The organism is Paenibacillus glycanilyticus NBRC 16618 (assembly GCF_004000805.1).
In the GTDB taxonomy this organism is placed as follows: domain Bacteria; phylum Bacillota; class Bacilli; order Paenibacillales; family Paenibacillaceae; genus Pristimantibacillus; species Pristimantibacillus glycanilyticus.
On sequence record NZ_BILY01000019.1, the window covers coordinates 1 to 115,343 of the forward strand.

Here is a 115,343-nt window from a genome sequence, read left to right on the forward strand (position 1 = left end):
CAAAATGGCGGGGGCAGCCTCTTTTTATTTAATCAGACATTAAAGCCAGACGGATCTGATGATGATGACCAACAGAATGAAGAGGACAAGAATGAATCCAAAAGCACTGCCGCCACCATATCCGCAACCGGCACCTGCAACAGGACCAACTCCGTAGCTCATTTGTTCATCTCCTTTAACTAATGTACAGTATCCTATGTTTAAAAACCCAAACGGTATAGGCATTCATCAAAATTGTGCGTTTGCTGAATTTTAACGAATGATGCACATTGCCAAGAAAACTGAGCATGTACCCCTTTTTCAGGACGAAATTATAGATACTCCCCTAAGCGCTCGTTAAAAATAGTCAAATATTTAAGATCCGTTTCGTCGAAACGGCTAAACGACGGACTGTCGATATCGAGCACGCCAATAATCTGACCGCCGCTGTACAGCGGGATAACCAGCTCGGAATTGGAAGCACTGTCACAGGCAATATGCCCAGGGAACTGATGGACATCCTCGACGAGAACGGCTTCCTTGCGCGCCACGGCCGCTCCGCATACCCCTTTGCCAACCGCGATACGCGTGCAGGCCGGCTTGCCTTGGAAAGGCCCAAGGATAAGCGTTTCCCCTTCCAGCAAGTAAAAGCCAACCCAATTAATATCATCCAGGAACTGCTGAAGAAGCGCCGAGGCATTCGCCAAATTGGCGATCCGGCTGCCCTCGTCCTCTACCAGTCCCGTTAATTGCTTGATAAGCAGCGTATAGTTCTCTTCTCTTGTGCCCGTATACAAGCTAGCGTTAAACATTTTATATCACTCCTACTCTATCAACCTGACCAACCATCCAAACCAGACTTGATCGTATGAATAGAATATCATATTCCAGCAGCATGAGCGATTAGGGGGATAATTTGGGTGACGAAGAAGAAAACCGCAGCAAGGAAAAAAACGAGCGCAACGAAGAAAACGAATACGGAAAATCAAAACACAAAAACGGATCTGCTCTATCCTTTGCAGGAAAACTTTGAAGATGAAGGGTTTGCCCTGGTCAACCAAGCGAGAGAAGCCGCCGGCCTGCAGCCTCTCAGCAGACTGGAAGTGCTATTTGAGGCGGCTGAAGCCAAAGCGCAGGATATGCGAGACAACCATTATTTCGACCATCTATCCCCCACATACGGTACTCCGGGACAAATGCTGACGCAGTTTGGCGTGGAATGGACGGCTTACGGGGAAAATATCGCTGCCGGTCAACGCACACCGGCCGCTGTTATGGAAGCCTGGATGAACAGCCCGGGCCATCGGGCCAATATATTGTCTCCTAAATATACGCATTTGGGAATCGGATATGCACCCGGGACAAATGACAGCCGCTACCGGACTTATTGGGTACAGGAATTCGTAAGACTATAGATGTGATTTTTCACCCAGATCCAACTTTGCTCCTATTTTTGTAACTAATTTACAAAAGCTTTACTTCTCCTATACATTCTCCTAATAGAAACTTTGTAAGATGCAGTTGAAATCGCGCTATCAAATAGGAGGAGATCCAAGAATGAAAGGCAAAGTTTTGAAGACAGCCCTGCTTGGAACAGCAGCAGCCGCACTTGTTGTTACGGGGTATACAGGCATTAAGAGCAATAACCAGGTTAACGCTGCAACCCAAAAAGCAAAAAACGTCGTTCTCTTTGTTGGCGACGGCATGGGCACCGCGCAGCGTGATGCCATCCGGCTTGCTACAGTAGGCGAAAGCGGACAACTGGCTATGGACTCGATGCCTTACGTTGGCCTCATTCATACAAGCTCCACAACGGCCATCACGGATTCCGCCGCTTCCGCAACCGCTTATGCAAGCGGCGTAAAAACGTACAATGGCGCAATCGGCGTGGACGCAAACAAGAAAAGCGTCAAAACGATTATGGAATACGCGAAGGATAAAGGCATGTCTACCGGTCTTGTTACGACAAGCCAGATTACGGACGCAACGCCCGCGGCTTTCGCTTCCCATGTAGAAGACCGCTCCAAGCAAAGCGATATCGCCCTGCAATATTTGACGAAGTCGAAGGTTGACGTGCTGCTCGGCGGCGGCGAAGACTTCTGGTACCCTGCAGGCAACAAGGGTGCTTTCGACGATGAGACGCCAGCTGATCCTTCCGAGAAAAGCAAAGGAACGCAAGGCGACCTGGTGAAAAAGGCGAAGTCGCTTGGTTATACGTACGTAACGAACAAAACGGACATGACCAAAGCAAAAGGCAAGCTGCTTGGCCTGTTCGCTAACGAAGAAATGTTCCAGCAAAAGCCGGAAGGCCAAGGCGATGTCTACAACCCGATCGTCCCTCTTGCCGACATGACGAAAAAAGCGCTGGACACTCTCTCCGCAAACAAAAAAGGCTTCTTCCTTATGGTTGAAGAGGAAGCTACGGACGAAATGGCTCACAACAATAACGCGAAGCTCACGATCAAAGCCGGTCAAGAGCTCGACAAAGCCGTAAAAGTAGCGAAGGACTTCGCGAAGCAGCATCCGGATACGCTTGTGCTCGTTCTTGCCGACCACGAAACAGGCGGCTTCTCCGTTGAAGAGGTAGACGATTCCGACGAGTCTACGGATGGCAAAACCATCTCCGGTGAAGACGGTCCGTTCGCGATCGCGAATTCCAAATTGAACTTTGTCGTAGACTGGACAACTTCCGGCCATACGGGCGTTGACGTTCCGGTTACGGCAACAGGCGCAGGCTCGGAGCTGTTCACGGGCATTTTCGAGAATACCTCCATCTTCAACAAGCTGGCTCAAGCTTTGAATATTACGATCAAGAAGTAAGCCCCGCTTGAACATTCCCCGCTATGCAAAAAAGAGACTTCTCTTGGCTAATCCGCCATGCGAAGTCTCTTTCTTTATTTCTATATCCTTATAACACTTTGCTAAGGAATTCTTTCGTTCTTGGATGCTGCGGATTCGCGAATACTTCACGCGGCGGTCCCTGCTCGACAATCTGCCCGCCGTCAATAAACAACAAGCGGTCCCCTACCTCGCGCGCAAAGCCCATCTCGTGGGTTACGATGACCATCGTCATGCCTTCCTTCGCAAGCGACTTCATCACGTCAAGCACCTCGCCGACCATCTCGGGATCAAGTGCCGACGTAGGCTCGTCGAACAGCATCACATGCGGTCGCATCGCAAGCGCGCGGGCAATCGCTACGCGCTGCTTCTGGCCGCCGGACAAGCGGTTCGGGTACGCATCCCGTTTCTCCTCAAGTCCTACGCGGCGCAGGAGCTCAAGGCCGATTTTGTCCGCCTCATCCTTTGCCACGTTCTGTACTTTGGTAGGAGCAAGCGTAATGTTCTGCAGCACCGTCTTGTGCGGGAACAGGTTAAACTGCTGGAACACCATGCCCATGCTTTGACGAAGCTCGTTGATATTCGTGTTGCGGTCCGTGAGGCGTTTACCTTCGTACTCAATCACGCCGTCCGTAGGCGTCTCGAGAAGATTCAGGCATCTCAGAAAGGTGCTTTTGCCGGAGCCGCTTGGCCCGATGACGACGACAACCTCGCCTTTCGCAATCTCCGCATCAATGCCGTTCAGAATATTCGCTTTGCCGAATGACTTCTTAAGTCCGGTTACTTTAATCACTTGTTTTCAACCTCCGTTCGCCAATGCCAAGCAGCTTGGACAACGTAAAGATCAAGACGAAATAGATCAACGCGGAAATAAGCATCGGCTCAATGGAAATATAGGTGGCGCCTCTAATCGCATTTGCCTGGTAAGTCAATTCGGCGTATCCGATAACGGACAATACCGACGACTCTTTTACGACAACGACAAACTCGTTGCCAAGCGCGGGCAATACGTTTTTGAATGCCTGAGGAAGGATAATTTGACGCATCGCCAATCCTTTCGACATCCCCAAAGAACGAGCGGCTTCCATTTGACCTTTATCCACCGCTTGGATACCCGCACGCATGATCTCGGCAATATAAGCGCCGCTGTTTACGGTAAGGGTCAGATAAGCGGCCGTAAAGATACCGATGTCAAAGCCAAGGAAGATCGGAAGTCCGTAATAGAACAAGAACAACTGTACGAGAAGCGGCGTACCGCGAACGATTTCAACATATACCGTTCCGATGAAACGAAGCAGCCACAGTCCCGACAAACGGAGGAGGGACACGAGAGTACCAAGCACAAGGCCGCTAAGAACGGCAAGCAGCGATACCTCCAACGTCTTTTTAATGCCGGTCCAATAGTACGAACCATAGTCGTTTAGAAAAGAAAAATCCCAATGATACGCTAATTCCATGATGTCTACCTGCCTTTTATTTCTCGGAGATTTGCGTCATTTCGGATACCCATTGATCAATCTTCTTGTCCGCAGTCAGATGATCAAGCGTCTTTTGAATCTCGGCGAGAAGATCCTTTTCCCCTTTGTTAACCGCTACAGCGGAACCGCCGGACTCGTATTCAGGCGAAATGCTTGTTAATGCGAGATCGGAGTTTACGTTGGCATACCCTTGCGCAACCGGAAGCTCGGCAATGAGAGCATCAACCTTTTTCGATTTCAGCTCAAGCACCAGATCCGTCGTTTTACCCAAGGATTTCAGCTTGGCGCCTTTAATGCCTTGACCGATTTTCTCTTGCGTGGAGCCCATTTGAACGCCGATCGCTTTACCTTCCAGGTCAGCCATCGTCTTGAATTTGTCTTTATCTTCCGCACGAACAAGAACGCCTTGTTTAGCTTCGTAATAAATCTTGGAGAAGTCTACCGCTTTGGCGCGTTCCTTATCCGGCGTCATGCCTGCGATAACGAAGTCGATTTTGCCAAGCTTCAGCTCGGCAAGCAGGTTGCCGAAGTCCATATCCTTAATCTCCAGCTCAACGCCAAGATCCTTCGCAACTTCCTTTGCGATCTCAATGTCGAAGCCTACGATTTGATCTTTACCGTCAATATTTTTGTGGAACTCGTACGGCGCGTATTCAGCGCTTGTGCCGAGGACGATTTTTCCGGCTTTCTTAATATCGGCCAGCTTGCCGGTAGCCTCTGCGGCACCGTTATCCGCGGATGCTGCCGGGCTTTCGTTAGAGGAAGAATTATTCGCGTTGTTTTTGCCGCCGCATGCCGCCAGCGTAAACACAACAACTAATGTAAGCATAAGAACCAAGCTTTTTTTCAACGTCATGTCATTCAACTCCTGATGTCTGATCATTAGAAAACCAGTTGATTATAATTCATTATCACGTATAAAGATACAGGTTTTTTCTCCCATAATTTTCAGCTTCGCTAAGTCGTTGGCCCTACTACAGGAAGCATTCCCAAATAACCTCATCCTCACTCGAAGGCGGCGAGTACAAGAAGCCAATATACGCCATACTCCTTTTATAGTAGAATTTATAGCTGAATGAAACATGCTTCCCAATTCGATTATGAGGTGCTTACCATGTCCATCAGTTTTACGTCATCGATCATTAGCCGATTAAAACGGGATATCGCTGAAATAGACCGGCAGATTGTCCAAAATAAAAGCAAAGCTGCCAAGATTAACGCTAAAATCAAACAGCTGCAAAAAGACAAACCTGACGGTTCCTCGCCGGCAGATCAGAGTAAATTGACCCAAATCAAAAAGCTCAGCGCCAAAGCCGATCAATTAACGGAATCGCAAACGGATCTGGCCAAGCAATTGTCCGTGAAAAACGCCGAGCTTAGGCTTCAACTGGCTAAGGGGAAATGACTCTTGAACAATTCATTGAAGCAAAAAAGGATGCAACCCTTATCAGGTTACATCCCCACAAACAACCGGCCTGAAACTTTAAGCGTCTTCAGAGCCGTTCTTGCCGGATAATAGCAAATTCATCAAAATAGCGGTAACGGATCCGGTTACGATCCCGTTCTGCAGAAGCATCTTGGCGAAGTCCGGCAGCTGGTCGAAGATTTGAGGCACCGCCGAGGATCCAAGGCCAACGGCAATACTGCATGCGGCGATGAGCAGATTGCGCTCCTCGCGCAGATTTACTTCGGACAAGATCGAGATGCCGGAAGCCGCAACGGAGCCGAACATGACAACCATCGCACCGCCAAGCACCGCATTCGGGATCACCGTCGTAATCGCCGCAAGCTTCGGCAGCAGTCCAAGCACAACCATAATGCCGCCGGCCGCAAAAATAACATCGCGGGTTTTTACGCGAGTCAGCGTGATCAGACCGACATTTTGCGAAAAGGCCGTATACGGAAATGCATTAAATAATCCGCCGAGCATAATGGCCGCGCCTTCCGAGCGGAGACCGTTAATAATCTGCTTCTGCTCCACCTTCTGATCCGTTGCTCTACCGACAGCCAGATAAACGCCCGTGGATTCCACCATACTGACAATATTGACGATAATCATCGTGAACACGGCCGTCAGGCTGAATTGCGGCGTACCGAAGTAGAACGGTTGAACGATGTTGAACCAGGAAGCCTCGTTTACGGGCGCAAAGCTGACGATTCCCATCGCGTATCCGGCGATCGTGCCAACGGCAAGGCCAATCAGCACGGAAATGGAGCGCAAGAAGCCTTTGGCGAACCGATTCACGAGCAAAATGACGATAAGCGTGCCAAGTGCCAGCAACAGATTGCGCGGCAATCCGAAGTCCGCGCTGCCTTGCCCGCCGGCAACGTTATTCATGGCAACAGGGATCAGCGAAAGTCCAATGATGGTAACGACCGAACCGGTTACGATGACCGGGAAGAACTTCAACAGCTTCCCGTATAGCGGTGCTGCCAATACAACGAAAAGGCCGGATAAGATGATTGCTCCATAAGCCGTAGCCAGATTCGAGGCAGACGCAATCGCTATGATTGGGCCCACCGCCGTAAACGTGCAGCCGAGGATAACCGGCAGTCGGCTGCCGAAATATTTGGTACCCAGCACCTGCAGAATCGTTGCAAGACCGCAAGTGAACAGGTCCGCCGCGATCAGGTAGGCCATCTGCGTACCATTTAAGTGAAGTGCGCCCCCGACGATTAACGGAACAACAACGGCGCCTGCGTACATCGCCAAGACATGCTGAAACCCTAATGTAAATGCCCTCTGTCTCTGTCTGCCCAGCATCCCTTATACCGTCTCCTTTACAAGCTCTTTGGCCGATTCCACGAAATCGATTTCCCCCGGCGCCATTCTGGAGATGGTTGCAAGCGACTCGACGCTGACATTCATTTGCTCCAACAATCCCCGGCCCTCTTGGAATCCTTTTTCAATGACGCAGCTAACGCCGGCAAGCTCAGCGCCGGATTCTCTCACAATCTGAACCAAACCAACCAGGGCTGCGCCCGTTGCGAGAAAATCGTCAACGATAAGAACCTTGTCGCCGGGTCCCAAATAATTTTTCGAAACCGTCACCTGATACGTTTCTTGCTTCGTAAAGGAATGAACAGACGCCGAATAGACCTGCTCCGACTGCGTGACCGCCTTTTTCTTCTTGGCGTATACAAACGGAACTTTAAGCGCTATACCCGCAGCCATCGCAAATTGAATGCCGCTTGCTTCAATCGTAAGCACCTTCGTAATAGTCTTGTCCGCAAACCGGGCCACCAATTCTTTGCCAATCTCCAAGGCAAGCTCCGTGTCTACTTGATGATTCAAGAAGGAATCCACCTTCAGCACCGTATCGGACAAAATTAATCCTTCTTCGCGTATTCGATCTTTCAGCCTTTTCATCTTTTTCGCTCCTCTAGTTGAATAAAAAAAGGGACAAGCCCTATTAGGCCTGTCCCACGTTAAACTAATTCGTGCACGCTGAACTACATTCGAAGGTTTTCCTACTGCTTCCAATACGGAAAAGCACAATAAAGAAAAATGCAAACAGCGATCACTCATAGTCGGATAGTTGCGATGGTTATCCGGTAGAAACTTATGGGCCATATTCCCATGATTATATGAGTCTTTTTAAAAATGCATTTCTAATCATACTAGGAATGAAGGCCACATTACAAGTGGTATTTTTTTATGATAGGCTATTAGGGCAGAACGGTTTCTAGGAGAGGAGCAACCAAATGAATTTTAATCTCACGGAAGCGATTGAAGTATTGGAACGCACACCGCAAACCTTACAGCTTTTTTTATCCGGTTTGTCCGATGGCTGGCTGACATGCAACGAAGGAGAAGGAACTTGGAATGTACGGGAGGTCATTGAACATCTGATTGAGGGGGAGAAAAACAACTGGATTCCGCGGCTCGAATTTATCCTCGCAGAAGGCGAACATGCGCCCTTCCCTTCCTTTGACCGTTACGCTCATTTGAATCAAACCTCCGCCCGGTCATTTGAACAGTCCTTGCTTGAATTTATTGCGATCCGGACTCATAATATCGCGAGGCTCGAGGAGCTCGTGAAGGATGAATCAAGTCTTGAGCGGACTGGCTCCCATCCTGCATTTGGCGTCGTAAAGGTACGGGAGTTAATCGCTACTTGGGCTGTGCATGACATGACGCATATTGCCCAAATCGTCAGGGTCATGGCCAACCGTTATGTTACGGACGTGGGACCGTGGCATGAATACTTGGGGATACTGAATCGGAAATAATACGGATTAAAATAAAGAGAGGCTGCAGACGCGCTGTTCAGCGCGTTTGCAGCCTCTCTTGTTAGATGACTGATTTTAAGCATCGGACGTACTCTGTCCGATTCTTACATCATGCCGCCCATACCGCCCATGCCGCCCATATCAGGCATAGCTGGTTTGTCTTTCTCAGGCTTGTCGGCAACAACCGCTTCTGTAGTCAAGAACATAGCCGCTACGGAAGCTGCGTTTTGCAGAGCGGAACGAGTTACTTTCGCAGGGTCAACGATACCCGCTTCGAACATGTTCACCCATTCGCCGGTTGCAGCATTGTAACCAATGCCTACTTTTTCGTTTTTCAGACGCTCAACGATGACGGAACCTTCTTGGCCAGCGTTCGCAGCGATTGTGCGAAGCGGCTCTTCGAGGGAGCGCAATACGATGTTAACGCCTGTTTGCTCGTCGCCGCCAATTTGAATAGCCGCAACTGCTTTGTATACGTTGATCAGAGCTGTACCGCCGCCGGATACGATACCTTCTTCAACCGCTGCGCGAGTCGAGTTCAGGGCATCTTCAATGCGGAGCTTGCGCTCTTTCAATTCAGTTTCAGTAGCCGCGCCGACTTTGATTACCGCTACGCCGCCAGCCAGTTTAGCCAGACGCTCTTGCAGCTTCTCACGGTCGAACTCGGAAGTTGTTTCTTCCAGCTGCACGCGGATTTGGTTAACGCGAGCTTGGATGTCGTCAGGGTTGCCGCTGCCGTCAACGATGATCGTGTTTTCTTTTGTAATGCGGATTTGGCGAGCGGAACCGAGTTGGTCCACAGTAGCGGATTTCAGCTCAAGGCCGAGTTCTTCCGTTACGACTTGCGCGCCAGTCAGAGCCGCGATATCAGCCAGCATTGCTTTGCGGCGGTCGCCGAAGCCCGGAGCTTTAACGCCTACGCAAGTGAATGTGCCGCGCAGTTTGTTCAGTACGAGCGTAGCTTGCGCTTCGCCTTCGATATCTTCCGCGATGATCAGGAGCTGTTTGCCGGATTGAACGACTTTCTCCAGAACAGGCAGGATCTCTTGGATGTTCGAGATCTTTTTGTCCGTGATCAGAATGTATGGATTGTCGAGGACAGCTTCCATTTTATCCGTATCCGTGATCATGTACGGGGAAACGTAACCGCGGTCGAATTGCATGCCTTCAACCACTTCAAGCTCCGTTACGAAGCCTTTCGATTCTTCAACAGTGATAACGCCGTCGTTGCCCACTTTTTCCATCGCTTCTGCAATCAGTTGGCCTACTTCGTCGTCAGCAGCGGAGATCGAAGCCACTTGCGCGATCGATTGTTTGCCTTCGATTGGTTTAGCGATTGCTTTCAGCTCTTCTACAGCAGCTTTAACCGCTTTTTCGATACCTTTGCGGATAACCATAGGGTTAGCGCCAGCCGTAACGTTTTTCAAGCCTTCGCGAATCATCGCTTGAGCCAGAACGGTTGCCGTCGTTGTACCGTCACCGGCAACGTCGTTTGTTTTTGTTGCTACTTCTTTAACCAGTTGAGCACCCATGTTCTCGAATGCGTCTTCCAGCTCGATTTCTTTCGCGATGGAAACGCCGTCGTTTGTGATGAGCGGGCTGCCGAATTTCTTCTCCAGCACCACGTTGCGGCCTTTAGGACCAAGCGTTACTTTAACCGCGTTTGCAAGTTGATCAACACCGCGCAGCATTGCGCGGCGAGCGTCTTCGCTAAATTTAATTTCTTTTGCCATTACCAGTTACCTCCCAAAAAGTATAATAAGTATCTTCCGCCTTGCCCTCTATGTTAGGAAACGGGCTTATCCAAAGATCGCGTGAATGTCGCTTTCCTTCATAATCAAATACTCTTTGCCGTCGTATTTGATTTCTGTTCCCGCATATTTCGAGAAAAGGACGCGGTCGCCAACTTGAACTTCAAGCGCAACGCGAACGCCGTCTTTCAGCGTACCGCTGCCAATTGCCACCACTTTGCCTTCTTGCGGCTTTTCTTTAGCTGTATCCGGCAAAACGATGCCGCTTGCAGTCGTTTCTTCTTTTGCGATCGGTTCGATCAATACGCGTTCACCCAAAGGTCTGATCATTGAAAATAGCCTCCTTAAAAAATTTGTCGCTTATTGTTTTTTATTAGCACTCGTAAGCTTGAAGTGCTAACAACCATTTTTATCATACTCATTTTCCAGTCCGATTTCAAGTGTCTTGGACCAATTTTGCAGTTAATTAACATCGGCTCTCAAGGCACCTTCACCATTATAGCCCTAGCGAAAAGACGGCATACGCATATAAGCGCATGCCGTCCTTAATTACGGCTTCACTTGCAAGCCGCCTAAAATAAAATGAGTCATCTCTTCGATCGTATAATCCAGTGTATGAGGCCCCTCGCTGCGAATAGCCTGCCAGTACTCGGAGTTGCGATTAAACAACAATACGCCCGCGATGGAGTACACGGTAAGATCAACCGAGTTGAATTGGAACACGCCCTGCTCGCGGCCTGCCTCCAGCCACTTTCGCAGCGCCTGCCACAGCGGCATAACGTAATAGCGGATTTTGTCGATGCGAGAAGTGTTCAGCAGGATTTCATACTGGATAATCTGAACAAGCTCCGGATCGTTATACCGAAATTTGGAGACCTCCGAAATAACCAGCTTCACACCGTCAAGCGGAGGCAGGTCTTTGTCCACGTTAGCAAACTGTTGGCTAGGAAAATACGCATCGAACAAAGCCGCGAACATATTCTCTTTCCCGCCGAAATGATACGAAATGAGAGCGACGTTAGCCCCGCCCGCTTCCTCGCATATTTGCCTTACCGTTGTCCCGTCAAAGCCCTGACTGGCAAACAGCTTCTTTGCCGCAAGCAGGATGCGGGACTTCACATCGCTCTCATTCGTTGTCATTGTCTAATCCTCCAGCAAATCTATTTAAATCGAATTATTTGGCCGTAACCGCCGCCTCTTGCTTTTGGCCGGCCCTTCCGCTTCGTTTCAGCCCCGTTGCCGCAGCGCTCACCGCGACAGCCACCGCCGTAATCAGGAAGAGAGCCGCTACCTCATGGCCTACGCCAGGTCCGCCAAACAATAAGTTCATATTGCCTTCAACCGCATACGTTGCGGGAAGAACGGAACCAAGCCCGGTATAAAAGTCCGATAACAGCTCGCGCGGAACAATGGTACCCGAGGATACCAGCTGCGCCGACAACAGCATAATGTTGAACAGCATGCCTGCCATGCCAAGCAGATAAAGAAACATTTGCGATACGAACATAAAGGTTAACAGGAACAGCATTTCAAACAACCACAGGTGAATAAAACCCTGCTCGATTTGCCCGCCCAGCGAATACAGCAATGCCGAGCCAACCAGGGATACAACTACCGCGGCAGCGACATTAATGATGCTCCTCGCGCCAAATCGTCTCCAGCGGCTTACCCCGCCCGATACAGCCATCGCCGACTGCTCCAGGTTCATGCCCATGATCATGGCACCGACATAAGAGGCTAGCACCATCATCATCGGCACCATCTGATTGTTCATGCCGTGAATCGCATTGGTCGATTGAATATCCGCCGTTACGCGCTCAGCCAAGCTTTGGGCCGCCTTAGCAGCCTGATCTTCCGGCATCTTGGCAGCCACGCCTAGCGTTGTCTTCACGCCGGCGGCTACCGCCTGCTTGTTTACCTCGGCCGTAACCTGCTCGGCTACCCCGTTCATCATGCTTTTAATTAAAGCAGGATTCGACTCATTAATCCAATACTGAATGTTGGCGTGTCCGCCTGAAGACGCCGCCTTTTGCGTAAAATCCTCTGGCATGTAAATAATCATCTGAAGCTTCCGGTCGTCCAGCTGCTGCTGGGCAGCGTCCAAATCATCCAGCCGGGACATCTGGAACGGCAGCTCCTTAAGCAGATTAGCCGCTACCTGCTCTCCAAGCTGCTGGTCTTTATTGACAACCGCAATATGCAGCTGATTGGCACGATCGGTTACCCCGTCATAGCCCGTCATCCAAATCAAAGAGAATATGATTTGGAACATAAGTGCCGTAATAATCCCTACCCATGTGGTCGGGCGCTTCATAAATGCCTGCAAAGCCTGTTTCAATCTCTCCACTCCCTCTATCTATATCTCGTCTTAAACATATGTTTAAAACAACTGTTTAATACATTAACAAGGAAGTTTCTTTATGTCAACGATGGATTTGGGATAGTCCTTAACTTACTTATAAATCATTATTAAACAAAGAAGACGCCTTTCTGGCGTCTTCTTTGTTTATGGGACTTTAACGTCAAAAAGCTGTAGCCGTCAGCTCCCTAATTTTTTAGTATCGATCATCCGCTTCTAGATTCAACTCAAACTCCTTGTCGCGGTCGCAGATCAACACTCCGTCCACAACCTCCAGCTTGGCAACCTGAATGGACGAACGGCGAAATTCATAACTGTTCGAATCTTCATGATGCCCCTTCACACGGCCTGGATGAGTAAAATAAAAGATATATCCTTCTTCTCCTTGCACAACTACATCCGCGTGAAGGCCGATCGTCCCGTCATCCGCACGTTTGCCAGGCTGGTCAAGAATGATACCGTTTCGTTCCCATGTCGTCAGATCATCGGAGCGGAAAACACCTTGCCCTCTCCATTCGTCAATGATAAGCCAATAATATCCTTTTAAGCGGAAAACATTCGGTCCTTCGTGGCCTCTTTCGGTTATCACCGGACCAATCGGCTGCCAATCATACAGATCCTTGCTCTCTGCGGCGTAGGTATGATTCCGCTGCTTAAACCACATTCGAAACATGCCGTTAGGCAGCTGGTACACACAGGCATCGATCACGTTCTCCTCACTAATGCCAAGCGTGGACTGGAATTCCCAACGAATAAGGTCGGAGCTTGTATAATGCCGGATACGAGCCTTGCCCGTCCAATCTTCCGGTACGCCGTGGACGTAAGTGACATACATATGGTACAGCCCGTCATGCCAAATGATTTCAGGCGCCCAGAACGTATTTCTGCCCCATTCCGTTTCGAGACCTTCCAGGGTTCCTCGGTATAACCAGGTTGATCCGCCATCCGAGGAAGAAGCAACACCAAGATCGGTGCCATGCACCCACCCGAATTTTGGCCCCTCCTGCGTTGCGCGGCGGTTCGTATAGATCAACCACCATTCCTTGGCCTGCCGATTCCAAATAACGACTGGATCTGCCGCGCCGTCATAAATGGGATCCCTAAACAATGGCGATTTCATTCATTCTCCACTCCTCGCAACCCAATAATTAAATTGATCTACATCAATATAACCCTGCTCACTTTCGCAGTTATAGCTGTATAACCCGATCCGGTCGCCCCTGTAATTCCCCCATCCCAGCTGATATGCGTCTCCAAAGCTCGTGAATTGTACGCCATCGACGCTATATTCAAACCGGCTGATTCCGTCTACGTTCCATACAGACCTTAACCATAGGGTAGAACCCTTTAATTCCGGACCCCATTCTACCGTACCCGAATGATTAAACTTCAGGATCCTTGTCCCGTTCCGTTGCTGTACGCCAATCGTGCAATAGGTTTTCGCAAAATGGCAAATTCCGGCTTCTTGCCCGTCCGCCATGCCGCCGATATCCAGCTTTACGGTTGCCATATTATGAACGGTTCTGAACGCCCGTTGCGTAATGACGTTGCAGACGGTAAAGAAGTTGCCCTTCTCGATCGGTTGGCATGCGTATAGACGCAGGTGGCCCGGCCGTTCCGTTAACGACCATTTGTCGGCTCTTGGCTGATGGTTCCACTCCCAATACGGCTTAAGCACCGCCCGGTCAAAATCGTCATTCGTGGTAAGAACCGTCGTGGGATGGCCGTTAATCGGCTTCACGCCGCCCCATACCATCTCTCCGACTCCGTCGCCGTCCGTATCTTCTCCAATGATCGGCCATCCGTCCACCCATGTTACGGGTAGCAAGTGAAGCGGTCTGCCTTCAAAATCGCCCGATCCCTGGTGGCTAATGAAATACCATTCCCCGGTAACGGTATCGACCAGTCCGCCTTGATTCGGCTCCCGGTCTATTTCCTTTCCGTGCGTATGAATAATTTCCTTTTCCTTATAGGGCCCGTAAATATGTTCGGACCTTAACATCATGACGACTCGGACTTCACCGGCTTCCTCAAGTCGAACCTCGCTGTGGAAGAAGTAGTAGAACCCGTCTATTTTATAGATCTTATTGGCTTCGCTGCCTTTGTACTGATGAATAATCGTATCGGTGTCATGCAGCAGCTCTCTGCCGTCTTCACTGAGTTTGAATAAATGGATGTTGTAGTTGTCTGCAAAATTCGTGGCAACGAAGTAGCCTTGTCCGTCTTCGTCCCAGAATGGACAGCAATCGTCCCAGCCAGTGACCTCCCAAACCCGATGAAGCGGCTCCCAAGGTCCAGCCGGATCGGAAGCCGTGCTCATAAACAATCCTTCATCGGGCGTGAAAAAATAAACCCAGAATTTATTCTTATGGTATCGGATGGCGCCGGCCCAGACCCCTCTGCCGTAACGATTCATGCGATCGTAATTGTATTCCGGGCCAATGCTTGTCAAATCTTGAACAACATGTCCAATCATGCTCCAATTCACAAGATCCTTGGAATGCAGCACCGCCATCCCCGGAGAGCAATGCAAAGTAGAGGAGATGCCGTAATAATCATCCCCGACCCGAATGACATCCGGATCGCTATAATCGCCGGGCAAGACAGGATTAACATAGGTGCCATCCCCCTGATCTCCCCAGGCACCTTTCTTCGATAATAAATGGTAGTTAACTTCCATAACCTAGCCATCCTTTGCCTTTGAATTTAACTTTTGAATTTAACTGATCGTTGTACATCTTCAATACACTTCGTTATCCTCGCGGTCTTGCTATCCCGCCTGTTACAATCCCGCAAGGGCAGCAATCTCGTCAGCAGGAAGGGCTTGGTCATAAATGCGGAAATCATCCACTCGTCCGTCGAGATACGGATCGGAGCTATATTGGGAACGGCCGATCCAATTTTGCGTCGTTGCGCCCAGATCGGACGGTTTAATGGTCATCGACGTATTGCTCCCCACTTGAGCTCCATCAACATAGAGAGTGCCGGTCGAACCGTTTAACGTAACGGCTACATGATGCCAGCCTCCCGTTGCCAGCGCAGACTGCCCGTCAATGATTTGCTCGCTCGAATTATTGTTTTTGATCGCGAAGCGAATTTTGCCATTGGCTCCATTTTTCGGAGTAAGAAACATACTGGTCGAAGTCCCGGAACCAAAATCAAAAATTCGCATCCAGTTTTTAGCGCTATCCAGATTCACCCATGCTGAAATGGTGATTGTGTCAGCCCCGGAGACAAGGCTGGAAGGAAGGGCAATATAGCCGTTTGTTCCGGCAAGATCCGCAGCGTTGCCGATTTTACCCGTAATCCAGGCCGTACCGCCATTCAGCGTTCCAGGATTGCCGTTTCCGGATGCGTCTGCGGCTGAAGCTCCGCTTGTTTCGTCAAATTTATACCAGGACAGGAGGGTGGCCATCGGCATACCATCGGTTGTTGCGGAAGCAATTGCCGACATGTCCGATTCTCCTATTGCATTTACTGCCGTTACCTTGTAATGGTAGGCCGTATTCGGTTTTAAACCCAGGCTGGTATACGACGTTCCTGTAATCAAATCGCTATTAACTTTGGTATAGACGGCATTCTCAGCTAATGAATCGGCGACGTATACCTGATAACCCGTTGCTCCTGGTACAACCGGCCAGCTTACGTTAATCGATCTATAATCTGCTGTCGCAGCTATCACACCCGTCGGTGCTGCCGTTACGGATTCCAAGGTTTGCCCGTTCATCACACTCGCAACTTCAGATGAATTTATCGCGCGATTATAGATTCTGACATCATCCACTCGTCCGTCGAGATACGGATCGGAGCTATATTGGGAACGGCCGATCCAATTCTGCGTCGTTGCACCCAGATCAGACGGTTTAATGGTCATCGACGTATTGCTCCCCACTTGAGCTCCATCAACATAGAGAGTGCCGGTCGAACCGTTTAACGTAACGGCTACATGATGTAATCCAGGCCGTACCGCCATTCAGCGTCCCAGTATTGCCGTTTCCGGATGCGTCTGCGGCTGAAGCTCCGCTTGTTTCGTCAAATTTATACCAGGCTTTTAAATGGGTGTCGACGTTGACTTTTACGGCTGCATGATACGCTTGCCCGTTATAGGTCGCGGTAATCGTAGCTGTACCTGCGCCAATCCCGGTCACCAAGCCTGCCGAATCGACGGTTGCCACAGCTGGATCGGATGAAGTGAAGCTTGCTTGACTTGTAAGAACCTGATTGCTTCCGTCCGGATGAATGACCCTTAATACGGATTGATGCGTATGATTGACGTTAAGAACATAACTGCTTGCATCAAAAGCCGGAATGCCGTCTCCTCCCGTTGTGGCCGATACAACGGCGAACGTTGATCCTCCGGATACACGGACCTTGTAAAAGTAAATCGTATTTGGATTCAAGCTTGTGTCGCTATAAGACGTTGTTGTAATTGGCGCACTGTTAATCTGAGTATAAGTTCCATTTTCCTCTGTTGATCTATAGATGTTGTAACCAAGTGCGTCCGGTACAGCCGTCCAGCTTAAGTTGATCGCATCCGAGCCGGCTATGGTTGCTTTCAGTCCAGTTATATTACCTAGAATGATCCTGTTGCTCAGCCCATCCGTCTTTGCCGCGTCAGGCGTGTACAATAACATGGCAAGCGGATAATCCTTTCCTGCAACCTCAGGCATTCTCGTTTCGTACACATAGGCCAAATACTTGTATTTTTCCTGGGTCATATCCTGCCCTTCGATATATTTATAATAGTTGTACAAAACACTGTAAAACGCATCAATTCTGCCTCTTTGATCCGGATTGATCTGATCGAATATCTGACCGGAATAGCTTTGGTTTGCCACCGCGGGCGTCCACATCACATCGTATCCGAGATGATACTTTAGAGCATACGTAGTCCCTTCCAGCAACCTGTCATTCAGAAAATGAAATGGATTTACCGCATTAGCAGCCGTTGAGATTGTTCCTGCTGCCGGGTCAACCTTCGTTCCTTGGGCGTAGATGGTCTGTACCAATGTTGACAGTCCGGCGATATTGGCATAAGAATGTCCCACATCGCGGCCCATTTCCATTAATTGCACATGGTAATCCGACGAATCGAGCGGCGCTCCTGTCCTTTCGTTTTTGGTCATCCATCGCATTTCATGTTTGATCGAACCATTCCTTCCCCCCTCATCGCCTTCTGCATTCACTGTTGTTGCTTCTACGGATTCCGCATACATTTCCAGGTCATTGGTAAAGATCGCCCGCGCCATCGTTCCCATAACCGTAAATTGGTGCTGATTCATGAAAAAAGAATGTGCGTTATAAGTGACCGAGCAAAGCTCCATCATATGGCTAAAATTCTGGGTGTCGGTTTCTGTCCATTTCAAACCTGCTGTAGGCGTGTCGGAATAACGCAAAATTTCTGCCGCTGCCGCCAGCAAATAAGTCATCGTCGCAAAACGGAAGTTCGTATGAGGAGCAACAGACTGGATGCCGGAATAAGATCTGACGATATACATCGAACTGGAACGGTACGTCTCATCGCCGGTAATGTACCACATAACGGCTTGTTTAAAAGCGGTTAAGGCATCCGTATTCGCACGCGTTCCCACATAATCGCTTGGGTCAGACCAGTACTTACCATTTGCATCGGTAAAGGCCCACGGACCGCGTATATTAACGAATAGATCATTTCCGACTTCATATAAGATTCTTGGATTCGGTCTGGATTGCCAGTCGGCGGCAAAGGCCTCGAACGCCGTATTCCACGGCTCGTCCCCTGCTCTTACATGGTCGCGCATATTGTCCAGATCGGCCAGCGTCATGGCAATACCCGGATGATGGATCGTTGCTGATACCGTTGATCCGTTAGCATCCGTGTAGGAAGCATTCACATCGGCGTTTACCGCTTGTGGTTTGTAAGATGTAATGAGCGGCGAAACAGCCGCATTCGCTGTTCCGGCACCTCCAAAGCCTGTAAAGGTCATGACTAACGTAAAACAAACAATAAGGACTAAAAAGAATTGGCGGCGATTGCTTTTTATGACCAGGTCCATTTCTTATTCCTCCATTCTTCAAGAAAAAGCCCCCAATTTAACGAAGATTCGATTGGGGGCTTCGATGATTATGCGCAAGTTGACTCGTTTATCAACCTTTTTGCTCCTTGACGGTAATCGTGATCGTTTGGCTGGATGTCTCCCCAGCCGCATTGACTAATACGGCGCGGTACGAGTATACGCCCGGCGCTCTGCCGGAGATGCTCGTTGCCGCCTTTTGGGCCGCAGGCGTCGCTTCACTCAGCGTCTGCGAATCGATCAATGTCCCGTTCTCGTACAAGCGGTACTCGGAACCGTTCGTTCCCCACCACATGTTCATCGTAACATCGTAATTCCCGTCGCCGTCCCAGTTATTATGGGACAAGACCGGTTTGCCCGGCGCGGCGTCGGTGACGGTGACGACATGCGGATCGCATTTCGTCGTGCCGAAGATGTTCGTGAGTTCACAGGTGTACGTGTACGTACCGTTTACTTTGCCCACGATATCGGTCTTCACGGTTTGCGCCTCCGGCGAGTTGTCCGTCAGCCTCTGCGTGGCGATTAGCTTGCCGTTTTCGTACAGCTTGAACTCGGTGCCGTTGTTCCCCCACCACAGGTTCATGGTGACGGTGTAGCTGCCGTCCTTCAGCCCCGTGTCGTGCCCGTTGTTGTCGGACAGGACCGCTTTGCCCGGAGCGCCGCTTGCAAGCGGCGTCACGTCGTGCAGCCACTGCGCCCAACGAATCATCAGCACAGTCGCTTGTTCGGCAGTGAACACTTTGCCGCTTTGCTTGTTCACGTCTGCGATATACGCCTGCAGCAGATTGCGAGCCTCCGCACCTTTCCTTTCGGCCGCTTTCGTTTTGGCCTCTGCCAGCTGCTGCTGAAGGGATGCCACAACTAGCTGCGAATCAGCTGCTCCTGTTTCGGCCGCGAAGGTTTCGGTGAGTGCAGACAGACTGTCGAACGTCGCGGTGACGCTGTACGAATGTTCGGCCGATGAGCGGTGTCCAGCGGCATCCTCCGCTTCCGCCGTCACCTTATGAACGCCCGGCAGCAGCGTATACGCCTTGACATCCACAAGCGGTGCGTTGCACGGCGAGTTGGTCACGCCGGAGATGCTGTCCACCGCTTCGCATATGATGTTGACCGTCTGATCAATCGTATAGGACGCTTCACCGGAGATCGTGAGTTGAGGCGCGGTCAGGTCGATCTTCGCCTCCGCCGATTTCGGATAGACCGAATCGGTTACCGACTCAGGACGATACAGCATCTGGTTCGTGCCTTCCTGCCCTAGGATAACAGGCGCGTCGTAGACACTCCAGCTGCTTCCGCCATCCAGGCTGTACTGTATATTTTCGTAACCAGACAACGTCACCGTAACGGGTGCCGTATACCAGCCGTTCTGGCCGTTTGGAGACGAAGGATCAAGCGACGACGTGATCTTGATCTCCAGTTTTTCCAGTGCTTCCATTGCTTGCAGCAGACTCACAGATTCTGCATCGATCGCATCTTGGCTGGCATCTGCAGGCAAAGCTTTGGCGTTCGTAACCGTATCCGTCAGCACTTGCCAGCTCGATTCGGTGTAAAGCTTGGCATTAAGCGCTGCAGCTTTATCCAGCAAGTAATTCAGTAAGGAATAGTCCCCGTGTGGCGCCGTATTGTTTGCTAACTGAAGGATCTCAGCAGCGCTTAATACATGATCATCAATACGGAATTCGTCCAGCATGCCGCCCAACAACGGATCTGAAGAAAACTGGCTTTTTCCGAGATAATTTAACGTTGGTTTGAAGTCGCCCGGCTTGATCGTGACGTTAGCGGATGCCACTTCCACACCGTTCACATACAGCTTCTCCTTGCCGTTCCCGAGTGTCACCGCCACATGAACCCACGTATTCGTTGCGAGCTGCGAGGTTTGCACGATTTGCTCAGCGCCGCCGTTCTTAATTGCAAACCGCATAAAATTACCCGTTTTCGGCGTTAGGAACATATATTGGGTAGTACCGTTACCGAAGTCGAAGATTCGTTGCCAATCCTTTCCGCCTTTCCAATACACCCAAGTAGACAAGGTGATCTCATTGTAACTGGACAGCGGATGCTTAGCGGGCAGCGTGACATAGCTATTGGTGCCGTTCAATTCGATCGCTTTCCCGACTTTCCCATCCTTGAACGCAGGGGTGCCGGAAACCGTCCCGTTGGAAGAACCGAATGCATTATCCGCGTTTCCTTCAAACGAATAGAAGGATAATGGGTTGCGGGCAAGCAGGCTCTTCGCATCGTAAAGCTCCTTGGCGATTTTCATATCCGTATAGCCAGGAGCATTCATTTCCGTTTTGATGCGTTCCACTTCTTGGCTGAACAGATAATAACTCAGTCTTGAATAATCTCCTGTCGGAAGCGTTGCCGCATTATCTAGTGCAAGCTGAAGCGGGTCAATGACCGTTACCGACGTACCGTCCGTCGTACCGGTCACGACAGGCCCGTTATCGTACAAGATTTTGAATGTCATTTTACCGGTTTGATAAGCGGTTCCAACCATCGACTGAGCTTTCCAATGAAGCTGGTCTTCTGATGCAGTCTCCATTAATTTATCGCCGAAGTAAACCTTGACATTCTCAAGAGCTTTACCGGCAGCAAAATTCAAGGTGACCGTGTTCCCCGTTACGGCTAAGGAAGAATCCTCCGGATTATCCGACTTTAGCGTCACCGTATCCAATATGGCCGGACTTCCCTCATGGATGACGTTACCAAAGAACTTGACTTCGGTAAGATTGCCGTACCAATTGATGCTATTGTAAATCCGGATGTAACGATAGGCTTTCGGATTCTGAACCGGGAATGTTTGCCAATTCACCGTATTTACAGCTGGTGCGGTCAACGTCACCCACGGCTCATCACCGATGTGATTGGTTCCCTGGATGACAATACCTGCAGACCGGGCAGGAAGGCCTTGACTTCCAAGCAATTTTACTTGGGTTAATTGCACTTTATCCTGATCCCCGAGGTCAAATGCGATCCAACCCACGCCTCCGTTTTCGGAGCGAAAATCGGAGCCGGTACCTATATTCCCGTCAAACATATAGCCCACTTGCTGAACGGTCGTATCCATGCTTCGACCCGGTGTAGAATCAGTTAAAGGCAGGGTCTTGAATACATCGTTGAGGAGCCCCTCTTCGTTAACGATAGTCACCTTGGTGCCGTCAGTCGTAAGCTTGACCGATCTGCCGAGATTTGCGCCTTGATTGTAGTCGATGCGGAACGGGACTTTGCCAAGCGTATAGAATTCTCCAAGCTTTTGCTTCACGGTAAAATGACGGGCATCTGTGGAAACAGCATCCATCTTCGTACTGCCGAAATAAACGGAAACATTATCGATCGGTTCGCTTGCGGTAAACGATAACGTCACGGTATCACCAGCCGTTGCGATCGATGAATCGCCCGGATGATCGGATTCGATGGATACCGTTTGCAATAGATCGACAAACGGGATATCGGCATTGTCAAAACTGAAGTAATCGACTTCCACTCGGCCATCGGCAGTTCCACCGGTAGCTTGCAGCCTGAGATAAATCGCGCCTTCTCGCGACGCATAACCCGATTTCGCCAAATCGTATGGGATCGTGACGAACTCGCCGTTCGTATTCGGAACGGCAAATTCAGCTACGGTATTGGCAGCCGTATCTCCATTGCCAAGATCGATGGCTTTTATGACAACAGGCTCGTTGCTCTTCACCCGCAATACCATAAAGCGCCGGTCATCGCCTTTGGCCCCCATATCGACATTGCGATAGGTTAATGCGGAGCTGTCTCCTGGTAACACGACATGATCCCCCATCTTCTCGGCATTGCCGTACAGATCGGAAAGATAGCTTCCGCCCTGCCGCTTTGTCGACTGAACCGATCCGGAAGAGGATGGCGTTACGTATTTAAAACTGTTAAAGGTCAAGGCGCCGGTCCCTCTGTAGACCAGATAAAAATCGTTGTTGCCTCCGTTATTGCCGTAGATAATCTCATCATTCTGATGGTCGAAAGCGGCGGTCATCGTGTTGCCTGCCGTATCCGCAATCGGATAGCTCTTGACGAGCTGGCCCTGCGGGCCTCCAAGCCTCATTTCAAGCACGCCGCTTCCCGCAGCTTTATGATCCAACAGCAATTGTACGGTGCCGCTGTCAAAATTCATGTTGCGATATCCGATATAACCGCCGTCTGTCAGGGTAATGTTATCCGACACCTCGTCCTTCACATAACCTGTTTCGCTCGTAATTGGGGCTTCAATTGCCTTGTTATCGGTTTTGGCAAAACCGCCGGAAAATTGAAACCAGCGCGCTTCGGCGGCAAAATTATAGGCATTATTTGAACCTGTCGTTTTGAAATAAAGATTCTTCTTGCCTTTCAGTGTATCGCCGATGTTTTCGAATTTCTGAACATAGGTGTTCGGTATGGTCCACCAGCCTGTATGGGGGACCTTAAAGATGGCTGTCGGCTTCGTTAGGGCCATGGTCTCGTCAGTCAGCTTCACGTCAGGGTCGGTAACGTACATCGTAATGGTCGACCCGGCCGTCGAGTTTTGGGCATAGGTGAACGCGAGCGTATCCGCGGGAACCGAACCGAAATCGAAATTTTCGTAGCCGAACCAGTTGCCGTTCATCGTCCCTTCGGCTTTGTATTGGATGTAACCGTTTTCGTCCAGATAACTGGCGATTCCAGGTTTTACAAAGCCGTTCTTGAACCAAACTGCGTTGTTGGAGGAAAATGGTACAGCCGGGTACCGGTTATATAGACCATATAAATTTCCCGCTTCCTGCAAAGGCTGTGGCGGCCCCTTCGGCTCCGTGGCCAAAGCCCCGTTCGCAGGGGTAAAGAGAAGCTGGCCAGACCCCGGTGTATCGATGGCCGGAACTTCAGGATGCTCCATCAAGATCTCGGGATATTTGAACAATTCGTCATATTTACCGCCGGAATATCCTTTCTCATATTTATAATAGTTGTAGATGGAAGCGGCTTCTGTTATGGATCCACCTCTCGGACTGATGCCGGTCCACCCGGTCTTTTGTCCCACGCCGTTGATATGAGGGAAATATTCCACATCGTACCCTGCATTGTATTTCGTATAATAAGAGAGGGCCTTTAGCAGCTTTTGATCCTGAAATTCGAAGGGGTCTACTCCGCCCTCGGCAACCGGAACCCCGGTAACAGGATCAAGCTTCGTCCCTTGGACATGAATGGTTCGGGCCGTTGCGCCGTATGTCGCCACGTCAAGGTTCGAGTGACCCTGATCGCGTCCCATCTCGACGACCTCTCCATTATCCATTATCGCCGCGGCGAGCGAGAAATTGATACTTTCTGCCCCGCTTGCATTATCTTGGTCAACGGCTTTTTTATTGACGGCAAACCGCTCCACCGCTTCATTATAACCGTTGATATCATCCAGGAAGATGGAAATGGACATATACCCCATGTTCCCTACAGCCGCTTGATTATAAAATCCGAACCACTTGTTCGTTTCCTGCCAGATGAGTCTTAAAAAATTATCGTAGACCTTCTTTTTTTCATAATCGATATTGCCTTGGGCATCCCGGCACCATCCGGAGCTTGGCGTATAGAGAAGAATTTCTGCCGCGGCAGCCATCTTCTGACCTGCGACCCCGGAGCTGAGAACGCTGGATGCTCCCCACACCTTCGAGATCGTATCCCAATTGGCCGGCTCCGTCGTATCGAAAAATTGCTTAAGCCCATTGGCCCACGCGTCCAATACGTTTTTGGCATTGTTCAGATAATCCTCATCCCCCGTGATGTACCACATGAGCGCTTGTTGATAGGCTGTCGTGGCATCCTGACGCAATTGCTTGTCCCCGTTGCTGTCGGAGACTTGAGGATAAGTGAACTCCTTTTGCGTTCCTCCGTTCCCATAGATCGCTACATTTTTCGAAGATTCGGCTGACCTTCTAAACGCATCGAATGCAGATGCCCAAGGCTCTTTACCGAGCCAAACCATATCCCTCATGGTGTTCAGATCCGATCGCGATTGCAGAATACCCGGATGGACGATTCCTGTCGGGCCTTTTACCACATAGTCGTCATAGCTTCGGTCATAGTTCGGATTGATGATTGCGCTATTTTGCGGCGTTGGCACATTGGATACATAAGGGGTATAGGGTGCAATGCCTGAAGATTCGGCAGCCTGTACGGTTGCATGGCCGACAGGGATGATGCCGCCTAAAATTAGAAGAGTTAATACGATAGAAAGAGAGCGTTTGCATTTGGGCAGAAACCCTTTCATCTCAAAGACCTCCTTTCAAGATTGAGCCCCTGGCGGGCAAAATGGTCGACCTGTTTTAATTTCATTTTCATTACTGCGCTCCTCTCAAATTTTAAATGTACATCTATACTAAACCGCCGAAGCGAGTTCAGCCTGCCTGCGAGAATCAGCCTTCACTGGTCCAAGTCTACGCTTGCCGCAAAGTCACCTCTGAGATTGTAAGCGTTTTCACAATCGACCAAGCTTCTCATTCTAGCGAAGATAGGCTTGAGATCGGAACACCTACCGATCTGATTGACCAGAATCGACAGGTGCTCCTCATTTATTGCGATATGGCCTCAGAGCGTTTTACTTCTTTTGAGCAAGGAAGGCATTGATTTGATTCTTCAATTCTTCTTTAATTTTTTCTACACCCGAAGCCTTCAAATCCTTATTCATCTTCGACAAATTATCATTAACGTCGCCGAAGCCGGACAATAAGAATGGAAGATACTTATCCATAACAGTGCTGCATTTGGCGATTTCATTTTTTACAGGCTCTTGATCGAATGTAAATCCAGCCAATACATTTTTCTTATAGGTATCCGGCTTAAATTGATATTCATAATAGTGCTGAATCTGCTCCGGCAACCCTGTCGGAATTCGATGAAAATTCGGATTCCAAGTCAACTCGAAGGCAGGGAAAGCGTAATTTTTAGCCGGATCGACTCCATCCGGAATCTTCCACTGATTATCTCCTACAGGCTCCCAGTTTTTACCTTCTATACCGTACGTAAATAAGTCATTGTTCTCCTGACTGGAGAAAATCCAATCCAGGAATTCCATTGCTCTATCAATTTTTTTAGAAGAAGCAGGTATGGCAATGAAATTCCATGCCTTGCCATCCGTAGATTGTGTTCCAGGTGTCATTTCTTGATTGTTCTTGAAGATCGGCCAGAAACCAAGCTCCGCATTCGGATCTAACGCCTTTTGCTTGGCTTCTTCCCCAGTAAACCCATTTAATGTTCCGTATCCCGCAGAGACAGGCTTTCCTGTTCCAGTCGTGTTTGTCAAAGTATCTGCCGGAATAAATTGGTTAAACCGCTTCGCTTGGTTAAACTGGTTCATCAAATAATCGAGACCGTACTTAGGATTAATGTTCGCCCATTCGGATGCCGGATCTCCATAAGCCGCCACACCCGCGACGGATTTTCCATCATCTGCGATTTGAACGTAAACGAAATTTTTCTTCGGATTTGAGCCGCCGATAAATGGAAATACGTTCCCTTCAAGCTGTTGTGCATTGATATCCGTAAATAGCTTGAAGAATGCAGTGTTGCCATAGTTCCCGAACGGAGTCATGTCTTTTTCGTTTTCTTTTACTTTTTCAAGGAAGTTATACAAATCATCATAGCTGCTGATATCCTTCATCCCATACTTGGTCAACAAATCTTTCCGATACCAGACACCTTCCATATCCATGAAAGCGTTTGTAAGCGGAATGGCATAGAGCTTGCCATTCATCTTATTATCATTGATATACTCTTCTGAGAAAGCCTTCTGAAGCCCGGGATATTTGGGGTTGTTAAAGTATTCGCTTAAATCCGCCAATGCGCCGTCTCTGGCGAATTTATCCTTTGACCACGGGTTAAAGAGGTCGATGTCCTCTCCCGATGCGATCCATAATTCATGCTTGGGACCATAGTCGGCAGGCGGTGTAAAGGTAAGATTCAAGGTCGTATTAAGCGTATCCTTCGTCCGTTTCTCAAACTCCTTAATGACGGGATCTACATCGCGATACATCCCGTTTTCAGTCCCGAACAGACGAATATTAAGCGTAACCGGATCCTTAGTTGCGGGCGATGAACTTTCTGCCGTGTTGCTGGTAGGCGCAGTGCTTTCACTCGGCTTGTTTGATGCCTTGCTGCATCCAGCGATTGACGCAGCAAGCATGGTTGCAGCAAGCGGTAATACAACAACCTTTTTGTTCATTTTTTTTCCTCCCTTTTATTATTTAATCCTATATACTAAACCGCTCTCGCGGGTCTAGCCCTTAACAGCTCCAACTACTAGTCCCTTAACAAAGTACTTTTGCAGAAATGGATAAACAAAAATAATGGGACCTACAGTGACTACGGCAGTAGCCATTTTGGCCGTGTTGGTTGGAACGACATAATTAGCTAATGTTATCCCTTGCATTTGATTCAATTGATTCGCAAAGTCCACTTCTCTTAATACCTTCATGATCAGATATTGCAAAGAATACAGATCCTTATCGGAAATAAAAAGTGTGGCCGTAAACCATTCGTTCCAGAAACCGAGTCCATAAAACAATCCGATCGTTGCCATTGCAGGTTTGGCAAGCGGAAGGATGATTTTAAATAAAATATAGATGTCATTCGCACCGTCAATTTTGGCGGACTCCGCCAGCGAATCCGGTATTTGCTTGAAGAAGTTCCTTAACAGAAACATATTAAACGGATTAACCAAGGCCGGTACAATATAAACCAAGATATTATCGCTTAAACCTAAATACTTGGAGATAAGAAGGTAGGTAGGTATCAAGCCTCCGTTAAACAGCATTGTGAAATAGACGAAAAAGGCGATTTTGTTTCTGTGAGTAAACGTTTTTACGGAAATGGCATAAGCCATCGCACTTGTAATGATCAAGCAAAGAATCGTACCCATAACCGTGAAAATGATCGTTGTCTTGTAAGCGCTAAATATGGCGTTATCCTGAAATATGACCTCGTAGGCAAACAACGAGAATTGTTTTGGAATAAGCGCAAAGCCGGTCAATTGTACGGATTTTTCGTCTGATAGGGAGCTCGATAGAATAAGGATAAAAGGCACAATGCAAAATATTGAAAATAAGGCCATGAAAAGATAAGAAAATAGATCTAATGCTTTATTCTCCAAGCTGCTTTTCATTTGTTTATCTCCTTTCTCAAGTGAAAACGGCTGCGCCGTCCCTTGGAGGAGCAGCATACGTTTCGCGAATGAAATATAAGCATAGTATAATGAAAACCTATACTTTCTTATATTTTTAAAAAATAGCGGAGTCCGAATCATATTTCTTGGCGAGATAATTGGTTGTATATACGATGACAAAACCTACAAAGGATTGATAAAGTCCGATCGCAGTAGACATGCTCATGTCATTCATTTGTCTAAGCATTCTGAATACATAAGTGTCAATAACATCGGTCGTGTCATACAAATAAGGGTTATCGCCTACAATCGCATAGATCATTCCAAGATCCCCGTGGAAGATGCCTCCGATGCCAAACAAGGTCAACAGTACTGCTGTCGTTTTAAGCTGCGGCAAAGTAATCTTCGTAATGCACTGCATACGGCTGGCACCGTCCATTTTGGCTGCTTCATAGATTTCCTGGTCAATGCCCGCTATAGCAGCCAGATAGACAACGGAACCGAAGCCTGCGGTTTTCCATATTTTTAGAACAACCAATATTCCAGCCCATAGACTCGGGTTGGCATAAAAATTGATTTCCTTTCCTTCCTGAATAAAGCCCAACGCTTTTAAAACGGAATTAATTAATCCTACATCCGTCGATAGCAGGGCAAAAACAAACATCGAAACTAATGTCCAGGATATAAAATTCGGCAAGATGACAAGCGATTGCGTCACTTTCTTAAAATACTTGGAGCTGATTTCAGACAGCACAATGGCAATGAGGATCGAAAAAAACAAACCGGTAATAAGAAACAATAGATTTAAATACAACGTGTTCCAGGTTACAACAAGCCAATCCTTTGAAGTGAAGAAATACTCGAAATTTTTCAGACCGACGAATTTACTTTTAAAAAGCCCTTTCACCGTATTAAAGTCTTGAAAGGCCACGATGATCCCTACCATTGGCAGGTACTTGAAAATCACGAAATATAAGATGCCTGGCAAAACTAATAAATACAAATAGAAATTTTGTTTTACATCTGATAGGAAGCTCTTTTTTCTCTTCTTAACAACGCTGTCCGCTTTATTGCTGCTCAAAGCAACATTCATATTGATCATCCCCCCGTATGCTGAAAAAATCTCTCGGCTCGCGTCGTGGAAATACGGAACGCCTTTTCCCTTCTGACTCTAATATCACCTACATGAGTCTTCAAGTTCTCGTTTTATCAAAATGCCGCTTTGATGGTTTTTAAACCTGTTCGAAAACACGCTGCAGCGTATCCCGATGGTATTTGAACTCAGGCAGTTTACAACAGAAAAAGAACCGACAGCGTGGATGCTGCCGGTTCTTTTTCTGTTTCGCTTTACCATTCGAAGTTTGCTTTTGGACTCTCATCATTCTGGATACTCATTCTATAATTTTCCGGGGTTCTGCCAAAGTGTTTTTTAAATACGGTAAAGAAGTGCTTGCTATTCTCTGGATACCCAACCAATTCGGCAATCCTGCTGACAGGATCATTCGTTTCAATTAAAAGCCTCTGTGCTTCCGACATCCTGCATTGCGTAATATAATCCGACAAGGATATACCGGTTATCTCTTTGAAAATAGACCTAACGTAATTAGGAGACAGCTCTACATACTTGGCCACTGTATCCGTTGATAGGTTTATACTATTATAATGCTGCCTGACATAATCTCTAATTTTATTCGCAATCACAGTTTTTACATTTTCTTTAGAATCATTGCCTTTGGTGTCTACAACTTTGAAGCAGAGTGAATAGAGATACGTTTTTATTTCTTCCAAGGTTTCGCAAGTTTGAATCTCGGACACCAGTACCTTTATGCTGTATTCTCCATTCTCTATACTCGTCTTGGCGATACCGCTTAGCGTCCTTGTAAGCAACACGGCTAACTGCAGCACCGTTATTTGGATGACATCCGCGCTATATAAAGCAAGCCTTTCAAAAAACTCATTAAGGCTTGCCTCAATTTTTCTTAAATGGCTTTCCTTTATGGCTTCGATCATTCTCTTCTCAATATCATAAGGATATTCCTGGAGATCATTATCATTTCGCTGAGCGATTTCGCCATATTGTATGACTGCTTTTCGGCCGAATATAATTCGATAATTCGAAGCTGCCAGCGCATTTTGAAAGGATTTGCCTATTCCTTCAATCCCTTCTGCAATGTCCCCTATTCCCGCAGATACCGAGATCTTCAAATATTTCTCTACTTTGTCTTGCATTTCCTTTACCGTATCGAACAGGTTATCCAAAAGCTCATCACTTCTATGATCGACATTTAAAATAATACTGACATAGTCATTTCCGTTATCAACGCCCTCTACCTTAAAGCCTTTTTCCCTAAAAAATTCACATGCAATATTAATAATGGCGAATCTGACCAATCTGACGTCTTTCGACCATTTGCCTGAAAGAACCTTTTCAAGAGAATCCATTTTAAGGACAAGGGTCAAAAAGAACGGAGCGTCCAGACTTACCCCGCACTCCATTCTATACTCTTTGTCGAAGATTTTTTCGTCCAGTTCCCCATCAACTATTTTACTTAATAAAGTCTTCTTCTTATCATTCAATAATCGGTTTGAATCCAGTCTATATTTATGAAGCAATTTTCTGAAGGGATTATAGATGGTTGATGTAAAATAGACAGCTAAAAGGATTCCCGCAAGCATAAAAATAACGGTTAAAAACAATAATGTCTTTTGCATGGAATAGGCCGACGATAATAGCTTGCTATATTCGCCAATGCCTATAAATATTAAGCCTAAATGCTTTGCTTTCACATAGCTGACCAATGATTCCTTACCGTTAATCTTCGTTGTAAAGCTGCCTTTTTCATTGTTAGACTGCATGATTTGTTTCGCAAAGCTTTCATTGGCAAGATTTTTATTAATCATAGAAGTGTCATCATGGGATAATACATTGCCGTTTTTATACATGATCAATACTTGATTGAGATCTCCGGCACTGCCATTGGTAACCATCTGCTGCAGTATTTTTTGATTTAAATTAATGACTAATGACGATTCAACTTCACCCTTATTTGAAGTGTTTGCAAGAACCAGGGTCAAAAAATTTTCGCTTACATTGTTATTACTTATTACATAATCCACTTTTCTTGTAAAATATTCATTCGAAACGTTACGTTCCTTATTCCTCAGGATACGGAGTATATCTTGATCCAAAAAATCCGTTGTTGACTGAATCCCTTCTCCTACCTCGGATATACTGAATAATACTCTGTCAGCCTTTGAATTATAAATATAAATGGAGCCGATAAGCGGATTTGACTTCACATATTGCTTTAATTTCTTTAATACATCTTGATCGGCAAATTGATCTGGTTTATCAACATACAAACCGTAATTAAGATCATTATCCATACTATTATTAAATAACTGATAAAAGTTATAATAGACATTAATGAGCATTGTATCTGCAATATAATAAGATTGCGAAATAAAGTTTTCAGAGGTTTGACTGATTTGCTCTATACTTTTATTGCTGTAGGTGCGAAACAAGACAAAGGAAAAAACAGACAATAGAACGATAACAATAATGAAATAGGACGATAAGATTTTTATTAATAAAGTATCCCTTCTAAAGAGGCGTGTTAGCCTTCCCCCCACACGTTCTACTTTCATTTGGCTACCCCCTCATTATATCTATTGGGAGAACGACCTGGGAAACCGGTCTTGTAATCCAGTCCCCCAATTCGCCCTGAACCGTCCTATCGTCACTTTAGAAATTGAATGCCGTACGCATGCTCATTAATGTCGAAATACCCCTGCTCCGCATCCAGAATCAGCTCGCCATTAATACACAAATTGGTGAAGGTGACACCATCCACGGTCCGCTCCCGGTCAAATCCGTAGATTCGGTTTTTATATTCATTTTTTCCGTTATAGGTCACATTCCGGAAATGAATATTCTCAATGCGTTTACCGGCAACAGGGTTATATTTCTCATTCCACACGATACGGATGTCCACCAGCTGGCCTAATTCAAAATCCTCCACACGGATGTTGTCATAGGTGACGTTCCGCACCGTATTATTATCGCCAACATTAATGTTCATGGCCCCCCAATAACCGGGCTGGGGCTCGTGGTGCTCCAAAATATCGATATTGCTGAACTGGATATCCTCGATCAAGTCACCGCCCCGGCGGTAGTCTCCATGTCCGCCGATATTCATTGCATGTGCAACGTCGGCCCATAAGACGGAGTCTTTGACACTAACGCAGCGCGAATCCCCTTTATAATCCCAGCGGCTGCCGTATACGGCAATACAATCGTCGGACGTCCGCAGGAACACATCCTCAATCTCTATATGCGAACTGGACATCATGTCGATGCCGTCGGACCATCCCCGCGTGCTGAAGGATTTGAAGTCGCGGATCCGGATATGCTCGGACTTGCCGATGTAAATGCTGTAATGCGGCGGATCGAGCAGCACGATACCCTCCACTGAAATATGATGCGAGAACATAATCCTAACGCCCCGAAAGGCGGAGAATCGGTGGAAGTCAGATAAATATATCACACCTCTGCCGCGTATGGTGACATCTTGTACATGATCGCAAACAAGGGAACCGACAACTATAGCGCCGCCGGCAATATAGACGGTTTTCCCGGACGGAATACGGAAGATCGTCTCCTCCAGATAATGCATCCCTGGCCCGAAATAAATCACCTCCGGTGCCGCTCCCCCAGGCAGCGGAAGATTCGCCAAACGTTGAATATCCTCCATTCTGTGAATGGCTGGCTTCAGGAACAGCACATTGGGGTCATCCGGTTTCGGTGGATTGTCCTCCGGTGCATTTGCGAAAAGATGCAAATTGCCAAATCGGTCCCCGTTCACTTCAATAGACAGCTTGCACGGTTCTTCCAAGCGGAAGGTAACGGTCGCACCTTCCACTTCGAACGGGATCCCCTTCGAGAGCGGGCGGATGACAGCTTGGTGAATAGGCCCCTTCCGGTTCTCGACCCGTACCTCCACCGGTCCACCACCCATGTCAAAATAAGACATGGAAGCCTGTCTAACATTGTGCATATCCACCTTCGCTTCATACACGAAAAGCGGCTCCCAATTCCCTCCGGGGATGCGGACGCTTACCTTAAAATCATCCCGGCCAACCGCCCCTGCGGGCGCTTCCCAAATTTTTAAATAGCTCAAGCGTTGTTCTCCTCCTAGCGTAGGATCATGTTACGTTACCATAAATACAAATCGTTCCCTTTCAGCTTGAAAACAGCCTCGATGAAATAATAATCGCCATAAATAATCGGCGTATGTCGATCCGGATTGTGGTACGCTGCAGAACCATTGATAAGGAGATGATCTACCTCCATCCTCCAGTCGCAGCAAGAAGCATCCAACGTCTTTAATAGTTTCAGAGCGGCGCTTAAATACAAATCCTTTTCATGCTCTTGAGCAACCTTTGCTATCTCGATTAGTCCGCAGGCAGCGATTGCAGCCGCCGTTGAATCCTCGTAAGCCGGCTCCTTCGGCTGACGGAAGTCGATTGGGATGATACCGTTTTCAGGAATATTAGCGATAAAATAATGCGCGATTCGTTTCGCCGTATCCAAATACTCCTGTTTACCTGTATGCGTGAAGCTCATCATAAAGCCGTACAGTCCCCAGGATTGTCCGCGAGTCCAAGAGGAACCGTCTTCGTAGCCTTGACCGCCGTAGGTGCGTAAGACCGAGCCCTCGTACGGATCGAACTCGACGATATGATTGACGGAGCCATCTGCCCGAACAAACGCGGACATCGCTGTATCCGCATGCCGCATGGCGATCTGCTTGTATCTTGGATCCCCGGTTTCTCCCGAAGCCCAATAAAGCAAAGGAATGTTCAACATACAATCGATGATCGCCCAGCCCCGGGTATCCGCCCCCTCCAAATCATTCCATGCGCGGATAAAGCCCCCGGCGAGATTAAAGCGGCCTGCGAGCAAGTTCGCCGCGTGCAGCGCCCGCTTCCTCGATACCGGGTTATTCGTTACTCTGTAGTTGGCCACACTGGTCGGGAGCCACATAAATCCGACATCATGATGCAAGCCATGGAAGATATGAAAGCATTCGTCAAGCAGCTCTTCCGAATGAACCGCGATGTCCTTATATTTTTCGTTGCCCGTCTCGTGGTGCATCAGCCACATCATGCCGCCCCAGAAACCGTTCGTCCACCAACTGATTCCGTCCGCCGGATCGCTGCCCGGTTTCATATCCGGTCGATGGTCATGCGTACCGTTAATTGTTGTATAGGGAATTTTATATTGCGATCTTTCGCTCACCACGTCCATTTTGGCCGTGATTTTCCCAATAACATCGCTGACCCATTGTCGATCGCTCGCCAGTAACACACTGCTCTCCTCCTCGAAGCCTTTTCCCTTTCACTTTAATATCACTATCTATGAGCGTTCAAGTTCTCGTTTTATCAAAACGCCGATTTGATGGTTTTTGAACCTGTTTAAAAACACGCTGCAGCGTATCCCGATGCGATTTGAACTCAAACTTGATGAGAAAACCTCTATCATTTTATAAATTCTATTATGGTCAAAAAGAAAAGAGCAAACGCATTCGTTGCTCTTTTCTCCATTCAAGCCTATGTTTAAATTTCAATGGCAAGGCAGTTGACGTATTCCGTTGGCAATGACTCCGGCAGCGAAACGACGAGCGCGCCGAACGATTGCTGGAAAGGCACTTCTCCGGCACCAAGCAGCCGCACGTTCTTCACCTTCTCCTCCGAACCAAACGTTCGGATTACGGCAAGACGGTCTTGCGGCACAGCCATTTGGAACGCATAGACCGTGCTGCCTTTCTGCGTGAACCGGAAATCCGATGCGGTCCACTCCGCCTTGTCTTCCTTAAAGTGATCAATAACGACGCGAGTGCCGCCTTCGCCCGACACGCGGAACGGCCGGGTGCCATATACCCCCTCCCCGCAGGCTTCAATCCACCGCGCCATTTCCTTCAAGATGTACCTGCATTCATCGTCGATCGTGCCATCGGGCTTCTGCGGAATGTTCAACAGCAGATTGCCGTTCTTCGCAATGATATCTACAAACATCTCGATGACATGCCCCGGCTTCTTGTAGACGGATTTTACATTATAGAACCAGTCGCCCAGGCAGGTGTCCGTCTGCCACGGTTCCGGTTTGATATCCGGCTCTTGGCTGCGCTCGATATCCATCACGCCGATGCTGTAAATCTCTTTCTTACGGTCCTTCTGGTTATACACCGCCCTGTTTACGCCGCCGTTAAGCGACGCGCTTGTGTTGTACAGGTGCGCAACGGCGTGCAGCCCCGTCTGGTAATCAGGATGATCGGGATTAAAGTCAGATTTGTCCCATGTGTTGACGAACGGCACCACGCCGTCAGAATACAGAAGATCCGGTTGATACTGGTCGATGACTTCCTTTACGATATCGAACCAACGCTTATGCCACCATTGATTCGGCGTATACCACGGGTCCAGATCGTACATTTTCTTGCCCGGGTCGTGATGCTCGCGGTTCGGCAGGTACAGATCCTCGTACTCGGGATCATTGCCGTCATAGGGAATGCCTTTATACGGTCCTTCCTTGTCCTGCCCTTTGTTCCAATGGAACCAACTGAACGTAGCGCCCAGATGTTCGGTCAGGCCGAACGGCAGTCCCCGCTTCACCGCAGCCTGCTTCCATAACGCGACGATATCCTTTTTCGGCCCCATGTTCACGGAATTCCACCGATGGATCTTGGAGTCGTAATTGAAAAAGTTGTCGTGATGCATAGCCTGCGCTACGAAGTATTTAGCTCCTGCCGCTGCGTACAAGTCCATCAGCTCTTCGGGATCAAACTTCTCGGCTTTCCACAGCTGCACAATGTCTTTGTAACCGAATTGCGACGGATGCCCGTAGTGCCGGATGTGATAGCGGTATTGTTCCGAGCCTTCGACGTAAAGATTGCGAGCGTACCAATCTCCGTACATCGGAACCGATTGAGCGCCCCAGTGCGACCAGATGCCAAGCTTGGCGTCCCGGAACCAATCCGGGCATTCGAACGTCCGCAAGGAATCAAAGGTTGGTTCGTAGGGACCCTTAGCAATTTCTGTATTCAGCAAATGAAAAACCTCCTAATTGGTATGATCTCAGTTACTTTGCCATTTTGTCGTACGCGTTCTGGTAAATTTCCAGATAGCGTTTCAGTTTTAAGCCATCGAAGCCCTTCACGTAAGCGTTCCACTCATTGTCCGTAAGCTTCTTCGATCCGGTTATGAATTGCGCCATATTCGAGCGGATGTAGTCATTGATTTGCGGCTTCAATTGGTTAACTTCTTTGGCGTCCGCCGTTTCCATGAAGATACCGAGCGGGAAGGTCTCTTTCGGCTGCTTGTTCTCGTAGTTGTTCTGCGTTTCGAGGAACAGTCTGTACTCATACCCTTCCTGCGTCATCGGATCTTTCGGAGCAACCCAGGATTCGCGGATATCGCGCGTCCGGCGCGTGATGCCCATTTGATCCCACGTGTCATTATTTGTAGTAGAAGAAACCATATCGAAGTACTCAGGCTTAAGATTATACTTCGCCGGTCTGCCTCGGACATCAACGGTTCCTGAAGGCGCCTTCTCCCAGTACTTCCCTTCCAATCCGTATTCGTTCGTGATCGCATGATCCTCGGACCACATGTAATCCGCCATCTTGATCGCCGCAATCTGTTGTTCTTTCGACGCCTTGTTCGTAATGGCGAATTGCCCGTTGCCATACGATTTGTAGTAAGCCGTATACGCAATGCCGTTCGGGCCCGTCAGAGGCGGAATGGATACATAATCTTTATGGCGTGTTTGGTCGGCCGCAAGGCTGAAGTACAGACTAGGAATGCCGCCGGCGATGACGCCTAGCACGTTATCTCCAACTTGGTTGGCTACCTGCGAAAGCGCGTCACCGTTTTGCGTGAACGATTCCTTGTCAATGAGTCCCTCGCTGTACAGCTTGTTCACATATTCGAGGCCTTGTCTCCATTCCGGCTTATCGGCGGAAAGATCAACCTTTCCGTCCTTCATATTGAAGAAGTCCTCGTCATTGTCATAAATAAACGCGTTCATGAGAAAGTTTGAAGGAACGCCATGCCATGTTCCAATGGCCCCGGAATAGGGAATCTCGTCGGCTTTGCCGTTGCCGTTCGGGTCCCCCGTCTTGAACGCCTTGAGAACGTTATAGAAGTCGTCCGTCGTTTTTGGCATAGGCAATCCAAGCTTGTCTAACCAAGCCTTGTTGATCCAGGCTTTCTGGGAGTACCAACAATGGAAGCAATCATTCACATGCGGGAGCGCATAAATGTTGCCGTCCGGCGCCGTAATGGCCGTTTTGAGATCGGGATCGTCATCGAACGCTTTTTTGATCTCACTGCCGTATTGGTCGATCAGATCGTTCAGCGGAAGCAGCACGCCCTGCTGGCCGTAATCGATCTGTTCTGACTGCGTGAAATCGCCGGAAAGGAACACGGAAGGGTAATCGCCGCTTGCCATAATCAATTTCTTCTTATCCCCTGCGCTCGCACTCGGCGCCGCATCGAATTTGAATTTGATATTCAGCTTATTCTCGATATACTTGGTAACGGCATTTGTTTTTATATCCTCAATGCGTGGAGATAATGACAGGAATACATCCAGCGTAACCGGACCTTTGCTACCCGAAGCCTGCTCGCCTTCGGCGTTGCCGCCTCCGCTATTTCCCGTAGTGTTGTTGCCGCCGCTGCATGCACTCAGGAGCAGGGCGATTAGCAACGCGAGGCTGACGGCCATTCCGATTTTTCGTCTCTTTTCCAAGATGACTCCTCCTTTTTATTCCTTTGCTGAGTTTGCGTCATTCTGCTATCTTCCGATTTTCTTGCCCGCTTTCGGCCTCACCTCCCTTCTACGTGGTTTCCCGCTATCCTTTGATAGAACCGATCATGATCCCTTGAACGAAAAACTTCTGGACGAACGGATAGATGCAAAGAATAGGGACCGTCGCTACCACGATAAGCGAAAATTTCAAAAGATCGCGCAACCCCTGTCTCGCGGCCATCTGATTGGCGTCCACGAGAGAAGATGCATCAATGCTATTGAGAATAAGGATGTTGCGCAGAATGATCTGAAGCGGATAAAGTTCGGGTGATTTTAAATAGATCAGCGCGTCGAAATAAGCATTCCAGTTGCCTACCGCGTAGAACAATATCAGCACGGCCAGGATGGCTTTCGAGAGCGGCAGGACGACTCGCCACAGAAATCCGATATCCGAGCACCCGTCAAGCTCCGCCGCTTCTCCCAGCTCCTTCGGAATGGTAGACTGGAAAAACGTTCTCGCAACGATGACCTGAAAGACAGCTAGCGCTCCGGGCAAAACCATGGCCCACCTTGTATCCAGAATACCTGCCGCCTTGACCGTGAGATACGTAGGAATCAGTCCACCGCTGAACAGGATGGTAAAGACTAGAATCATCATGATCGCATTACGCCCCACGAACGTCGACTTAGACAGTGGATAGGCGATTGCCACAGTCATGACAATGTTTATCATTACGCCAAGCACGGTATAGATGAACGAATTGATATAGCCGGTCAGAATGGCCGGATTAGAGAAGATTACCTTATAACCCATTAGACTTATGTCGACCGGCCACAGCCAGACCCGTCCGCTGACGACAGCTTGCGGCGAACTGAACGATGAGCTGAGGATGAAAATGAGCGGATAAATGACCACGGCAAGCACGCAAAAGAGAAAGATGTAGATGAGCCCAAGGAAAATCCTGTCGCGGACCGATTCGCGTATTGCGTTTACACGGTTCATAAATATCGTTCCTCCTTTACCACAGACTACTTTCGGAAATGCGTTTGGCAATCGAATTGACGGTAATGAGCAGAATCAGGTTGATGACGGAGTTGAATAGGTCGACGGCAGACGAGAAGCTGAAATTCGCTCCGAGTAGACCCATCTTATACACATAAGTGGATATGACTTCCGAAGTGCTGACGTTAAGCGGATTCTGCATCAGGTAAATCTTCTCGAAGCCGATGTTCATAATCTGGCCGACGCTTAGAATTAGCAGGATGATTGCCGCCGGAGCTATGCCCGGCAAATCGACGTGCCGTATCTTCTGCAATCGTGAAGCGCCGTCTACCTTTGCCGCTTCGTACAGCTCCGGATTGATGCCGGCTAGCGCGGCCAGGTAAATGACGGCACCGTATCCGATTCCCTGCCAGACATTGGAGAATACATAGATGCTCTTGAAATAACCAGGCGTGCCCATAAAGTTGATAGAATCGAAACCGAGCCCGCGAACAATGTAATCCACGAAGCCGAGCCGCGGAGAGAGGAAAATAATGATCATGGAAACCATAACGACGGTCGAGATGAAAAAGGGAGCGAAGGTTACCGTCTGGACGGTCTTCTTGAACTTCATGCTCTTGATCTCATTAAGGGCCAGCGCCAGAATAATCGGAGCGGGAAAGCCGACGGCTAATGAGTACAAGCTAATGCCGAGCGTATTCTTGATCAGCAGCCAGAAGTTTGGCGATTGAAAGAACGATTGAAAGTGCTTGAGTCCTACAAATTCACTTCCCGTAAACCCTTTAATGACGCTGTAATCCCGAAACGCAATTTGCGCGCCGTACATGGGAATGTACTTAAAGATCACGATATAAGCCATTGGAGCAATAATGAGCAGGTACAGCTGCCAATGCCGCTTGATCCCTTTCCACTTCCGCCTGGCGGACGGCAATCCGCTTCTCTTATACTTGCCGCGCGCATCCATAACACTGGTTTTCATTTTCCCGACCACGCCCTTTCCTTGCGGTAGATTCAACCTGACTGGCCTAACGATAGCGAACTCCGGCCGAGACCGTCAACGGACAGAAATCTACTGCCGAGCACATTTCTAAAAGCGCTTACATTCGTATGAATTTAAGGAACCGCTCATCTTTCGCATACCGATCAGTATTCTTCAAAACATAAAAAAGCCTTGATCCAGAAGGATTTTCTGAACCAAAGCTTGTACTTATTTTTGTTTATAGGCATCGTAAGCGTTCTGATGGATCTCCATATACCGGTCGAGTTTCAACTGCTTCAGCCCGTCCACATAGTCGTCCCAATCGGCATCCGTATCCTTCACGCCCGTAATGAACTGAACCAGGTTTGTTTGAATATATTCATCGATTGGAACTTTCAATCGGGCGGCTTCCTCGGCGGCGGAGGTATCCATAAAGATATAGTCCGGATAGACCTCATCCGGTTCCTTGCCCGCATACTTCCGCAGCGTCTCTTCATAAAGCCGATGCTCATAGTCTACGAACGAACCTGGACTCTCCGTCACGGCCCACGACTCCCGCAGGTCCCGATCCCGATAGAGCAGGCCCATCTGAGCCCAGACGTCATTCTGTGCGGACGAACTGGAAAATTCGGGATCGAGCCAATATTTTGCGGGCCTTCCGTGCTCGTCATATTCCCCCGGCCGTCCTTTCCGCCACCACTTGTTCTCTGGCCCCCACTCATTGCGGATAGTCGCCTCTTCCGTCATGAGGAAATCGGCCAAGCGCAGTGCGGCAGACGCTTCGGCAGCCGTTGCTTTATCGGTGACGGCAAAGGCCGCGCGGTCGAATGAACTGAAGTATCCGGCAGTCTGATAACCGGAAGGACCGATCAAGGGCGGGACAGCCTCATAGTTGCCGCTCCGGTTGCGGGTGTTGCTATCGAATACCATCCGGGCATATCCCGTCGTGACCGCGCCCAGCACATTATCTTTGCGAGATGCCGTCTCCACCAGCCCGTCAAGGGATTGGGTGAACACCTCCGGGTCGATCAATCCCTCGCGGAACAGCTTGTGGATATAGGCAAGCCCTTCCCGCCATTCCGGCTGGATGGCAGCCATTCCGACAGTGCCGTCACGCACAAAGAAGTAATTGGTGTCTGTGTTATAAATAAAGGCGCTCATCAAAAATCCCGTGATTTCCGTATGCCAGCTGTTCATCGCTCCGCTGAGCGGAATCTCGTCCTGGAGCCCGTTTCCATTCGGATCCTTCAGCTTGAATGCGCGAAGCACCTGGTAGAGCTCCTCCGTCGTCCTTGGCATTTCGAGGTTCAGCTTATTCAGCCACGACGTATTGATCCACAGCTTTTGCGCATACCAGCAATGGAAGCATTCATTTACTGACGGAAGCGCGTAAATATTTCCGTCGGGAGCCGTAATCGACTTCTTTAAACCCGGATTTTGGCGGAAAATCTCCTTCAGACGGTCGCCATATTGATCTATTACGCCGTTCAGCGGACGAAAGATGCCCCTCTGTCCATATCGCACCTGTTCATCGGGTGTCAGACTGCCGTCGAGAATGACCGCCGGGTAGTCCCCGCTTGCAAACAACATGTCTTCCGCATTGTCCAGTTCGCTCTCTTTGGCAATGACGAACTGGAGATCAATGCCGAGCTTTTGTTCCACATATTTCGTGAACCAATTATTCTCCAATTCCTCTTTCGTAAGGTCGGAGCCCACCAATACCTCAAGCTTCACGCGCTTGTCGGCGATAGGGAATTCACCCGGCTTACGGATGACCGTCTCCGCGCCACGATTCAGGGATCCGCCGGCCGGAAGGCCTTTCTCATGAATGATCCATAACATACAGCTTATCAGCGCGATTGCAGCCGCAACCATTACGGATAATACAATCGTTCGACTTCTGATCACTGTGTCCACCTCCGGGCAATCGAGCTCCTACCCTACTCTTGCATTCGACTGCGATAATCCTGCGGCGGCAGTCCCTCCATCTTTCGGAACACGCGGCGGAAGGTCGCGGAATTGGGGTATCCCACTTTCTCGCCCACCTCCTGGATCGGAACCTCGCTGTGGATAAGCAGCTCCTTCGCTTTCCCAATCCTTACGGAAGCCAGGAAGTCCAGGAAATTTTCGCCGAATGTTTCTTTGTATAATCTGCTTAGGTATTTGGAATTGACAGAAAATCGATCACTCAGGAAATCGAGCGACAAATTCGGGTTTGCGTACTCGTTCTCTATGCACTCCTTGATGTCCTGCAATAAGATATAGTAGGCTCGCGGCGAGCGCAATTCCTGCAGCTGTCTGCTGCATTCGTCCAACACCGCGAACAGCGTCTCGCTCAGTTCGTTCAGCGTATCGAATGTCTCCATCTTGACGCGAACGTCTTCGAGCGCCTGCCTGACAATCTGGTTTTCCTCCTTGGACCCGTTCGAGTGATGAAGGCCCAGGTAGGCAAGCAAATAATCTAATAGTTTGACGATCTCGGCCTTCCTAGGTTTATCCGCGCGAATATTGTTGAAGAGCTTCCAATATAGAGTCTTCCACTGCTCCTCCCCAAGGCGAAAGGCGGACGAGATCTCGTGAATCACGCGAAGATGCTCATGCTCATTCTTACGCTGCTGGTGTTCGGCGTCCGAGTACCGGATGATCCGGTTCGTACCAAGCACGGCCTTGAAATGCAGGATCGAGCAAGCTTCTTCATAGGAAGAACGAATATCTTCAATACGGGATGTTGCACGACCGACTCCAATAGTAACGGTGAACTTGAGATTTTTGTCAATCCAGTCGACAATCGATTCATAGACGGATGTGAGGTCCTTCTGATCATTCTGGAAAATAACAGCGGACAAATGGGTAGGAGATGTCCATTCCAGCCAGACGGATGTATCCGGCTGCTGAATCATTTCGTTGACAACACTGCTGACGACGAATTTGAATAGCGAGCGGTCCCGGCCGCTATATGTAAAGAATGCCTGCTCCGCATTGTCTACCTCGATCACGATCGCCTTCAGCGTATGGAATGTCGGCAATTGCAAGTCCTTGAAAGGAGTCTCCGACAGTTCTCCATTCTCGTAATGGCCATGGATCAAAATGCTGAATGCATGTTTGCGTTTCAGGATGGCCGTTTCGCTGAATTCCCTCTCTACAAGCTTCGACTGTGCAGCAAAATTATTGATAGCGGATTCAATAAAGGCAAACTCATCGAGTGAAACGCTGCCTGCTGAGCCGTTTCCGTCGAACAGCGAATGGTTCAGCTTCACCACCAGCTCTTCAAGAGGCTTGTAGTTCGCCCGTGTAATATAAATGGTGAGTATAAGGCCGCCGACAAACACAAGTACGCCGACTGCAAACCAAACGCTGGAGAACGCCGATGTTGACTGGGCCAGCAGTCCGCTGTTCATCCCGCTTTCTACAGTCCAGCCGGTATAATCGGACGTTAAGCTGGCCGTTATTTTGCGGTCCGGTTCCAAATTACCAATATAAATCGGTTGCCGGTTCCGGCCAAAAATATTTACGAAAGTGTTGGCTTCGTCGTAAAGAGAGGATACGGTTGCCCGAATAGAAGAAGTATCGATATTCACCACGATTATCCCTTTCGAACCGGAGCTAACCGGAACCTCATGAACGAGGCTGACAACGCGCTTCGAGTTCTGGAAAGAGAGTTCGCGATACTCCCGTACATCGGTCCAAAGAGGCCCGTTACGGAAACCGGAAACGGACCGAGCGAATGCCCGGTCTTCGAATATATCGATATTTTTCCGCATATTTCCCGAAAGAATGGTTCCGTCGCTGTATCGGTACAAATAGAAGGAATCGATCAACGGCACTTCCCGCTTCAATTCGTTGAGACGCTCCAGAACCTCATAGTTTAAATAAACGCTGCCGGTTCCGCTGCCTTCGAAATAACTGGCCAGCACTTTGCTGTTCAGAAGCTCGCGGATCACCATATGATCCACCGTTTTCAAGGAAACATTGACCGACTGAAGCAGTTGGGCTGTGAATACCTCGCTGGACTCTTTCGCATTCTTTCGGTTCTGGTCCACGATTACCCGAAGAAAAACGAAAAGCAAAAAAGAAAAAACGATCAGAAAGAGCGGGATGTATGACCAGATCATCTTTCGAAGCCAAATCTTACTCATTAGCCTCCTCCTCTAACAAGCTCGATCTATACCGTTAATCGGATAATGTAAATTCGACGGTAACGTCTATACCGGAATTCAGAGATAGGTGGAGATATTCCCCATATCTCCCTTCAAGAGCCGCTGCTTCTCTTCCGTTGACCGCGGCTTTTGTCCAAGGGATGCCCAATTTAAATTTGATTTCATTGGAATTAACAATGGAATTCAAGGTAACGCTCACCGTTTTGGATAAGAGATCCCATGTTAAAGCGCGGACCTCCACCCGGGTTCTTGCCATCAACCCATGAATGGAACCCGATTGCCATTCGGAGGGTAGTGCCGGAAGAACCTCAATTTCACCGTTGTTGGAGAATAGCAGCGCTTCATTAACGGCTCCCACAGTACCGAATAAGGTATCTGTGCAATAAGTATCGCATCTTCTGTTTGTGTCATGGTCCGTCATCAGCGATGCGTAATAACCGGAATCCGTCATCATCGGCAGAAGGGCAGCGGCTACTTCGTTGCCGTCCTTTAATCTCGCAGAGACCAGCGCCTTGTGCATCCAGCCGTGCCCTGCCGTGGCGTCCGACGTATTGTATTTGTTTCGGTTCTCCATCGCGGTAATGGCGGCTTTCGTGAGCTCCGCATCGTTCTGCGTCTCGTATGCTGGCCATGCCGGGTAAAGATGGCTCAAATGGCGGTGGTTGTTGTTCTCCGTATATTCATTCATCGCCCATTCGCGCAAAGCGCCGTCCTTGTCCACCTTGTAGTCCGGCAGCAGTCCCAGCAAAGACTCCCATCGTTCGACCGCTGCTTCGTATCCTTCGCGCATGATCGCTCGTTCAACTGTTATGACCATATGCAGTCCGTCCCTCGCTGCCGAAATATCCATGGTGGCATTGGCCGTAAGCGTGCTGTTGTAACCAATCGGGTTATTCTCCGGCGAATAGGTAGGGATGAGCAGATATTTCTCGCCTGGATTTAGCACCGATTTGCCTTGCTCATAGCACGCGTTGCCGTTTACATCGGTATAGTACTCCGGCGTACATAGCTGCTCCCAGAAATTAGCCTGCTTGGTCAACAACGTAAGCAAAATATCTTTTTCTAAATCCAGATATCCTTGTTCGAGCAGCTTTTCGAATTCTCCATCCGTCAGCCCCCCGTCCCGTACGCTGAGAATAGACTTCAGTTCATGGATTCTCATGTAATCGTTGATCGGGATCTGTTGATTGCCGCAGCACTGCCAATATTCGAAGATGGGAAGCAAACACCAGCTTGCTCCCGCATTCCAATATTGAAACGGATAGTCATTGTCGTATTCCACGTGCATCCCGCGGTCGATATCCGAGTTGACCGACACCTGAAGCGCATCATGCATCCCGTAGGCCATTCGAGCATTGTATTCAAAATCGGGCGCATTTCTCAAGAAGAAGGTGATATACCCAAGCTGGGCATGCGTCATATGGCCTGTATTCATGGGAGAGACCTGCAAATTCACGTTGGCGTCAAGCGTATAGATGGCGCGCCAGCCCGGATTCCACTCTCCGGTCCACATGCCATACAACCGCGGCGCGCTTGAGCCGCTGCAGCAAATCAAGGCATATCGCCCCTGGTTGTACACCTGTTCCATAAAAGCATGATTGATCCTCGATTTGGAAGCCTTCTGCGCGTTGATCAGCGTTACATTGTCTGAGATTTTGTCGTCCTCGTCGCCAGCAAGAGAAAAACGCACGGCGTTAAATTCCGCGGCATGCTTTAGAGCATGAGGCGCAAGGGCGGCATTGTAGTCGAATTTGCCGGAAACGTCCTTATATTTTTCCGCGACAGCATTCGTATTCTGAAACAGACAGTCAACGATCGAGTATTGCGTCATACCTGCAAAATCATCGATTTTGCCCATATCAAATGTTCGGTTCGATTGCGTAATTAAATAGACGGCGTCGGCATCGATGACTTGAATCGCCGGATTCCGTTCCTCTCCGACATTCATCGGTTCATTCGTGTCCGCCAGCAGCACTCTCTTCTGGGTTCCGTTAACGACCACAACCCGGGTCAGGCCGGCGTACCCTCCATCGATCAACTCGCTGCCCGGGTAGGACGGATAATGGGCAACCTGCGCGATATAGGTCGCATTCGGATCAACGAGCTTCTTGTATTGAAGCGCAGTCAGCTCGGACAACCCGTCCCGCGCTTTGTACATGCCCGAAATGTCATCAATGGAAATGATCATGTTGATCTTGGCGCCGGCGGACGATTGCGCGATCTTCGTAATCGATACATTGTCTTCCCTGGACGTAAACGACGTTCGGATCCACTCGCCGCAATCATCGGAATAACGGACGCCGGTTTCCGCCGTCTCATAGTTCGTCCATCTTTCATAGCCGGACACGGCTCCCTTGTTCTTGACGTTTAATCTGAGCTGATGTCCAGGATGATAGCTGTACAAAAAGGTTCTTCTTCTGGTTGACCCGTCCGGAAAAGTAATCTTCCATTGATCGTTAAGATCAAAAACATTCCTCCTGGCCGCGGCAAGCTGTCCCGTCAGTTCTTCCGGAATCGCCCTCGGATCGCCGGACGGATAGTTGAACCACATATATTGAAAAATAAAGGTGTCAGCATACGGCGATCCGGACGTGACGTACCCGTTCTCGCCGTTTCCGCTAACCATTCCGTCCCGCCACGCCCGACCGGAATTGAACGCTGGAATCTCGGTATAAGTGCCGGCATAATTGCCTTTTTCGTACAGGCGTACAGAGTTCGAATCTTTCGTCATGCTAGGATTCTCCTTCACTTCGTTTGACTATTATTATAACGATCGCCTCCTATAAAGCGGCATTCACTAGAACGACAGATCCTCGCTCTAAATGTCGCAAATTCGCAGATCTGATATAATGGGAACATAAACGGTCTGAGGAGCGAATGGAGCATGAATTTACCGCCGATCCACTTGGAAAATACGAATCTGAAGATCACAGTCGGCGGGCTTGCACTGAATGTGCTCTATATCAAGCTGGGCATTTTTTATCGTTCTTTTCCGGAGCACAGCCATAGCAAACGAAGCTATGAAATGCATTTTATTCCTCTCGGGCAAGGAACGTTGATTGCAAGCGGCCGCAGTTATCCGATCGTCCCCGGCACCTTGTTTATGACAGGCCCTGATGTCGTCCATGAGCAGATCACGAACCCTTCGGATCCTATGTCGGAATACTGTATTTGCTTCGAGCTGCTGGATTACGAGCCTACTCGGGATCCGGAACTTGATATCTTAACCGAAACCTTCGCGCAAACTCCATTCTGGTTCGGCCAAGATTCGCAAAACTTGATGGAGCTGTTCGAACAGCTTTCATTCGAAACGACCCGCAAATCTATTGGATATCACTGGTATGTAGGCACCATTCTCGAACAGATTGTCGTCAAGCTCATTCGGAATTATATGGGGGACCAGATGGCCGTCTCCGTCTCGCCGACACCGCTGCAAACGCCGGACGACAAACGACTGGCCACCATCGAACACAGCTTTCTTTCTCAATATAGCTTCATTTCCGTACAAGCGCTTGCGAGCACATTGGGCTTAAGCGTTAGACAAACGGAAAGAACGATCAAACAATTTTACGGCATGACGTTTACCCAAAAGCGTAACATGGCCAGGTTAAGCGCAGCTGCCCATTTTCTTACCACGACGACCATGACAATCAGCCATATCGCGGAAACGGTCGGATACTCGTCTCTAGAGCAATTTTGCTCGGCCTTCAAAACAAACTATGGAATGCCGGCAAGCCGGTATCGCTTATCGCGTTCTGCTCAAATTCCCAAAACGGCTGACTAAAGCGAACAACGACCATGCGGCATGGCTTGCCCCGTCCAATCGCTATAAACCGTGTATTCTTCTTCCTCTACTCGATACAGCGGAATGAATTTCATCTCCCGATGCCCTTCTACGGAAAAAGCCAAATCCACCGTTGGAAGCTGAATGAATTTCTCGAGGAGGTTAGAGTCGGTGATATCCTCTTGCAGTTTTTGATGCTCAACCTGAGCAAGCAAAATATTGCCGTACATGACTGCCGAAATGTCTTCGGAGCCCTGAAGTGGAACCCGTTTCAGGTCTGCATGGATTTCAATATCAACGATATCGCGATTATTATAAGTATGCTCTACGATGATATAACCGTTGTCCTCCATTACATCGATAGGCATGCCATTGATTTTAATCCCTTTAATGGCTTGTCTTTTCAGCAGCAGTTTAAATGAGGTAGGTTCCGTAACTTCGATGACGAGCCTAGAAGTTGGATTGTTAGGAAATTCGCTTGTTTGCGAGATAACCGCTTTCTGCTCTCTCCAAATAACCGTAGAAGAAATAAAAGCATTAAGCAAAATCGTGCCTTCGCTTTTAAACCAGATGTTTTTTTGAAGTTCGCTCATCGCTTCAATTCCGGACGCGGTACAACACCAGAAAGAATCATATGGCTCACTAAATTTCTTAATCGCGCAATTGCCAAGAGGCTGATGGTACTGCGAGAGGCCCGTTTTCGCACTTGCACTGTTCAAGACGGCATTATATTTCAGCGTCTCCAGATGATCCAGATATTCAACCGCCCCGGACCATTCAAGCAATCGCTCCAAAATTTTTTCCGTATTATGAGCACAGCAGCTTTCGCTTTCACCGCCAGTTAAAGCATCCCCAAGCTTACCGAAGCCTCCCCAATGCTCTGATTTCTCAGAGACACTGCCTTGAATATAAGCAGTAGCCTTGGAGCTGCTATTACCGTTGGCGAAGGTCCTTCCTTGCAAAAATTGATAAAAATTTATGGCCATTTCTTTGTATTTCGTTTCACCGCTGATCGAAAACCGATGCATAGCTGCAATGACCATGGGAAGATGCGTATTGGCGTGAAGATCTTCAAGGATGTCGTGCCCGGCTTCAAGCGTATCCACAAAGTACATCCTGTCGAACTTGTTTGCCAGCTCGAACAGCCGATCATCCCCTGTCAAATCATACAAAGTATAGATCGTATCTCCTATCCCCCCGAATTCATTCACCGGATTCAATTTTGTACAGCGGAGTACTCCATCGATTTTCCAATAAGAGAGCTTCTCGAATCGCCGATAAACATAAAGGGCTAAGTTAACAGCAAGCTGCAAGGACTTGGCGTTACCCAAATAGTCATAACAGTCGACTAAACCCTGCATGATTTTGTGTAGGGTATAATAAGGCGCCCATACCTTTCTATTTTCCTCAAATTCTAAGATATCCAGCTTTTCTTCTTCGAACGCGCTCAGATATCCGCTTGGTTTGGCGCATAATTCCATGATGTCTACTATCGCGGATGCCTTGCTTTTTAACAGTCCGTCCTGATCGGCAAAAGCGAATTTTGCACAAGCTGAGAGGAAATGTCCCACAAAATGGCCTCTCAGACCGCACTCGCCGTCTTCCCAGCCGCCTAAGGGTTCGGCATTCGACGGGATACCCGCGTTGATCTTAAAATTATGCATAAGGCGATCCACGTTAAATTCAGATATATACGTTTTTACGAGTGCTCTTCGGCAAGCAAATGTTTGGTCAGTAAGCTTGACTTCATCAAGTTTAAAATTGACGAACATATTGATTTCCCCCTCTTTTCGCGATGTCATACTTCTTGCAACACCCCCATTTTAAACGGGAAAGTCCACGCTTTGAATTCCCTCACTTTGGATTGCATATCTTATTTTTGGGTTTATCAAAGTAATAGACAAAGTACGAGGGGCATCTTACAATTAGCGATACGCATCAAAATGAAGGGGATTTTTCATGTGCATGAAGTTATTTTACGCTTTGATCAGATACTTAAAATCAAAGAATTTGGATTTCACACGACAAATAACCTGTACACACACCCGAGTCGAATGCTCGACTTTGATGTTTTTCTCTTTGTCGCCGAGGGCCAGATGGAAGTATGGGAAGAAGGGCTCGAGTATATTGTTAAAAAAGGGCAGTTCCTCTTTTTAAAAAGCGGAATGTCTCACTGGGGAGAGCCAAAAACGCCTGCCGGAACATCCTGGTATTGGATTCATTTTTTCGGTCATTTAAATGGGGATGGGGATACATTTCATGATTTGAATAGTAATAAGCTGTTTGCCTCCACTACCGTCATGGATGTGCAAGAAGATTATCGAAAGTCCATTGCGCTGCCCAAACATGGAACGCTATCTCAAACTAAAGGGTTGGAAAATAAACTGGATGTTCTTATTCAATTATTTCATTCCTCCGATCCCTTTCGATCACTTTCCCTGAGCCTGCAAACCATGGAGCTGTATCTAAAGCTATATCAAGAATCTATGAAAGAACACCCGCCAACCAAATCCGACCGTACGGTTCTGCGAATTATCGATTATCTGGAGAACAAGAATAATTATGAGATCAACTCCAAGGATCTTGCGGCTAGTCTCGATATGAATTACAGCTATCTGTGCGAAATCTTCAAACTGAAAACAGGATCTACCATTCACGGGTACAACGCCCGAATATTCATGAACAAAGCAATCGGACTTATGAAAGATTCCGAGCGCAATGTTTCGGAAATCAGTGATTTGCTTGGATTTAAAAACCCATTTTATTTCAGTAGAGTATTTCGTAAAATAATGGGTTGCTCGCCATCGGAATACATGAGCCGAATCTATAGAAAATAAACAGCGGCTTCTTGTTAATAAAAATGGAGGGTGGCTATTTCAGCCCCCTCCATTTTTTGAACAAAAGTACTAGTCCTTTTTCCGAGTCAACTCCACGATCTTTAATAGAAGCGTGAGCAAGGCGATAATCTCCAGGAAGCTCATGCTATCTCCTCCGATCCTGATAAGATGACTCTTCATCCGGACCTCCCTCTCCCATGAGGAGCATTCTGCTCCGTATAAATTTATTCACGTTTATAAGCGAATAGAATAGCTCTTCCTTTCCGATTGGCGCGTTAAGCATCTACTTTGTGTCCCTTGCCTGTTTAACGATGGCCGGATCCCGTGTACTAACTAGCAAAAGCCATAAAGGAGAGATGTACATGTCCAGTCAATCAACAGCAAGACGCATAGAAGGAAAAGTTGCCTTAATAACCGGTGCCGGTTCCGGTATCGGACGGGCTGCGGCGGTCCGGTTCGCGGAGGAAGGAGCGAATCTTATTCTGCTTGATCGCGACCGGCAGACGCTCTCCGTCGTCTGCCGCGAGGCGGAAGCGTTTGGAGCCAAATCCATCGCCGTCGAGGCCGATATATCGGACGAGCATTCTTTGGCGGAAGCCTACGATAAGGCAATCTCCGCGTTTGGGCAGCTGGATATCGTTTTTGCCAACGCAGGCATTAACGGCACTATTTCTCCCATTGAGCATATGTCCAAGGAAGAATGGGAAGCTACGATCAGCGTCAATCTGACCGGGACGTTTCTGACCGTCAAGCACGCGATCCCGCTCCTGAAGGAAAAAGGCGGCAGCATCATCATAACGAGCTCCATTAACGGCAACCGCGTGTTCTCGAATTTCGGCTTCAGCGCCTACAGCAGCTCGAAAGCCGGCGAGACCGCTTTTACCCGCATGGCGGCACTGGAGCTTGCGGAATACGGCATCCGCGTCAACGCGATTTGCCCGGGTGCCATTTCGACGAACATTGATCAATCTACCAAGCCCAAGCCGGAGCTCGAAGAGATTCGAATCCCCGTCGAGTTCCCGGAAGGCGGTCATCCGCTTGAGGATGGACCCGGGAAGCCTTCGCAGGTTGCGAATCTCGTGCTGTTTCTCGCTTCGGACGAGGCAAGCCATATCACCGGGACCTCGGTCTATATCGACGGGGCGGAGTCACTTCTTCGCGGTTAATCCGGTTTGAATGGAGTGTAGAGAAAAGGAGATGACCCGTTTTGCAAAGAGAAAGCATCTATCATTCCCCCAGCCATAGATGGTCGTATGCCTATGATCCGGAAACGTTCCATCTTCGTCTTAAAACCAAACGCGGCGATGTCGAGCGGGTTGTTGCAATCGCAGGAGATAAATATGATTGGGATCATCATTACCAGGAAGTCGAAATGGATCTCATTGCGGCCGACGGCCTGCATGATTATTGGGAGGCCGTTATCCGACCGGAATTCAAACGATTCAGCTACGGCTTCCGGCTGCATAGCGGCGAAGAAACAATCTGGTTGACGGAAGACGGCTTCTCCGAGGAGGAGCCTACGCCGGCTGGCGGTTATTTCGAAGCGCATTACATTCATTCCATAGATTTGTTCGAAGCCCCGGAATGGGCGAAGGAAGCGATCTTTTATCAGATTCTTCCCGATCGCTTCGAGAATGGGGACAAGACAAACGATCCGGAAGGCACTAGCCCGTGGGGAGAACAGCCGGAAGGTGAATCCTTTTTCGGAGGGGATCTGCAGGGGATTATGAACCGCATCGAACACTTGAACGAGCTGGGCGTTAACGCCGTTTATTTGACGCCGGTCTTCCGTTCGCCCTCCAATCATAAATACGACACGACCGATTACCGGGAGGTTGATCCTCATTTCGGGGACAAGGAGCTCTTGAAGAAGCTGGTCCAGACCTGTCATGATCATGGCATTCGCGTGGTGCTGGACGCCGTGTTTAACCATGCGAGCGAACAGTTCCCTCCTTTCCAGGATGTACTGGAAAAGGGCGAGCAATCGGAATATAAAGACTGGTTTCATCTAAATGGCTTCCCCGTAGAAGTTCAGGACGGCATACCGAACTATGATACCTTCGGCTTCTATGGCAATATGCCCAAGCTGAATACGGCCAATCCGGATGTAAAAAAGTATCTGATCGAAACCGCGGTGAACTGGATGAAAGAAACGGGAATCGACGGCTGGCGGCTGGATGTGGCGAACGAAATCGACCATCACTTCTGGCGCGATTTCCGCATAGCCATCAAGGATGCTAATAAGGAAGCTTTTATTGTCGGAGAAGTATGGAGCGATTCTCTGCGCTGGCTTCTTGGCGATCAGTTCGATTCCGTCATGAACTATCCGTTTACGGAGCTGGTGCTTAGCTTTTTCGCTGACCGTGCCATCCCGCCGGCGAGATTCGCGGAAAAAATGAACCGGCTGCTCATGCGGTATCCGCAGCAGACGAACGAGACGCTGTTCAACCTGCTGTCGAGCCACGATATTCCGCGCGTCATGACCAGGTGCGGCGGCGATACGAGCCGTGTGAAGCAAGCCGTTGTATATATGATGACCTCTATGGGTCTGCCATGCGTCTATTACGGCGATGAATTCGGCATGGAGGGCGGAGAGGACCCGGATTGCCGCAGATGCATGGTGTGGAGCGAAGAGGATCAGAACCGGGAGCTGTTTGATTTCTACAAGCTGCTCATCTCGCTTAGGAAGGAGCGTGCCGCCCTTCGCAACGGCCGTTTCCGCGTCCTGTTAGCGGATGAAGACAGCGGCTCGCTCATTTACGAGCGGCTGGACGGCAAGGAGCATTTCACGATTTGGATGAACCGGTCGGACGAGCCGGCCGAGCTTTCGCATCCGATGAACGAAGGCGGATGGCGCGATGCCCTGACCGATGAGCCGATCGACAACCCTGACGGCAAGCTTGTTATCGGGCTCGAGCCTAACGGCTACCGGATTGTGTGGCGTAAAATGGAATAATACAAATGAAGGGGTGCCGGATTCGTCCGGCACCCCATTCGTTATGGCAAAAGCTCCTCGTATAACTCCTTGTATTGCTGCGCCGAACGGTTCCAGCTGTAATCGCCCTGCAGAGCGCGGGTTAACAGCTTCTGGCGCACCTCTTGGTTCCTCCATAAAGCTAAAGCGCGGCGAACCGTGTACAGCATGTCCCAGCTGTTATAGGGGGCAAAGGAAAAGCCGTTGCCCTCCCCCGTGTATTCGTTATAGCTGTGCACCGTATCGCGCAAGCCGCCCGTCTCCCTTACGATCGGCAGGCTGCCGTAACGCAAAGCAAGCAGCTGGCTGATTCCGCAAGGCTCGAATTGCGAAGGCATGAGAAACAAATCCGATCCGGCATAAATCCGGCGGGCGAGACCGTCGTCAAAGCCAATATAAGAGACGACTCTTCCTTTGTGACGATGCTCGGCTTCGCGGAACAGATGCTCCAGATGCGGATCGCCTGTTCCAAGCAAAGCAAGCTGAACATTTTCGCTGTGCATCAGCTCGTCCAGCTGCTCGAGCACTAGCGGAAGCCCTTTTTGATCCGTCAGCCGGCCAACCATGCCGATTAGCGGGACTTCAACATCCTCGAGCAGGCCAAGCTCCCACTGGAGGGCGGTTTTGCATACAAGCTTGGCCTCCGGGGCATCGCCAGAATACCGAGCCTGTAATTGCGAATCGGATGCCGGATTGTACAGAGCATCGTCAATCCCGTTTACGATGCCAACCAGACTATCTCCTCTGCTGCGCAGCGTGCCTTCCATCCCGCAGCCGTATTCCGGCGTCGTAATCTCCCACGCGTATGACGGGCTTACGGTTGTAACCCGGTCAGACAGCTGGATGCCGGCCTTCATGAAGCTGACCGATCCGTAAAATTCCACATGATCGTAAGTCAAATAATGCGGAGGCAGACCCAGCAAATCGCCCAATGCATGCGGCGGGTAATTACCCTGGTATTGCAAGTTATGGATGGTGAATACGGTTTTAATGCCCGCGTATTCCTGCCGCCAGCTGTAATGATGGCGCAGCAGCGCCGGAATCATGCCGGTATGCCAGTCATGGCCATGGATAAGATCCGGCCAGTAGCCGATTGCGGGAAGAGCCTCCAGCGCGGCCCGGCATAAGAAGGCAAATCGCTCCCCGTCGTCGTCATGGCCGTATGCGGAGCCTCTTTTGAAATATTGCTCGTTATCGAGAAAATAATAAATAATACCGTCTTGCTCCAGTTCTTTGATTCCGCAATACGCGTACCGCCAGCCGACCGATACCCGAATCTCCGCAATCGTCTTCATCCGCGAGCGGTAACGCTCCGGTGTGGAGGTATAGAGCGGCAGCATGACGCGCGCTTCAACTCCTAACGGCTTCAGTGCCGCCGGCAGCGCGCCAAGCACGTCGCCTAACCCGCCAGTTTTCAGAAACGGGGCGCATTCCGCCCCCACGAACAATACTTTCAAGATCCCTCTCCCCTTTGGCTCTCGACTCTTATACCTTTGCAATCCGTTCCCTCTGCCGGCCTCTGCGCTTGCTGCCCGGTACCGGGAGAGCCAGCTCCTTATGCAAAGTTTGCGGCTCCTGCCCCATGCGGACGGCAGCACGCGATTCCTTCTCGCGTTTCAGAATAACGACCGAAAGCGGCGGAAGCGGCAGCTCAATGCTATGCTTGCGGCCATGCCAGACTACCGGCTCCGACCGGACGACCGCCCCTTCCGCGGCGGCAAGCTCCATGAATCCGGAGCCGCCGTAAGTAAGGCTGTCGCTATTGAGCAATATTTTATAACCGCCCTGGCTCGGAACTCCTATCCGGTACCGCGCATGGGCATGCATATGGAAGTTGCAGAGGATGATCAGCGACTCCCCGTTTGCCCTGCCTTTTCGTCTGTATACGATGACGCTTTGCCCCTCATCCTGGAAATCGATCCACTCGAACCCCTTCGGCGAGGAATCCAGCTGCCACAATGAACGCTGCTCTATATACAGGCGGTTTAATGCGCGGACAAAATCCTGCAGCTTGCGGTGCTGTTCATACTCGAGAAGCAGCCAGTCCAGCTCCGCCTCATCGCGCCATTCGATAAATTGGCCAAATTCGCCGCCCATAAACAGCAGCTTTTTGCCCGGATGCGTCATCATATAGCCAAGCAGCAGACGCAGACCCGAGAACTTCTCCTCGTAGCTGCCGGGCATTTTATCCAGCAGGGACTTCTTCCCGTGAACCACCTCGTCATGAGACAGCGGCAGCGTGTATTTCTCGTCAAAGGCATACCAGATCGGGAACGTTAGCAAGCCATGATGCCTGCCTCTCTCGTCGGGTTGATGGGAAAAATACTTCAGCGTATCGTTCATCCAGCCCATATTCCATTTATGGGTGAAGCCCAATCCTCCCTGCTCCGGCGAGACCGTCACGCCCGGATAGGCATGCGACTCCTCCGCCATCATAAGCGCATAAGGGAAATGCGTCCTCACCACCGTATTCAGCTTTCGCAAAAAGGCTGCCGCCTCCAAATCCTCCTTGCCGCCATGCCGGTTCGGCCGCCAACGCCCATCCGGACGGTCGAAGTTCCGGAGCAGCATGCTCGTAATCGCGTCTACCCGAAAACCGTCAATATGGTACACGTCCATCCAGAACAAAGCATTCGAGATCAGAAAACCGCATACCTCCGGCTTCTCGTAATCAAAAGCAAGGGTCCCCCACTGCTCCTTCTCCGCAATCAGCGGATCCGCATTCTCGTATAGCGGGCTGCCGTCAAAAAGACGCAGGCCATGCGCATCCTTTGCGAAATGTCCGGGAACCCAGTCCAAGATAACGCCAAGCCCCAGACTATGGCAGCGGTCTATAAAAGCCATCAGCTGGTGAGGATCCCCATACCGGCTTGTTGCGGCGAAGTAGCCCGTCCCCTGATAACCCCAGGAACGGTCGTACGGATGCTCCGCCAAGGGCATCAGCTCGATATGGGTGTATCCCATCTCCGCCGCGTAGGCGGGCAGCTCCTCCGCCAGCTCTTCATACGTATACAGCCGCCCATCCTGATGCTGCCTCCATGTGCCGGCGTGTACCTCGTAAATATTTATAGGCTGGCCAAACAGCGGCTTGCGTCCGCGAAGCCAGCTCTTGTCCTGCCATTCGTAACCGTCTAATGAGCAGATGACCGACGCCGTGCGAGGCCGCACTTCAGCCTTGAACGCATAAGGATCCGCCTTCAGTTGCCTGCCGCCAGCCCTTGTCTCTATATCGTATTTATACAAATCCCCATTACCAAAGCCCTCGATAAATCCGCTCCATATCCCCGACTCTCCGACCTTCTCCAGCTCATAGCCGGCTTCCTTGAACCCGTCCCAGCTATTACGGTCCGATGCGACGGCAAGACGTCTCGCGTTTGGTGCCCACACCGTGAAACGAACGCCGCTGCGTCCTTTTTCCACCGCTAAGTGCGCGCCCATCTTCCGATAGCTGTTCAGCCATGTTCCTTCGCGGAATTGATAAATATCGTCTGCGCTAAGCTTGTTGCTTCGTTTCAATATTTCCAACCTCCTAAAAAGAATTGTCACATGCTCTTGGTGACAATTCTTACTTCGTAAGCATGTGCTTAAGAATTGCTACCACTTTTGTAGCAATTCTTACTTCGTAAGGATTTGCTTAAAGAATTGGCGCCTGCTTTTGGCGGCAATTCTTGCTTCGTAAGCCAAAAAACACATTCCAGAATGTTTAATACCCGCTAATAGCTTTATAGAAACAGCTGTTTCAAAGGCGGAAGCTCTGGTGTAAGCAGATGATACAAGGACACTTTCGATTATACCATCCTAATACGAGAAAGCTTGGAGGAATATAGAATGACACAGATGAATTGCATGGCGATGTTATTGGCAGGCGGCGAAGGCAAACGGCTTGCACCCCTTACGACGGCGCTGGCCAAACCGGTTGTCCCCTTCGGAGAACAGTATCGGATGATTGATTTCCCGCTTAGCAACTGCATGAATTCGGGAATTCGACGGATTGGCGTGCTGACTCAATTTTGCGCGGACACCGTTCAACGTCATATCGGCGGCGGAGAAGCATGGCTGAACGCCGTGCAGCCTAAGCATCTGGGTGAGATTGCTTTATTGCCCGCTTCCGAAGCTTCTCCAAACGGATACTACGCAGGGACAGCTGATGCCATCTATTGCAATCTAAGCTATATGGAGCAGCATAATCCGGAGCATGTTCTCATTCTCTCCGGCGACCATATCTATCAAATGGATTACCGACCGATGCTGGAGGCGCATGTCAAAAGCGGAGCAGCCGCTACGATTGCGGTCAAGCGCGTCCCGTGGCATGAAGCAAGCCGCTTTGGCATTTTGAATACGAACGAGGATTACAGCGTGGTTGAATTTGAGGAAAAACCCTCCCGTCCAAGAAGCAACCTTGCTTCCATGGGCATTTATATGTTCCGTACCGACAAGCTGAAGGAGGTGCTGCTGAAAGATGCCGGCAATCCCGCTTCCAGCCATGACTTCGGCAAAGATGTCATTCCGATGCTGCTGCAGGATGGAGCAAGCCTGACGGCTTATCCTTATGAAGGCTACTGGCGCGATGTCGGCACGGTCGACAGCTTGTGGGAAGCGCATATGGAGCTGATTGACGGTACGCTAAGCCTGTCCGAGCCGCATTGGCCATTGTATGGCAGCAGCCAAAAACGCCAAAGCCCTATGCGTCCTGCTCTCCGAAACCTGTCTGCGCAGCGGGACAGCATTGTTCATGACAATAGCCGGATGGAAGGTATTGCGCAGCGTTCCGTTATCAGCGACGGTGCCGATGTTGGCAAAGGCAGCCTGATATACGAGAGCATCATTATGCCGGGCGCAAGAATCGGACGGAATGTCCGTATTCATAAGGCCATTATCGGAGAAAACGCGGTTATCGAGGACGGCGCGGTTATTGGCGCTCCTCAAAGCGAGCAAGTCGCCGTTGTTGGCCCGGGCGAGAGAGTCGCTTCCGGACGCAAGACAGCCGTTTCCGCGAGCCGCGAGACTCTTGCCGCCCTGCTCGGCGGACGAGAGCTGTACAAAGATAATGCCATGAGTTATTAATCCGGCGAATGCCGACGCAGCAAAAAAAAGACCTTGGGAGTCCCAAGGTCTTTTTGGCTTAACGCAGGGTTATTGCCCCGCTGCCCACTCTGCTTCGCGTTTCTCGGCAGCAGCAAGCTGTTTCTTGTATACCGTTCCGGACAGCAGCACGCTTATCTCATACAGAATAATAAGGGGGATCGCAACCAGGCTGTCGGATACGAAGTCCGGCGGCGTCACAACGACACCGATAAAAATCATAAGGAAATAAGCAATCCGTCTCATCTTGCGTAGCCTTACCGGGTTAAGAATCCGGATGGCCGTCAGGAACATAATAACAAGCGGCAGCTCGAACAAGAGTGAAATCGGTATCAAAATATTAAACATAAAGGAGAAGTACTGCGTAATCCCAATCGTTTCTTCCAGATTAAGATTCGCCGATACTTTTCGCGTGAAATGAAAGGCCAGCGGGAACACGACAAAATATGAAAAAGATAGGCCAACCAGGAACATAATGAGCGCAAACGGTATGTATTTAATGGTTGCCCGTTGTTCATTCGGCTTAAGCGCAGGCTTCACAAAGGCCCACAGCTGATAGGCTGTAAACGGAATAGCCAGCAATAGGGCAATAACAAAGGCAAATTTCATATAAATGCCGATGCCGTCCCACAAGGAGAACGCATGCAGCTGCAAGCCTTTAGCCGGCTCTTGCTCCATCAGGAAGTTATAGGCCGGTTCGGCTATAACGAGTCCGATAATAAGGCCTAGTACGATAACAATCAGCATATAAATAATCCGCTTCCGCAGCTCGCCAAGATGCTCGAATAGCGGCATCAAGCCTTCTTCGCGAATCCGGGCCCGGTCGAAGCTCTGTCCGGAAGCCTTGTCTTGTGATGTACTCATCTTTATAGCCCCCTTTCAGCAAAAAAGCGGGCCCGGTTTAGTCCGGAAGCCGCTTATTATCCACTTCGATATTTTCCGTACGGTTCACTTCAACCCGTTTGTTGTCTTTCTCGTCATCCATCATATCTCTTGCGCCTGCTTTAAACTCCTTCAGCGTGCGCCCGAATGCGCGTCCCAGCTCAGGCAGCTTGTTTGGTCCAAACAACAGCAAAGCGACAATTGCGAGCAAAATAAATCCCGTTGCGCCAATTCCAGACATCCTCGATCTTCCTCCTCATCGTTATACGCTTATGTACTACACTAACCGTTGTTCAAACCGCCATATCCCATACGGACAATGTCTTCTCTCACGATAGTCTGACCAGCTAATATACGAGGCAGCAGTACATCGAAGGAAGTATACGGATCATGCATGACGCAGCCCGGCAATCCCATAATCGGCACGCCGTTCAAATAACCCATAAGCAGCATCGAGCCCGGCAGCATTGGCGTGCCGTAGCTGACAATATCCGCTCCGGACGCTTTTATCGCGCCTGGTGTCCGGTCATCAGGATCAACCGACATTCCGCCGGTCACTAGTATCATATCATAACGTTGCTCTAGCAAATAGTGTATTTCCTTGACAATTATTTGTCGGTCATCCGGCGCGAAACGCTGCTCGGCTACTTCCGAGCCAAACGCTTCCAGCTTGGAACGGACGGCCGGACCAAATTTATCCTGAATGCGTCCGGAAAATACTTCGCCGCCGGTTGTCAGAAGTCCCGCGCGCAGCTTGCGGAAAGGAACGACCCGAAGAGGAGCCTCCCCTTCATTGGCCGCCCTATATTCCGCAGCCAGTCTTTCCACCTCTTCAACCTTTGCTTTAGGCACGGTAAGAGGAATGGCTCTGGTAGCAGCGAGCGCCCGGCCTTCTTGTACGACGCTGTTCGTCTTCACCGTCGCCAAGGCAACCTCTCCAAGCTCATTAATCGCTTCCACGAGAATCTGGTCTACTAATGCAAGACCTTGCATTGCAGCCTTCAAGCTGACCTTGCCCTCATGCGGATCGGACAGCGCAATTCCTTCTCCGGCAAGCGCCATCGCCATCCGGATGGCCGCATCATCCTCATGCAGCTCGCTCTCGCCCAGCTCCATAATATAAATATGCTCTTTGCCGATATCCAGCAGGCTTGGAATATCCGCTTCCGTAATGACATGACCTTTTTTGAACAAACGTCCTTTGAACTGTCCGGGTATAATCTGCGTAAGATCATGGGCAAGCCGGAGACCAACCGCTTCCCGAACCGGAACTTCCTTCAGTATCGTATCCGATCCGCTCATTCGTGATCTCCATGCGTGCCGGTGACGATCTCCAAGGCATGCGGCAGCTGATCCATAATCGCCATCAGGCTCTCATGGACGCCTTTTGGGCTGCCGGGCAGATTAATAATCAGAGCTTGTCCGCGAATGCCGCATACCCCGCGGGAGAGCATTGCGCGGCGGGTCTTCTGCAAGGCGCCCATCCGCATGGCTTCCGAAATACCGGGTACGAGGCGGTCAACCACCTTAAGCGTTGCTTCAGGCGTTACATCCCTTTGCGCCAGACCAGTTCCGCCCGTCGTTAAGACCAGATCCGCTTGATAATATTCGGTCATCTCGATCATGGCCGCGATAATCTCGTCTTGCTCGTCGGGCACGATCCGGTAATCGACAATCTCTCCGCCCAGTTCTTCCTCTACCAGCTCGCGAATAACCTGTGCGCTAGTATCTTCGCGTTCACCGCGCGAGCCTTTGTCACTTGCCGTCAATATCGCTACTTTCCACCGCATCTATTATTCCTCCCATCCCTTATCCGCTCATGGGTTGTCAAATCCGATAGTCTCCGTTTTTGCCCCCTGTTTTCTCAATCAGGTACGTGGGACCGATGACCATATCCTTCTGCAGCGCCTTGCACATATCGTACACGGTAAGCGCGGCGGCAGAGACAGCTGTTAAAGCTTCCATCTCTACGCCTGTCTTGCCGGTTGTCTTGACCGTTGCTTCAATATACAGCTCATCTTGTCCGTTATCCCCGAAGGTAACATTTACGCCCGTAAGCGGAAGCGGATGGCACATCGGAATCCAATCCGATGTTTTCTTCGCGGCCATAATCGCAGCTACCTGCGACACGGCAAGCACATCCCCTTTGCCGATGCTGCCTTCCTTAATGCGGGCCAGCGTACCCGGGTTCATCTTCACCTGCGTACGCGCGGTTGCCGTTCTCGCCGTTACTTCCTTATCGCTGACGTCAACCATCCGCGCCCGTCCTTGCTCGTTAAAATGCGTCAGTTCCATTAGCGTTCACTCCAAACTCTTGCTGAAAGCTCCGTTACAATACCGTCCATTCGCCTGTCATGGGCTTGCATTGGAATATCGTCCACCAGCTGATCTTCGAACGCGATGCCAAGCCACGTTACATCCGCCTGCTCGCGAGCCAGCCGCTCGGCAAAACGGTCATAATATCCGCCGCCGTAGCCGAGACGCCCGCCTTTTGGATCGAAAGCGATCCCCGGCGTAACGACAAGACCTGGAACGTAGGTATCCGGCAGCGCCGGACACTTATCCGGGTCGGGCTCCAGAATACCGTAGGCTCCTGCCTTAAGACCGCTCCAATTGCTTAGTTTATGCAAAGTCATTGACCGGTCCGCCGGATAACATTTCGGAACAACAACCTCCGCTCCCGTCTTCCAGCCCCACTCAATCAATGAACGGGTATTCAGTTCGGAACGGAATGGCACATAACACAGAAAGCTTGTCACTCCGCGATCCATCATCCAATTCGCTAAATACCGGCATGCCGCCTCCGACCGGATGATACGCTCTTCAAGGGGAATGCCGTCACGCAGCTTTGTGATAGCCTTACGCAGCGCCGCTTTGTCCAGCGGCATCCCGTTTGATTGTTCATTCATCGTTCCCCGGCTCAGCCTTCCCATACATGCTTTTTGTTTAATTGTAGTTTACCATTGTTATGCAACTTTCGCCAATGGCGACTGGTAATATATAATGGAACGGAAAAGCCTGTCATTATTTGTTGGAGGTATTATTCATGCTGCTTCAATTATCCAATATCAGTAAAAATTATGGCATAGACGTCATCTTATCCGATATATCGATGCAAGTCCTGGAACGCGAACGGGTAGGACTTGTAGGCGTAAACGGCGCGGGCAAATCGACACTGCTCAAAATTATCGCGGGCGAGCTCTCCTACGACTCCGGTGCCATTCATAAAGCCAAGGAAACACGGATCGGCTATCTGGCCCAGAACAGCGGTCTTCAATCGAACCGCACGATCATTGAGGAAATGCGCGCCGTATTCTCCCATCTGATCGAAGCTGAACAAGAGCTTCGCGAGCTGGAGCAGCAAATCGCTGACCCGGCTCTTCACGACAATCCCAAGCGTTACGAGGATGTCCTCGACCGTTATTCCCGCAAGTCCGACTGGTTCCGCGAGCAGGGCGGCTTCGAGATCAACACCCGCATTAACAGCGTCCTTCACGGGATGGGGTTCGGAAGCTTCCCGCCTGACACGCTGATCAGCACTTTAAGCGGCGGTCAGAAGACCCGTCTTGCGCTTGCCCGCATTCTGCTGCAGGCACCGGATCTGCTCATGCTCGACGAGCCTACCAACTATCTGGACATTCCTACGCTGACCTGGCTCGAGGGTTATCTCCGAGGCTATTCCGGCGCCATTCTGGTCGTCTCCCATGACCGTTACTTCCTCGATGCCCTTGTTACGACCATCGTAGAGATCGAACGGCATGCCGCCAGACGCTACACGGGCAACTACAGCCGGTACATAGACCTGAAGGCTGCCGAATACGAGGCCGACATGAAGCAATACGAGAAGCAGCAGGAAGAAATCGCCAAGATGGAGCAGTTCATTCAGCGCAATATCGTCCGCGCTTCCACAACCAAGCGTGCTCAAAGCCGACGTAAAGCGCTCGATAAAATGGATGTGCTCGACAAGCCGCTTGGCGACTTGAAGAAAGCCCGTTTTACGTTCGAGATCGAGCGCCAGACGGGCAAAGACGTATTGGATGTCGCCGACCTGTCCGTCAAGTTTCCGGAGAAGGACATCCAGCTGTTCCAGCACGTATCCTTCAAGCTGTCCCGCAGCGAAACGGTTGCCCTCATCGGACCAAACGGGATTGGCAAGTCAACGCTGCTAAAAGTATTGGTCGGACAAAGACAGCCGCAGACCGGCATTGTCCGTTGGGGCTCTAACGTCAAGCTTGGGTACTATGACCAGGAGCAGACCGGGCTAACACCGTCCAATACGGTGCTAGAGGAAGTATGGGGCACATACCCGCATATGGAGGAAGCCCGCGTGCGTACCGTGCTTGGCAACTTCCTGTTCAGCGGCGAGGATGTCCTAAAGCGCATTTCCTCCCTCAGCGGCGGGGAAAAAGCGCGCGTCTCGCTTGCCAAGCTGATGCTGGAGCAGGCAAACGTCCTCATTCTGGACGAACCTACCAACCATCTGGACCTGTTCAGCAAAGAGGTGCTTGAGTCCGCCTTGCTCGATTACGAGGGAACCTTGCTCTTTATCTCCCATGACCGTTATTTCCTTAACAAAATGGCGGAACGTATCGTCGAACTGACTCCGACAGGAACCGAGCATTTCCTAGGAAATTATGATGACATGATCGAGAAGAAAGCCGAGCTGGAAGAAGCCCGCCTCGAAGCAGCGGCAAAGCTGGCCAGCAAATCCAACCAGCCTGTTGCGGAAGCTCCAACTTCCTACGAAATGGATAAGCAAGCCAAACGGGAAGAGCGGAGCCGCCTTCGCAAGCTGGAGCAGCTTGAGCAGGAGATCGCTTCGCTGGAGGAGCAGATAGCCGAATTCGAGGTTCAATTAACCGATCCGGCTATCTTTAACGACTATATGGCCATCCAAGAGATTCAAGCCAAAATTGAAGGGAAACGCATATCGCTTAACGCCGCTTATGAGCAGTGGGAGCAATTAAGCGAATAAGCGCCAAGACCTTCCCGCGCATCCTCGTGATAGCGCCGGGGAGGTTTTTTTATATCTTTTTCCTCTCCAAAAGCTTGTCCATGATGGAGTAGAGGAATCCTGCCAGCCCAAACAGAATAAGGGCACTATTTACATTAAGACCGTATCCCTTTACGTAATAGTCGTCGCCCAAATCATAAAATTGATCAAACACCCATATTCCGACTATCCCCCCGGCAATGGAATATAAGACGATTCTCGCAGGTAATAGCTTTACGAACCTCGTAAGAAGCAAAGTTAACGGAAAGAAAGTCACCGCGTATAGAACAATGCTGCTAAGCAAGCAAAACATAACGAAGATGCTGCCCATGTTGCGCAGCCCGTAATATTCCGTCGTCGTAATCTTGTTTCCCTCCCATATTTCCAGACCGATAGCAGCCATCGTAAAGAGGATAATATAGACCACCCATAACCATATATATTTCATTGCTTTGCCTCCACCTTGCACTCATATGTATGCTGCAATCCTTATGGATACAATTATACTTTGTTTTATATAAAAAAGATGCTTACGCCATATAGGCGTAAGCATTGAGAGGGAAACCAAAAGTTAGGGTGGTCTTACATAGACAAATCATGGGGATACGTTTCCGCAGCTTCCGCCGCAGCTATCCCATATAGGAAGACTTTCACGCTCACCGGCGGTGAATCGCGAGAAGTCGGGGTAAGCATCAATTAGGTTAAAAATTGCTCCATGCGAATGAGGCCAAGCCGTTTCGCTTCTACAATCGCTTCGGATCTTGAACGCACGCTCAGCTTCTCGAAAATACGGGTTAAATTATACTCTACCGTCCGCTGGCTCATATGAAGCTTGGCAGCGATATCCTTATTGCTGCTGCCGTTAGCCACTTCCTGCAAAATATCCTGGTCCCGTTCATTAATCGAGACCTCTTCGATCGCTTTCTCCGCGCGGGTAATCTTCACTTCATTACGCCGCAGCTGCTTCAGCAGGGTTATCGGAATAACCGCTTCCCCCCGCATCGCGCAGCGGATGTTGTTATGAAGCTGCTCCCTCGATACCGTCTTGGATATAAACCCGGAGACTCCGCATTCAATCAGCAGGTTGTAATGGGTGCTGATCTCATAGCCGGTATAGATAAGAACCCGGCGGTCGGGATCTTGCTGAATGAGCCGCTTCGTAAGCTCAAGACCGCTGATTCCCGGCATATTCAGGTCACACAATATAATATCAAAGGGGTCATGATTGACGGCATCGAGCGCTTCCATGGCGGATAGCACGACGGTTACCTTCATTTCAGGATCCTGTTCGATCATGGTTTTGGTTCCTTCGCCAACGGAAGGATGATCATCAACTAATAAGATACGAATCACGCAATAATCCCCTTTCCGAACGACCGGTTGTCATTGTCTCCGGCAAGTTGATTACAACCTCCAGCCCGCTGCCGCGTTTCGACCGGAACGTAATCTCCCCTTCAAGGCTCGCTACCCGCTCTTTAATGCCGGACAGCCCCATATGCTCAAAGGAGGCTTTCATATAATCAACATCCATCCCGATACCGTCATCCTTGTAGCGGAAGTAGATTTTTCCTTTCCGCTGTTCAAGCTCCAGGGTAACCCGGTTCGCCTGCGCATGCTTGGCAGCGTTCCTGAGCAATTCCTGCACGATCCGGTAAATGGCTGTAATTTGCTCTTCGTTAAGCGGATGGGCAAACGGCTTCGGCCTGAAATCAACGGCGAAATTATCGCGCATCTGCGAGTGCTCCACGATGGATTCAACCGCTTCGATGACGCCCATCTCTTTCAGAAGCGGCGGCCGCAGTTCATTGCAGGTCTCCCGGATCTGGTGAATAACGTCCAGCAGGCCTTCCTTGATCTCGTTCAGCTCATCGCTGAGATTGTCCGAGATGGGATAATCGTTCATCAATCCCTCCAGCTTGCGGTACCAGATTAACTGGTCCTGCAGCGCGGAATCGTGAAGATCGGCCGCCAGCTTCCTGCGTTCGTTCTCCGACAGACAGAACAACAACCGCAGAACCCAAGGGGCGGTAGTCTGCTCTTTGCGCACTTCCGATTCCAGGTCCTCAATCAGGCCTTCGATCAGGTATAGATTCTCAAAGACAATACTGGAATAATTCGCGAGCGTCTTTAACCAGCGCAGCTCGTCCGAGTTGAACCGGGTATGGTTCGTCTTCGAACCGATCCAGACGACATGGTACTTGGAACGCTGACGGCCGATTACAAGCCCTATGCCATGCGGCAGCTCCACCATTTCGCCAACCTGCAGCGACTCCGCCACCTGAAGCAGGAACAAGGACGTTCCTTTCTCCTCGTCGGATTCACCCAGCTTGTGCACGGAGCCGTCTGCCTGATCCACAAGGACAAAATCAATCCGGTTAACCGGAAGCAGGTCGCTGATCTCTTGCTTCAGCACAGCCTCCAAATCCGCTCTCTTCATCACGGTTGCGACCTTGCGGGAGAATCGGTCCAGGCTGTCCTGATAGCTGTACATGGCTTTGAACAGCTTCGGCCGGAACTTATGATCGATTTGCTCCTTCACGTACAAGAAGAGAGTCATCACTACATAAGTAGTCAAGAAAATTTGAATGTAACCAATCCAGGATACGTCTGCCTTTCCATTCAGCACTCCGATAATCGCAAGCGTCAGCAGAAGAGCCGGCAGGGCGGACAGAAGCGTATAATATTTAAACCTTGTCAGGATGAAGTCAATGTCAAAGAGCTGATTGGATGTGAGCAGATAGAAATAAACGATCGGCAGCACAAACAAAAATAACGAAGTAAAGGCAGCCGGCAAAATCTGTCCCCCGCCAATAAAGAGCGGCAGCAGGTTCATTGCCGTAAACGGCGTAAACGCCACGATATGCGATACCAGCGTGATTTTGAATAACGAATTAAACTTCGTCTTGCGGTACTGCAGAAACTTTCTGACGAGCTGATAGATGCAGATGAAATTCCCGATAAGCAAGGTACCGTAATACAACATCCGTATGTAGACAAACGCGCTGTTCGACACCAGATCCGTCCAGACATACAGCAGCATGCCCAGCTCCACTGCGCCAAACGTGCTCAGCATTCCGATTAATCCGGCTTTGCTGATGAAGACGACATTATACCGCTTCATGTACTGATTCATAAACTGCAGGAAAATAATCGGCACTGAAGGGAGTACGAAATAGATAATCGAAAATCCGACAGGATCGCTTCGATAGGATGCCGCCGAGGAGTAATAGCATAACCCAATCGTGGCAAAAAACAGCATAAGCATCAATGCCGCGCTGTCATTTTTCCTTTTCGAATACAGAAAAGAAGAAAACCCTGCGAACAGGATCAGCGAAATAAGCGGTATGTACAGCTGAATGAACCATTCCCAACTGGAATGATCCCCATACCAGCCCCGGTTAAACTCTATTAACTGCTGTTCCTTATTACTGTGCTCGACCAGCACGGAATCTGATTTCTCAATGGAGAAAAACTTCTTCACATTACTATATTGACCTGCCGGCGCGTCGTTCACGGAAATAATTTTATCGCCGACCAAGATGCCTTTGCTAATCGCTTGTCCGGCAGGCTCGAGAGCTTTCACGAAATAATCTCCCTTTGAACCTTGCACTAGCTCGACGCCTATAAAAGGCTCCTTGATGATCGTAAGGGTCAAATAGAGCAAAATGACGAGAAATGTAATCAGGAAGAGAGGTGCTGAAATTCTAAGAGTTGGTCTAAACATCGTATCTCCTCCTGCACTCGCATGAAGTCGTTTTATGGCTATATTAGCCCCAAACAGCCAGCGTGTAATTACCTTTTTTCTCGTCTTGATTCTTCAGCGCATCTTGGAGTGCTTTGTGCTCAGCTGCGGATACGCCAGCCAATTGCAGCTGTCCACCCATCACCATCGACATTTTCTCTTTGCTTGCAGCAAGCGAACGAATAGCATCTTTCAACATTTAAAATTCCTCCTCTGCTATAGTAGAATCAAATTCTGATTCTACTATAGCAGGAAATCTTTCGACAGCAAACGCCAACATGTCCCGTATTTTCCGCAATCGTCATTGCGGTTTGTGAAGAAAGGCTCTAGCTGGAGAAAATCTCTAGGAGCTTGTCCTTAGCCGAGGCGGTCTCCGGTACCTCTTCGAGCAGTTCCTGGAACCGGTTAAAATGCATCCTCATGCGCACCGAGCCGTATAATGCCGCCCCTGTCCGGTCGCACGCTTCTTCCAGCATTTGCTGCCTGCCTGCGACATCCTCCGACTGCAGCCTGCCTTCGAAATAGTCCAAAATCCATCGATCCCCTTCTGCCAGTTCCTCCAAAAGGAACAGGGTAAGAAGGGTCTTTTTGCGCAAAATGAAATCATTTTTGTCATCCCAGCGAAGCAGGTCCTTAATATCATTTTTAATTTGGGCCGCCATTCCTACTTCCTCGGCATATTCCGCAACGACGGGATGCCATTCCCGGCCTGCCAGCATGACCCCCGCCATGCAGGCGAATACGATAAGCGCCGCCGATTTATGCTGAACCATGGCGAGATAGGAATCCTCGTCCGTCACGGCATTCATCAAATCCAGCATTTGTCCGTTTGCCGCCTTCAGCAATTGGCCGTTCATCATACGGGCCACCCGGAGCAGCAAGACTTGATCGAACTCCAGCTCCAGCATCGCCTGCTGCGAAAGCACCATGAAGGAGGCCGCCGCCTGCATCGCAGCCGCCGGCGGCACCTGGGACCAAGCTTGATGCGGCGCGTCCCCGTCCTGCAAATCATCCAGAATATCCGAAGCAAGAATAAATAGTTCCACAGCCGCGGCAGCCTGATAGATCTGCCCCGATTCCCCTCCGAACATCCGGTAATGAAGCACGGTCAAAAGACCGAATCTCATCGATTCGGCCTGCTTTTCCCGTATAAAAGCACGGGCATATCCGCGAAGCGGCTCCGTAGTGAAATACTTATCGGAAATCCGCAGCATCTCATGCCCGATCATAGGCACTAGTTCTTCCATCCTCTGACCTCCGTCACGGTAGTGTCATCCTTATCTTATACGATGAAAGAATATGCCGCCAACTATTTGCATCAGCTTGTCGTTATTTCGCCCCTTTCGCTTTTGAGGTTGCTTCTTGGTTTTGGATTGTTGGACGATCTCCTCCCCATTTAATTTATCGAGCAGCACGGCAATCATCTCCATGCGCTTCTCTATCACCTGGCTTCGATGAACGGACGGACTTTCGTTGGTGTCGTTTCTAGGCTCCATATGCGCAAAAGTCCTCCTTCAAACTAGGCCGGATCATCTAGGCAAGGCTACATTCCCGCGTAAGCGAAATGAACGTATACGCCTTCCATCGAAAAACAGCCCTCTGGAATTTGGGAGATGAGCTGCTGCGGAGAATCGCATCTGACGATATCCCCTTTGCGCAGCACCGCAATGCGATCGCAATTCCTTTGCATTTCCCCCATGTCATGGGATGCCATAACGATCGTTTTGCCTTGACTCTTCAGCTTCATAAGCAGTGCCCAGTAATCGGCTCTCGCCTGCTTATCAAGCCCGGTTGTCGGCTCATCGAGGAATATGATTTCAGGATCGTTCACCAGCGCGAAAGCAAGCGCGATGCGCTGCTGCCAGCCGCCGGACAGCCGTTTCACCGGCTTGTTCACGTACGGCTCCAGCTCCAGATCCGCAATAATCCGATCGATGTCATTTTGTTTGATGTAAAACGATTGAAACAATTCCAGCGCTTCGCGAACCGTTAGATTGTCTACGAGCGAATTGCTGTACATATGCATTCCGATATATTCTTTCAGCTGCTTGGCTTCCATAATGGCATCCATGCCAAGTACTTCAATCGTTCCCTGATCAGGTCGGCGAAGTCCCATGAGCATCTCCAGCAGGGTGGTTTTGCCTGCCCCGCTTGTCCCGATAATGCCGAACAGCTCGCCTCTGTTTACTTCAAAGGAGACTTCATTTAAAGCGTTGTACGGACCATAGCATTTGCAAATCGAGTTTACTTGAATGACCGTCTCTAAGTTCACTGCAGTTCTCCTCCATTCAGGCCGGAATACCTACTCGCCGTAACGTGATCTAGTAATTTAACCTTACCTGAATTTGAAAGTGTTTTCACCGAAAACCATGCTGCAGATTCACGCAATTTTTTTGCGGCATGGTTTGCGGGGGCGCAATGGACAAAAAAAGCCCCGAGAGCACAAAATTCGTGCTTTCGGGGAAATGTCCACCTTTTCCACAGGTTTATCCACAATAAAACGTGAATTGTTAGTTAATTCTGTCGATAACAAAGCGTGATTTGTAAAGGTTAATGTCACTAATTACTTACAAAAGCTTCCTTATCCCTGCAACTATCCACGTTATACACATTATCCACAGGCAGGCTGTGTAAAAACTATCCACGACTTGCACGCAATTTTATGCACAGGAAAAACGTTGTATTTATCCGTTTTTCTCCTCTTATGCACAACAGTCGCGATTTTGTGGATAACTATTCCAATTAACCGACATTTTCTTCTATGACCTGTTTTCTGCTTGTCATAACCGCCTGATTGCAGGCCGCGACATAAGCTTGGGCAGCCGCGTAAATGATGTCCTTATGAATGGACGTGCCGCGGAAGCGTTCGCCTTCGATAATAATGCTCACAACCGCTTCGCCGTGGGCATCCTCTCCCGTCGATAACGAATGCAGCTCCAAGTCCTCGAATTGGGCGGCTACGGGAATCGCCTGCTGGATACAGTGGATTACCGCCTCCAATGGTCCTTCGCCCATACCGGAGTAGGAACGCTCCTGGCCGTCCTCTCCGTCCCGAATAGTAACCGAAGCAATGCGGGACTTCTGGCTGCCGGCCAATACCTGCAGGTCCATCAGCTTGTATGGATCCGGCTGCGTCTCGGTCGCTTCGCCGGCAATGCGGATCAGCTCATCATCGGTGACGATCTTTTTCTCGTCGGCAACTTGTTTGAATTTGTTATACACATCGTTCAATTCGTTGTCCGCTACTGCAATGCCGTATTCCGACAAACGGTGCTTGATGGCATGGCGGCCGGAATGGCGGCCCAGAATAATCATGCTGCGGGAGATTCCCATAGCTTCCGGATCCATGATCTCATAGGTGCTGCGGTCCTTCAGCAAGCCGTCCTGGTGAATGCCGGATTCATGCTGGAAGGCATTGCGGCCAACAATCGGTTTATTATAGGCGATTGGATAATGCATCGCGCGGCTGACCATATGAGAGGTCGTATAAATCTCGCTTTGCTCGATATTGGTCTCGATCTGCAGCGCCGATTTGCGCGTCTCGATCAGCATCGCCAGCTCTTCCAGCGAGCAGTTGCCGGCCCGTTCGCCAACGCCGTTTACGGTAACCTCAACCTGCGTTGCCCCCGCTTGCACGGCTGCCAGGCTGTTCGCGACCGCCATGCCCAGATCGTTATGATTATGCGTGCTGTAGCGAACCTTGTCTCCGCCTCGCGCCTGCCGGCGTACCGACGTGAACAGATCGACCATTTCATTTGGCAGAGCATAACCGAGCGTGTCGGGCAGGTTAATAATTGTAGCTCCCGATTCAATTGCCGCTTCGACCAGCTCAATGACGAAATCACGGTCCGAACGGGTGGAGTCCATTGCGGCAAATTGAATCTCGTCAACAAACTGCTTCGCATAAGAAATCATATCCCTTGCAATCTGAACGACTTCCGACCGCGTCTTGCGGATCTGATGGCTCAGATGGATATCCGAGGAAGAGATGAACAGATGCAGGCGCCGCTTGGCCGCATCCTGCGTCGCCTTGACGGCAGCATCGATGTCGACCTTCACCGCGCGGGCAAAACCACAGATCTCAACGTTTTGCAGCTCGCGGGAAATTTGCTGGATAGCCGCAAATTCCCCGGGGCTGGAGATCGCAAAGCCCGGCTCGATAATATCAACGCCCAGCTTCGCCAGCTGGCGGGCGATAATGATTTTGCGTTCAGGCTCAATAGAAGCTCCAGGCGACTGCTCGCCATCGCGTAAAGTTGTATCGAAGATTTGAATTTTTTTCATGGGAATACCCTCCGTTATGTGTTTTTTGGGGAACAAAAAAAGCCTGCCGTCTCTGTGTAAGAGACGACAGGCCCGTAATTGAGCTGCCGTGGTACCACTCTCATTGGCCGGAACCTTCATGAAGCAGCCAGCCGTGCTGGCTAAACTTAAGCTTCATGCGGGTCCGACCCGCTTGAACACCCGATGACGGAGGTTTACCGTAACGATGTACTCGCCATAAGCTCTTGCTGCTATTAAGCAGCCGGCCGGCCTCCATCATTCCGCTCCCAGGCGAGTTCAAGCTTAAGCTTCGACTGCGTCGCACCACCCCGCAGCTCTCTGCAGCGGCAATTGCTTCGATCAGGCTTTGCCTGATTCCTCAATTGCGCTGTGTACCCGCTCTATTGCTTTACTGATCCTGTTCCCAGCGTTTTGTATATGAAATAGCGTATGTTTATTCGTCTGTGCGTAACTTGAAACTTCCCAATCCTAGTTCAAAGACACCAAAAAGCCTGTCGCCTCTTGAAATCAAGAGACGACAGGCTATCATTAACCTGCGCGGTACCACCCTTGTTGACATCTACTGCTGCAAAGTTAAACAGCTTTGAATGTCCACCTTAGGCACATTGCCAACTCCGGATGTTGACGAATGCGCACCCTGTTACGGGGGTTAACCGTAGCAACGTACTTGCGGGCTATCCATGGCCAGCCGCGCTTATCCGCTGCTCCGCTCCCAGGCGAGTTTCAGGTATCCTTCGACTGCGTTGCACCTTCCCGCAGCTCTCTAAACCCGGATTAGCCTTACTACTCCTGTTCTTAGCGTTTGCACAGTATGAAGTTTGAACTATTGGTACCCATTATATTCTCCAACAAATATTCTGTCAATTCCAAGAATTAAAATAAAAACAAAAATATTTATGAAGAGACGGATGGCTTAGCCCAGCCCTCCAGCGAGAAATTAGGTTCCGCCTTCATATCCAGCGAAGTGAATTCCCCCTTCTGCCATTTCAAAAAGGCCGCGGCGCCAATCATGGCCGCATTGTCCGTGCAGAGCTTGTGCGGCGGAACCAAGAGCGGCACGCCTTCCTTGTCGCAGCGCGAAGCGAGTGCTGCTCGCAGCCCTTTATTCGCCGCTACGCCGCCGCATAAGAGCAGCTGCTTGGCGCCAAAGGCGCGGACGGCGCGAATCGCTTTTTCGACGAGCACTTCGGTCACCGACTCCTGGAATCCGCGGGCAAGAGCGCCGGCATCCAGCGTTTCGCCCTTCATGTTCGTCTGATTGATAACGGCAAGGACGGCAGACTTCAAGCCGCTGAAGCTGAAATCATAAGAATCGGGCTCCAGCCATGCGCGCGGCAGCTCAATGACAGCCTCCGCTTCCGAAGCAAGCCTGTCGATATGAGGTCCGCCGGGATAAGGGAATTTCAAAGCTCTTGCTACTTTGTCGTAGGCCTCGCCAACCGCATCGTCGCGGGTACGGCCAATCATGCGGAAGCTGCCTTCGCTCTCCAGCAGAACAAGCTCCGTATGCCCGCCGGAAACGACAAGCGCCATACACGGGTATTCCAGCTCATGAACAAGCTGATTGGCATAAATATGACCCGCGATATGATGCGTCCCGATAAAAGGCACGTCCAGCGCCATCGCAAGGCTTTTGGCCGCAACGATCCCAACCAGCAAAGCCCCTACAAGCCCCGGGCCCTGCGTGACGGCTACCGCTGAGATATCCTGAAGCGTAAGGCCGGACTCCTCTATAGCCTGCTCGATCATAAGCGTAATGACTTCGACATGCTTGCGTGATGCGATCTCGGGGACAACGCCTCCGAATTGTTTATGAATCTCGATCTGGCTCGAGATCACGTTGGATAGTATATGTTTACCGCCGCGTACGACAGCGACCGAAGTTTCGTCACAGCTTGTTTCGATCGCCAGTATGACGGCATCCTGATTTGTTGTGCTCACCATTCTTGCTCCTCTGTTGCAGGCTCATAGGAATTGAGATCCGCCCACATAATTAACGCGTCCTCGTTATTATCGGAATAATAAGCCGGACGGATGCCCGAAGGCTTAAAGCCCAGCTTCCGGTACAAGCCCTGCGCAATCTCGTTGGACACGCGTACTTCCAGCGTCATTTTGTTCGCGCCGAAAAAAGCCGCCGTCCGCTGCAGCTCGGTTAAAAGCCGCTCTCCAAGCCCTTGGCCCCTATGATCGGCGCGCACGGCAATGTTAGTGACATGCGCCTCGTCCACAATGACCCACATCCCGCCGTAGCCGATAATTTGGCCGTCATGCTCCATCACCATATAACGCGCAAACATATTGCTCGTCAGCTCGTTTTTGAACGCTTCCGGCGTCCACGGAGTGGCAAACGCCTCATGCTCAATCGCAACGATAGACGGGATATCCGCCACCGTCATGGAACGAAAAACAAGATCGGACAGCATTAGGACTTCGCCTCCCCCTGCTGCTTGGCGCGAAGATTTACTTCCGCTTCAGCAAGCTGGGTATAGTTAGGCGTCAATCCATGGGTATCCGCAATCTCTCCTTTTAGCAGACGCTCCCGGCCAAGCCAGGCTACCGCGCGGCCTTCCAGTTCATACGGCAGCAGATGCACTTCCGTTCCGGACTGATTTGCCACGCATAAAGCCTGAAGCCGTTCTGCTTCTTCCCGGTGCAGCGCCAGATCGCCAATAACCCAAATCCGTTTTACTTGCCCCTGCTGCCTTGCCGCTTCTCCGGCAATCCGGTCCACCCAGTCATGCATGAGTCTTACGCCGTCCGCCGCAAAGCCGCTCCACTCGCCATCTGCCGACATCGCGTAGCCGCCCGTGTAGACTTGTCCGCGCCGGGCATCCATAATCGGAAGCACCCAGTCTTCGCCTGTGCCGGCTCCGGAAGCAGAAGCCGCACCAAGCGGAATGCCTGACGCTTGATGCCAGCCACCGTAGGCGATCGCCTCAAGGCTGGATACGCCGATCAGGGGCTTGCCCCATACCCAAGCGAGCGTTTTTGCTGCCGCAACCGCAATCCGCATCCCCGTATAAGACCCCGGCCCGCTGCCAACCGCGATTGCGCCTACATCCTTGGACGTTACGCCGCATTGTTCCATCAGCTGCTTGATATGGGTAATGACGTGCACGGAATGGTTTCTTTCCGCAAGCGACTGCATATCCCCCAAAATACGGCCTTTATCCAAGATCGCTGCAGCAAAAGCAGCGGTTGAAGTATCAAACGCTAATACCGGTCCATCCATTCGTTCAGTCATCGTTATTCCCTGCTCCCATCTCATTCGAAAACGCATCGCTCCAAGAGGCATACGGCTCGCCGATTCCGGAGATCCGGAACTGGCGCTCCTCGCCGCCCTCATGCGCAATATATATTTCCAGTCGCTCCGGCGGCAGCAGCTCTTCAATCAAGCTTGCCCATTCCACGATCGTAACCCCGTCGCCGAAGAAATAATCGTCCAGCCCCAGCTCATCGGCCTCTTCCAGAGACAAACGGTACACATCCATATGATAAAAGGGCATCGCAGCCCCCTCGTATTCTTTAATAATCGTAAACGTCGGACTGTTTACGATATCCGTTACGCCTATGGCTTTCGCGAATTTTTGCGAAAAGGTTGTTTTGCCGGCTCCAAGGTCTCCGTCCAGCGCAAGCACCGTGCCCGGTTTCGCAAGTCCGGCAATCCGCTGCGCAAGCAAGGCCGTTTCCTGCTCGCTCCGTACGTTAAGCACAACTTGTCCTTCGATCGTCATCTTCTTCACCTGCTTATTGCTCAAAATGATTATAGCCCCGTTTAGCCAGCGGCTGCCTCAGCTCGCCTCTGTCCGTCGCGCGGATTAATTCGACCGCCGGCTCTCCTGCCGACGTCTCCCCAATGATGTAAAAGGGCAGCCCTTCCGCATGGAAAGCCGCCTGTGTCGCTGCCGCATCGCCATACTTAATCGTCCCGAGCAGCACATAATCCTCTCCGCCGTACAGCATCCATTCCAGCGGGTCGATGCCAGCCGCGCCTGCATAAGCGGCCATACTGCCGCTTCGAGGCAGCTGCCGCTCGAATAAAGATACGGCAAGCCCCGACGCTTCAGCGATCTCCCAAGCCTCGCTGGCAAGACCGTCGCTTACGTCGTTAAGCGAATGGCAAGTACCCCGCGCCAGCAGCAGACGTCCCGCCCGTACCGACGGAGACGGCCGGCGGTGCGCCCGCACAAGCTGGGCCGCGCTTTCCCCCGCAAGCCTATCCGCGCCGCGTTTATGCTGCGCGAGCAGGAAATGCAGCCCGGCTGCCGACTTGCCGACGGGCCCGGTCAATACAACCGCGTCGCCGGGCTTTGCCCCCGACCGGCGCAGCGCTTTGCCCGCTTCGACGGCGCCTGTCACCGTCACCGCGACAACAAGATGCTGCGGCGACGAGGTCGTATCCCCGCCAATCACCGCTACGCCATATTGCTCGGCGCAAGCGTACAATCCATCATAGAGCCGGCGCATCTGCTCCGGCCCTACCTGCCTCGGCACGCTTACCGAAACAAGCGCCTGAAGCGGCACGCCGCCCATGGCAGCTATATCGCTCACATTGGAAGCAAGCGCTTTATAGCCGATATCCTCGCAGGACATCGTTACCTCGTTAAAATGCACCGTCTCTACCATCGTATCCATCGCCATGATGTATTCATACGGTGAAGCTACGCCGGCAATCGGAGCGGCAGGGTCAACAAGCGCCGCATCGTCTCCAATGCCAAGCCGGACTCCGCGTTCCCGCTGCCAGCTGTCGCTTTGCCGCCCCGAAGTCCAATGGCGGATGCTTGCAAATTCGTCCACTGCCTTTTCTCCCAACTATCCTTTTAGTGAATATCCCGCTTCTTGAATCTGCCGCCCTTCACATCGTGAATATTGCCAACCGCAAGAAACGCCGAAGGATCCAGCTCTTGCACAATGGACTTCATCTTCGCTTCCTCCAGACGGGTTATGACGCAGAAAATAATCCGCTTCTGCCCGCCAGAAAAACCGCCTTCCCCATGCAGATACGTCACGCCGCGCCCAAGTCGGTCCATAATGGCCGAGCCAATCTCTCTGGCCTCATCACTGATGATCCAGACCGCTTTGGATTCTTCGAAGCCTTCCATCGTAATATCAATCATCTTGTAGGCAATGTAATAGGCGACGAGCGAATACATCGCGCGGTCCCAGCCAAACACAAAACCCGCGCTTCCGAGAATAAACAAATTAAAAAACATTACAATCTCGCCAACCGAAAAAGGCAGACGCTTGTTAAACAAAATAGCGATAATCTCCGTGCCGTCGAGCGATCCGCCGAAACGGATTACGATACCGACTCCAATCCCCAGAATCACTCCGCCAAATATCGAGGCAAGAAAATATTCCTCCGTCAAAGGCGGAACGGGATGAAGCAGGAAGGTGCCAAGCGACATCACGCTTACCCCGTACAGGGTCGACATCGCGAACGTTTTGCCAATCTGCTTGTAGCCAAGCACCAAAAAAGGCAGGTTAAGAAGGAATAGGAAAATACCCAGGGGCAGTCCCGTCAAATGGGATACGATAATCGATATCCCGACGATCCCGCCGTCAATAATGTGATTGGGGACCAAAAAAATCTCCAATCCTACTGAAACAAGAGCCGCTCCCAGCGTGATAAACAAAATCCTGCGAAGCAGCTCCAGCTTAGGCAGCTTTAAGTGCTGTGCATGTCCCGTCATATGTAGCTTGTTCCTCCCCCCGAACTCGCTAATTACGATTATTTTACCTTAATAAACAAGATATTCAAAGACCGGCCTGTGCAGAATATAGCAATCCACCTCGAAACTTGTCCCATAGGATGTCAGGTTAATAAGCAAACCACGCATATGATGTTCTTCCGGTCGCCATTGCTCGGGGATTCCCTTGAATCAATTCGCATTAACCTATTAGAAATAAAAAAGCGGCTGTGCACGTTATAACTAGCACAGCCGCTTTGAATCTAGTTCGTCGAATTAACCGATAACGGCAAATGTCTCTACGCCGGATGGAATCGTTCTAGTACGGAATAAAGCTCCGTCGGCGCTTCGGAAGATCCGGAGCGTAAACGTTGCATTTGTAAGAGTCGTAATATTGTTGAAGCGAATTACGCCAAAGCGGTCGAAATTCGCGGTGGAAACAACCGTGTTCCCTCTGGATAATCTAGCAAAAAAGCCGGTAGTGTTAAACGGAATCCCTTCCTCGTTTACCCAAACGATTGTCAATCTGTTAAAAATCGGGCCTGATTGCTGAGGTGCTAATTGGGCCGTTCTTTTAATTACTTTTCCCTTGCCTTTGGAAGGACTTTTTAAAGTCGGTCTTATTCTAGCAGCCATTTGTCACCCTCCCTCCTAATTCTTTATTAGGATATTCAGAGAGTGATAGCTTGGTATGGATAGAATCCTATGCACGTCCGTCCAAAATTACAATTCCTTGATGATCGTCAAATGCAGCTCGTCTTTTAATTCCAGATCATACGGCGAAGCCGGTTCCTTGCCGTCCGCTTCCCGGATAATCCGGACTCTTGGCCGATGCAGGGCAAGCTCGCTGTTAAGAGACACAACCCCAACCTGTCCCGAGCTGAGCAGTACCGTCGTTGATACCGGATATATGGATATATGCTTGCAGAACAGCTTGATCAGATCAAAATCAAAGTAAGTATTGCCTGCGGCAAACAGGAATTCAATCGCCTCGGAAGGCGTATACCGCTTGCGGTGAGGCCGCGGAGAGGTTAGCGCATCATAGACATCCGCAATTCCCACGATTTGGGCATACATATGAATCTCGTCCCGCTTCAGCCGGCGCGGATAACCGGAGCCGTCATAACGTTCGTGATGCTGAAGCGCGCAATGCGCCGATACGACGGAGATGTCATGATATTTGCGTAAAATATCAAAGCCTTCCTTGGTATGACTCTCCATCACTACCCGTTCTTCGGCTGTCAGTGGTCCTACCTTCTCAATCAGCTTTTGCGGGATCTTGGTCATTCCGATATCGAACAGGAGCGCTCCGATGCCAAGCTCCTCCAGCTGGTTGCGGTTATAACCCTTCGCAATTCCCATCACTCCGGCAAGCATTGCGACATTCACCGAATGATGGAACAAATAAGCGTCGGCGACATGAATATTCGTCAGATTGACCATCATGTTGGGCCTAGCCGTCAAATCCGTCATAATCTGGCCAAACACGTTGCGAAAGGTACGTCCCAAATCCGGGGCGATAGCCCTGCCCTTCATTACAACCGACTGGTCCTTGAAGGAATTCATCGTCTTATAGATCGCTTCTACCGCCTGCTGGCGTGTCTCGTCCCTGAGCGTATCCTCGGGAATAAGATCCTCTGTCATGCCGTCTTCAATATAAACAATATCCACGCCCAAATTTTGAAGCCGATTTATATAACGATCATTCAGCTCTACGCCTTCGCCAAGCAGAACCCGTCCATTATCTTGAAATATCGGTTTTGCAAGCTTGTCCCCAGGTTTGACCGATCCAATTTGCACTTTTCTCATCGCTCATACCTCTTTCGATCCATACTCAATCAACAGTACGAAGCTATTTTATCAGATATACGTTGGGCTGACCATCATGGAAGGATATCTATCATTGTTTCTTAAAATAATGACAAAAAAACTCGGCATACCAGGTCTGTTACCCCTTAGTTTGCCGAGTCTGCCATCAAGCCAGCTTACGCTTGACGATACGGTTGCGACCGCTGTATTTCGCTTCGTATAATGCCGCGTCAGCCTGGGCAAGCAATTCTCTTAGGAAAGCCTTCGGATCATCCAAAGCCCGCTTGTCGAACTGCTCTACCGAAACGACTCCCATGCTGATTGTTACTCTGACCGACTGACTGCCTAGGCCCGTCCTGACGACATTCTGCTCTACCGATTCCTTAACCATATCGGCAATAATATCCGCCTGGTCCCGGGTCGTATGAGGCAGGTAGACCGTGAATTCTTCACCACCGTACCTGGCGAGAATATCCGCGGAACGCAGCGTGTTTTTCACCGCTTCGACCGTCGAGCAGATCACTTCGTCTCCTACTAGATGGCCATATTGATCGTTAATGGCCTTGAATAAATCGATATCGAAGAGGAAGATCGAAAAAGGAATGCCGTATTGCACGTTCACCGCAATCTCATGCTCCAGCTGCTGCAGCAAATATCTCCGGTTATAGCAGCCGGTTAATCCGTCCGTAATCGCCATATGCTCCAGCTTCTTGTTGGCTTGGAACAGCTCGTCCTGCATGATTAACAGCTCGCGGTTCCTGTCCTGAAGCAGCTCGTTCTGCGTATTGGTCTCATCCACCAGCAGACGCAGCTCCGTCACGTCGTGGAAGGTCAAAAGGCGGCCGAGCAGCTCCTTCTTCTTCTGGCTCAGAATAGGGGCGGCCTGCACAACGATATAACGGTAATGGCCGTTATTATGCAGCGAAATCTCCAGCTCCTGACGTTCCATCGGCCACAGCTTCTGCTCCTGCAGGAATTGGTTGAACTGCTTCCGAATCGGCTTGGGAAGATGGACCGCAAGCGCCTCCGGAGAAAACCGCTCGCCAATCTTCAGCTTCAAGATCGGCTTCATCGCCTTGTTAAACTCGAGCACGACCCCGCTCTCATCCAAGACGATGATACCTGTCGAGATCGTGTTCATCACATCTCGCTGTACGATTTGAATGATGTCGAAGACCCGGTGTCTCGTAATCGCGTGCACAAGATACACCGCGGACAAGGTAATCCCTACGGAGAAGATCGAGAAATAAGAGGAAAAATAGTTAATAAGGATAATATTGACGAAAAAATCGCCTAATCCGAACAAAACAAGCACGAATACCCCGTTCATGGCCGTTCGGACAAGCATTTGCTGCCGGACGGACACGCCGCGGCGGAGCGTATAACCCATGATCACCAGGGATACGAGAATATAAGAGAACAGCTGAACGATCATATACCAGTATAACGGTCCGCTTTGAAGCTGCTTATCCGTCAACTGTTCGTTAATGGAGAGGAACAGCCGATCCGGATTTACGACGACAAACGCAACGGAGATCAGCGCCGGGACCGACAGCATAATAAGCCGCCGCGTACGTATCAACTGGGCTTGTCCCGTCATAAAAACAACAAAGATAAACCACCCTACGCCTACCAAGGACAATCCGGAGTAAGAAGCCAAAAGATAAAAAAGCCTGTATGGAGAACCAGGCATCGTTTGAGCAATAAATTGAGTAAGCGGCCAAACCATCAACACCAGATGCAGCGCGAAATAAATTTTGTGCAGCACGGTAATGGTACCGACAGCAAACACGTAGAAAAACAAACCGAGCAGTACGAGGAACATGCTAAAATCAAGCCACATCATCGATTCCAATACGGTTCACCCATCCATTGTCTATCCATCTATTGCCATTGTAGCAAATGTTATTTCAATCGACAATTCTTTCCATAGGACTTCCTGCGTATTATTTTTTGGAATGGGTAGGCCAAAGGTCCGCCAGCATATGTTCCAAAGACGGAGATATGTGCAGGAAGCTGCGGAAGCGCTCGTACTGCTCCCACTTTTCCGCCGACCCTTTCTGCCCGCTGCGGACAGCTCGAATGAGCAGATTTTTAGGGGTATGCTCCGGATCTACAAACTCCAGCATCTGTACTTTGTAGCCAAGCACCTCCAGCAAGGTGCCTCTGGCCGCGTCCGTAGCAAGAGCCGAGAAGCGCTCCTTCAGAAGTCCCTGCGACAGAATCGGAGACAACGCGTCGCTCTCCACCTGCCTGAACAACTCATGCTGGCAGCAAGGCACGGACATAATGACCGAAGCTCCCCATTTGACTGCCTTGGCAAGCGCGGCATCCGTGGCCGTATCGCAGGCATGCAGAGTAACGACCATGTCGGCCTCGTTTAGCTCCTCGTAATCAGCGATGTCCCCCACCAGAAACTTCAGCTTGTCATAGTGAAGCCGGTCCGCAAGCTCCTGGCAAAAAGCGATCACGTCCGCCTTCAAGTCCAGGCCGATTATCGAAATCTCCCGCTTCTGCTCGACAGCCAGCAGGTGGTACAAGGCAAAGGTCAGATACGATTTGCCGCAGCCAAAATCGACAATCGTAAGCGGCTTGTCCGCCGGAAGGCTGGGCAGCACATCCGTCACCATCTCCAGGAAACGGTTGATCTGTCTGTACTTGTCCTGTTTCTTTGCGTGCACGGCTCCGTCCTTCGACATAATGCCAAGCTCCACGAGAAAAGGCGCGGCGGTTCCTTCCGCCAGAATCCGGTTTTTCTGGCGGTTATGCTGCAGCTCCGCCGAAGCCTTTACCGTTCCGGTCGGCGGCTTGCTGAGAATCGTTGCCTTTCCTTTCTTGCTGAACAGCAGCTGGAGATCCTCCGTTGGCGTCTTGAACAATGCCTGCTTGTAATCGCCTTCGAGCAGCTCGACGATTCTGGCGCCAGCCAGCTCCGGCTTTACGTTATCATGGGTTACTTTATTGCTGTAATGGTATTCGAACTGCAGATGGAGCCCGTTCTTCAATTGAACCGGCCTCACCACCGTTTTGGGGGCAGCCGCGCCATCCTTGCGGCGCAGCTGGCTTAGCGTTCCCTGCAGCAGTTCTCCTGCTTCTACGATTTTTTGTATGGACTGCTGCCATTCTTCTGTCATATTGAAAAGTCACTCCTATGGATCTTTGCTTTTATTTATTTGCCGCTAACGAATCAAGCCCGTATTGAACTTCCTCGCGGGGCAATCCGCCGGCTTCCAGCTTCTCGTCATCGCAATATAACAAGCGGCGGTAGAAGGCTTCGACCTCTTCGCCGGTTACCGCTCCATCTTCCATTAGCTCATACAGGACATCCTCTGCCCCCGCGAACTGGCCTTCCCCCTCCAGCCATTCGGCTTGCAGCTGCTTGGCATGGTCCGGAAGCTCATACGCTTTTAACTGCTCAAGCAGCTCTCCCGCTTCCTTCGACGGGTTCGCAAGCGTAGGCTCGGCGTCAACTAACGACAGCCTCATAAAGAGCTGCAGCGCCTTTAAACCGGACGCAAAGCTGGCGTCTCCGTTGCCGAGCTCGGCATGCAGCTCCGATTCCTGCTTCAAGGTTACGGCTATCGCCTGTATTTTGTCCGTCTCCATAACGCCGTTTGTAGTCAGCACCGCCATCAAATCCTTGTCGGACAAGGAACGGATCAGCTTGCCGCTAAGTCCAAACCGTTTATCCAGCAGCTCATCGATCACGAGCAAGGCGTCCTGATGCTTAAGCTCCCGCTTCAATTGCAGGATTTGACCGACGGCCTCCGTCATCTGTTCGATCATGTTCATTAAGTAGTCGCGACGAAACAACCTGTTCCCCTCCCCTAATGGCTAATTAAGCTTATTTATGAAACGCAGCACGGCTTCCGCGAAAGCTTCAGGGCGCTCCACCATGCCCATATGTCCGGCATCCGCAAGCTTCTCGCGGGTAACGTTTGCCCCGTCGACAACAAAGGTGCGTTCCGCGGGAATAATTTGATCCTGCTCGCCAGCGAGCAGCAGCACCGGAAGCGTTGTCCGCTTCAGCGCCTCCGTTCGGTCGGGGCGATCCTTCATCCCTTTGGCCGCGCCAATCGCGCCAGCTTCGCTTGTGCCTCTGCCAATGGCGATGGAACGTTCTACCTGATCCGGCATCGCCGATTTATTGTCCGGGGAATAAAGCTTCGGAACAAGTCCCTCCACAAATGCGCTTACGCCGTCCTTTTTAATGGCGGCTACGGCATTATCCCTGTTTTCCTTCGCCGCATCGCCGTCGGGCAGCGGAGTGGAATGAACCAGCCCGAAAGCGGACAGCTTCTCTTCAAAGCGCTCGGCAAACGCAAGCGTAATATATCCTCCAAGAGAATGACCGAGAACGCATGCCTTGTTTATTTTCAATTGCTCCAGCATGGCTGCCAGATCGTCCGCATACAATTCCATAGAATTCGTCTCTTCCGGTCCTGTCTCTGCGGATGAGCGTCCATGTCCGCGAAGATCGAGCGCAATAATGCGGGCTTGGCGGGCAAGCGGCTCTGCAACCCGCTCCCAATAGGCGGAGCTTCCGCAATAGCCGTGCAGCAGCACCACAACCGGCTTTTCATCCGTCCGGGAATCGTAATAAGCTAACGAGATGCCGCTTGGCAGCGTGATCGTGTGATTGGCGATGGTAAGTTGAGTCATTCGTCTACTCCTTCAACAAAGTTATTTGTCCAGCCTAGCCGGAAGCTTGCTTCCAGGCCTGATGCACCTGCTCCGCAACCGTCTCAGCCATTTGCATGACGGTATACAGCGAGGTCGTTTGAAGCGTCATATACGGCTTATGGCTGCTGGCATTAACGACACCCGCAATGCTGTAATCGCCAACGGCCGGCAGCCTGGCCCCCGTTGCTTGACCGGGCGTGAGCGGTCCTTCCGCCGTAATATACTTTCCAACGGACAGCGGCTTGCCAAGACAGGCATCAACCGCAATAATCACGGCATTCTCCCGCTCGGCCGATTGTTCCAGCGCTTCCGCGAACCGTTTTGCGTCACAGGGCTGCTTTAATGTTCCAAAGACATGTTGCCAACCCCGCTCTTCCAGCTTGGTGCCTACCAATGGGCCAAAGCTGTCTCCGGTGGAGCGGTCCGTACCGATACATAGGAATACGACCCGGCTGCGGTCGGGATGCCTTTCCGCTACATGAGCCAGAAATGCCTGAAGACCCTCCACCCCGTTATCCGCTTGAACGATTGTCTTCCCTGACATGAATACACCTGCTTTATGTTGTTCGTACAAATGGTAGTTTCTTTCATTGTACCCGAATTACGCGGTATGGTTCAATTTACAGGCATGAGATGCGTGAAATATGTTACAATGGCGAGAATAATGACAAGTTGTACGGAAAGGGGACTAATCATGGTGAATCTGGAAGAACAAACCCAGCAGAACGTGGAATTTATGATCGAGACCATCAAAACAAAGCTAAGAATGGCGACAGCGGCAGCGATGCAGGCTTCCCACTTCAGCATTGATCAATACGAGGATATCCGCGATTTGTACGAAGTTGTTGCTTCGAAGGAGAAATTCAGCATCAGCGAGGTTGAAGCTCTGGTATCGGAGCTGGGCAAGCTGCGCGGCAAATAGCGACATTAAGGAAAGCACCGGCAGGCGTTCAACACCCGCCGGTGCTTTCCTTTACCCAATAAGACTTCGGAACGAAGTCTTATGCCCTAGCTTTATGTTAGCCGTACTCTGAAAGTAACATTATTTATTACAATCTTTACCACTAACAGCCATTAACTAGATTTTTTTAGACAGATGTTCAATAACCGATTATTGACAAAAAAAGGGGGGCTCCTATCCCAATCGGAGCTCCCCTTTTTGCTGTCTCTTATTCGTTTGTTTCCTCGGCTTCCATAGAAGCCCCCGCCTCAGCCGATTCGATGGTCAAGCTGATTTGCACCGGCTTCTGCTCCCCCTTCAGGAAGAACGCCAGCCGCTCGAGCTTTTCCGCCAGCTCCGTGCCTGTAAGCGTTGTATTCAACTGGTAGTTGAAATGGTCTGCCGGCTGTTCGTCCTGCTGGGCATAAGTGCTGCGACCTCTCCAGGCGCGTTCCTTCGCTCCGCCCTGCTGAACCAGCAGCTGGTCCTGCATCGGGTAAAACTTATCTGATTTATTCACCACACGCTCGTAAATCCGCAGCTTCTTGAGCAGCATATAATATTGCGCCGAATGCTTGAAATTCCAAGCTTCCCGAATATCCTTAAGCGTATAATCCATCTTCCAGCGCTTCAGCTTTTCGATCTGCTCCTCGGCGTTCAGCTGCAAGAAATCATCTAAAGGCATAATTGCTTCCGGCATTTTGACCCCTCCGTTAACCTGAAATAAATGCTCAGATAAGCGTTGACTTTCCCCTTTATCAAAAAAGAACACGTATCTTTCATAAAAATATAACAATGCGAATAGTTTATATTTTCATATAAAAAATACCATAATTTTTTTCGATTTACAAATTAATTTCTTTACAGATTTGTATTATTGCACATTCCTCATATGAAAAAACCGTCGTATATGTCCCAAGGGCAATACGACGGCTTTAGACCTACAATATTAGGCTTGTTTCAGGCCGAATGCAGCGAGGAAACGCTGGAATGCGGCATGGCCTTCTTCGGTTTGCTTAAACACGCCAGCGTCCTTCAATACTTCGGAGAATTTGGCGCCTGTCTCGCCTTCCACGATAGCCTGCGCCTGTTCATCCGTATTGGAAGTGCCATAGCGGGCTACCAGCGATTCAATCCATTCCGCGTGAAGACGGAGCGGATGGTCCGCGCTGTGCAGCTCGCTATGGAGCGCTTCGGTCTTGCCGGTCAGATAACCGGCAATTTGTTCAAGCTCAGCCTTCAGGCGGCCAGGAAGCACGGCTAGACCCATAACCTCAATCAGGCCGATATTTTCCTTCTTGATATGATGCAGGTGCTGATGCGGATGGAAAATCCCCATCGGATGCTCTTCGCTGGTCCGGTTGTTGCGGAGCACGAGATCAATCTCGTAAGCACCGTCATCAAGCAGCCTTGCAATCGGAGTAATCGTATTATGCGGAGTAAGCGATCCGTCGCCGTTAGCCGTAAAAGCAAGCACGTCGACCGCTTCGTCGCTGTAGCCGCGCCATGTATCGAGCATCCGGCAGGCTGCCTGCAGGACATCGTCCTTGGAAGCGCCGTTTACGCGGACAACCGACATTGGCCAATTCACGATGCTGAAGCGTACGCCCGGCAAGGACGGATCGGTAAACGAAGCTACCGGCTTTGCCTTCTCCATCGGGAAAGTATGGCGTCCAGCCTGGAAATGGTCATGGCTTAGAATCGAGCCGCCAACGATCGGCAGATCGGCATTGGAGCCGATGAAATAATGCGAGAACTGCTCCACGAAGTCCAGCAGGCGCTTGAAGGTGCCATGCGAGATTACCATAGGCTCATGGGCGCCTTTGAACACGATGCTGTGCTCGTTGTAGTACACGTACGGCGAGTATTGGAAGTACCACTGCTGGTTATCCAGCGTCAGCGGCAGCACGCGCAGGTTCTGGCGTGCCGGATGATCCGCGCGGCCGGCGTAGCCGACGTTCTGCTCGCAGAGCAGGCATTTCGGGTAATGCGCCTGCGGCAAGGTTTTGAGCAGCGCAATTTCCTTCGGATCCTTCTCCGGCTTCGACAGATTGATCGTAATTTCCAGTTCGCCGTATTCGGTTTCGTGCAGCCAGTATTTATTTTTCTGGATGCGGTCCATCCGGATATAGTTGGAATCGATGCTCAGCTTGTAAAAAGCGTCCGTTGCCGCCTTGATGCCGGCCTCTGCCGTTGTCTTGCGGAACGCAGCCGCAGCCTCGGAAGGACGCGGCATAAGCAGCCCCATAATGCGGGCATCCAGCAAATCGCGGTAAGTCAAAATGTTGTCTTCGATCAGGCCGACCGAATAACCGTAATCGAGCAAAGGCTCCAGCAGCGATACCGGGCTGTCCAGCTCTTCCTCCGGAATCTCGCCTTCATGCGGCTCCGTGAACTTGAACAAATCCAGCAGCGCATTACGGGAATAGTTCACGTCAAGCGGCTCAATCATTCCTTGGCGAAGGGCAAATTGGACAAGCCTGTCGATCAGGACAAGCGCTTCCGCTGCGGTAACGGTCGTGTTTTCTTTGACTGTCATGATGTAAAAAGCTCCTTTCCGTTCCTAAGCGGCTGCTTAGTTGCTGTAGCCGTTAGGGTGATTGACGTGCCAGTTCCAGGCGCTGCGAATAATGTCCTCGAGATTTGCGCGGGACGGGTTCCAGCCCAGCTCCTTGCGGGCACGTGCGGAAGATGCAACAAGCGTAGCCGGGTCGCCTGCGCGGCGAGGCTCGATAACCGCTTTGATCTCGCGCTCCGTCACCTTGCGGGCAATCTCAATCACTTCTTTGACGGAGAAGCCTTGGCCGTTGCCAAGGTTGTAAATCGCGCTGTCCGAGCCTTGACGAAGCTTATCTACGGCAAGTACATGGGCGTCGGCGAGGTCGCTCACATGGATATAATCGCGGATGCAAGTGCCGTCCGGCGTTGCGTAATCATCGCCGAATACCGAGATATGAGGACGTTGGCCAAGCGCAGCCTGGAGCACGATCGGAATCAGATGGGTTTCCGGGCTATGATCTTCGCCGATTTTGCCGCTGGCGTGAGCGCCCGCTGCGTTGAAGTAACGAAGCGATACGTATTTGAGGCCATGAGCGACATCGAACCACTTCATCATTTTTTCCATCGCCAGCTTCGTTTCGCCGTAAGTGTTCGTTGGAAGCGTGCGGTCGAATTCGTCGATCGGCACGTTCTCGGGCTCGCCGTAAGTTGCCGCCGTCGAAGAGAAGACGATCTTCTTTACGTCATGCTCGATCATTTTTTCCAGCAGACACAGCGTACCGTACACATTGTTATGATAATATTTCGCAGGGTTTGTCATGCTCTCGCCAACCAGCGAGTTTGCCGCGAAGTGAATAACCGCGTCAATCTTGTTTTCTTTAAACACCGTATCCATAAATTCCGCATCGCGAAGGTCGCCTACGTACAGCTTGCCTCCAACAACCGCCTCCCGGTGACCTTGCTGCAGATTATCGACTACCACGATTTCTTCTCCGCGTTCTGCAAGAGCAGCCACGGCGTGCGAACCGATATAGCCCGCTCCTCCGGTTACCAATACTGCCATACTCCTCATCCCACTTTCTCTATGTTTTATATTATTGAAGCTGTTCTACACCATTGCCGATGCTGCAAACGTAGAAGTCCGGAGTTAGTCCCGTTGCTTCCGTATATTTGCGTCCTACTTCTTCCTTGAAGCGTTCGATGCTGTCTTCGTGAACAAGCGATACGGTACAGCCGCCGAAGCCCGCGCCCGTCATGCGGGAGCCAAGCACACCCGGAACCTGGCGTGCAGCCGCAACCATCGCGTCAAGCTCGGGACCCGTTACTTCGTACAAATCGCGGAGCGAATCATGCGAGCCGTTCATGTATTGGCCAAACGCTTCGAGATCATTAGCTTTCAGGGCATCCATCGAGCGAAGAACGCGGTCGATCTCTTCGACTACGTGCTGTGCACGGTTGCGGACAACTTCATCCTTGATCAGATGTTTGTTTGCGTTGAATTGCTCCAGGTTGATTTGGCCCAGAAGCTTCAGCTCAGGGAATGCCGCCTGCAGGTCAACAACGGCCTGCTCGCATTGAGAGCGGCGTTCGTTGTACGCGGAGTCTACCAGGCCGCGGCGTTTGTTCGTGTTGCCGATGACAAGCTTGTAAGCGCCGGATTGGAACGGAACGAGTTCGTACTCCAGCGTGTCGCACATCAGCAGAATGGCATGGTCCTTCTTGCCGTTAGCTACGGCGAATTGGTCCATGATGCCGCATTGCACGCCGTTGAATTCGTTCTCCGATTTCTGGGACAGAAGGGCAATTTGAACCGTATCCGTAGGCTGGCCTTCCAACGTAAGCAAAGCGTAAGCCGTTACGACTTCAATCGATGCGGAAGAGGACAAGCCCGCGCCGTTCGGAATCTCGCCGTGGAAAAGCAGATCGTAACCGCTGCTGAATTTGATACCCTTTTGCTCCAGTTCGTAAACGATCCCTTTCGGATAGTTCATCCAGTCATCCGCTTCGTCATATGCGATGTTGTCGATGTCTAGCGATTTGGAGGAAGGGAAGTTTGTCGTCGCGAGTCCAAGCTGACGGTCATCGCGCTTGCGGATCAGCAAGGTTGTGCCGAACGTAAGTGCTGCCGGGAATACGTAACCGCCGTTATAGTCGGTATGCTCGCCAATCAGATTAACGCGTCCCGGTGCGTGAAAAGCTTTGATCTCAGCGGCTTCTCCGCCGAATTGCTGTATAAATTGTTGTGTAAGCTGCTCGATAGAGGCCATATGCTTGCAACAGTCCTTTTTTGTATAATTTTTGAAGCCTTTGTTCTGTTTTCAGTATAACGCAAGCGATTGCCCGAGCAAAATGGCGCAAAGTGCTTTTTACATGGATTTATGTGACTTTTAGCAAGCTTCTTGGCATGATAATATGGGATTAATGTAAATCCAACACCGGAAGGCAGGTGCCGTCAAAGATGAGGCAAGATACTTATAAGGTAGCTTCCAATCCCGTCATTACGTACAACGAGCACATGAATGTATTGTTTGCAGGCGAGAGCCAAACCAAACCGTCTCATCAGCGGGGACCTAAAGTATATGATTTTTACCTCATGCATACGGTGCTTGAAGGGAAAGGAGAATTCACCTGCGGAGGAAAAAGCTATCTTCTTCGGGCTGGGGATACCTTCCTGATCGAACCCGAGGCGCTTGTCAGCTATGTGTCCGATGCCAACGAGCCTTGGCTTTACCGCTGGGTCGCCTTTAACGGCCCGCAGGCAGCGGAGCTTGTGCAGGCGGCTGGCTTCTCCGTGGCCAATCCCGTCGCCGAGACGGCTGCGATAAGGCGCCTAGGCGTCCTGTACAACCACATTTTCAGCATTTTTCGCAAAAACGATCCTGCAGCCCATCTGAAAGCCGCCGGTTATTTGCAGCTGCTGCTGGCTGAATTCTGCACGGTTCATCAATTGGCTGAAGATAACGGAGCTATGACGGATGTAGATGACACCGATAAGCTGATCCAGCAAATGATTCATTATTTATCAACCCAATACGCCCAGCCCGTATCGATCGAGCAGATGGCCGAGTCCTTCGGCTACAACCGCGCTTATCTTTCTCGGGTATTCAAACGTTATACAGGCGAATCGCCGATTACTTTCCTGCTCAAGCTCCGGATCGACAAGGCCCGGCAAATGATCCGGGAACGCGAAGGACTTACTATCGAGCAGATCTCGGCGTCCGTCGGGCTTCAGGACTCCTTGTATTTCTCCAAGCAATTCCGCCGATTCTATGGCTTATCCCCCTCCGCCTACCGCGAATCCATGCGTCAAATGAAGTCGTAACGGGTATTCAAGGTTAGCCCATAATTGGGCATATTAACGGGCGAGGTGATCTTTATGAAGGAGCTGCACAGCGGACGGTTGTTCTGGCCGACAACCGAGGAGCAATACAAGGAATATTCCGCCCTGTCGGAAGACATACAAGTGCTGCAGGTAGCCATTATCGGGGGCGGAATGTCAGGGTCCATGTGTGCCTATGCGTTGCAGAATAGCGGCATCAACGTCGCCATTATGGAGAGAGAGACGATTGCGGGTGGAAGCACTTCCGCCAATACGGGATTATTGCAATTTTCTAATGATATTATGCTATGTGAATTGATCGGGCAGATCGGAAAACAAGCTGCCGTAAGATTCTATGCTGCCTGCAAGGATGCCGTTGCGCAGATTGGCAAAATTTCGGGCAAGCTGTCTGCCAATCCCCATTTCGTGCCGCGAAGCAGCCTTTATTACGCCAGCTCGGAGCAGGATCTTCCGAAGCTTCGGAAGGAGTACGAGACCCTGAGGCAGAACGGCTTTGATGTCGATTTTTGGGAAGCGGATACGATTTCTAAGCATTTCCCCTTCCGCCGCCCCGGAGCAATTATCACGAACGGCGATGCTGAAATTAATCCGTTCCGGTTCGTTCACGGAATGGCAGAAGCCGCAACGGCAAACGGCGCGCGCATATTCGAGCATACGGATGTGGTGTCTCATGAGAGTACGGCAGACGGCAAGCATCGGCTTGCAACCGCCAGCGGACATGTCGTTGTGGCGGACAAAGTCGTATACGCCGTTGGATATGAACCCGAAGAGCTGCGGGGGCAGCTAATCAAGCCCATCTTGAACCGTTCCTTTGTTGCCGTAACTGCCGTGCAAGACAAGAACAAGCTGCTTCATTGGCATAAACAGATGCTGATCTGGGAAACCGACAGACCTTACTTATATATGAGAACGACTATGGACGGACGAGTGATCATTGGAGGACTGGATGAACCGACCGAGCATCCCATTGACGGCGAGCAAGAGCGCAGCAAGCGTATCGATAAGCTGTATGACAAGCTGACCGCACACTTCCCGATGCTGGATGCCCCGTTCGAATACGAATGGAGCGCGACCTTCGGAGAATCGGTCGATAATCTGCCTTTTATAGGGGAGGATCCCGCTATGCCCGGTGTTTATTATTGCCTGGGGTACGGCGGCAACGGCACGGTGTACAGCATGATGGCTTCTAATATCCTGCTTGCTCTCATCCAAGAGGGGCATCATCCGCTCGTCGATATCGTAGGGCTGAAGCGGCCAACCCTTCAAGCATAAGTTCGGCAGCGATGCAGCAGCACTCAAAAAGGGATTCAGCCAAGAGCCGAATCCCTTCTTCTATCTTGGAGAGAAATCAGGAGCCGTGAAAAATCCGTTTCGCTCCGTTCTCCCTGTAAATGCCTTCCGCGATGCCAAGACGCGACAAATCCGGGCCGCCATCCTTATCCAGCAAGGATTTGCTCTCTTCCGTCTCGATTATGACTAAGGTTGCGCCTTCCCGAATGGAATCGCGGCAGGAGGCTGCTTCCTGCTCCTCGAGTCCAAGCGCCATCATAGCCCCTTCGATATGATCCTCATCACCGAAAATATAATCGCCGGTCAGCGTATTTCCCATCGCCGTCAGCCCCGCAGCCGCAAATCCCGGGTTCCATGACCCGCCTCCCGTCAAACCGATGGCCGGGATAAAAGCTGCCCCCGTCCAAGCCCTTCCGCGGCTTTCGTCCCTCTCCGCTTCGTTTGCCGTTTGCGCCAGCTCCGTCAATTCGTCGACGTGGATGTCGCTCTCGGCTTCAATTCGCCGGGAATGCTCGCTATCCTTCGCGAGGATCTTCATTTCTCCTTGGACGAAACCGGCTTGCTCAAGGGAATGAATAGTATCGATTACCTGCTGCTGTGTAGCGAATGATCCAATTATTTTAGCCATTGTCTCATCATCCTCCTCTTCTTCCTTCAAGGTAGTTATACCCTGTTTCACCGGCAATCAATCTCGTTTAATCTCGGTTATAGGAAGGTTGTGCAAGAAAGCCGTTCAGGTTATGATGAAGAGTAAGCGACATGGAAATCGGAATTCAGACAGGAACGAACAGGAGGTAAAAAATGATTCACCGGATGCTTCGCTATCCCGACGACTGGGAATGGCATGTGCTTCAGCTGGAACGGCCTCCGATGGAGACGACCGAGGAACTGCCAAAGCGCAAAGACAATCGAAAAAAAACGGAAACGTCTAAGGCATCTATGACATTTACAGCACCTCCTGTAACAGACGACGACATGGAAGAACAATTGGCATGCAAGCGCCTCCTTCCCGAATGCTCAAGCTGGCTGGACGAGTGCTGGGGCAGACAGGTCAACAAGGTTACCGTGGCGCATTATGCCGATCACGGTACAATCGTATCTGGCACTTTGATGCTGCAGGCATCGGAGGAAATGACCGATGTGCAGCCTTTTCACTTCTGGCTTACCGTGGATAAGCTTGTTACCCTGCACACGGACCTGCGCCTCATGATTCGATTGCAGGATGATTCGGTTACTTCCAGGCTCAAAGACTGCGCATCCGCTCCCGAAGCGTTTTTTATTATGCTGGGGCAGCTGCTTGGACCGTTCCATACGGGACTTGACGGCTTTGAAAAAAGGCTGGGCGAGCTTGAGCAGGCCATGCGGATCTCGAATAGAACGGGGCTCCTCGACGTCATTTTTGAACGCCGCTATGATTTATTGCATTGGAGCCATCTTTTTATCCCTATCCGCGAGCTGTACGGTGCTGCCCAGGAGGCTTTTATGGACACGCTGACCGAGACGGAAGTATTCAAACGCACCACCTACAAGCTGGACCGGATTGATTCTCTGCTGAAGCATTACGCGCTCGAGATCGATACGCTGATTTCGATGGATGACGCGCTCTCCAGCTTCCGCGGCAACGATATTATGAAGACGCTGACCATCTTCACCGTTATCTTTACGCCTGCTACCGTTATAGGTGCCCTATGGGGAACAAACTTTAAGCCGCTTCCATGGGATACTCATCAATTGGGCTTTGCGGGGATGTGCGTCGTTATCCTTGTAATCACCATCCTGATTTATGTCTGGTTATGGCAAAAGGGCTGGACCGGCGATTTGCTCACGGGACGGGATTCCAATAAAAACAAGAAAAGTAAAAAGCAGGCCGTAATGCTCGAAGAACAGTTAACCGATAGAAGCGAAAGCATGGAGACGGAACCGAACCTGTCCCAGCTGTCACGCAAAAGGCGCTCCAAGACGATCTAAAATCGTCGGGAAGCGCCTTTTTTGCATGCCTATCTCCGGCTGTGGAGTTCCTCTATAATCGCTCCGGCGATCTCTTCCGGCTGCTTCACGGATCCTTCCGCCTCGCCTCGTTTGCGGACCGATACGCTGCCGCTTAGACGCTCGTTTTTCCCGACGACAAGCATATAAGGAACCTTCTCAAGCTGGGCCTTCCTTATTTTATTGCCGAGCTTTTCGCTGCGGGCGTCCACTTCTACCCGAATTCCCGCTTGAATAAGCTGCGATTTGATTTGAAGCGCGTAATCCAGCTCATGCTCCGATACCGGTATTACCTTGGCCTGCACCGGGGCCAGCCAGATCGGGAAAGCCCCGCTGTAATGCTCGATCAGAATACCGATGAACCGGTCGAGAGAACCGTAAACCGCGCGGTGGATAACAACCGGCCGCTGCTTCTTATTGTCTTCGCCGATATAAGACAGATCAAATTTCTCCGGCATCTGGAAATCAAGCTGGATGGTTCCGCACTGCCAGCTTCTCTTCAGGGCGTCCACGATATGAAAGTCGATTTTCGGTCCGTAAAAGGCACCGTCTCCTTCATTAACGCGATAGTTCACTCCCTGTGCATCCAACACATTCTTTAGAGACTGCTCGGCTTCATCCCACAGCTCATCCGAGCCCATATAATCAACAGGCCGGGTCGACAGCTCGACGGTATAAGCAAACCCGAATACCTTGTACACCTCACCGATCAAATTCATGACCTTGCCGATTTCCGCTTCAATCTGATCCGGACGGACAAACAGATGGGCATCATCCTGGCAGAACGTGCGTACCCTCATCATGCCGCCTAATGCCCCCGACAGCTCATGCCGGTGTACCTGGCCGAACTCCGCCAGTCGTACCGGGAGCTCCCGATAGGAGCGCAAGCTGTTCTTGAAGATCAGCATATGCCCCGGGCAGTTCATTGGCTTTAACGCGAATTCGGACTCGTCAACCTTAGTGAAATACATGTTGTCCTTGTAATGATCCCAATGTCCCGACTGCTCCCACATCCGCTTGTTCATCATAAACGGCGTGCGGACCTCTTCATAATCGTTCTGGTTAAGCAGCTCCCGGGAGAAGCTTTCCAGCGCAGTCCTTATCGCCATTCCCTTGGGCAGGTAAAACGGCATCCCCGGCGCTTCCTCCGAGAACATAAACAGCTCCAGCTCTTTGCCCAGCTTGCGGTGGTCCCGCTTCTTCGCTTCCTCCATCTGGTACAAATAGTCGGCTAGCTCCGTCTTGTTGAGGAATGCTGTACCATAGATGCGCTGAAGCATCTTATTGTCGGAATTGCCCCTCCAATAAGCGCCTGCCACGTGAAGCAGCTTGAAGGCTTTGATGCGCCCGGTTGAAGGCAAGTGCGGCCCGCGGCACAGGTCCGCAAACTCCCCTTGCTCGTAAATTCGGATTACTTCGCCCTCCGGCAAATCCCGGATCAGCTCCAGCTTGAGCGGCTCCCCTCTTTCTTCGAAAAGAGCCAGCGCCTCCTCCCGCGATACAACTCTCCGCCTGATCGGCAAATTCTCTTTAACGATGCTCCGCATTTCCTTCTCTATGGCTTCCAGATCCTTGGTCGAAAGCGTATGGGCAAGGTCTACATCGTAATAAAAGCCATCCTCGATAACCGGTCCGATGCCCAGCTTTACCGCTTCGCTGCCGTACAGCCGTTTGATCGCCTGCGCAAGCACATGCGCGGTGCTATGCCGGGAAATATAAAGCCCTTCCGGGCTGTCCAGAGCAATCATGTCGATTCGGCTGCCATCGCCAAACGGCTCATCAAGATCGGTCATCGTGCCGTCGATTGCCCCCGCTATTATCGTTTTCTTCCAATCGGCATCCATTGATTCCGCTACCTGCGCAATGGTCGTGCCTTGCAATACCCTCCTTATGCTTCCGTCTGGCCAAACAGCTTGAATCTCCATTTTTGCTCCTCCAATTCTTCCTTATTTTTTGAACGCAAAAAAACGCAGCTCTCCCTGCAAGGGACGAGTGCGTTCTGCTCGTGGTTCCACCCTAATTCCATCCCGCGCGTAACCGGCGCGACGATGCTCATTGGAATCCGTTAACGGGGATCAGTCGGTTACGTGTACAGCCGCAATTGCGGGTTCCAGGTGACGGCTGCAAAGCGGTAATCCCGATCTTTCACCGAAGAAGCTTTCAGCCGGGGCTTCTCTCTCTGGGCGGATATAGGGAAGGAGATCATGTCTTTGGTCATGGCCTTCGTATGAAATTGCTATTATGTTACAATGTTTTATTTCAAAAAGTCAAGAGGAATCAGTTCCCCATACAAGCGCCCAGACATAGTATACATAACCAGCCCAAGATAAGAGCGGAGGGATCCGTATATGGCAAAAACAACGAGAAGGTCCAATTCTAATACGACGACGGCGTTGCCAAGGCCAATGAGACAAGGCCAGCCGCAGCAATTTGATCTCCGCATCGCCCTGTTTCTTGCCGGTATTGCTGGACAGACTTACTCACAATTCGAGAATAAGGACGGCCTTTTCCTTGTCCCCCGAGGGTATGAACTAGTGGGGGCTTTCTCTGCCAAAGCTTATGATGATACCGAGGAACGCTTTGGCTTTGTTTTGCAATCGGACCGTTCTTCCGTTCTGGCCTTCCGGGGCTCCGGTTCAGCCGTGGACTGGGTATCGGATTTTATTGCCCAACAGACGACATACCGTCCCGTTAAAAATGCCGGCCAAACCCACAAAGGCTTTACCGACATTTATACAACCACCCGCTCGCAGGTGCTTGATCTGATCGAGCAGCTGCCGGTAGAAAAACCGTTATTTATTACCGGCCATAGTTTAGGCGGAGCCTTGGCTACTTTAGCTGCCCTTGATATCGCCGTCAACACGCCGTTTACCGCGCCCATCGTCTATACCTTTGGCGCTCCAAGAGTCGGGGATACTCGCTTCGTCAAGCTATACAACAATACGGTAGAGACGCATTGGCGCCTCCAAAACGAATACGATATCGTTCCCCATCTGCCTCCGCTTGTTTATCAGTCTCCGGATACGAAGAAAACGTATTTTTATATGCATGTCAAAGGCGAGGTAAAACGCGCCTTCCGGATGGGCTCGGTTTCCGGCAATCATATTCTGAGCAGCTATTTTGCCGACTTATGCGGCGAGGAGCCGCAGTTCGCCGAAGCGATTTGCTCGGAGCCGCCGGGCTGGTGCCCGCTAACTTGAACAAAAAAACTCCGCAAAGCTGCGGAGTTTTTTATCGTTTTCAGGTCCAGGATTGAAGGAGCCAGTTCCGTACCCGGTTAATGGTCTTATCCAAATTGCATACCGAATTCTGATCCACGTAAGGAGTCTGATGACAGAAATAATGAGCATGTCCGCCGATTAACGGAATCCCTTCCACAATAGACGGGGAATATTTGAACCGGTTCCAGCGAGGCACCGATGCCCCTTCTGCCGACCATCCTCCCCAAGTACCGATCCGGCTGATCGGATCGGTGAGTTTTCCTTCCGTATCAACGGAGTGAAGAAAGCATACTTTATCCCGCAGCTCCGGATGAATCGGAATACGAGGCGAGCCCACCTGAACAATCCGGAAATTCCGGTTCAAACGCTGCTGATGCAGCATTTTCCCCGCCTGATAGGCTGCTGCTCCTCCCCCGCTATGTCCGATAAAAAGGATCGGCTCCTCCTCGCTCTTCATCGTTTCCTTCACTTGCTGGAATGCCGCACGCCCGCCGATCCGGCCAATGGACAAGCGGTTGGTAAGATCCGTGCCGACTTCAACAATTTGCCGGTACAGATTACGGCTTACATCTCCATACGGGTGCAGAATATGAATGATTGGCTCGCGGCCATCCGCCCGAAATATCCGGTCAAGCTGATTCCTGCATTCATCAAAATAGCCTTTGGTTGTAGCAACGCCAGCCAGCAAGTAAATCCGTATAGGCGAGCCGCTGATCGCTGTCATGATTCATCCCTCCGTTCATGCTGTGTTAATGGAATTGTGTACTTTCATTATGCGGGGGGATAAGCGGTTTCATTCCTCCATGTAGATGTGAATTCCGTTCCAGCTGATCCGGTAGCCAAGCTCCTTGGCTGTCAGAACAAGGGGGAGAGCTTTTATGTCCCGCCATAACGGGGTAACGCCGTTCAATTTGTAACCGCTCCATATTTTATGCGGAACGAACGGGACCTGCGCCATTCTTGGTATTCCGTTGTCCCATCGGATTAGCTGAATCATCCCGTCCTTCATCGTCTTCACGTCCGCCTGAAGGATCCGGCTGAAAAATTCCTCGTCCACATACAGCTCTCCGTCTAGCTTGAATATATGACCGCGGTAGGTAAACGGCTGGTTTACGATTGCGGAAGTCCCGCTTCCAAAGTCCTCCTCTAAACGGCTCAAATAATAAGGACTGGCTGCGGCCCGTCTGTAGGCTTCAAGGATCCGGGGTTCATTCGTGATGGAATAGTCATTAATGCGCCGTACCTCATTATATTCCGCAAGATTGTTCACATCAAAATAAAAGACAGCCTTAACCCTTGGATAAAGCCTGGGAAGATTGGCATACAGACGATTGATTTTCGCAATGGCAAAAGCGTTATCCTTCACCCCGTCGGTCACCGTATAGTGGGTAACGCCATACTCCGACAGTTGAATCGGCTTTGTCCTGCTGAACCGGTTATACACGTAATCAAGCATCTGAAGCGGATCTTCGAAATCGGACGGCTGCCGGATATCTCCGTTATGATATCTTACGTTGTAGACGTTGATTCCTACCCAATCTACGTAATTGTCACCCGGATAATAGGCTTCAATCGGACGCTCCGGCACATTAAGCACGGTCCAGACCATGGCCGTTTTCGGAGCTATTTTCTCGAATACGTCATGAACCATTCTCCACGTCTTGATATAGAGATCCGGGTCTCCGCTGTAATTCGTCCAGGTACCGTTCATTTCGGATGCGAAACGCAGAAAAATGGGCACATCGGCTTTGCGCGCCGCTTCGGCAAATGTCCGCAGGTAAGCATCGTCCTTCACCTTGGCCAGCCCGTCGTTAGGCTCCCATGCAATGTGGGGGAATGCGCCCGCTTCCTTTACTTCAGTCACCCAATCGGACGGGAACGGCTCTCCGTAACCGACATATTTAAAAAAGCTGGCATGCTGCTTCCCTGCTAAGTTATTGAACTCCGCCATGCTATTATGGATGGTTGAGTTCTGCAGCACATAGGCACCTAAATAGGCTCCGGACACCGGCTCGGCTTTCGCCAGCCGATAATTCGGATGCGAGGATGAGACATGAATGGTCCACTCCGAATAACGTGCCTCTTCCACTTGAACGGCAGCCGCATAGGTGCTTGGATTAGCAAGCGGATGTTGTTTTCTAGCAGCGCTTTCCGCCCCTTCCAGCATGACGATGAGAGCGCAGACGAGCATCAGGCCGGGCAGCTTGCGTCGATGCGTTAACCAATAGCTCAGCAGGGGAACCTCCTCCTCTTCTCTATTCCAAGGATGAGGCAAAGAGGCGGCATTTATACGTATTCGGGCGGGGCTATCGCTATGAAAAAAGGCTGCCTTTGCCTAGTCCCGAATAGACTAGTTAAAGACAGCCCCTGCATGTTTTTATTAAACACCCATTTTTTTGCGCTGGTTGTTTACTTTCTTCGTATTCTGGCTCTTCATAGCCTGCGTGGAAGTCGATTGATGCTTCTGACCGGCTGCTCCGTTTTGCCCTTGCTTCTTCTGAGCAAGAAGCTGCTTCGCGCGTTCAGCTTGTGTAAGCGGCTTAGCTTGCGCTGGCGCCTCAGCTTGAACCTCATTATGTTCATTGGCGGACATATGATCACCTCACTTTAATGTACTCAGCATATCAAGTGAAACGTCAATCGGCAAGCCCCCTGGCCGGGACTTTGCGAAGTTGCACAATTCCGATTCTTGTTAATATAACCGCAAGAACGAACAACTGCGGAATCGTTGTCTCCCATGTCGGGTATACGCCCAGGAAACCAATGGTGGCAAGAGATCCCGAGGAATGCGCCGGAAGCCATGAAGCGACCTGAAGCGAATGAATGCTTTCCCCCAGGAAACGGACTACCAGGTAATAGATGAGAGCCGAAGCCGTTAGGAAAAACGGACGGATCGGCAGCTTCGCGCTAAAGCGGATGATCGCAAAGCCGATAATCAAGAGCAGGAGGAGCGTGACTCCGATTCCGAGGATCATCTGAACGGGATCGATGGAGCCTGCCATGCCGATATAGAAGATTGTCGTCTCCGCGCCTTCCCGCAAAATCGCGAAACCCGAAACGATAAATAGGGACCACAAGCTTCCCTTGGCAAGCGCATTGCCCATCCGGTCATCGATAAATTTGTTCCAAGCCTGCAGATTCGATTTCTTGTGCAGCCAGTTGCCCACGGAAAGCATCAGAAGCACGGATACAAGTCCCGTAATCCCTTCCATCGCTTCCCGCGCGCTGCCCGCGGTTGCTTCCGCAATGACCGTAGTCAACAGTACGGCCAAGGCAATACTCAAGAGCAATCCCGTCCATACGCCCGACCATACCCAGACATTTTTGGACTGATTGTCCGTGCGTTTCAAATAAGCAAGCAATGCCGCAAGAACAAGAATCGCCTCGAGTCCTTCCCGCAGCAAAATCATTCCGGCATCCCATGCCGTATATTTGGCCTCCGACGTCATCGGTTCGAGCTGACCGCGGATCTCTTCGATAACCGCCTCCGCCTTATCCGGTACCGGATTTGCGGCCAGCAGATATTTGGACACATCGGTCATCTTGATCTCGATGTTCTGATAAACCGCGGCGGACCGGATTGACACCTGGCCCTCAACGGCAGGCCAGCTGCTGATGAAGGATTGCATCTGACCGTTTGCTTCGGCATAATGGTTCGCTGCAATATCCTTCGATGCCTGATTTAATATCGCGATTAAATCCGCAATGGTCAGCCCTTCCGAATCCGTGCTTGCAGCTGCGATTTTCCCGTCTTTATAGTCGTTGATAAGAGTAATCAGGTTTGTTGTATAAGTCTTGGCATCCTCGGCACGAGGAGGTTCAGCCTGCAGGGCAATCCGGATCATGCTCATGCTCGTCTCCAGCTTGCCATACACGGTAAAATTCTCGCTGCGGATGGATTGCTCAATCGGCGGCCAACCGTCGTTGATTTGCTTGTATGCGGCATTCGCCTGCTCCCATTGTCCGGCCTCAATGCTGCGGAGCAGATTCTCCGCCAGAGGCAGCAGGCTTGCTGCAGCGTCTTTCCCGGACAGCGCCGGCACTTCGGCTGCTTTCTCGCTCTTCACAAACGTATTGATCGCTTTCGCTAGCGTCGATAAAGCCGCCTTCGCCTCATCCGGCTTATTCGCCGCCTGATCCAACGCTTCCGTGGCGTGAGCAATGGCCGAGGATACATCGGCAGAGTCTGCCTTCGCCCCGGTCTTTAGCTGCTCCCAGCTCTCATTCGCCTGCCGGATATGATCCTTGGCATCCTGCCAATCACCTTCGCCCGCCGCGGCAAGAGCGCCGCCAACAAGCGGCAGCAGCTTGCCCAGCTGTTCGGATGACGACGCATCCGCAGCATAAGCGGTGTTGCCGAGGCTAATCGTTGAAGCTGCGGCAAACGTCCCGATCCACACCGCAACTAGAACCAGCAATACTCGGGAGATTAAAGCTTTAAGTTGATGTTGCCCGGTCATGTCAAGTCATTCTCCCTTCTACAATAACGTATCGCCGATATAGCCGCCTTCGCGTACGCCAGGGAAGCAGGCAAATACGGCGCTGCCGTTGTGAACGATATATTCATTCAGGGCATCCATCTGTCCAAGCTTCTGCTGCATCGGAATAAACTGCTTTCTTGTATCGCGGTTATAACAAATAAATAAGAGTCCTGCATCAAACTGCCCTGTCCGGTTATCCATGCCGCTCGAATAGGAATAGGATCGCCGAAGGATTTTGACCGAGCCGTTCCCCCGCGCCAGCGCAACATGGGAATTTACCGGGATAAGCGGCTTCCCTTTCTCATCCTTCTTGGCGAGGTCCACCGAATCGAACTCGTTCTTGGAGCCGATTGGCGCACCGCTGTCACGATGCCGGCCAAATGTCGCTTCCTGATCGCCAAGGGTTGAACGGTCCCATACCTCCACCCGAATCCGGATGCGGCGGACAACCATATAGCTGCCGCCTGCCATCCACGGCGTGCCGTCACCGCTCTGCGCCCATACGACGTCGTTCATCAACGCTTCGTCCTTCGTATCCGGATTGCCGGTACCGTCCTTAAAGCCCATTAGATTACGCGGAGTTGCTCCCTTCGGATCGGCGCCGCCGGTGCGCTGGAAGCCCTCCTGCGTCCAGCGCAGCACCGCCTTGCCCCTTGCGATGCGGGCCAGATTGCGGATCGCATGGAAGGCCGTCTGCATGTCGTTGGCATTCACCTGAACGCCAATGTCGCCCCCGCACCATTCCTCGCGCAGCTCATCGCCGCCAAAGGCCGGCAAATCCACAAGCGCAGCCGGCCGTTTGGAGGCAAGCCCAAATCTCGAGTCAAAAAAGGACGGTCCTACGCCGAACGTAATCGTTGTTTTTGAAGGATTCAATCCCGCGGCTTCGCCCGTATCGGCAGGAGGAAGATTCAGATTATCATTGACCTCCCCGATCATTTCGCCCTTTGCCATGGATGCGGAAGCTTCCGTCCAGGCCTTGAACAGCTTGCGCACGTCATCAATCGAATTCGTTGTCAGATCAAAGGCAGCGAACATCAGAAAATCCTGCGCGGGTGTCGTTATGCCGGCCTGATGCTTGCCGTAAAATTCTATCCTGTCCTCGCTGCTTGCCTTGGCCGCAACCGAGGCGGAGCTGCCTTTTGCTCCGAAAATCGCTCCAACGCCTGAAGCGCCAAGCAATAGCCCGGCGCCTCCAACACCGGCCAGCCGCAAAATATCCCGGCGGCTGATCGGTTTCTCCAAGATGCTGTCTCCAGCTTGATTATTCTTGTTGTCTGTTGTCATCTCATTACGCTCCCAGAATCGTTCCCATTTGGGACAACGGTTCAGCTAATGCGTCAAGCAATTGGCTCAACTTCTTGGTATCTTCTTCTTTCAGATCGGTATAGGAAACGTATCCGTCCCCGCTCTTATACGCTGCGAGTGCTTGCTCCAGGTTATCAAAGCTTGTGCCGATTTGCGCTTCCAATTCAGCGTCCTGCTTGTTCAGCTCGGCTTTCAGCAGCTCGTAGATTTTTTTCGCGCCTTCCACGTTAGCCGCAAAATCATACAGGTCCGTATGCGAATAGCGCTCTTCCTCGCCGGTTACCTTCGAAGAGGATACCTCGTTTAGCAGCTCAACCGCTCCCGTTACGAGCAAGCTAGGTTCTACGTCTACCGTTTCGATCAAGGCACGAAGCGTCTTCGTATCGTCAAGTAACCGGGAAGCATAATCTTCCGCGCCGGCAGTTGCGTTGTTCACCCAAAGCGCCTGCTCGATGCGGTGGAAACCGCGCCAGTCTTTCTCCTCTACATCATTTTCGCGTGCATCGATATTAGGGTCCAGATCGCCAAGAGCTTCCGCGATAGGCTCGATTCTCTCGTAATACATCCGGGTTGGCGCGTACAGCGACTTCGCCGTCTCTACATCGCCGGACTTCACCGCTTGAACAAATTTATCGGTTTCGGCAACCAGCTTATCGGTTTGATCGAGAGCATACTGGCGGTATTGGCCGGTAATCTCATCCCAGTTCTCCACCTTTGGCGCCGATTGTTCTGTATTTGTTGTAGTATTCGCGGCAGCCTCTTTAGCATTATCCGCATTGTTATTGTTCGAGCCGCATCCCGCAAATACGACCGTGCTTGCCAGCACTACCGCAGCTACCTTGATTTTCATGAATCCTTAACCCCTCATCCCATTAATATATAATTCCGTAATGAACTACCAATGAGTATATTCACAATGATAATCATTGTCAATTAGCATTTTTAGCACTAACCCTTTATTAGACACTTGTCGCATATGGACAGGCTTTCGCCTATTCCTCCGCCTCCGCTCAAGCATAGTGTATAGCAGGCCTTCCAACTTCCCACACTAATAGACAAGAACGGATATCCAGAAAAGGAGGCTTTACCCTGTGTCACAATCATCAAGTAACAAGACCGCGGTTTTCCCGCCCCAGCATCAGAATCATCAGCCAGGCATAGAATCCGAGATGAACCCGCTTCCAATCTATAAAACCGATCAATATAAAGCAGCAAACAAGCTTGAAAATAAAGCTGCCATTATTACTGGAGGAGACAGCGGTATCGGCCGTGCGGTAGCGGTGGCGTTCGCCCTCGAAGGCTGCGACGTAAGCATCGTGTACTACAATGAGCATGAAGACGCCAAGCTTGTTCAACAGGAGATCGAGCAAGCCGGAAGACGCTGCCTGTTAATTCCCGGAGATATCGGGGATGAAGCATTTTGCCGGAATGCCGTTGAGCAGACGGTGATGACCTTTGGCAAGCTGGACATTCTTGTGAATAATGCAGCCGAGCAGCATGTGCAGCAGCGGCTTGAAGATATTACGGCGAAGCAGCTTGAGAAGACGTTCCGGACTAACGTATTTGGCATGTTCTTTATGACGAGAGCCGCCCTTCCTCATCTGAAGCAAGGCGCATCCGTTATTAATACGGCATCAATCACCGCCTATAAAGGCAATCCGACCTTAATTGACTATTCCGCTACCAAAGGCGCCATCGTCTCTTTTACAAGAGCGCTTGCAACCAACCTGGCCGGACGCGGCATAAGGATCAACGGCATTGCTCCAGGTCCAATCTGGACTCCGCTTATCCCGTCCACCTTCGATGAGCAATCCGTATCCACCTTTGGATCGGATACGCCAATGAAACGGGCCGGTCAGCCGTATGAGCTTGCCCCGGCTTATGTATATCTGGCCTCCCAGGATTCCAGCTATGTGACCGGCCAATTCATCCACATTAACGGCGGCGAAGTTGTAAACGGTTAAAAAAAGCAAAAACGCCTTGCGTCTATTACGCAAGGCGTTTTCCAGCTTCCTCGTTTATGCATTTATCTAATAAGTCCTGCAGCCTGCCCTCGTACACAAGCTCCAGCTTCGATGTATTCTCTAGATCCCCCGGCGTTACAAGAAACGAAGATTTATTTACAAGATGGACCCCACTCTTCTCGAATACCGATGCCACAAATTCCGAGCAAAAATAGGCGTAATCCCTCTTAATGATCCTAGTGTTAAACAGCAGTCCGATAACCCCGATCAGATTATACCGGTACAGTTCCCTATTCCGTTCCATCTCCGCAATAACGCCTCGCATCTTGGCGTAAGCAGCCGGTTGTATGCGGCAGCGGTACAAGGCGCATCTGGCTTCGGCGAATAACTGCCCGCGCATATTCTCCCTCACAAAGCCGGCGAAGAACGGATTCTGCGGGTTTTTCCGGCCGAAGCTGTACACTTCGTTTAGCCCGCTGTCAAACGCAATCGACGCATGATTAAGCGGATCCTTCGTAAACCACTTAATCGTTCTCGTAAATAATGTTCCCGTGTCCGTTAAGACAACATAAACCTCCAGCTCTCTTGTCATGCCCGACAACCTCCACATTAAAGAAGTAACGCTTCTCATCTAACTTTAATGCAGGAGCCATGGCTTCATTAACCTGCTGAGGTACAGTCCTATCCACGACCTTGGTCCTGTTCTGGAAAATTTACCTAGTGTTTCTCTTATCTTAATGGAATTATTAGTATTTCTCAATCAAAACTTAACAAATAGGCAGGAAAGTGTAAATTAGTTTACCGCTAGTTCTTTCGAATGATCAGGTGAGGAATTGGGACTAGATCGGTTTCTAGTAATCTACTTATATATGGTATAATAAGCCACATTACAGCTGGGATACAAAAGGAGATTTCGATACAAATGGAATTCAAAAAGGTGAATACGCCCCTCCGTCTCGTAGGTATTCAAAAGTACAAAAGCAAGGACGGCAGAGCCTGGATCAAGTATCCCGGCGGCTCCCGAAAGCCATTAAAGAAAAGCACGGTGATATGGACCAGACTGCTGACCGTGATCGTCATCGTTGGCGTCGTCGGATTTGCGGGTTACAAGATCGGGTTCCACTACTTATCCAACAAAATGATGAATGAAATGGCCGATCAAATCCTGACCACCGATGAAATCGAGTCGTTCAAGAAGGATCCTGCCGTTCAGCAGATCATCGCCGATAACTCCAAATATTTTGATAAAAAAGCTGTGGAAGCCCTGCAGGGCTCCGTCTCTACCGATGCCGGCAACGGCGGTAAAGCCGAAGGTACAAATGCGGAAAAGCCGGATCAATCAGGTTCTAATTCCGGTAACGCGGCAAGCAGTGGTAAGGAAAATACTAAGCCGGCGGACAAGCCGTCCACAGGCGGCCAGCTTGTTGTGAAGAATAAAGATGAAGCGGCCGAGCTGCTGCTCAGCAAATTCTCCATGAAGGAATTAACCGGGCTCGCCGATAAAGCGAAGGACGGCTTGACGCCGGAAGAGAAGCAGTCCATTAAAGAAACTCTTCTCTCTCGCCTTTCTCCGGAGGAATTCAATTCCGTCAAGATTGTTGCCTTGATGGAGGTTATGAAGCGCGATGAATAAAGACCTAACTAATGGAGGGCATCATGACTAGGAACTACTTAGAATCTTTCAAAGAAGAATTATTAGAAGTCTTTTCCGAAGCTCGTGCAAGAATCAATAAGTTTCCTTCTCCATTTAATCAAACGGGATTAGTCTACCTGGACAAGTTTGATGTCTTTCAAAAGGAAAGCGCAAAGAACTATATATGTTATCTGCTGCCATATTGGATGAATGAGATTACTAACCTACCCGTTGAACAATGCCGCAAGCTGTCATTGGCAAACGTATTCAATATGCTCTATTACTTCCTGCAAGACGACGTAATGGATGAGACTCCAATCGCGTGGAAAGAACAACTTGCTCTTGCGCAGCTTCTCCAATCCGAGTTCGAGTTCATTCTTCGTGAAATATTTGAAGCAGAATCCCCATTCTGGAACTATCGTCAGCAATACGTTAATGAGTGGGCTGTCACTGTCGTAAACGAAAATAAAGAAGACTATTTCATGTCGGATAATCTAATGATTGCCAAAAAAGCTTCCCCTCTTAAGCTAGCAAGTACAGGAGCCCTGTTATTAGCGAATCAACCGGAGAAAATCGAAGAGGTGGAACAGCTTGTTGACCATAGTCTTGTTCTCTTGCAGCTCGCCGATGATTTGACAGACTGGAAGGAAGATTTGAAAGATAATAGCTATAATTGCCTACTGTCCATGATCAAAGCTGCGAAAAACCAAAACGAGCCACTCGAGTTATCGGAAGTCGAATCTTTTATCTACGATCGAAGTATCTTGCTCGACTATACTAATAGTTGTCATGAACATATCAGTTTCATAGCCAATCACACTCTGCAATTAAAGCATCTACTGCACTTTAGTTACTCCATCTATGAAGATCTTTATCATTTTGCCAAACAAGTAGAGGAGACAAAAACCGCATTATTGTCTGGCGGATTTGACTATATTTTGTCGAATAACACTTAGTTATAGTATAATGTACCCAATTTATATGATATAATTTATTGGAACATATAAATTATTACATTTATTTTGGAGGGATTTAGAAATGCAAAACATCGCATTAAAACAAACACCTGCTCCATTTGTACTGTTCGACAAATTCGAGACGCCTAATGCACGCACTACTTCTCCTCAAGCTATCCGTAATCAAATTATTCAAAAGGTTTGGGAGGACGAAGCTTTTAAACAACAATTCATCGCAAACCCTAAGCTTGCTGTCAAAGAAGCATTTGGTATCGAGCTTCCTACTACTGCGCAAATTAAAGTAGTAGAAGAATCGTCCGACGAATATTTCTTCGTTATCCCGCCTAAGCCATCTGAAATGAAAAAACAAGATGTTAAAGAAATTCCAGCTTGGTAAATCTTCCTTTTAAAAAAACCACATTGATAGTCAATGTGGTTTTTTTATCCTTCATTTACAAAACAGATTCTATTTTCCTAGGAAAATAAGAGTGTATTTTGTCGAAATTTATAGAAAAATAGTATAATCTGTCCATATAGTATGCTATAATTTCACTGCTAGAGTCGCAAATTTGCATCATATACGGAGGGATTATTTTGTCGAATCAGATTACTCGTGAGCAAATCATTCAGAAAGCATGGGAAGACGAAAATTTTAAACAACAATTATTAAGCGATCCCAAAACAGCAATTAAAGACGCATTTGGAGTAGATATCCCTGAGAATTTTGAGATCAGTGTTGTAGAAGAGTCACCAGAGCATTTCTATTTAGTTTTGCCTCCTAAACCTTCCGCAATGAAAGCCGCTTCAGCAGAAGAATTCCCTACTTGGTAATCGGGTTAATTAATAGAAAACCACTCCGATGCCGGAGTGGTTTTTTGGTTCTTATTATTAAGCTGCTGGGAAAGTAACCTCAACCTCTGTTCCAACGCCTTTACGACTTTTGAATACGATATTACCTTGCATCACTTTTATAATGCTAAACGTAACCATAAGGCCAAGACCAGTACCCTTTGTTTTATTTGAGTAGTAAGGCTCGCCAAGCTTGGCAAGCTCATTTTCTGTCATCCCTTCCCCATTATCTTTAATTTGGATCACCACACGCTCCTCTTCCTTATAGCAATTAATCTCAATCTCACCATCTCCATTTAATGCTTCAATACTGTTTTTGATCATATTGATAAATGCTTGCTTGAATTTCGAAGAATTCCCTTGAATATGCAAATCTTCTGGAATGCTAAGCCTTATCTGACCGCCTTGTAAATTAGCTAAGGGAATAAGAATACTTCCTATATGCTTGAACTCATTCGCAATATTTAATACCGTTACATGCTCAAGCTGTGGCTTTGCAAAGGTTAAAAAGTCCGTAATAATCTCAGAAGCACGATCAAGTTCGTTAATGGCAAGTACCATATAGTTTTTCTCTTTATGATCTTCACTTTTTTCTTCAAGCAGTTGCAAAAAGCCTCTTGTAACTTGCAGAGGATTGCGTACTTCATGTGCCACAGAAGCAGCTAGTTGACTAATCATATCCATTTTGTCTGACCGCTGCAGCTCATTGTTATAAATCTCAAGCTGCCTGGAATAGGTAATTACCTTTTCAAAGCTAATTACTATTTGCCTGCCAAGCACAACAACCAAAGTAAATACGAAGAAGACGATACCCCATTTCCAGAGTGTAAACTCATAGTTCTTAGATTGGGCATAATACTGAATTATATCTCCGAGTCCACACAAGATAAATAAACCTAACCCCGAAGAGAGAATAATGGCATCCTTCTGCTTTTTAATGCTATAAGCCGCTAAAATGCCTATAAGAGTTAGGCTTCCTCCAACAACGCCTAAAGCAAACAAAACAGTTGAAATAGAGTAATATATTGGATAAAAGGCATTATCTGAAAAAATAGTAATTGCAAGCCCGATGGAGGATAGCGCGGCAGCATATAGAGCATATTGTTTAAATATACGAACTAAGGAGTATTTCCCTTTTCCGAATATGGTCTCTAAGAAGAAAAATAATGCAGGCAAAAAAACATTTGATGACAAATCTATACCAGTGGCATAAAAGCTTCCATACTCACCTGATACCGTGTATAAAAAAGGTGAATAAAAGATTAACAAACAACCAATTGATAAAATAATTAAGCTGAGAGATTTCCAACCTGACACATGAACTTTCTTAAGGAAAATCATACAGAAAAACATAATTGCTGCAATAAATATAAACGCTGCACCTAAAATAATATCGGGTATCTCATTTAAGAACATCGAACGATACAAGCTTGTATAGTCACTTAGGATAAATCCTTTAATACCAATATTACCTGTGTCGTTCACTAGATGAATGTAAAGGGTTTCATTTATTGAATTATCTAAAGGAATAACAAATTTATTTACGTCATAGTAGTGATTCCTGGTTGATTCATAAATCATACTTCCATCCATAAAAGCATAAACATTTTGCGCGTAGGCTTTATCAACAAACAACCCTGTATGTGCTTTAGACTCAGCTGGCAGCTGAATTTTAACCCACATGGAACTTGTCCCTTTCGGCAACACCGGCTCCTTCTCGTTTTCCTTCACGGTAATCCAGCCATCGGCAGGCGGTATCTTGTTATCCTCATCATTCCCCGGATGAAGCTGCCACTCTGTAATTCGTATTTTCGACGCTGATTCTTCTGTATTCGCAAAGGTGATCGTGGGGCTTATTGAAGTGATGACTATTATAGATAATAAAATGAAAATCGTATACTTCAGAAAGGCCTTCATCTTTACACCTCAAATATTGGAAAATAGTTCTTATTACTCATAAGTTCGACATTTTTCGATTATATCCTTCACCTTTCTCTTATATATTAAAAATCTTAAAAATAAAAGGAGCGGAATATCCGCTCCAGATTGTTACTATGATATCGCTGCTCTTCTTGCAGGCACCGAGAATGACCGTACCTCTTCGCCGATAATCTCAAGCGCGTTCAATTGAAGGCCGCTGGCACAACCTCCGTCGATTCCAATCTTGCCTTTGCCGTACCAGACATCCGCTCTGCCATGCAGATCAACGGTTTTCGTATGGCCGAACACGACTACTTTATCAACCACCGTATCCGCCCTGTGGAACGAATCCTTAATGTATAAGAAATCCCTCTTCGGCTGTTCCTTCCAGTTCCGGTATTTCGGATTCAGTCCCGCATGCACATAGATGAAATGCTTATCCTCGTAGTAATAAGGAAGCTGCTCGAGGAAATCCGCGTGATAAGGATAACGCTCGAGAACCGTCTCTCTAAGCCTGTTCAGCAGATCCTCCTCGCTGCCCGTCATATCGCTTCCCTTCAGATAGCTGTACACGGTCTGACGGCCGCCATGGCGGAAGAATTTCTCCCTTGCCTCTTTGGTTTTGTTGCGGACAATATCCACGAAACGCTCGTCGTGATTGCCTTGAACCGCAATGGCACCATGCTCCCGGACCAGGCTAGCCGATTGTTCAACAACCATCTTGCTGTCCGGCCCCTTGCTGACGAAATCTCCTAGCAAAATGAGCTGATCTTTTACCGGCTCGTAATTAACCCGCTCGAGCAGCCGGTTAAAAGCATCGTAACACCCATGAATATCGCTAATGACTAGCGTCCTTTCCTTTCCCATGACATCCCATCCTTCCCCTATACGTATTTCATTCTACAGCTATCGAAAAAAAACCTTCCGAAACGTAAAAAAGCCGCAGGCCATAAGGCCTGCGGCTGCTTAAGAACTTGTCCTGTTCCCGGTTAAGCTAAACCTTGTTCATCTTGTTGAAAAAAAAGAAACGCCGTCTACTTAAACAAGACCCTGGCGCTTTTTGAATCGGACAGGCTTCTTCGTATGGCGGTTGGCATAAGCCGATGCCGCGTAGGAATCCGGCTTCACTCTTGCCAGATACGTTCCCATCCCCTTTACCCGGTCGATCATCTCTTCTACATAAAGCGATGTCTTATTAATCGTTGGTTCCGTACCTGCGTCGATATCGATAAACAAATCAAGTGAAGCTCCCTGGTAAACGAATGGCAGCAGCACCTCTTCCATCCGCTGGATAGCGCCATCCACGAAATAATAGGCAACCTCCTGGGACAAAGCCGTCTCCATCGTCAGCTTCTCCTTCAGGGAGGTCAGCTCGCGCGGGACAACAACCTGCCTGTAACAAGCCCAAGCGCCTTTCCCCATCCGCCGGATAATGATGCCTGTTACGAACTTCGTATATCCGTTAAAACCTTGGCTGTCTGTCCCAATGACAAAATGATAAGCCGCCCTTGGATCACTCGCCATAAAATTCAATATGCGATCGTACACCTCATGAATCGTAAGCCTGCTCTCCGTCACGTTCTGGAACCGCAGCTCTTCCGGAAGAAGGAGCTTGTTACCCGATAAATTTTTTCTCATCGTCGTCACCTGTACAATGTACATTTCAGCCCTTTCTCTCAGCAATCGCCAAAATCCCGTTCTTCTATACCATGCCTATGCGAAAGGAGTTGTATATTATTATTAATAGTTATATGATGACAAGCGCGTTTCTGCCTTACCCAAAAAAAGAAAAGGCCCCTAAACCGCGTTGTCTCGCGGCTTAGAGGCCTCTTCCCTGCTCTTATTTATATTTTCGCCAATCCAGCTTGCTGTTCTCCAGCAGATAGCCCATATCGCTCTCCAGGCGCTTCTGTTCCTTCTTGCGGGCCTCCTCGGCTTCCGTCCGCGCTTTCTGCTTCCGCTGCTCCTCAGCCGCCTTCATCTCGTCAGATTGGGCTTTAAGCTTTTGCAGCACGTCAGCGCTAAGCATATCCTTTAACGTTGTCCCCTGCTCCTGCTGAGGGCTTGTATTCGCCCTGTGGCTCGCAGCAGGTGCCGTTCTTTTCTTCTTCGCCATTTCATCCTCACCTACCGTTCTTAAAATGCCCAGTTCCCTTTGCGGAAGATCGGCACGATTGTTCCATCGGCTTTGATGCCGTCAATATCCATCTCAGCGGATCCAATCATAAAATCAACATGCGTGATGCTGGCATTTACGCCGTTCTCGGCCAGCTCTTCCGGAGACATTTGTTTCCCGCCTTCGATATTAAACGCATAACCGCTGCCAATTGCCAGATGGTTCGATGCGTTCTCGTCAAACAAAGTATTATAGAACAGAATATTCGATTGCGAAATCGGCGACTCATGCGGCACAAGCGCAACTTCACCCAAGTAATGCGAGCCTTCGTCTGTATCAACAAGCTTTTGAAGAGTTTCCTGGCCTTGCTCTGCTTCTACCTTTACGATCCGGCCGGCTTCAAACGTAATCCTGAAGTTATCGATAATATTGCCGCCGTAGCTGAGTGGTTTCGTGCTGGACACATAACCGTTAACCCCGGTCTTTTGCGGTACCGTAAATACTTCCTCCGTCGGCATGTTAGCCATGAAGGAAACATGGTTCTGGTTTTCGCTGCCTGCGGCAACCCAAATATGCTTATCCGAAAGCTCGATCGTCATATCCGTACCAGGAGCCGTATAATGCAGCTTTACAAAATGATTCTCATTGAGCGCTTGCGCTTTGGAATGAAGAGTAGCGTTATGCTCTTCCCATGCTTTCACCGGGTCTTCCGAGTGGAGGCGTACCGCCTTGAAGATCGCTTCCCATAACTGGTTGACGGCTTCTTCTTCGTTAACGCTCGGGAATACTTTGGAAGCCCATGCTTTACCGGCCGCGGCTACAACGGTCCAGCTCACTTTATCGGATTGAACCGCTCTGCGGAATGCTTGCAGTCCTTGGCCAGCAGCCTTTTGGAAGTTGGCAATTCGCTGCGAGTCAATGCCCGACAACAGATCCGGGCTGGAAGAAACGATGGAGATAAATACGGCATTACGCTCAACGAAGGAATTCCGTTTGGCGGTCTCCCATTCCGGGAAACGGGTAAATACCTCATCGGCAGCCTTCTCGTATTTGAGGCGCGACAAGCTGTCATCCGTCCAATCGACATGGACATTGCTTGCTCCAGCCAAATAGGCTTGCTCGGCAACAAGCCGTACAAGGTCAGCTTGATCGATAGCCCCTGTAATAAATACCTCCTGGTTCTTTTGTACATTAACGCCTACTCGTACGATTAGTTCAGCGTACTTGGTTAAATTGTTAACGAATGCAACGTTTGTCATCGCTCATTCACACCTTTCTAAATATGTATAATGACTATTCTTTGCTTCTTGTCCCGGGCGTATTTATTACCCCGGACGAAAAGAATGGAAAATGAAGGTTTTTCGTTTTTCCATACCTCTTTTTATGTTATTATATAGGAATGTACTCTTGCATAAAAGATTTTCGCACGAAGGAGCTCTTATGTCTAAACTAGGTAGAAATGAACAATGTCACTGCGGCAGCGGCTTGAAATATAAAAAGTGCTGCATGTCGAAGGACGAACAATCGGCTAGAACAAGCAAAGCCTCCAATGCAATTCGTCATTTTACAGAAGCTGAACTGGTTCACTTGGTTGACCACGAATCCACGTGGGCTAATCCGCAATATGCAGAACTGGCGCATGAACTTATTGCTTCCATGAAACAGGATTACAAGCCTAACCATATCGCAATGGCGGTTATGATCTGGCATGATTTCACGAATATGACGAAACCATCGTATCGCAAATCCGGCGCATTCTGTGCGGCGTTGGAATATATGGTCTGTGAGGTTACCGAATCCGGTAAGAGCAAAAACGATCTTGCCGAAAAATATGAAGTATCCGCTGCTACGATCACTAAGCGTTATCAGGAGCTTTCCGGCTTCCTTATGCAGCAGCTGGAGCAAAACGAGCCGACCCCGGAAGCGGTTGCTCAATAATCGAACAGGCTGTTTCGGACTTTTCATCCGGAACAGCCTGCTTTTTTTATGAGCTTACTTCTTGTCCGCAGGGTATGCAAGCCCGATCTGGCGGCGTGCCTCGTCCATAATCTCCATGACAACAAGAGAGTTGGCATAGGAGTTAACCGGCGATTCAAGCTCGCCGCGTTCAATAAGCTCGGCAAAAGCTTGAATCTCGTATACCATGGAATTATCCGCTTGCTGTCTGCTGATGTTCTCTTCAGGACGCCCGTCACGGTATTGGATCCGAACGCTGGCCGGCTGACTGATTCTCTCGATAACCATATTGCCTTCTTCGCCCTGAATTTCAGCAGGCATATTCGAATTCGAGATCTTCGAATGCAGCAGGA

98 protein-coding genes, 2 pseudogenes and 1 riboswitch (1 of these 101 running past the window's edge) are annotated in these 115,343 nt (G+C 49.9%); of the genes and pseudogenes, 21 read left to right on the forward strand and 79 right to left on the reverse strand.

The annotated features are described in order from the left end of the window. Nucleotides 1–39 precede the first annotated feature (39 nt). Both yjcZ and msrC read right to left on the reverse strand, forming a co-directional pair. Entirely contained in the window at nucleotides 40–225 is a 186-nt protein-coding gene (gene yjcZ / locus PGL01S_RS16375) for a sporulation protein YjcZ (protein WP_373864162.1), read from the reverse strand. A gap of 86 nt (nucleotides 226–311) precedes the next feature. Then, the gene (gene msrC, locus PGL01S_RS16380; protein ID WP_127495676.1) at nucleotides 312–791 is read right to left on the reverse strand and encodes a free L-methionine (R)-S-oxide reductase MsrC; all 480 of its coding nucleotides are present in this window, start codon (nucleotides 789–791) and stop codon (nucleotides 312–314) included. A gap of 108 nt (nucleotides 792–899) precedes the next feature. On the opposite strand from msrC, the gene PGL01S_RS16385 reads away from it, so the two are divergent. Both PGL01S_RS16385 and PGL01S_RS16390 read left to right on the forward strand, forming a co-directional pair. Then, entirely contained in the window at nucleotides 900–1,394 is a 495-nt protein-coding gene (locus PGL01S_RS16385; RefSeq protein ID WP_127495677.1) for a CAP domain-containing protein, read from the forward strand. A 142-nt stretch (nucleotides 1,395–1,536) separates the two neighbouring features. After that, on the forward strand, nucleotides 1,537–2,799 hold the full coding sequence (locus tag PGL01S_RS16390) for an alkaline phosphatase (protein WP_127495678.1): 1,263 nt from the start codon (nucleotides 1,537–1,539) through the stop codon (nucleotides 2,797–2,799). Nucleotides 2,800–2,887: 88 nt separating this feature from the next. On the opposite strand, the gene PGL01S_RS16395 is transcribed toward PGL01S_RS16390, so the two are convergent. Genes PGL01S_RS16395 through PGL01S_RS16405 form a run of 3 tightly spaced genes read right to left on the reverse strand, consistent with a single transcriptional unit; the run spans nucleotide 2,888 to nucleotide 5,151 of the window. Then, a complete protein-coding gene (locus PGL01S_RS16395; RefSeq protein WP_116393707.1) occupies nucleotides 2,888–3,610 on the reverse strand; it encodes an amino acid ABC transporter ATP-binding protein in 723 nt (240 codons plus the stop codon). Further along, nucleotides 3,603–4,274 (reverse strand): amino acid ABC transporter permease, encoded by a 672-nt coding sequence (locus tag PGL01S_RS16400; RefSeq protein ID WP_116393706.1) that lies wholly within the window; start codon nucleotides 4,272–4,274, stop codon nucleotides 3,603–3,605. Before PGL01S_RS16400 ends, PGL01S_RS16395 begins: the two co-directional genes overlap by 8 nt. Nucleotides 4,275–4,290: 16 nt before the next feature. After that, on the reverse strand, nucleotides 4,291–5,151 hold the full coding sequence (locus PGL01S_RS16405) for an ABC transporter substrate-binding protein (RefSeq protein WP_127495679.1): 861 nt from the start codon (nucleotides 5,149–5,151) through the stop codon (nucleotides 4,291–4,293). A 258-nt stretch (nucleotides 5,152–5,409) separates the two neighbouring features. Here PGL01S_RS16405 and PGL01S_RS16410 point away from each other — a divergent pair, with 258 nt between their 5' ends. Then, nucleotides 5,410–5,700, forward strand: a complete 291-nt coding sequence (locus PGL01S_RS16410; RefSeq protein WP_127495680.1) for a hypothetical protein — start codon at nucleotides 5,410–5,412, stop codon at nucleotides 5,698–5,700. 78 nt (nucleotides 5,701–5,778) lie between these two features. Here the strand turns inward: PGL01S_RS16410 and PGL01S_RS16415 are convergent, their stop codons facing one another. Next, nucleotides 5,779–7,059, reverse strand: a complete 1,281-nt coding sequence (locus PGL01S_RS16415; protein ID WP_127495681.1) for a nucleobase:cation symporter-2 family protein — start codon at nucleotides 7,057–7,059, stop codon at nucleotides 5,779–5,781. 3 nt (nucleotides 7,060–7,062) lie between these two features. Beyond that, nucleotides 7,063–7,665, reverse strand: a complete 603-nt coding sequence (locus tag PGL01S_RS16420; RefSeq protein ID WP_127495682.1) for a xanthine phosphoribosyltransferase — start codon at nucleotides 7,663–7,665, stop codon at nucleotides 7,063–7,065. 138 nt (nucleotides 7,666–7,803) lie between these two features. Continuing rightward, nucleotides 7,804–7,907: riboswitch (purine riboswitch) on the reverse strand. 93 nt (nucleotides 7,908–8,000) lie between these two features. Between PGL01S_RS16420 and PGL01S_RS16425 the strand changes: the two genes are divergently transcribed. Then, entirely contained in the window at nucleotides 8,001–8,528 is a 528-nt protein-coding gene (locus PGL01S_RS16425) for a DinB family protein (RefSeq protein ID WP_127495683.1), read from the forward strand. Between the two features lie 104 nt (nucleotides 8,529–8,632). Here PGL01S_RS16425 and groL read toward each other — a convergent pair whose 3' ends face one another. The 23 genes and pseudogenes from groL to PGL01S_RS16535 form a co-directional block, all read right to left on the reverse strand. Continuing rightward, nucleotides 8,633–10,261, reverse strand: a complete 1,629-nt coding sequence (groL, locus tag PGL01S_RS16430; RefSeq protein WP_127495684.1) for a chaperonin GroEL — start codon at nucleotides 10,259–10,261, stop codon at nucleotides 8,633–8,635. Nucleotides 10,262–10,327: 66 nt separating this feature from the next. Next, a complete protein-coding gene (groES, locus tag PGL01S_RS16435; protein WP_127495685.1) occupies nucleotides 10,328–10,609 on the reverse strand; it encodes a co-chaperone GroES in 282 nt (93 codons plus the stop codon). 219 nt (nucleotides 10,610–10,828) lie between these two features. Beyond that, nucleotides 10,829–11,419 carry a TetR family transcriptional regulator gene (locus PGL01S_RS16440; RefSeq protein ID WP_127495686.1) on the reverse strand — a complete coding sequence of 197 codons (591 nt, stop codon included), beginning with the start codon at nucleotides 11,417–11,419 and terminating at the stop codon, nucleotides 10,829–10,831. Nucleotides 11,420–11,453: 34 nt separating this feature from the next. After that, nucleotides 11,454–12,626 carry a YhgE/Pip domain-containing protein gene (locus tag PGL01S_RS16445; RefSeq protein ID WP_373864163.1) on the reverse strand — a complete coding sequence of 391 codons (1,173 nt, stop codon included), beginning with the start codon at nucleotides 12,624–12,626 and terminating at the stop codon, nucleotides 11,454–11,456. 208 nt (nucleotides 12,627–12,834) lie between these two features. Then, complete coding sequence (locus PGL01S_RS16450; RefSeq protein ID WP_127495688.1) at nucleotides 12,835–13,758, reverse strand: glycoside hydrolase family protein; 924 nt, start codon at nucleotides 13,756–13,758, stop codon at nucleotides 12,835–12,837. Continuing rightward, nucleotides 13,759–15,318 (reverse strand): glycoside hydrolase family 43 protein, encoded by a 1,560-nt coding sequence (locus PGL01S_RS16455; protein ID WP_127495689.1) that lies wholly within the window; start codon nucleotides 15,316–15,318, stop codon nucleotides 13,759–13,761. 102 nt (nucleotides 15,319–15,420) lie between these two features. Then, nucleotides 15,421–16,611 carry a DUF4992 family lipoprotein gene (locus PGL01S_RS16460; RefSeq protein WP_127495690.1) on the reverse strand — a complete coding sequence of 397 codons (1,191 nt, stop codon included), beginning with the start codon at nucleotides 16,609–16,611 and terminating at the stop codon, nucleotides 15,421–15,423. Continuing rightward, nucleotides 16,541–18,673 (reverse strand): Ig-like domain-containing protein, encoded by a 2,133-nt coding sequence (locus tag PGL01S_RS16465; RefSeq protein ID WP_127495691.1) that lies wholly within the window; start codon nucleotides 18,671–18,673, stop codon nucleotides 16,541–16,543. The genes PGL01S_RS16460 and PGL01S_RS16465 overlap by 71 nt, the downstream gene beginning before the upstream one ends. Nucleotides 18,674–18,764: 91 nt before the next feature. Continuing rightward, nucleotides 18,765–19,358 (reverse strand): annotated as a pseudogene (locus PGL01S_RS31650) (chitinase N-terminal domain-containing protein); the annotation flags it as partial. A gap of 984 nt (nucleotides 19,359–20,342) precedes the next feature. Beyond that, nucleotides 20,343–24,932, reverse strand: a pseudogene (locus PGL01S_RS16470) (LamG-like jellyroll fold domain-containing protein); the annotation flags it as partial. Between the two features lie 327 nt (nucleotides 24,933–25,259). Continuing rightward, the gene (locus PGL01S_RS16475; RefSeq protein WP_127495693.1) at nucleotides 25,260–26,882 is read right to left on the reverse strand and encodes an ABC transporter substrate-binding protein; all 1,623 of its coding nucleotides are present in this window, start codon (nucleotides 26,880–26,882) and stop codon (nucleotides 25,260–25,262) included. Between the two features lie 54 nt (nucleotides 26,883–26,936). Continuing rightward, nucleotides 26,937–27,821, reverse strand: a complete 885-nt coding sequence (locus PGL01S_RS16480; RefSeq protein ID WP_127495694.1) for a carbohydrate ABC transporter permease — start codon at nucleotides 27,819–27,821, stop codon at nucleotides 26,937–26,939. 115 nt (nucleotides 27,822–27,936) lie between these two features. Further along, entirely contained in the window at nucleotides 27,937–28,914 is a 978-nt protein-coding gene (locus PGL01S_RS16485; protein ID WP_127495695.1) for an ABC transporter permease, read from the reverse strand. A 254-nt stretch (nucleotides 28,915–29,168) separates the two neighbouring features. Next, nucleotides 29,169–31,469 (reverse strand): helix-turn-helix domain-containing protein, encoded by a 2,301-nt coding sequence (locus PGL01S_RS16490; protein ID WP_127495696.1) that lies wholly within the window; start codon nucleotides 31,467–31,469, stop codon nucleotides 29,169–29,171. A 92-nt stretch (nucleotides 31,470–31,561) separates the two neighbouring features. After that, nucleotides 31,562–33,001 (reverse strand): glycosyl hydrolase family 28 protein, encoded by a 1,440-nt coding sequence (locus PGL01S_RS16495; RefSeq protein WP_127495697.1) that lies wholly within the window; start codon nucleotides 32,999–33,001, stop codon nucleotides 31,562–31,564. Between the two features lie 35 nt (nucleotides 33,002–33,036). Further along, nucleotides 33,037–34,131, reverse strand: coding sequence for a glycoside hydrolase family 88 protein (locus PGL01S_RS16500; RefSeq protein ID WP_127495748.1), 1,095 nt, complete (start codon nucleotides 34,129–34,131; stop codon nucleotides 33,037–33,039). 308 nt (nucleotides 34,132–34,439) lie between these two features. Then, nucleotides 34,440–35,930: an alpha-L-fucosidase gene (locus PGL01S_RS16505; RefSeq protein WP_218032373.1), complete on the reverse strand. Its 1,491-nt coding sequence runs from the start codon at nucleotides 35,928–35,930 to the stop codon at nucleotides 34,440–34,442. Between the two features lie 31 nt (nucleotides 35,931–35,961). Further along, nucleotides 35,962–37,632 (reverse strand): type 2 periplasmic-binding domain-containing protein, encoded by a 1,671-nt coding sequence (locus PGL01S_RS16510; protein ID WP_244935620.1) that lies wholly within the window; start codon nucleotides 37,630–37,632, stop codon nucleotides 35,962–35,964. Between the two features lie 103 nt (nucleotides 37,633–37,735). Then, a complete protein-coding gene (locus tag PGL01S_RS16515; RefSeq protein ID WP_116393686.1) occupies nucleotides 37,736–38,635 on the reverse strand; it encodes a carbohydrate ABC transporter permease in 900 nt (299 codons plus the stop codon). Between the two features lie 16 nt (nucleotides 38,636–38,651). Then, complete coding sequence (locus PGL01S_RS16520; protein ID WP_373864164.1) at nucleotides 38,652–39,599, reverse strand: ABC transporter permease; 948 nt, start codon at nucleotides 39,597–39,599, stop codon at nucleotides 38,652–38,654. Between the two features lie 243 nt (nucleotides 39,600–39,842). Then, the gene (locus PGL01S_RS16525; protein WP_127495699.1) at nucleotides 39,843–41,522 is read right to left on the reverse strand and encodes a type 2 periplasmic-binding domain-containing protein; all 1,680 of its coding nucleotides are present in this window, start codon (nucleotides 41,520–41,522) and stop codon (nucleotides 39,843–39,845) included. Between the two features lie 32 nt (nucleotides 41,523–41,554). Further along, complete coding sequence (locus PGL01S_RS16530) at nucleotides 41,555–43,750, reverse strand: helix-turn-helix domain-containing protein (RefSeq protein ID WP_127495700.1); 2,196 nt, start codon at nucleotides 43,748–43,750, stop codon at nucleotides 41,555–41,557. A gap of 34 nt (nucleotides 43,751–43,784) precedes the next feature. Beyond that, nucleotides 43,785–46,502, reverse strand: coding sequence for a glycosyl hydrolase family 95 catalytic domain-containing protein (locus PGL01S_RS16535; RefSeq protein WP_127495701.1), 2,718 nt, complete (start codon nucleotides 46,500–46,502; stop codon nucleotides 43,785–43,787). A 153-nt stretch (nucleotides 46,503–46,655) separates the two neighbouring features. On the opposite strand from PGL01S_RS16535, the gene PGL01S_RS16540 reads away from it, so the two are divergent. Then, entirely contained in the window at nucleotides 46,656–47,555 is a 900-nt protein-coding gene (locus tag PGL01S_RS16540; RefSeq protein WP_127495702.1) for an AraC family transcriptional regulator, read from the forward strand. Here the strand turns inward: PGL01S_RS16540 and PGL01S_RS16545 are convergent. Beyond that, nucleotides 47,552–49,327, reverse strand: coding sequence for a beta-L-arabinofuranosidase domain-containing protein (locus PGL01S_RS16545; protein ID WP_127495703.1), 1,776 nt, complete (start codon nucleotides 49,325–49,327; stop codon nucleotides 47,552–47,554). The two genes, PGL01S_RS16540 and PGL01S_RS16545, sit on opposite strands and share 4 nt — an antisense overlap. Before the next feature lie 189 nt (nucleotides 49,328–49,516). Here PGL01S_RS16545 and PGL01S_RS16550 point away from each other — a divergent pair, with 189 nt between their 5' ends. The 3 genes from PGL01S_RS16550 to PGL01S_RS16560 all read left to right on the forward strand — a co-directional run bounded on the left by PGL01S_RS16550 (nucleotide 49,517) and on the right by PGL01S_RS16560 (nucleotide 53,348). Further along, a complete protein-coding gene (locus PGL01S_RS16550) occupies nucleotides 49,517–50,392 on the forward strand; it encodes an AraC family transcriptional regulator (RefSeq protein ID WP_164775496.1) in 876 nt (291 codons plus the stop codon). A gap of 362 nt (nucleotides 50,393–50,754) precedes the next feature. Then, complete coding sequence (locus PGL01S_RS16555) at nucleotides 50,755–51,558, forward strand: SDR family oxidoreductase (protein WP_116393678.1); 804 nt, start codon at nucleotides 50,755–50,757, stop codon at nucleotides 51,556–51,558. A gap of 41 nt (nucleotides 51,559–51,599) precedes the next feature. Continuing rightward, entirely contained in the window at nucleotides 51,600–53,348 is a 1,749-nt protein-coding gene (locus PGL01S_RS16560; RefSeq protein WP_127495705.1) for an alpha-glycosidase, read from the forward strand. A 41-nt stretch (nucleotides 53,349–53,389) separates the two neighbouring features. Here the strand turns inward: PGL01S_RS16560 and glgA are convergent, their stop codons facing one another. Together glgA and glgB are read right to left on the reverse strand one after the other, a co-directional pair. Next, a complete protein-coding gene (gene glgA, locus PGL01S_RS16565) occupies nucleotides 53,390–54,823 on the reverse strand; it encodes a glycogen synthase GlgA (RefSeq protein ID WP_127495706.1) in 1,434 nt (477 codons plus the stop codon). A gap of 28 nt (nucleotides 54,824–54,851) precedes the next feature. After that, nucleotides 54,852–56,882, reverse strand: coding sequence for a 1,4-alpha-glucan branching protein GlgB (glgB, locus tag PGL01S_RS16570; RefSeq protein ID WP_127495707.1), 2,031 nt, complete (start codon nucleotides 56,880–56,882; stop codon nucleotides 54,852–54,854). Nucleotides 56,883–57,194: 312 nt separating this feature from the next. Between glgB and PGL01S_RS16575 the strand changes: the two genes are divergently transcribed. After that, on the forward strand, nucleotides 57,195–58,430 hold the full coding sequence (locus PGL01S_RS16575) for a sugar phosphate nucleotidyltransferase (RefSeq protein WP_127495708.1): 1,236 nt from the start codon (nucleotides 57,195–57,197) through the stop codon (nucleotides 58,428–58,430). A 69-nt stretch (nucleotides 58,431–58,499) separates the two neighbouring features. Here PGL01S_RS16575 and tatC read toward each other — a convergent pair whose 3' ends face one another. From tatC to PGL01S_RS16605, 6 genes are read right to left on the reverse strand one after another with little or no spacing between them, the layout of a single operon-like run. Then, nucleotides 58,500–59,312, reverse strand: a complete 813-nt coding sequence (gene tatC / locus PGL01S_RS16580) for a twin-arginine translocase subunit TatC (protein ID WP_244935623.1) — start codon at nucleotides 59,310–59,312, stop codon at nucleotides 58,500–58,502. 37 nt (nucleotides 59,313–59,349) lie between these two features. Continuing rightward, a complete protein-coding gene (locus PGL01S_RS16585; RefSeq protein ID WP_015842666.1) occupies nucleotides 59,350–59,571 on the reverse strand; it encodes a twin-arginine translocase TatA/TatE family subunit in 222 nt (73 codons plus the stop codon). A 41-nt stretch (nucleotides 59,572–59,612) separates the two neighbouring features. Then, complete coding sequence (locus PGL01S_RS16590; RefSeq protein WP_127495709.1) at nucleotides 59,613–60,632, reverse strand: molybdopterin-binding protein; 1,020 nt, start codon at nucleotides 60,630–60,632, stop codon at nucleotides 59,613–59,615. Then, nucleotides 60,629–61,120 carry a MogA/MoaB family molybdenum cofactor biosynthesis protein gene (locus tag PGL01S_RS16595; RefSeq protein ID WP_116393672.1) on the reverse strand — a complete coding sequence of 164 codons (492 nt, stop codon included), beginning with the start codon at nucleotides 61,118–61,120 and terminating at the stop codon, nucleotides 60,629–60,631. The genes PGL01S_RS16590 and PGL01S_RS16595 overlap by 4 nt, the downstream gene beginning before the upstream one ends. Before the next feature lie 37 nt (nucleotides 61,121–61,157). Then, nucleotides 61,158–61,625, reverse strand: coding sequence for a cyclic pyranopterin monophosphate synthase MoaC (gene moaC, locus PGL01S_RS16600; protein ID WP_015842663.1), 468 nt, complete (start codon nucleotides 61,623–61,625; stop codon nucleotides 61,158–61,160). Continuing rightward, on the reverse strand, nucleotides 61,625–62,239 hold the full coding sequence (locus tag PGL01S_RS16605) for a 5-formyltetrahydrofolate cyclo-ligase (protein ID WP_127495710.1): 615 nt from the start codon (nucleotides 62,237–62,239) through the stop codon (nucleotides 61,625–61,627). The genes moaC and PGL01S_RS16605 overlap by 1 nt, the downstream gene beginning before the upstream one ends. Nucleotides 62,240–62,376: 137 nt before the next feature. Between PGL01S_RS16605 and PGL01S_RS16610 the strand changes: the two genes are divergently transcribed. Further along, nucleotides 62,377–64,305, forward strand: a complete 1,929-nt coding sequence (locus PGL01S_RS16610) for an ABC-F family ATP-binding cassette domain-containing protein (protein ID WP_127495711.1) — start codon at nucleotides 62,377–62,379, stop codon at nucleotides 64,303–64,305. 49 nt (nucleotides 64,306–64,354) lie between these two features. On the opposite strand, the gene PGL01S_RS16615 is transcribed toward PGL01S_RS16610, so the two are convergent. The 21 genes from PGL01S_RS16615 to yyaC all read right to left on the reverse strand — a co-directional run bounded on the left by PGL01S_RS16615 (nucleotide 64,355) and on the right by yyaC (nucleotide 85,075). Continuing rightward, nucleotides 64,355–64,771: a hypothetical protein gene (locus PGL01S_RS16615; protein ID WP_127495712.1), complete on the reverse strand. Its 417-nt coding sequence runs from the start codon at nucleotides 64,769–64,771 to the stop codon at nucleotides 64,355–64,357. Nucleotides 64,772–65,019: 248 nt separating this feature from the next. Beyond that, entirely contained in the window at nucleotides 65,020–65,676 is a 657-nt protein-coding gene (locus PGL01S_RS16620; RefSeq protein WP_127495713.1) for a response regulator, read from the reverse strand. Next, nucleotides 65,654–68,047, reverse strand: coding sequence for an ATP-binding protein (locus PGL01S_RS16625; protein ID WP_127495714.1), 2,394 nt, complete (start codon nucleotides 68,045–68,047; stop codon nucleotides 65,654–65,656). Before PGL01S_RS16625 ends, PGL01S_RS16620 begins: the two co-directional genes overlap by 23 nt. Before the next feature lie 43 nt (nucleotides 68,048–68,090). After that, nucleotides 68,091–68,264 (reverse strand): competence pheromone ComX, encoded by a 174-nt coding sequence (comX, locus tag PGL01S_RS30865; RefSeq protein ID WP_015842656.1) that lies wholly within the window; start codon nucleotides 68,262–68,264, stop codon nucleotides 68,091–68,093. A 127-nt stretch (nucleotides 68,265–68,391) separates the two neighbouring features. Continuing rightward, on the reverse strand, nucleotides 68,392–69,312 hold the full coding sequence (locus PGL01S_RS16630) for a polyprenyl synthetase family protein (protein ID WP_127495715.1): 921 nt from the start codon (nucleotides 69,310–69,312) through the stop codon (nucleotides 68,392–68,394). 30 nt (nucleotides 69,313–69,342) lie between these two features. After that, nucleotides 69,343–69,561: a hypothetical protein gene (locus PGL01S_RS16635; RefSeq protein ID WP_116393664.1), complete on the reverse strand. Its 219-nt coding sequence runs from the start codon at nucleotides 69,559–69,561 to the stop codon at nucleotides 69,343–69,345. Between the two features lie 47 nt (nucleotides 69,562–69,608). Continuing rightward, nucleotides 69,609–70,337, reverse strand: coding sequence for an ABC transporter ATP-binding protein (locus PGL01S_RS16640; protein WP_116393663.1), 729 nt, complete (start codon nucleotides 70,335–70,337; stop codon nucleotides 69,609–69,611). Between the two features lie 470 nt (nucleotides 70,338–70,807). Beyond that, nucleotides 70,808–72,349 (reverse strand): 2-isopropylmalate synthase, encoded by a 1,542-nt coding sequence (locus PGL01S_RS16645; protein WP_127495716.1) that lies wholly within the window; start codon nucleotides 72,347–72,349, stop codon nucleotides 70,808–70,810. An 894-nt stretch (nucleotides 72,350–73,243) separates the two neighbouring features. Then, on the reverse strand, nucleotides 73,244–74,293 hold the full coding sequence (gene tsaD / locus PGL01S_RS16650; protein WP_127495717.1) for a tRNA (adenosine(37)-N6)-threonylcarbamoyltransferase complex transferase subunit TsaD: 1,050 nt from the start codon (nucleotides 74,291–74,293) through the stop codon (nucleotides 73,244–73,246). After that, a complete protein-coding gene (gene rimI / locus PGL01S_RS16655) occupies nucleotides 74,287–74,772 on the reverse strand; it encodes a ribosomal protein S18-alanine N-acetyltransferase (protein ID WP_127495718.1) in 486 nt (161 codons plus the stop codon). Before rimI ends, tsaD begins: the two co-directional genes overlap by 7 nt. Continuing rightward, the gene (tsaB, locus tag PGL01S_RS16660; protein WP_127495719.1) at nucleotides 74,772–75,593 is read right to left on the reverse strand and encodes a tRNA (adenosine(37)-N6)-threonylcarbamoyltransferase complex dimerization subunit type 1 TsaB; all 822 of its coding nucleotides are present in this window, start codon (nucleotides 75,591–75,593) and stop codon (nucleotides 74,772–74,774) included. The genes rimI and tsaB overlap by 1 nt, the downstream gene beginning before the upstream one ends. Then, nucleotides 75,586–76,083, reverse strand: coding sequence for a tRNA (adenosine(37)-N6)-threonylcarbamoyltransferase complex ATPase subunit type 1 TsaE (gene tsaE, locus PGL01S_RS16665; protein ID WP_127495751.1), 498 nt, complete (start codon nucleotides 76,081–76,083; stop codon nucleotides 75,586–75,588). Before tsaE ends, tsaB begins: the two co-directional genes overlap by 8 nt. Before the next feature lie 13 nt (nucleotides 76,084–76,096). Continuing rightward, nucleotides 76,097–77,146 (reverse strand): thiamine-phosphate kinase, encoded by a 1,050-nt coding sequence (thiL, locus tag PGL01S_RS16670; protein ID WP_174806573.1) that lies wholly within the window; start codon nucleotides 77,144–77,146, stop codon nucleotides 76,097–76,099. Between the two features lie 23 nt (nucleotides 77,147–77,169). Then, nucleotides 77,170–78,042, reverse strand: a complete 873-nt coding sequence (locus tag PGL01S_RS16675; protein ID WP_127495721.1) for a YitT family protein — start codon at nucleotides 78,040–78,042, stop codon at nucleotides 77,170–77,172. Between the two features lie 273 nt (nucleotides 78,043–78,315). Further along, entirely contained in the window at nucleotides 78,316–78,675 is a 360-nt protein-coding gene (locus tag PGL01S_RS16680) for a hypothetical protein (protein WP_127495722.1), read from the reverse strand. Nucleotides 78,676–78,762: 87 nt separating this feature from the next. After that, nucleotides 78,763–79,848, reverse strand: coding sequence for an HD-GYP domain-containing protein (locus PGL01S_RS16685; RefSeq protein WP_127495723.1), 1,086 nt, complete (start codon nucleotides 79,846–79,848; stop codon nucleotides 78,763–78,765). A 166-nt stretch (nucleotides 79,849–80,014) separates the two neighbouring features. Continuing rightward, on the reverse strand, nucleotides 80,015–81,694 hold the full coding sequence (locus tag PGL01S_RS16690; protein ID WP_244935629.1) for a histidine kinase N-terminal 7TM domain-containing diguanylate cyclase: 1,680 nt from the start codon (nucleotides 81,692–81,694) through the stop codon (nucleotides 80,015–80,017). A 100-nt stretch (nucleotides 81,695–81,794) separates the two neighbouring features. After that, nucleotides 81,795–82,982 carry a class I SAM-dependent methyltransferase gene (locus tag PGL01S_RS16695; RefSeq protein WP_127495725.1) on the reverse strand — a complete coding sequence of 396 codons (1,188 nt, stop codon included), beginning with the start codon at nucleotides 82,980–82,982 and terminating at the stop codon, nucleotides 81,795–81,797. A 31-nt stretch (nucleotides 82,983–83,013) separates the two neighbouring features. After that, the gene (locus tag PGL01S_RS16700) at nucleotides 83,014–83,661 is read right to left on the reverse strand and encodes a DUF6483 family protein (RefSeq protein ID WP_127495726.1); all 648 of its coding nucleotides are present in this window, start codon (nucleotides 83,659–83,661) and stop codon (nucleotides 83,014–83,016) included. A 21-nt stretch (nucleotides 83,662–83,682) separates the two neighbouring features. Next, the gene (locus tag PGL01S_RS16705) at nucleotides 83,683–84,510 is read right to left on the reverse strand and encodes an alpha/beta fold hydrolase (RefSeq protein ID WP_127495727.1); all 828 of its coding nucleotides are present in this window, start codon (nucleotides 84,508–84,510) and stop codon (nucleotides 83,683–83,685) included. Between the two features lie 34 nt (nucleotides 84,511–84,544). Beyond that, nucleotides 84,545–85,075 (reverse strand): spore protease YyaC, encoded by a 531-nt coding sequence (yyaC, locus tag PGL01S_RS16710; protein ID WP_127495728.1) that lies wholly within the window; start codon nucleotides 85,073–85,075, stop codon nucleotides 84,545–84,547. A gap of 150 nt (nucleotides 85,076–85,225) precedes the next feature. Between yyaC and PGL01S_RS16715 the strand changes: the two genes are divergently transcribed. Beyond that, the gene (locus PGL01S_RS16715) at nucleotides 85,226–85,453 is read left to right on the forward strand and encodes a DUF1128 domain-containing protein (RefSeq protein ID WP_283094360.1); all 228 of its coding nucleotides are present in this window, start codon (nucleotides 85,226–85,228) and stop codon (nucleotides 85,451–85,453) included. 247 nt (nucleotides 85,454–85,700) lie between these two features. Here the strand turns inward: PGL01S_RS16715 and PGL01S_RS16720 are convergent, their stop codons facing one another. The 4 genes from PGL01S_RS16720 to PGL01S_RS16735 all read right to left on the reverse strand — a co-directional run bounded on the left by PGL01S_RS16720 (nucleotide 85,701) and on the right by PGL01S_RS16735 (nucleotide 90,237). Beyond that, on the reverse strand, nucleotides 85,701–86,171 hold the full coding sequence (locus tag PGL01S_RS16720) for a hypothetical protein (protein ID WP_127495729.1): 471 nt from the start codon (nucleotides 86,169–86,171) through the stop codon (nucleotides 85,701–85,703). Between the two features lie 249 nt (nucleotides 86,172–86,420). Continuing rightward, nucleotides 86,421–88,010: a UDP-glucose--hexose-1-phosphate uridylyltransferase gene (locus PGL01S_RS16725; protein ID WP_127495730.1), complete on the reverse strand. Its 1,590-nt coding sequence runs from the start codon at nucleotides 88,008–88,010 to the stop codon at nucleotides 86,421–86,423. Nucleotides 88,011–88,046: 36 nt separating this feature from the next. Further along, a complete protein-coding gene (gene galE, locus PGL01S_RS16730; RefSeq protein WP_116393637.1) occupies nucleotides 88,047–89,033 on the reverse strand; it encodes a UDP-glucose 4-epimerase GalE in 987 nt (328 codons plus the stop codon). Nucleotides 89,034–89,064: 31 nt separating this feature from the next. Beyond that, nucleotides 89,065–90,237: a galactokinase gene (locus PGL01S_RS16735; protein ID WP_127495731.1), complete on the reverse strand. Its 1,173-nt coding sequence runs from the start codon at nucleotides 90,235–90,237 to the stop codon at nucleotides 89,065–89,067. A gap of 191 nt (nucleotides 90,238–90,428) precedes the next feature. Between PGL01S_RS16735 and PGL01S_RS16740 the strand changes: the two genes are divergently transcribed. Beyond that, on the forward strand, nucleotides 90,429–91,292 hold the full coding sequence (locus PGL01S_RS16740) for an AraC family transcriptional regulator (protein WP_127495732.1): 864 nt from the start codon (nucleotides 90,429–90,431) through the stop codon (nucleotides 91,290–91,292). 24 nt (nucleotides 91,293–91,316) lie between these two features. Continuing rightward, entirely contained in the window at nucleotides 91,317–92,582 is a 1,266-nt protein-coding gene (locus tag PGL01S_RS16745) for an NAD(P)/FAD-dependent oxidoreductase (protein ID WP_244935625.1), read from the forward strand. A gap of 76 nt (nucleotides 92,583–92,658) precedes the next feature. On the opposite strand, the gene PGL01S_RS16750 is transcribed toward PGL01S_RS16745, so the two are convergent. After that, the gene (locus PGL01S_RS16750; RefSeq protein WP_127495733.1) at nucleotides 92,659–93,228 is read right to left on the reverse strand and encodes a general stress protein; all 570 of its coding nucleotides are present in this window, start codon (nucleotides 93,226–93,228) and stop codon (nucleotides 92,659–92,661) included. 173 nt (nucleotides 93,229–93,401) lie between these two features. On the opposite strand from PGL01S_RS16750, the gene PGL01S_RS16755 reads away from it, so the two are divergent. Then, entirely contained in the window at nucleotides 93,402–94,568 is a 1,167-nt protein-coding gene (locus PGL01S_RS16755; RefSeq protein WP_116393629.1) for a magnesium transporter CorA family protein, read from the forward strand. Between the two features lie 29 nt (nucleotides 94,569–94,597). On the opposite strand, the gene thrS is transcribed toward PGL01S_RS16755, so the two are convergent. Then, nucleotides 94,598–96,511 carry a threonine--tRNA ligase gene (gene thrS, locus PGL01S_RS16760; protein WP_127495734.1) on the reverse strand — a complete coding sequence of 638 codons (1,914 nt, stop codon included), beginning with the start codon at nucleotides 96,509–96,511 and terminating at the stop codon, nucleotides 94,598–94,600. A 423-nt stretch (nucleotides 96,512–96,934) separates the two neighbouring features. Here thrS and PGL01S_RS16765 point away from each other — a divergent pair, with 423 nt between their 5' ends. Then, nucleotides 96,935–97,786, forward strand: coding sequence for a lipase family protein (locus PGL01S_RS16765; protein ID WP_244935627.1), 852 nt, complete (start codon nucleotides 96,935–96,937; stop codon nucleotides 97,784–97,786). A 40-nt stretch (nucleotides 97,787–97,826) separates the two neighbouring features. Here the strand turns inward: PGL01S_RS16765 and PGL01S_RS16770 are convergent, their stop codons facing one another. The 6 genes from PGL01S_RS16770 to efeO all read right to left on the reverse strand — a co-directional run bounded on the left by PGL01S_RS16770 (nucleotide 97,827) and on the right by efeO (nucleotide 104,446). Further along, nucleotides 97,827–98,531 (reverse strand): hypothetical protein, encoded by a 705-nt coding sequence (locus PGL01S_RS16770; protein ID WP_116393627.1) that lies wholly within the window; start codon nucleotides 98,529–98,531, stop codon nucleotides 97,827–97,829. Between the two features lie 69 nt (nucleotides 98,532–98,600). Then, nucleotides 98,601–99,998, reverse strand: coding sequence for a glycoside hydrolase family 26 protein (locus PGL01S_RS16775; protein ID WP_218032374.1), 1,398 nt, complete (start codon nucleotides 99,996–99,998; stop codon nucleotides 98,601–98,603). A gap of 189 nt (nucleotides 99,999–100,187) precedes the next feature. Further along, nucleotides 100,188–100,400 carry a hypothetical protein gene (locus PGL01S_RS16780; RefSeq protein ID WP_015842624.1) on the reverse strand — a complete coding sequence of 71 codons (213 nt, stop codon included), beginning with the start codon at nucleotides 100,398–100,400 and terminating at the stop codon, nucleotides 100,188–100,190. A gap of 43 nt (nucleotides 100,401–100,443) precedes the next feature. Continuing rightward, nucleotides 100,444–102,267: an FTR1 family iron permease gene (locus PGL01S_RS16785; RefSeq protein ID WP_127495735.1), complete on the reverse strand. Its 1,824-nt coding sequence runs from the start codon at nucleotides 102,265–102,267 to the stop codon at nucleotides 100,444–100,446. Nucleotides 102,268–102,285: 18 nt separating this feature from the next. After that, complete coding sequence (efeB, locus tag PGL01S_RS16790) at nucleotides 102,286–103,575, reverse strand: iron uptake transporter deferrochelatase/peroxidase subunit (protein ID WP_127495736.1); 1,290 nt, start codon at nucleotides 103,573–103,575, stop codon at nucleotides 102,286–102,288. A 4-nt stretch (nucleotides 103,576–103,579) separates the two neighbouring features. Continuing rightward, a complete protein-coding gene (gene efeO / locus PGL01S_RS16795; protein WP_127495737.1) occupies nucleotides 103,580–104,446 on the reverse strand; it encodes an iron uptake system protein EfeO in 867 nt (288 codons plus the stop codon). Nucleotides 104,447–104,687: 241 nt separating this feature from the next. Here efeO and PGL01S_RS16800 point away from each other — a divergent pair, with 241 nt between their 5' ends. Then, complete coding sequence (locus PGL01S_RS16800; protein ID WP_127495738.1) at nucleotides 104,688–105,560, forward strand: SDR family oxidoreductase; 873 nt, start codon at nucleotides 104,688–104,690, stop codon at nucleotides 105,558–105,560. 25 nt (nucleotides 105,561–105,585) lie between these two features. Here the strand turns inward: PGL01S_RS16800 and PGL01S_RS16805 are convergent, their stop codons facing one another. Then, on the reverse strand, nucleotides 105,586–106,152 hold the full coding sequence (locus PGL01S_RS16805) for a hypothetical protein (RefSeq protein ID WP_116393621.1): 567 nt from the start codon (nucleotides 106,150–106,152) through the stop codon (nucleotides 105,586–105,588). A 330-nt stretch (nucleotides 106,153–106,482) separates the two neighbouring features. On the opposite strand from PGL01S_RS16805, the gene PGL01S_RS16810 reads away from it, so the two are divergent. The 4 genes from PGL01S_RS16810 to PGL01S_RS16825 all read left to right on the forward strand — a co-directional run bounded on the left by PGL01S_RS16810 (nucleotide 106,483) and on the right by PGL01S_RS16825 (nucleotide 108,980). After that, entirely contained in the window at nucleotides 106,483–107,193 is a 711-nt protein-coding gene (locus PGL01S_RS16810) for a hypothetical protein (RefSeq protein WP_127495739.1), read from the forward strand. Between the two features lie 23 nt (nucleotides 107,194–107,216). Further along, nucleotides 107,217–108,149, forward strand: a complete 933-nt coding sequence (locus tag PGL01S_RS16815; RefSeq protein ID WP_127495740.1) for a class 1 isoprenoid biosynthesis enzyme — start codon at nucleotides 107,217–107,219, stop codon at nucleotides 108,147–108,149. An 82-nt stretch (nucleotides 108,150–108,231) separates the two neighbouring features. Further along, complete coding sequence (locus PGL01S_RS16820; protein ID WP_127495741.1) at nucleotides 108,232–108,546, forward strand: NHLP leader peptide family RiPP precursor; 315 nt, start codon at nucleotides 108,232–108,234, stop codon at nucleotides 108,544–108,546. Between the two features lie 197 nt (nucleotides 108,547–108,743). Continuing rightward, nucleotides 108,744–108,980, forward strand: coding sequence for an NHLP leader peptide family RiPP precursor (locus PGL01S_RS16825; RefSeq protein WP_127495742.1), 237 nt, complete (start codon nucleotides 108,744–108,746; stop codon nucleotides 108,978–108,980). 57 nt (nucleotides 108,981–109,037) lie between these two features. Here PGL01S_RS16825 and PGL01S_RS16830 read toward each other — a convergent pair whose 3' ends face one another. From PGL01S_RS16830 to PGL01S_RS16850, 5 genes are all read right to left on the reverse strand, one after another. Beyond that, the gene (locus PGL01S_RS16830) at nucleotides 109,038–110,915 is read right to left on the reverse strand and encodes an ATP-binding protein (RefSeq protein WP_127495743.1); all 1,878 of its coding nucleotides are present in this window, start codon (nucleotides 110,913–110,915) and stop codon (nucleotides 109,038–109,040) included. A gap of 135 nt (nucleotides 110,916–111,050) precedes the next feature. Then, nucleotides 111,051–111,785 (reverse strand): metallophosphoesterase, encoded by a 735-nt coding sequence (locus PGL01S_RS16835; protein WP_127495744.1) that lies wholly within the window; start codon nucleotides 111,783–111,785, stop codon nucleotides 111,051–111,053. 171 nt (nucleotides 111,786–111,956) lie between these two features. Continuing rightward, nucleotides 111,957–112,580: a ribonuclease H-like YkuK family protein gene (locus tag PGL01S_RS16840; protein WP_127495745.1), complete on the reverse strand. Its 624-nt coding sequence runs from the start codon at nucleotides 112,578–112,580 to the stop codon at nucleotides 111,957–111,959. A 178-nt stretch (nucleotides 112,581–112,758) separates the two neighbouring features. Then, nucleotides 112,759–113,034, reverse strand: a complete 276-nt coding sequence (locus tag PGL01S_RS16845; protein WP_116393613.1) for a YqkE family protein — start codon at nucleotides 113,032–113,034, stop codon at nucleotides 112,759–112,761. A 20-nt stretch (nucleotides 113,035–113,054) separates the two neighbouring features. Beyond that, nucleotides 113,055–114,293 (reverse strand): aminopeptidase, encoded by a 1,239-nt coding sequence (locus PGL01S_RS16850; protein ID WP_127495746.1) that lies wholly within the window; start codon nucleotides 114,291–114,293, stop codon nucleotides 113,055–113,057. A gap of 181 nt (nucleotides 114,294–114,474) precedes the next feature. On the opposite strand from PGL01S_RS16850, the gene PGL01S_RS31135 reads away from it, so the two are divergent. Continuing rightward, on the forward strand, nucleotides 114,475–114,972 hold the full coding sequence (locus PGL01S_RS31135; RefSeq protein ID WP_201008468.1) for an SEC-C metal-binding domain-containing protein: 498 nt from the start codon (nucleotides 114,475–114,477) through the stop codon (nucleotides 114,970–114,972). A gap of 54 nt (nucleotides 114,973–115,026) precedes the next feature. On the opposite strand, the gene PGL01S_RS16860 is transcribed toward PGL01S_RS31135, so the two are convergent. Then, nucleotides 115,027–115,343 carry the 3' end of a Gfo/Idh/MocA family protein gene (locus PGL01S_RS16860; protein ID WP_127495747.1) on the reverse strand. 673 nt of this gene lie beyond the right edge of the window, so the window shows 317 of its 990 coding nt (coding positions 674–990); its start codon lies beyond the right edge, outside the window — the gene reads right to left on this strand; it ends in the stop codon at nucleotides 115,027–115,029.

What these genes read in the sequence shown, in the direction of transcription:
- PGL01S_RS16705 (WP_127495727.1), bottom strand. Translation starts at nt 84,510, where the DNA reads ATGACTCAACTTACCATCGCCAATCACACGATCACGCTGCCAAGCGGC.
- PGL01S_RS16440 (WP_127495686.1), bottom strand. Translation starts at nt 11,419, where the DNA reads ATGACAACGAATGAGAGCGATGTGAAGTCCCGCATCCTGCTTGCGGCA.
- PGL01S_RS16555 (WP_116393678.1), top strand. Translation starts at nt 50,755, where the DNA reads ATGTCCAGTCAATCAACAGCAAGACGCATAGAAGGAAAAGTTGCCTTA.
- PGL01S_RS16765 (WP_244935627.1), top strand. Translation starts at nt 96,935, where the DNA reads ATGGCAAAAACAACGAGAAGGTCCAATTCTAATACGACGACGGCGTTG.
- PGL01S_RS16725 (WP_127495730.1), bottom strand. Translation starts at nt 88,010, where the DNA reads ATGACAGTCAAAGAAAACACGACCGTTACCGCAGCGGAAGCGCTTGTC.
- PGL01S_RS16675 (WP_127495721.1), bottom strand. Translation starts at nt 78,042, where the DNA reads ATGACGGGACATGCACAGCACTTAAAGCTGCCTAAGCTGGAGCTGCTT.
- PGL01S_RS16775 (WP_218032374.1), bottom strand. Translation starts at nt 99,998, where the DNA reads ATGCTCGTCTGCGCTCTCATCGTCATGCTGGAAGGGGCGGAAAGCGCT.
- PGL01S_RS16685 (WP_127495723.1), bottom strand. Translation starts at nt 79,848, where the DNA reads ATGAGAAAAGTGCAAATTGGATCGGTCAAACCTGGGGACAAGCTTGCA.
- PGL01S_RS16410 (WP_127495680.1), top strand. Translation starts at nt 5,410, where the DNA reads ATGTCCATCAGTTTTACGTCATCGATCATTAGCCGATTAAAACGGGAT.
- PGL01S_RS16500 (WP_127495748.1), bottom strand. Translation starts at nt 34,131, where the DNA reads ATGGACGTGGTGAGCGAAAGATCGCAATATAAAATTCCCTATACAACA.
- PGL01S_RS16405 (WP_127495679.1), bottom strand. Translation starts at nt 5,151, where the DNA reads ATGACGTTGAAAAAAAGCTTGGTTCTTATGCTTACATTAGTTGTTGTG.
- PGL01S_RS16590 (WP_127495709.1), bottom strand. Translation starts at nt 60,632, where the DNA reads ATGAGCGGATCGGATACGATACTGAAGGAAGTTCCGGTTCGGGAAGCG.
- PGL01S_RS16400 (WP_116393706.1), bottom strand. Translation starts at nt 4,274, where the DNA reads ATGGAATTAGCGTATCATTGGGATTTTTCTTTTCTAAACGACTATGGT.
- PGL01S_RS16535 (WP_127495701.1), bottom strand. Translation starts at nt 46,502, where the DNA reads ATGACGAAAGATTCGAACTCTGTACGCCTGTACGAAAAAGGCAATTAT.
- PGL01S_RS16460 (WP_127495690.1), bottom strand. Translation starts at nt 16,611, where the DNA reads ATGGCGGTACGGCCTGGATTACATCATGTAGCCGTTACGTTAAACGGT.
- moaC (WP_015842663.1), bottom strand. Translation starts at nt 61,625, where the DNA reads ATGGAACTGACGCATTTTAACGAGCAAGGACGGGCGCGGATGGTTGAC.
- PGL01S_RS16630 (WP_127495715.1), bottom strand. Translation starts at nt 69,312, where the DNA reads ATGGAAGAACTAGTGCCTATGATCGGGCATGAGATGCTGCGGATTTCC.
- PGL01S_RS16755 (WP_116393629.1), top strand. Translation starts at nt 93,402, where the DNA reads ATGATTCACCGGATGCTTCGCTATCCCGACGACTGGGAATGGCATGTG.
- tsaB (WP_127495719.1), bottom strand. Translation starts at nt 75,593, where the DNA reads ATGACTGAACGAATGGATGGACCGGTATTAGCGTTTGATACTTCAACC.
- PGL01S_RS31135 (WP_201008468.1), top strand. Translation starts at nt 114,475, where the DNA reads ATGTCTAAACTAGGTAGAAATGAACAATGTCACTGCGGCAGCGGCTTG.
- PGL01S_RS16740 (WP_127495732.1), top strand. Translation starts at nt 90,429, where the DNA reads ATGAGGCAAGATACTTATAAGGTAGCTTCCAATCCCGTCATTACGTAC.
- PGL01S_RS16475 (WP_127495693.1), bottom strand. Translation starts at nt 26,882, where the DNA reads ATGAACAAAAAGGTTGTTGTATTACCGCTTGCTGCAACCATGCTTGCT.
- comX (WP_015842656.1), bottom strand. Translation starts at nt 68,264, where the DNA reads ATGTTGAAAGATGCTATTCGTTCGCTTGCTGCAAGCAAAGAGAAAATG.
- PGL01S_RS16585 (WP_015842666.1), bottom strand. Translation starts at nt 59,571, where the DNA reads ATGTCTGGAATTGGCGCAACGGGATTTATTTTGCTCGCAATTGTCGCT.
- PGL01S_RS16815 (WP_127495740.1), top strand. Translation starts at nt 107,217, where the DNA reads ATGACTAGGAACTACTTAGAATCTTTCAAAGAAGAATTATTAGAAGTC.
- PGL01S_RS16450 (WP_127495688.1), bottom strand. Translation starts at nt 13,758, where the DNA reads ATGAAATCGCCATTGTTTAGGGATCCCATTTATGACGGCGCGGCAGAT.
- yyaC (WP_127495728.1), bottom strand. Translation starts at nt 85,075, where the DNA reads ATGTCAGGGAAGACAATCGTTCAAGCGGATAACGGGGTGGAGGGTCTT.
- groL (WP_127495684.1), bottom strand. Translation starts at nt 10,261, where the DNA reads ATGGCAAAAGAAATTAAATTTAGCGAAGACGCTCGCCGCGCAATGCTG.
- PGL01S_RS16840 (WP_127495745.1), bottom strand. Translation starts at nt 112,580, where the DNA reads ATGTACATTGTACAGGTGACGACGATGAGAAAAAATTTATCGGGTAAC.
- tatC (WP_244935623.1), bottom strand. Translation starts at nt 59,312, where the DNA reads ATGAGTACATCACAAGACAAGGCTTCCGGACAGAGCTTCGACCGGGCC.
- PGL01S_RS16845 (WP_116393613.1), bottom strand. Translation starts at nt 113,034, where the DNA reads ATGGCGAAGAAGAAAAGAACGGCACCTGCTGCGAGCCACAGGGCGAAT.
- PGL01S_RS16690 (WP_244935629.1), bottom strand. Translation starts at nt 81,694, where the DNA reads ATGATGTGGCTTGATTTTAGCATGTTCCTCGTACTGCTCGGTTTGTTT.
- PGL01S_RS16575 (WP_127495708.1), top strand. Translation starts at nt 57,195, where the DNA reads ATGACACAGATGAATTGCATGGCGATGTTATTGGCAGGCGGCGAAGGC.
- efeO (WP_127495737.1), bottom strand. Translation starts at nt 104,446, where the DNA reads ATGAAAATCAAGGTAGCTGCGGTAGTGCTGGCAAGCACGGTCGTATTT.
- PGL01S_RS16605 (WP_127495710.1), bottom strand. Translation starts at nt 62,239, where the DNA reads ATGAATGAACAATCAAACGGGATGCCGCTGGACAAAGCGGCGCTGCGT.
- PGL01S_RS16515 (WP_116393686.1), bottom strand. Translation starts at nt 38,635, where the DNA reads ATGAACCGTGTAAACGCAATACGCGAATCGGTCCGCGACAGGATTTTC.
- PGL01S_RS16545 (WP_127495703.1), bottom strand. Translation starts at nt 49,327, where the DNA reads ATGTTCGTCAATTTTAAACTTGATGAAGTCAAGCTTACTGACCAAACA.
- PGL01S_RS16770 (WP_116393627.1), bottom strand. Translation starts at nt 98,531, where the DNA reads ATGACAGCGATCAGCGGCTCGCCTATACGGATTTACTTGCTGGCTGGC.
- PGL01S_RS16750 (WP_127495733.1), bottom strand. Translation starts at nt 93,228, where the DNA reads ATGGCTAAAATAATTGGATCATTCGCTACACAGCAGCAGGTAATCGAT.
- PGL01S_RS16830 (WP_127495743.1), bottom strand. Translation starts at nt 110,915, where the DNA reads ATGAAGGCCTTTCTGAAGTATACGATTTTCATTTTATTATCTATAATA.
- PGL01S_RS16530 (WP_127495700.1), bottom strand. Translation starts at nt 43,750, where the DNA reads ATGAGTAAGATTTGGCTTCGAAAGATGATCTGGTCATACATCCCGCTC.
- PGL01S_RS16415 (WP_127495681.1), bottom strand. Translation starts at nt 7,059, where the DNA reads ATGCTGGGCAGACAGAGACAGAGGGCATTTACATTAGGGTTTCAGCAT.
- rimI (WP_127495718.1), bottom strand. Translation starts at nt 74,772, where the DNA reads ATGCTGTCCGATCTTGTTTTTCGTTCCATGACGGTGGCGGATATCCCG.
- PGL01S_RS16610 (WP_127495711.1), top strand. Translation starts at nt 62,377, where the DNA reads ATGCTGCTTCAATTATCCAATATCAGTAAAAATTATGGCATAGACGTC.
- tsaD (WP_127495717.1), bottom strand. Translation starts at nt 74,293, where the DNA reads ATGGTGAGCACAACAAATCAGGATGCCGTCATACTGGCGATCGAAACA.
- PGL01S_RS16780 (WP_015842624.1), bottom strand. Translation starts at nt 100,400, where the DNA reads ATGTCCGCCAATGAACATAATGAGGTTCAAGCTGAGGCGCCAGCGCAA.
- yjcZ (WP_373864162.1), bottom strand. Translation starts at nt 225, where the DNA reads ATGCCTATACCGTTTGGGTTTTTAAACATAGGATACTGTACATTAGTT.
- tsaE (WP_127495751.1), bottom strand. Translation starts at nt 76,083, where the DNA reads ATGACGATCGAAGGACAAGTTGTGCTTAACGTACGGAGCGAGCAGGAA.
- PGL01S_RS16480 (WP_127495694.1), bottom strand. Translation starts at nt 27,821, where the DNA reads ATGAAAAGCAGCTTGGAGAATAAAGCATTAGATCTATTTTCTTATCTT.
- PGL01S_RS16615 (WP_127495712.1), bottom strand. Translation starts at nt 64,771, where the DNA reads ATGAAATATATATGGTTATGGGTGGTCTATATTATCCTCTTTACGATG.
- PGL01S_RS16455 (WP_127495689.1), bottom strand. Translation starts at nt 15,318, where the DNA reads ATGGAAGTTAACTACCATTTATTATCGAAGAAAGGTGCCTGGGGAGAT.
- PGL01S_RS16390 (WP_127495678.1), top strand. Translation starts at nt 1,537, where the DNA reads ATGAAAGGCAAAGTTTTGAAGACAGCCCTGCTTGGAACAGCAGCAGCC.
- PGL01S_RS16645 (WP_127495716.1), bottom strand. Translation starts at nt 72,349, where the DNA reads ATGAAAAAAATTCAAATCTTCGATACAACTTTACGCGATGGCGAGCAG.
- PGL01S_RS16490 (WP_127495696.1), bottom strand. Translation starts at nt 31,469, where the DNA reads ATGAAAGTAGAACGTGTGGGGGGAAGGCTAACACGCCTCTTTAGAAGG.
- PGL01S_RS16635 (WP_116393664.1), bottom strand. Translation starts at nt 69,561, where the DNA reads ATGGAGCCTAGAAACGACACCAACGAAAGTCCGTCCGTTCATCGAAGC.
- PGL01S_RS16680 (WP_127495722.1), bottom strand. Translation starts at nt 78,675, where the DNA reads ATGGCTGCTAGAATAAGACCGACTTTAAAAAGTCCTTCCAAAGGCAAG.
- efeB (WP_127495736.1), bottom strand. Translation starts at nt 103,575, where the DNA reads ATGACAACAGACAACAAGAATAATCAAGCTGGAGACAGCATCTTGGAG.
- PGL01S_RS16695 (WP_127495725.1), bottom strand. Translation starts at nt 82,982, where the DNA reads ATGACAGAAGAATGGCAGCAGTCCATACAAAAAATCGTAGAAGCAGGA.
- PGL01S_RS16720 (WP_127495729.1), bottom strand. Translation starts at nt 86,171, where the DNA reads ATGCCGGAAGCAATTATGCCTTTAGATGATTTCTTGCAGCTGAACGCC.
- msrC (WP_127495676.1), bottom strand. Translation starts at nt 791, where the DNA reads ATGTTTAACGCTAGCTTGTATACGGGCACAAGAGAAGAGAACTATACG.
- PGL01S_RS16425 (WP_127495683.1), top strand. Translation starts at nt 8,001, where the DNA reads ATGAATTTTAATCTCACGGAAGCGATTGAAGTATTGGAACGCACACCG.
- PGL01S_RS16540 (WP_127495702.1), top strand. Translation starts at nt 46,656, where the DNA reads ATGAATTTACCGCCGATCCACTTGGAAAATACGAATCTGAAGATCACA.
- galE (WP_116393637.1), bottom strand. Translation starts at nt 89,033, where the DNA reads ATGGCAGTATTGGTAACCGGAGGAGCGGGCTATATCGGTTCGCACGCC.
- PGL01S_RS16735 (WP_127495731.1), bottom strand. Translation starts at nt 90,237, where the DNA reads ATGGCCTCTATCGAGCAGCTTACACAACAATTTATACAGCAATTCGGC.
- PGL01S_RS16715 (WP_283094360.1), top strand. Translation starts at nt 85,226, where the DNA reads ATGGTGAATCTGGAAGAACAAACCCAGCAGAACGTGGAATTTATGATC.
- PGL01S_RS16805 (WP_116393621.1), bottom strand. Translation starts at nt 106,152, where the DNA reads ATGACAAGAGAGCTGGAGGTTTATGTTGTCTTAACGGACACGGGAACA.
- PGL01S_RS16835 (WP_127495744.1), bottom strand. Translation starts at nt 111,785, where the DNA reads ATGGGAAAGGAAAGGACGCTAGTCATTAGCGATATTCATGGGTGTTAC.
- PGL01S_RS16810 (WP_127495739.1), top strand. Translation starts at nt 106,483, where the DNA reads ATGGAATTCAAAAAGGTGAATACGCCCCTCCGTCTCGTAGGTATTCAA.
- PGL01S_RS16820 (WP_127495741.1), top strand. Translation starts at nt 108,232, where the DNA reads ATGCAAAACATCGCATTAAAACAAACACCTGCTCCATTTGTACTGTTC.
- PGL01S_RS16595 (WP_116393672.1), bottom strand. Translation starts at nt 61,120, where the DNA reads ATGCGGTGGAAAGTAGCGATATTGACGGCAAGTGACAAAGGCTCGCGC.
- PGL01S_RS16485 (WP_127495695.1), bottom strand. Translation starts at nt 28,914, where the DNA reads ATGAATGTTGCTTTGAGCAGCAATAAAGCGGACAGCGTTGTTAAGAAG.
- PGL01S_RS16785 (WP_127495735.1), bottom strand. Translation starts at nt 102,267, where the DNA reads ATGACCGGGCAACATCAACTTAAAGCTTTAATCTCCCGAGTATTGCTG.
- PGL01S_RS16465 (WP_127495691.1), bottom strand. Translation starts at nt 18,673, where the DNA reads ATGGACCTGGTCATAAAAAGCAATCGCCGCCAATTCTTTTTAGTCCTT.
- PGL01S_RS16420 (WP_127495682.1), bottom strand. Translation starts at nt 7,665, where the DNA reads ATGAAAAGGCTGAAAGATCGAATACGCGAAGAAGGATTAATTTTGTCC.
- groES (WP_127495685.1), bottom strand. Translation starts at nt 10,609, where the DNA reads ATGATCAGACCTTTGGGTGAACGCGTATTGATCGAACCGATCGCAAAA.
- PGL01S_RS16625 (WP_127495714.1), bottom strand. Translation starts at nt 68,047, where the DNA reads ATGTTTAGACCAACTCTTAGAATTTCAGCACCTCTCTTCCTGATTACA.
- PGL01S_RS16850 (WP_127495746.1), bottom strand. Translation starts at nt 114,293, where the DNA reads ATGACAAACGTTGCATTCGTTAACAATTTAACCAAGTACGCTGAACTA.
- thrS (WP_127495734.1), bottom strand. Translation starts at nt 96,511, where the DNA reads ATGGAGATTCAAGCTGTTTGGCCAGACGGAAGCATAAGGAGGGTATTG.
- PGL01S_RS16520 (WP_373864164.1), bottom strand. Translation starts at nt 39,599, where the DNA reads ATGGATGCGCGCGGCAAGTATAAGAGAAGCGGATTGCCGTCCGCCAGG.